Raw genomic sequence first — 112377 nt, forward strand, 5'->3', positions numbered from 1 at the left:
TCTCGTCCCGGTTCTGCAGCCAGCGTAATAGACGCCGGTGATCAAAGGTGTAGAGTTCTGACAGGATGTCTACCCGGTCCGCCGGGAATCCGGGAGGCAGAATGCCCTCAAGCGTGGCGCGTGCCCGCGTCGCGCTACTGGCATATACCCGGCCACCAAACGCTCCCAGACTGTTCAATGCTCGGGCGAGAGAGGGTAGCTGGCTTTCTCCCCGGTGGTTCAGGGGGCGGTCCTGATCCCGGAGGGTGTCGTCAGTCCAGCTGGATTTTGCATGGCGTACCAGGAACAGATGTTTCATGGGACCTTAGTATGAGGCGATCTCAAGTCAGAGATGTGACGGTCGTTAAACGAAGAACGTGAAAATGCTTCTAGAAGCGTAGCTTACATTTGGCCCGTCTGTGCAGGGGGAGACGGGGCGAAAAACTGTCTTACAAAATGGAACGGTTCCTTTGCCCGGGATGTGGATAATCACCCTGAAACGAAGCGTGGAGAGATCATTGCTATGAAGTTTCTGAACCGGCTCAGTATTCGAGTTCGCCTGCTTGTGGCAGTACTTGTCCCGGTACTGCTTACGGCGGGTACCCTGGCCTGGATCACCGCCAGTCGAATCCAGACCAATGGCGAGGAAGAACTCAAGAGGCTGGAAGCCAATCTGCTTGAAGCGCGCAAGGAAGGCTTGAAGAGTCTGGTTTCGACGGCCCGTTCGGTGGTCATGGAGGCCAAGAACAACCCGGATCTGTCGGAGTCGGAGGCCAAGGAAGCGGCCCGACAGCGCCTTCGGTCGATCACCTTCGGCAATAACAACTATGTGTTTGCCTATACCCGCGATGTCTTCAATCTGGCCTACGCGCCGGATCCGTCCAAGGAGGGTGCTTCCAACAACCCGGTTTTGAAAAAGCTCGTCGGCAGCCTGTTCAGCGCAGCGGAAGGTGAAGGCTTCTATGCCTACGACTGGATGAATCCGGCGTCCGGGAACGAAGAACCCAAGGTTTCCTACTCCACAATTATCCCCGGCTGGGACTGGATGATCGGTACCGGTGTTTACATTACCGACATCAAGAAGGTGGTGGCTGCGTCGAAGGTCGAAATTGACAAGAGCATTGAACGGGCGCTGGGCTTTATCCTGCTGGCGACCGTGATTGTTGTTGTCATTGCAGTTCTGATCGGGCTGTTTGTCGGCCGCACGGTGACGAAACCGCTGAAGAGTGTCAGTGACATGATGCAGGAGATTGCCGATGGCGACGGCGATCTCCGTCAGCGCCTGCCTGAGGAAGGAACCGATGAGCTGTCCGAGCTGGGTCGCCGGTTCAACCACTTCGTGGTGAAGATCCAGAACACCATTCGCGATGTCGGGGCGACCACGGATCAGCTGGCGTCTGCCGCCGAAGAGCTCAGCCGGGTGGCCAACGAAACCCGACAGTCGGTGCAGGAGCAGGGCTCCGAAACCGATCAGATCGCTTCTGCCATCAATGAAATGGCGGCCACCATCCAGCAGATCTCCGGTAACGCCAACGAGGTTGAAAGTGCGGCGTCTGACGCCGATCGGATGGCCCGGGAAGGCGGCGAAACCATCACCAGCGCCCAGAGTTCGGTGAATCAGCTGTCGGAAGAGATCAAGAGCACCTCGGCCAGCATCGATGCCCTGGCAGAAAAATCGGACGAGATCCAGCAGGTGCTCGACGTGATCCATGCGGTGACCGAACAGACCAACCTGCTGGCCCTGAATGCGGCCATCGAGGCAGCGCGCGCGGGTGAGCATGGCCGCGGCTTCTCGGTGGTGGCAGACGAGGTCCGGCAGCTGGCCAAGCGCAGTGCCGAATCGGCGGATCAGATCCGTGAGATGATCGACGGATTCGTGACGGAATCCCGTGCCGCGGTCGAGCGCATGAATCATTCCCGCAAGAGCTCTGAATCGACGGTGGAACGGATCGATCACGCAACCTCGGCGCTGACCACCATTGAGAAATCGGTCACCCAGATCCACGATCAGGTAACGCAGATCGCCACTGCGGCGGAGCAGCAGAGCCAGGTGGCCGAGGAGATCAACCAGAACGTGGTCCGGATCGTGGACGCGGCCCAGCGCAGTGACACCGGTGTGACCCAGACCAATGAGGCCAGTCACGAGCTGGCGCGACTGGGCGAGAATCTCCGGGAGCTGGTGGGACAGTTCAAGGTCTGACCACCGGAGCGTTGTTGGCCCGGGGTCATTGGCCTCGGGCCGTTAGCAGGCTATGATGCTGCTGTTAATGACACTTGTCATACATACCAACAAAAACGGAAGCTAACATCATGAATCTTCGCAAGACCTTCTTGGCCGCGATCGCTGTGGCGACCTCGGCGTTCAGTGCCTCCGCGCTTGCCCAGGACCAGGAAACCTACAACCTGAGCCTTGCCCAGACCTGGGGGCCGAATACGCCGATCCTGGCAGAGACCACCAAGCACTTCGCCGAAATGGCGGAAAAAATGTCCGACGGCCGGCTGAAAATCCGGATTGATCCGTCCAGCAAACACAAGGCGCCGTTCGGGATCTTCGATATGGTGCGTTCCGGTCAGTACGACCTGGGCCACACTGCCTCGTACTATTACAAGGGCACCATCCCGAATGCCATGTACTTCACCACCATTCCGTTCGGCCTGACCGCGCCGGAGATGTACTCGTGGTTCTACTACGGTGGCGGCATGGACCTGATGGAGCAGGTGTATCGTCCGTATGGCCTGCTCTCGTTCCCGGGCGGTAACACCGGTAACCAGATGGGCGGCTGGTTCCGTAAGGAAATCAAATCTCTGGACGACCTGAAAGGTCTGAAAATGCGGACACCCGGCCTGGCCGGCGAGGTCATGTCCGAGCTGGGTGTTGCGGTGACCAACATTCCGCCGGGAGAGCTGTTCAGTGCATTGGAGCGTGGCACCATCGATGCCGCCGAGTGGGTCGGTCCGGCACTTGATTTCCCCATGGGCTTCCAGCAGATCGCCAAGTACTACTACTCAGGCTGGCAGGAGCCGGGTGCCGAGGTACAGTTCCTGGTGAATGAGAAGACCTGGGACAAGCTGCCGGCAGACCTGCAGGAAATCCTGCGTGTTGCCATGCGCACCGCCGCCTACGACATGTACATCGAAAGCTACCACGAGAATGCCATGGCGTGGGACAAGATGAAGGAAAACTATCCGGACGTGCAGCACAAGGTGTTCCCGCCGGAGGTCATCAACGCCCTTCGCAAGACCACCGACAAGCTGCTTGAGCAGTATGCCGAGAAGGATCCGATGGCCCGGAAGATCATTTCTTCCCAGCGTGATTACCTGAAGATCGTCCGCAAGTGGACCAACATTTCTGACAAGGCGTATCTGGAAAGCTCGGCGACCGAGTAATCCAATACCCATCAGAAGCGTAAGACAGGGGCGTCGGCACAATGCCGGCGCCCCTTTTTGTTTTTGGCGCTTTCTGGAAAAATAGGCCGCTCTTTATGCGGGCAGGGCCGATGAAACAGACACTGCTTTCTCTGAGCAATCTCACCAAGCAATTCGGCGGCAAGACCGTTCTGGATTCCCTGGACCTGGATATCTACGACGGGGAGTTCATCACGCTGCTCGGGCCGTCCGGTTGCGGTAAAACGACACTGCTTCGACTCATCGCCGGGTTTGAGCAGCCGGACTGCGGATCGATTTCGCTTTCCGGTGTGGATCTGACCGGCACGCCTCCGGAAGGGCGTCCTCTGAACACCGTGTTTCAGCACTATGCGCTGTTTCCCCACATGTCGGTTTTCGACAATGTGGCCTACGGGTTGAAGATGGAAAAGCGACCCCCCGACGAGATTCGCGATCGGGTCGAGGAAGCCCTGGCCATGGTTCAGCTCCAGGACTACGCTCGCCGCAAGCCCCAGCAACTGTCCGGCGGTCAGCAGCAACGGGTGGCGATTGCCCGGGCCGTAGTCAAGCGTCCCCGTCTTTTATTGCTGGATGAACCCCTGTCTGCCCTCGACTACAAGCTTCGACGCACTATGCAGGTTGAGTTGAAACGACTGCAGCGGGAGCTGGGGATTACCTTCGTATTTGTGACCCACGACCAGGAAGAGGCATTGTCCATGTCCGATCGGGTGGTCGTGCTCAAGGACGGTGTGGTCCAGCAGCTCGGCACGCCACGGGAAGTCTACGAGCGCCCGGCCAATCTGTTCACTGCCCGGTTCGTGGGGGAGACCAATTTCTTCCCGGGGAACGTTGACGCGGTTAACGACGGGGACATCATTGTCGACGTGTTCGGCCTGAAGCGAACCCTGAGGAAACCGGATTTCGAACTTCACCCTGGTCAGGCCGTGCATGTGCTTTTGCGCCCGGAGGACATCCGGGTGCTGGAGCCGACCGATGAGCAGGGACTGGCCGGCCGGATTGTTGAACGGAACTACAAGGGCAGCACGCTCGACTCGGTGATCCATCTGGACGATGGAACCGAGGTGCTTGCCAGCGAGTTCTTCGACGAGGACGATCCGGCCTTCGACTATCGGCTGGGTGAACCGGTGCGGGTGAGCTGGGTGGATGGCTGGGAATGGCTGCTCCCGGAGGAGTCATCGAATGCCAGCGTCGGGAGTCTCACCGACGATGTCTAGTATTCGCCAGCAGCCGTTCGGAGCGGCGGTGTTGGTCCTGGTGTGGGGCTGGTTGCTGTTCCTGGTGCTGGCGCCAAACCTGCTGGTCGTCGGCGCCAGTGTCATGACCCGGGATCCCGGCAGCTTTCTTTCATTGCCCCTGAATCTCGACGCTTATCGCCAGTTGATGGACCCGCTGTATCTGGACGTGTTTCTGCACTCCCTTTACATGGCTGCCGTCACGACACTGGCCTGCCTTCTGATCGGCTATCCCTTCGCCTGGGCACTGTCGAAAGTGGAGAAACGCCGTCAGCTGTTGCTGATTTTCTTTCTGATTGTGCCCTTCTGGACCAATTCGCTGGTTCGGACCTACGCGCTCAAGCTGATCCTGGCGACCAACGGGCTCATCAACTCTGCTTTGCTGTCCCTGGGGTGGATCGATGAGCCGGTGCGGATGCTGTACACCGAGGGCGCCGTGATTATCGGGCTGGTGTATCTGTTGCTGCCATTCATGATCCTGCCGCTGTATTCGGTATTTGATGACCTGCGAGAGGAACTGGTCATGGCGTCCCACGACCTGGGGGCCGGTCGTTTTGCGACCTTTCTGCACGTGATTGTGCCGCTGACCCTCCCGGGGGTTCTGGCGGGCGTTATGCTGGTCCTGCTTCCGGCCATGGGTTTGTTCTTCGTGCCGGACATTCTCGGGGGCTCCCGGAACCTGCTGGTGGGCAACGTCATCAAGAACCAGTTTCTGGATGCCCGTAACTGGCCGTTCGGTGCCGCCGCGAGTATTGTCCTGACCCTCACTATGGCGGTTCTCATGCTGGCCCACCGTATCAGCAAACAGCGCATCGGCGAGGAGGGATCGGCATGATTCGATGGCTACCCCGAGCCTGGCTGATGCTCATCTACGGCCTGCTGTATGTGCCCATTGCGGTGCTGGTGGTGTTTTCCTTCAACGATTCCCGTAGCGGTTACACCTGGGGCGGCCTGAGCCTGCGCTGGTATGAAACCCTGTTCAACAACCACGCCATGGTAGAGGCCATGTGGAACTCCCTGTGGCTGGCGCTTTCCGCGGCTACGGTGTCCACCCTGATCGGGGGGCTGACTGCCCTGGCGCTGCATCGTTACCGGTTTCGCGGCAAACGAGTCCTGAACGGCATGCTGTTCGTGGTGATGATGTCACCGGAAATCGTCCTGGCGATCTCACTGCTGGCACTGTTCCTGCTGGTGGGGATACAGCTGGGGTATGTATCCCTGCTGCTGGCCCACGTCACCTTCTGTCTGCCGTTCGTGGTGATCACCGTAATGGCCCGGCTCAGCGGCTTTGATGAGAGCCTGCCAGAAGCGGCCCGGGATCTGGGTGCCAGTGATTTCACCATGACCCGGACGGTGCTCATCCCGGTGATCATGCCGGCCCTTCTGGCAGGTTGGCTGCTGGGGTTTACACTGTCACTGGATGATGTGGTGGTCAGTACGTTCGTCAGTGGCCCCACCTACGAGATTCTCCCGCTGCGCATCTATTCCATGGTGCGGGTGGGGCTCAAGCCCGAGGTGAATGCCCTGGGCACGCTGTTGCTGGTGTTTTCACTGGTCATGCTATCGCTGTCGCAATGGATACTCACAAGGAGCAAACAATGAAAAAACTCGCACTGGCCGCCCTGCTGGCCCTGGGCCTGACGGGCTGCAGTTCCGAGGAACCGCAGGTTCTCAACCTCTACAACTGGTCCGAGTACATGCCCCAGGAGGTGCTGGACCGTTTCCAGGAGGAAACCGGCATCCAGGTGGTTTACACCACCTACGACAGTAACGAAGCCATGTATGCCAAGCTCAAGCTGCTGGATGACAGCGCCGCCTATGATCTGGCCGTGCCCTCCACCTATTACGTGAGCAAGATGCGTCAGGAAGGCCTTTTGAAGAAGATCGACCGGAGCAAGATCAAAGGCTTTGATAACCTGGATCCGGAGCTGACCAACCTGGACATCGACCCGGACAACCAGTACAGCATTCCCTACCTCTGGGGCACCACGGGCCTGGCGGTGGACACCGCCGACGTCGAGGAACCGGTGGATTCCTGGGCCGACCTGTGGGATGAACGCTTCAAGGGCCGGGTGATGCTCACCAACGACATGCGGGAGGTGTTCCATGTCGGTCTGCGGGTACTGGGGTATTCCGGCAACAGCACCAACCCGGACGAAATCAAGGCTGCCTACGAGAAACTCAAGGAATTGATGCCCTCGGTCCGTACCTTCAACTCGGATGCCCCCCGGGTGCCCTATCTTGAGGGTGAAACCGATGTCGGCATGATCTGGAACGGCGAGGCGGTGATGGCGCAGGAGACCATGCCTACACTGAAATACGTCTATCCCAAAGAAGGCATCATTGCCTGGCTGGACAGTTTTGTGATTCCGAAGAATGCCCGTAATCCCGAGGCAGCCTACAAGTTCATCAACTTCGTGCTGAGGCCCGAGATTTCGGCTCTGATCAGCGAGGACATCGGGTATGCGACACCGAATCTGAAGGCCCGGGATCTGCTGGACGAGGACGTGGCGAACAATCGGGCCAGCTATCCGACCCCGGAGGATATGAAGAATGCCGAGTTCCAGGTAGACATTGGTGATGAGGCCCTGCAGGTCTATGCCAAATACTGGGAAATGCTGAAATCCGGCCAGTAATCCTCCGGCAGGCAGGGCGGGTTTCACAAAACTGCAATACATGGTCTATAACTTCCTGATAACACTTGGTTAGCAAACTTGTTACCGACCGCTATCAGGGGAATGAACGATCATGAGATTGCGCACGACACGGAAATCCGCACTGCTTGGCGCCAGCTTCCTGGCTGCCGCGACTTTCTCCGGCAGCCTGTTCGCCGAAGAACTGCGCCTGATTACCTGGGGTGGCTACGCCCCGGATGAGGTGGTGGCCCAGTTCGAAAAAGAAACCGGTATCGATGTAAAGATCACCCTGTCCAACAACGAGGACATGATCTCCAAGCTCCGGGCCACCGGGGGTGCCGGTTTCGACCTGGCCCAGCCCAGTCAGGACCGTATTGTTGGTGTCCAGCGCCAGTTCAATATCTACAAACCGATCGATTACAGCCGCATCAATACCGATCAGTTGCAGTCCTCCATGGTCAAGGCCGCACAGGGCGCCACCAAACTTGGCAACGACTACTACGGCGTGCCATCGGTCTGGGGCACCAGTGGTCTGATAGTGCACAGTTCCGTGGCGGACACGGTCAAGGACTACACCGATCTGTGCGATCCGTCGGTGGCCGGGGACGTCAGCTACCGGCTCAAGCGCCCAACGCTGATCGGGTTTGCCTTCGCCATGGGAATGGATCCGTTTGCCGCTTATAACGACCGGGACCAGTACCAGTCCATCATGAACAAGGTGGAAGACAAACTGATCGACTGCAAGGCCAACGTCAAAACCTACTGGACCGGCGGCGACCAGCTTCTGGCGCTGCTGCGCACTGGTGAGGTAAAGGCGGCCATGGCCTGGGATGCCGGTGGCTGGAAGCTGAATGCTGAAAATCCTGACATTCGGTTTGTCGCGCCCGAGTCCGGCGCCCTGGGCTGGATTGACACCTTTGCCATCCCCCGGCGCAGCGAGAACGAAGAAGCTGCTTACAAGTGGATCAACTTCGTGATGCAGCCGGAGATTGCCGCCAAGATCACCAACGCCTCGGGGAATTTCACCGCCTCCAAAGGCGCCGACGAATACGTGAAATCGGATCTCCGGGATGCCTACCGGGCCAGCTTCACGGATCAGGCGATCAATAACATCAAATGGTATCCGCCGGTACCCCCGGGACTGGAAACCATGGAAGGACAGGTACTCGATCGGGTTCAGGCGGCGAACTGATTGCCATGACATCCGAGTCTGACCTGTCCTGCAGCGGACTGGTCCGCCGCTTTGGCGATAACGCCGCGGTGGACCACGTCTCCCTGAACGTACCGGCGGGTACGTTCTTCTCCATTCTGGGGCCGTCTGGCTGTGGCAAGACGACCCTGTTGCGCCTCTTGGCCGGCTTCGATCGCCCCGATGAGGGGGAAATCCGTATACGGGGCCAGCGGATGAATGAGGTTCCGCCCAACCGGCGGCCAGTGAACATGGTGTTCCAGCATCTGGCCCTGTTTCCCACCATGTCTGTCGGCGACAACATTGCCTACGGGCTCAAGCGTCGGGGGGTTCCGGCTGCGGAGCGGCAAAAGCGTGTCGCCCGGGTGCTGGAGCAGGTGGGTTTGCCGGGGACGGAGAACCGGAATCCCCAACAGTTGTCCGGCGGCCAGCGCCAGCGGGTGGCCCTGGCCCGGTGTCTGGTGCTTGAGCCCACCCTGCTGCTGCTCGATGAGCCGCTGGGTGCGCTGGATCTGAAGTTGCGCGAACAGATGAAGGTCGAGCTGAAGCATCTCCAGAAGGCCTTTGGCACCACCTTTGTCTACATTACCCACGACCAGTCGGAAGCCATGGTGATGTCCGATCAGGTGGCGGTCATGAAAAATGGCCGGTTCGACCAGGTCGCACCGCCCGAAGAGTTGTATCGGGAACCGGCAACGCCCTTTGTGGCTGGCTTTGTCGGCGATAACAACCGCCTGGCGGGTGAGCTGGTCAGTGTCCGTGAAGGGCTGGCAGAAGTACGGCTGGACGATGGCGGCTTGGTCCGGGGTCGTATGGCGTCCCAGGCGCCGGCGGTGGGCGAGCGGGCGGAACTCTTTGTCCGGCCAGAATCGCTGGTGCTGGCGGGTGAGGCGCTCAAACCGGATTTCTCGACCGTCCAGGCCAGCGTTGACACGACCCTGTTTGACGGCGCCAACAGTCGGGTAGAAGTGACGAGTTCCGGGCAGACCCTGTTTGCCCGCTTGCCCCAGGACGGTTCGGCGCCGGCGCTGAGCGAGGGCGCGACCTTGCAGCTCGGCTGGGATCCCATGCTGGCCCGGGTCTTCCCTGCGGGGGGCGCATGAGATCTTCCGCCAGCCGCCTGTCGCTGTGGCTTTTACTCACCCCCTTCCTGCTGTGGATCGTCCTGCTGGTGCTCCTGCCGCATCTGCAGATGCTGAGGGTGTCCTTCCAGGTTCGGGAAAGCTGGGATACGCTGGATTGGGGATTTCAGCAGTACCAGAATTTCTTTTCCGAGTCCTATTACTGGCGGACGTTTGTGCGTACCGGGGTGATGTCCCTGTTCACGACCTTTCTGACCCTGATCATCGCGTTTCCCATCGCCTGGTACATCGCCAGGCTGGCACGGGGACGTTCCAAGGGGCTGCTGTTTCTCGCCTGCCTGATTCCTTTCTGGGCCAGCGAACTGGTCCGGACCTACGGCTGGATGATCCTGCTGCGGGAAAGTGGCGTGTTCAGTGCCTGGTTGCAGGCGCTTGGCTGGGCGGATGGCCCGGTGGAGATGCTGTACAACGACGTGGCTGTAATCATTGGCCTGGTCTACAACGGCCTGCTGTTCATGGTTGTGCCGCTGGTGACAACCCTTGAGGGTATGGACGAAAACCTGGTAGAAGCCGGCTACGACCTTGGCGGCGGCCATTTCACCGTGCTGCGGGAAATCGTCGTGCCCTGGGCGATGCCCGGCATTGTCTCCGGCTGCATCGTTGTCTTCATGCTCACACTCGGCAGTTACCTGACGCCGATCCTGATGGGCGGCAAGGACAGTGCCTGGTTCACCCAGCAGATTTTTACCCAGTTCATCACGCGCTTCAACTGGGAGCAGGGGGCGGCTCTGGGCGTACTGCTACTGGTCCTGTCGTCGCTGATCGTGTGGATCGGGCTCCGGGTAACCGGACAGTCTCTGCGCAAGGTAATGGGGTGACGTCATGATCCGTTCCGTTCCACGCTCCCGATTGTTTGACGCCCTGTACCTGGTCTATCTGGTGGCGTTTTTCGTCTACCTGGCCCTGCCTCTTCTGGTGACCGCGGTCTTTGCCTTCAACGATGCCCCCTTTCCCTCGTTGCCATGGAAAGGGTTTACCCTGGACTGGTATTTCGCGGACGGCTCGGGCGGCAGAACCGGCCTGTTCCACGACGACACTCTCTTGTCGGCGCTGTGGGTCAGTGCCCAGATTGCATTCTGGGTGACCCTCTGCAGCGTGGCGCTCGGTTGTGCCAATGCCGTGCTGTTCGAGCGGCTGGAATTCCGTGGCAAGGAGCTCCTGTACCTGCTGATGCTGCTTCCGCTGGTGATTCCAGGCGTGATCCTCGGGGTCTCCATCCTGGTGTTCTACAGTGGTATGGCCAACGATCTTTCCCGGAGCTGGGGCATAGAACTGGATGTGTTCCGCCCGGGCATGACACTGGTGGTGATGGGGCAGGTGACTTTCATTACCACGCTGGCGACCCTGGTGATTGCGTCCCGCCTGCGAAAGTTTGACCGGCAGCTTGAGGAGGCGGCGCTCAATCTGGGGGCGACGCCCGTTGTGGCCTGGTTTACCGTGACCTTGCCCTGGCTGATGCCATCGATTCTCGGGGCCGCGGCCATGGCGTTCCTGATGTCGTTCGAGAACTTCAACACTACGGTGATGCTCACCGGAAGCGACACGCCGTTGACGGTGGCGCTCTTCAGCCGCCTCAGGGAAGGCTCGACACCGGTGCTCAATGCGGTTGCCCTGTTCCTGATGGTCGCGTCGGCTCTTCTTGCCCTGGCGGTGACTCGGGGGGATAGCGAGAAGTCGTAGGATGGCCCACCGGGCCTGTTTTCTTACAGGCTCCCTTTTGTTCACGGACCGGGGCTATACTGACGCCAACGGCTTCATCTCTCAGGTTTTTACTTTGCGAAAACTGGCAAGTCCCGGAATGTGGTTTTTACGGCTTTGGCTGATGTTCTGCGTGCCGGTGGCCGCATTTGGCGCCTCCCAGTCCGTGGATGAGGGGTGGGAGTATCGCTGGGGCGATTCTCCATTCGATAACGCCGGCGTGCCGGTGTGGACCCGGCAGCACGCCCCGGAGCAGTGGCACTCCATTGCCTTCCCCTCCAATCCACCTGACCGGAACGGTCACCAACACGCCTGGTTTCGGGTGACATTGCCGGATGGCAGCTGGCAGGCGCCAATCCTCTACATATACAGTGTCGATATCATCGTCCAGGTCTGGTTCGACGGTAAGAAGATCTACCAGTACGGCACCTTTGACGCCGAGGGGAAAGGGTCTTTTGAAGGCTGGCCCTGGCACGCTATTCCACTCCCGGCAAACTACTCGGGCCAACCGATCTATTTCCGGGTTTTCTCCAATTACACCGATATCGGCCTGTGGGGCGAAGTGGCCATTATGGACAAGCCGGACCTCGTCCTGAGAGTTCTGCAAACGTCCACGGAATCACTGGTGATCGCCGGTTTTTGCGCGCTGATCGCGATGCTGGCATTGCTGTTCGCAATGATGCAGCCCCATAACCGGAACTTTACCAGTATGGCGCTGTTTTCGGCCGCGACTGCCGTCATGCTGGTATCCGAGAGTCAGGCGAGTCTGTTGATCGCCTATCACCCTCTGGTCTGGGATTACCTGGCGGCGGGGTCTTACTACCTGATCCCCGTGGCCATGGCTTTGCTCCTGTCGCAATGGCTGAAGTCACAGCCGGTGCGCTGGCTGGAATGGATCTGGAAGTTCCATCTGGGGTACGCGGTCGGGGCGATTGCCCTGGCCCTGATCGGGGCCGTGGATCTGTCATCGACGTTTCCGGCCTTCGATGCGCTGTTCCTGGTGAGTCTGGTGCTGATGACGGCCATTGCGATCCGTCATTTCCGTGGCCTGCTGCGGGAGCAACAGGTGCTGCTGGGTACCTTCGGGCTTTTCTCCCTGCTACTGGTCCTCGATATGGCGGTTGCCCACAGTGTTCTGCCCTGGGGCCGGGTTCCGGTGAGCTGGGGCGCCCTGGCGTTCTCGCTGGCGGTCGTGACCATCTCTGCGCGGCACTATGTTTCATCCCAGCGTTCCCTGAATGAACTCAATCGGACCCTGGAACAGCAGGTCGCGGAACGCACCGCCCGGGCAGAATCGTTGGCAGAGCGAGAGCGCGCCCGGGCAAGGTTGCTGATGCTGGAAACCCGTAAAGGGCGCCAGCTGACCAACGTGATTGCGAAGCTGCAGGATCAGGAGGGAATCGATCAGGCTTTTCAGGTTCTCGCGTCCTCCATACCGGAGCTCTGCCGTCCGCTCAAGGGCGCGCTATACCGACGCGTGGCGGACAGTTTTTACGAGCGGGTGGTCTGCTGGGCCGATGCGGCCTCCAGTGACCGCTTCCCCGTGTCGCTCAGTGATGCCGGGCCGCAGCCGGAGACGGGGTTGCCGGAGGATGGCAACATGACGGAGCGTGGAGATGGTGTGATCTGTTTCCGCCTGAACGTGCAATCGCCGTCGGGTCTGGTCACAGAAGGCTTGCTGTTGCTTGATAGGCCGGTCCTGGAAGAAGGTCTCCGAGACTACGGCAGCGCCCGGATTGTGTCTTCGGCCCAGCAGTTCCTCGACAAGATTGGCGTGACGCTGTCCGGCATTCTTCTGAGGGAGGAGTTACAGCGGTTTTCCTACGAAGATTCGCTGACCGGCCTGAAGAATCGCCGATTTTTCGACGAACTCTTCGGTCATGAGGGGGCGCTGGCACAGCGTAATGGCCACCCCCTGAGCCTGCTCCTGATCGATATCGATCATTTCAAGCAGTTCAACGATACCTACGGCCACCCCGCGGGTGACGGCGTTCTGAGGATGGTCGCGGAGATGTTACGGCGGCAGTTCCGGGAGAGTGATACCGTCTGCCGATACGGTGGCGAGGAATTTCTGGTGATGATGCCACAGGCGCCGCTGGCGGAAGCTGCGGAACGGGCTGAGGAACTGAGGCAATCCATTGGCCGGGCGACCTGTCTGGAAAAAGGCGTGGACCTGGGGAAAATCACGGTGTCGGTCGGAGTGGCCAGCTGGCCCGAGTCAACAGAGCTGATGAGCAACCTGATTCGTCAGGCGGACCAGGCCCTGTACCGGGCAAAAGCAGAGGGGCGTGACCGGGTTTCGTCGGCCACACCCCAGAGCGTCTGAACGACAGGCCGGTGGTTCAGACAACCAGTACCGGGCATTTTGCGTGGGAGGCCACGCGGTGGGAGACGCTTCCGAGGAAGATGCCGTCCTTGTCGCTGTTGGTGCCCATGGTGCCAACGACGATCAGGTCAGCCTCCTTCTCCTGGGCAAACTTGATGATCGCACGGGACGGTTTACCCGCCTTCACGAACCCCCGAACCTTGGTCGCGCCGTGCTCCTTCGCCAGTTCCTTGGCATGATTGACGACTCCCTTGGCGTATTCGGACAGGACCTTGTCCGGGATGTCCATGTCGGACGGGCGGCCAATGGAAAGAGAGGCCTCGAACAGGCTGTGATGCTTGTAGACACACAGAATGAGAATCTCGGCCTCCGGCATGACTTTCTGCAGCTCGATTGCCTTGTCGAGGGCCTTCAGTGATGTCTTGGAGCCGTCCACGGCAACCAGCATTCGCTTGAACATGTATTTCTCCTCAGGTACCTGACCGGCGTTTTTAATCTCTGAAGGCGATATCCCGCAGGAACAGGGCAATATCCGGGAACGCAATGATCAACGCGGCTGCTCCAACCAGCATGACAATGAACGGCGGTGTGCCGCGGATCACATCCATGTAAGGACGCTTGAAAATGGCGATGGCCGTGAAAATGTCACAGCCGAACGGCGGTGTGGCCGAGCCGATAGCGACCTGCAGGGTGATCAGTACACCAACCAGCACCGGATCGAGGCCGGTGGCCTGGACGGCCGGCGCAAAAATCGGTGTCAGCACGAGGATCACCACAATAGGATCCACAAACATACAGGCGATAAAGAACGACACGCAGATGGCGATCAGAACGCCTACCGGTCCCGCTTCATTGACGCCGACAGACTCAAGGATGGTCTGTGGAATCTGGGCAAAGGAGATGATCCAGGAGAAGCCATTACCCACTGCCACCAGGATAAAGACGACGGCCGTTATGAGTCCTGTGGATTTGGAAATGGTCCAGATGTGCGAGAGCTTCAGCGACCGGAAGACCACGAATTCCAGCAGGAATGCGTACAGGACGCAGACCGCCGCAGCCTCGGTAGGACTGAAGATGCCACCGTAGATGCCACCGACGATAATGACCGGGAAAAACAGTGGCCATAGGGCGTCCCTTACCGAGACAGCCCGCTGTTTCCAGGTGGACTTCTCTTCGACCGGGACATTGTTCTTGTAGGCATAGATCAGGCAGTAGATCGAGAACATGAACAGAATGAGGATGCCCGGACCGATGCCGGCGATGAACAGTTCCGCAATGGAGGTTTCCGAGATAACCCCGTAGATGATCATGCCGATGCTCGGGGGGATCAGGAACGCGATATCACTCGAGTTGATGATCAGCGCCAACGTGAAGGCGTCGGAGTAGCCTGCCTTGAGCATTTTGGGGCGCAGGGGAGAGCCCACTGCGACAACCGTTGCCTGCGTGGAACCGGACACCGCGCCAAACAGGGTACAGGATGCCGCGGTACTGATCGCGAGGCCGCCTTTTACATGGCCGATGAATGCCATGACCATATTGATCAGTCGATCGGCGGATTGTCCGCGGGTCATGATGTCGGCGGCCAGAATAAACATGGGAACCGCAATCAGGGACGCGGGACGGATACCGCCCATCATTTGCTGGACGAACGTCTGCATCTGGCCGAAGCCGTCAAACGTCATCACAAAGCCGATTACCGCACCGGTAATCAGGGGAACCATCATCGGGAAGCCAAGCAGTAGCAACCCAATCATGACGGCCATCATTATCGTTGCCATGGTGTTTTATCCTTTGTTAATGCTGCTGCAGGGCTCAGACTTCCGATTCGGTATCCGCATAGCCGTCAACCACACCCGTCGACAGGTAGACGTCTTCGCTCGTGAAATTCTTGATCGCGGTCAGGAAATACTGGATGCCGGTGATGGCAAAGCCTACCGGGGCCCAGATGTAGATCCACCAGATCGGGAAGCCCAGTGCCGGCAGGATCCGGCCACGGCTGTGGAGCGTCTCGATGTAACCGTAGGAGTAGTAACAGAGGAAGAACATGACCAGCGAGGTAAACAGGGCGATGATGATCATCAGCACCTTGCGGCCTTTCACGGGAAGTGCGTCGTAAACCGCGGACATGCGGATGTGGCGCCCGTGCCTGGCGGCATAACCAATACCGGCAAAGGTGACGAGGATGATGAGAATACGGTTGATCTCACCGGAGAAAAACAGCCCTTCCTGAAATACAAAGCGGGCGATCACGTTCACGCAGGTGTTCAGTGCCATCAGGATGACACCAAGGGCAAGCATGATGGCTTCTATCTTGCTGATGACGACGTCAATGGTGCCCAGGAATCCTGGGAGACCGGATTCGTAGGAACCGGTGTCGTCTTCAATCTCCGGAGACTTCTCGGACATGGGATTCTGCTCCGAAAAAGCGACCCTGGGCGGGAAGGTTGGCGTCAGGGGCGCGGGTTAAACTCTTCAGTCAAAAAGGCTCCCCGGGAGGGGAGCCTTCTTACCACGTTCAGTTGGTTTCAGACTGAACTTTTTTCAGGTCTTCCTTGAACTGGTCCAGCAATTTCTTGCCGCTTTCGCCAGTCATCTCGATGAACTTCTTCTCGACCTGTGGCGCGCGCGCCTTGAAGGCCTTGATCTGTTCGTCGGTCAGACGGGTGATGGTGACCTTGTCGCTGGCATCCTTGATCTTCTGAAGTGCTTCCTCAGCCAGACCGTCGATGTGCACCAGAATCTTCTTGAACGCGTAGTCGGTGGCGTCCTGAACCAGTTGCTTGTCCTTGTCGGACAGACCCTGGTAGAAGTCCTGGTTGGCCATCATGGCAGTAGTGAACCAGCCGTGGTGGGTGAAGATCAGGTTCGGGGACACTTCATACAGACCGCCGGACTGGATCCAGAAAATGGGGTTTTCCTGACCCTGGATCATGTTGGTCTGCAGTGCGCCGTAAACCTCACCCCAGGGCAGCGGTGTCGGAGTTGCGCCGAACGCTTCATAGGTAGCGGAAAGCAGCGGGTTGGTCATGACCCGGATCTTCTTGTTCTTGAAATCCGCCGGCTTGGTAATTTTCTCATCCGCCGTAACGACCATCTCGCCTTCCGGATACATCTGCAAGAGCTTCAGGCCATGTTCCGCGTACAGTTTCGGGAACATCTCGTTGATGGCCTTGCTCTCCTTGAAGAACCGGACAACGCTGTCCATGTCCGTCGGCATCAGGTACGGAATGAAGAAAATCTGAGCTTCAGGAATCAGCGCACCGGTGAAGCCGGGGGACTGGTTCACGAACTGCAGGATTCCGGCCTGGGTCTGCTCCATGATGTCGCTGGATTCACCCAGTTCGCCAAAGCGGTAAACCTTCACGTCGTGATCAGAATGATCCTCGATGTATTCCTTGAACTTGTAAGCGAATACGTCCTGGACGTCGCCTTCGTACTCTTCGTGGGCGTAGCGCCAGGTATCTGCGTTAACCACGCTAGCTGCGGTCAGTCCTGCCAGGGTCAGGGCCGTAATACCGGCCAGTTTCCTGAATTTACTCAAGCTGCTCATCGGGTTGTCTCCGCTCGTTTTTTTACGTTAATCCATTGTTACATTTATAAAGACTGGCAAAACAATGGGGTTTTCGCAAGAAAATGGCGGAAATAAGTAAACCCGGTGTACAGGTTTTAGTGGAATCGCAAGTGCATGAATTTAGGATTGATTCGGTTCGCCAAGGCAGTTTTCAAGGAACTCCCGGAACTCCCTGACCACCCGATCAACGCTGTGTTCGAGCCGATGCCCGTCCGGTAAAACGAGGGTGGTCAGGCGCTGTTCATGGGCCAGTTCCAGAACCGGCATTACCGGGACGACATCGTCGTCCCAGCCATGAATGATCCGGCTGTGCCTGGCCTGGATCACGGGACGTGACTGGGGGTAGCGGGGCAGGGCAAGCGCCGGTGCCAGCATGAAACACCCAAGCACCGGTGACTCTGAACTGAGTTGCGCACATACCCAGCCACCCATACTGGAACCGGCGAGTACGGTGCGTTCAGGCGTGGCCCCGGCGGTCGCCATTGCGTCGCGCATCTGGGCAAGCCGAACGTCCGGATCCTTGCTGCTGCGGTGGTCGACGGCGATCGCGTGGACGCCGGGAAAGGCCTCGGCGGCCGACTTCATGGCCTGGATCTTGGTGCTCCCAGGGCCGCTTTCGAGGCCGTGGGACAGAAAGACATGCAGAGTGTCGGTCATTGCGGGCTCCGGGTGGCGGAAAGAATATCGAGGGCGTACCGGCGCTTCTCGGGGTCGTAGATGTCCACGGTAAACATCAGTTCATCGACGTCCACCGTGCTCAGCAACTGGTCGAGTTGTTGGCGGATGGCCGCGCTGTCTCCCAGAAGCTGGAGCCCCAGAAAGTCTTTCACACTGGCTTCCTCGCCGGCGTTCCAGAGACCCGCCATGGATTTGACCGGTGGTTTCATCCAGAGCGGTTGGCCCCGGAAAAGCGCGAGGATACGCTGATAGCTGGTGGTGGCGAGGAAGCGGGCCTCATCTACGGTGTCGGCGGGAATCGCCGGAACCGCCAGCATGCTGTAGGGGCGGTCCAATTGATCCGAGGGCTGGAAGTTGTCCCGGTAAACCCGGAGTGCTTCCCGATACAGGCGAGGCGCAAAGTGTCCGGCAAACGCATAGGGCAGTCCCCGCATGGCGGCTAATTGAGCGCTGTACAGACTGGACCCGAGGAGCCAGATGGGCACGTGGGTGCCTGCGCCGGGAATCGCCTTGACTGGCTGGCCGGGCTGAAGCGGCCCCAGCAGCGTCTGGAGGCGGCTTACGTCCTCCGGGAACTGCTCCGCGCCCAATCCGTCCCGGCGCAGCGCCCGTGCAGTAACTGGATCCGTGCCAGGGGCCCGCCCCAGGCCCAGGTCGATCCGGCCCGGGTAAAGGGACTCCAGCGTCCCGAACTGCTCGGCGATCACCAGTGGCGGATGGTTCGGCAGCATTACGCCGCCGGAGCCCACCCGAATGCTCCGGGTCTGGCCGGCAATATGACCGATCAAGACTGACGTGGCGGAGCTGGAAATACCTTCCATGTTGTGATGTTCGGCAAGCCAGAATCGCTTGAAACCGAGCGCCTCGGCATGCCGGGCATAGGCCACACTGTTGGCCAGTGTGGTGCCGACGTTGTCGCCCTCGCGAACCGAGGCAAGTTCGAGCAGGGAATAATCGGGTTGATCGGACATGGGACTCCTCAGAGGTCCAGGACCACGGGCGGATTCAGCGGCTTGAAACTGCCGGTGCAGGTGCTGGCATTGACGAACAGCGAGTTACCCTGCCGCTTCTGCCCGTAGCTTTCGTGAATGTGGCCAAAAATGTGGAGTCGCGGTTGTCGGTTTTCAACGGCGGTGGCCAGCTCCTCACAGCCGACGGACAGCTCGCCTTTGGCATCCGGCACGATATCCAGGATGCCGGCGGGCGGTCCGTGGGTAATGAGAACGTCGAGGTTTTCGGGTATCCGGGCCCAGCGTTCAGCAAGAGCCTCACCCCGTTCAAGGTTGAATGCCCAGTTGAAGAACACCGGTGTCCAGGGGCTCCCCCAGAATCGGAAACCTTCAATCTCAATGCCGCCGTCCTGCAGATAACAGGCGTGTTTCAACAGGTCCCGGGCCTCCTCCGGTTCGTCCTGGAAGCACCAGTCGTGGTTGCCGGCGATCAGGATCTTGTGTCGGTGGGGCAGGCCTGCCAACCAGTCATCCAGGTCTTCCAGATCGTCGAGTGTGCCCCGGGCGAGGCTGTCACCGGCATGAATCAACAGGTCGCCTTCAGGGACCTGAATTTGACGGTGCATGCCGTGGGTGTCCGAAATACAGACGATTCTCATTGAGTCGGATCCTGTGTTGCGTCGTCCGGGGGCAAACGTTGAGCATCTACGATACCATTTCCGTCTCCTGATACCCCATCCTCTGGAGCGTCAATGCGTCTGATCCTGAGCCGGAAAGGTTTCGATTCTTCCGCCGGTGGTTGTCCGAGTCCGGTGCTGCCGGATGGCTCTCTGTGTGTGTTGCCCATTCCCGATCCCCGGTCCTGTATCCGGTATTCGGATATTCAATATGGAGGCCGGCAGCTTGGCAAGATTGCTGCCGACCTGACCGATGGCCGGGTGGGTCGGACGCATGGTGCCCATCTGGATCCCGACCTGCTGGCCTCGTCCCTGTCCAGAGATCCGGGCTGGCGGCCTCTGCTCGGCCAGATGGGGGCGGCCCAGGGCCATCTGCGTAACCAGGGGGTGCAAGCGGGTGATCTCTTTCTGTTTTTCGGCGTATTCCGTCAGGCTCACATAGATCAGCGGCGTTGGCGATTTGTACCGGGCACTCGCCCCTTCCATGCTATCTGGGGGTGGCTGGAAGTGGGGGAGGTGTTAACGGTCGATCAACTCGGGGCAAACGCGGTGCCATGGGCCCGGTACCATCCTCACTTCCGGTATTCGCAGGACCCTTCGAATACGCTGTATGTCGCCTCGGACAGTGGCGTCTTTCCGCGTTTGGCGGACCCGCTGGTACTGACCGATCCGGCTGCCCGCCTGTCGACCCGGTGGCGCCTGCCATCGGCGTTTTTCCCAACCGGTGGGAAAATGCCGCTAAGCTATCATGATAATCCGGAGCGTTGGCGGCTCGAGCCTCCCTGGTGTTACCTCACATGCGCGGCCAGGGGGCAGGAATTTGTGCTGGATCTGAACGCGTATCCGGGGCTTGAAGAGTGGGTGGCGTCTCTCATTGAAGAGGCCGGAGTAAAGACAGAGCGGGGAATGTAAGATGGCGGAGAATCTGATCGAGGCCCTGGTCGCGCAGTTGAGGCAGAATCTGGGGGACACTCTGGATGCGCTCGGAGGCGGTCCGGTAAATCTTGGTGAACTCGGTGTTTACCTGCTGAGTCAGTTTCTGGTTTCCCTCGTTTATCTCGCGCTCTTCTTCGGAGGGTACCTGCTCATTACCTGGGTCGCGCGCCTGGTGATTGGCCGGTCGAGAGCTCAATCTTCGGCGTTCGGGCATGCAAAGTCCGCCCTGCGGTATCTGGCGATACTGGGCGCTGTTCTGGCCATACTGGCTCAGTTCGGCGCCGGGGCTGCGTTTCTTGCCGCGGCGGCCAAGGCCGGCTTCATGGCCATGGGGTTCTATCTGGGGTGGCTGATTGTCGGCCATGTCCTCCGGCGCTCGATGACCCGCTATCGGGTGGATCCCTCCATACGCCAGCTGGTGGAAAACCTGTTTTCCGTACTACTGGTGACCTTCGCGATTGCCACTGTCCTGGCCCAGTTCGGCTTTGATGTGGTGTCGATCGTTGCCGGGCTGGGCGTCGTGGGTATTGCGGTGGGCTTCGCCGCGCAATCGACACTGTCCAATTTTATTGCCGGTATCACGCTACTGGTTGAGCGGCCGTTTCCCCATCTGCAGCTGTTTATCGACGATGCAAAGGGCCTGAAACCCGTCATCGAGCCGCTCTATCCCAAACTGGCCCAGTAACGGTTGCACCAGGGGATAGGCAACGGAACAGAGGAGACGCACGTGGCACCGGCAGACAATTACTACGAAAACAACACGACCCTGGCGCAATACCTGGAATTTCACTTCGGTGAGACCTGGCATGGCGAGCCGAACTTTCCAAAAGAACTGGCGAGACTGTGCATCGACGCCATGGACGGTCGGTACCCCGGAAAAGCACTTGATCTCGGGTGCGCTTGCGGGCGTGCGACCTTTGAGCTGGCGACCCACTTTGATCATGTCGATGGCATTGATTTCTCCGACGCTTTCGTGCGGCAGGCCTCGGCGATGGCCCGGGAGGGACGGGTGCGCTATGCGCGGCCGGAGGAGGGGGAGCTGTTCAGCCACCGGGAGGTCAGCCTGGCTTCTCTGGGACTGGCAGATACCGCCGGGAAGGTCGCCTTTCACCAGGGCGATGCGTGTCAGCTGGGTTCAGGGTTCGGTGGCTACGATCTGGTGCTCGCCGCCAACCTGATTGATCGCCTTTATAAACCCGCCGACTTTCTGACCCGCATCCATGAGCGGATCAACGATCAGGGGCTGCTGGTGATCGCGTCTCCGTATACGTGGCTGGAGGAGTATACGCCGAAGGCGGAATGGGTCGGCGGCTTTGTTCGGAACGGGGAAGCCTACACGACCCTCGACGGACTTAAAGACCTGCTTGCGCCGCATTTCAGACTCCTGCTGGAGCCCCACAGCGTCCCCTTTGTGATCCGGGAAACGCGGAACAAATATCAACACAGCTTCTCGGAAGTGACCGTCTGGGAGAAGAGGGAGGGCTGAGCCGGGGCGTTGATGCCCCGGCCTGGCTTACGGTGCCGGTCAGAGGCCGCCGTGGTAGTTGGCGGGCACAAATTCATACCCTTCCCCGGCTTTGTTGAGGTGGCCGAGTCCGGGGAATGACAGGTGAGCGGAGCCGATCAGGTAGCCCTTGTCGGCGGCCCGGGCGAACTCCTGATTGCGTTCCATCACGGCTTTCTCGGGAGTGGTGTCGAACTGGATCGCGACATCGGGTTCGGGGAATTGTACCGTCGCCACGTGAATCAGGTCGCCCCACAGCATCATCACCTGGCCATCACTTTCCACGCGATACATGGTATGCCCGGGCGTATGCCCCGGAGCCTCAACGGCCTCGATGCCAGGGAGCAGCTGCGCGTCACCCTCGAAGGCCTTGAAGTGGCCCGCTTTTACATAGGGGTTCAGAGACGCCATGGCGCCCTTGAAGAACCCCTTGGCGTCTTCATTGGCCGCTTCCAGGTTGGCCTCGCTGAGCCAGTAGTCGGCATCGTCCTGGCTGGCCCGGATGGTGGCGTTGGGGAAGGCCATCTTGCCGTCGGACATCAGGCCGCCGACGTGATCCGGGTGCATGTGTGTGATAAAGACATCGTCCACTTGCTCGGGCTCGTAGCCAGCGGCACGCAGGTTGTCGACCAGGTTCCCCAGGGTCGGTCCGAACAGGCTGCCGGCGCCGGTATCGACCAGCACCAGCTTCTCTCCGGTGTTGATCAGGTAGCCGTTCACCGACGTGTCTACAGGTGCAGACAGGAAGTTGTGGGCCAGCCGCTTGTGGACGTGCTCCTTGGTGGTGTTCAGCAGCAGGTCGTCGACCGGCAGTTTGACGGTGCCATCAGACAGGGCGGTGATCTCGTAATTGCCCAGCATGATCCGGTAGTAGCCCGGGGCCTGTTCCTTGACCATGGGGGCTCCCGCCCAGGCCTGTCCGGCAAAAAGGGTGCCTGCCACAAGGGCAGTGGTCATGGAACGACGGAAAAGGGTCTGCATAAGTGTCCTCCAGATTCAGATTGTCGATGTTATGAACGGCACTGCGAGACGGAGGAATACGGCCGGTTTACCGGGACCGATCAGTGGGTGAACCGCCGGGATCAAACCTGGCTTCTCCGGACCGGCCCCGGGACAGCAATTCCCGCCGACTTTCCCGTTCCTGCCGCCGGCGGGTTTCACTGCGTTCTGACAGTACCCGCTGGACATACTGGATATGGGTGCCCGCCAGTGAACGGGCATCCTCCGCGCGACCTTCCATGATGGCGTTGAAAAGCAGGCGGTGTTGTTGCCTCAGGCCGTCCCGGTTTTCGATTTCGCTGGCGTTCATGCCGTCGATGTTGGTCACCATGCTGCGCTGCAGCATCCGGAACAGATTCCGGACGGTGTGCAGCAGGACCGCATTGTGGCTGGCCTCGGCAATGGCCAGATGAAAGTGCGCGTCGGCTTCGCCCTCGGCCTCTACGTTCCGGCCCGAATCATCAGCGTAGCAGGCCTGAAGCGCTTCATGGGTTTCGGTGAGCCGGGCGCGGTCCGCTTCGGTCGCCCGTTGGGCCGCGTAGTAGGCACAGTCGGATTCCAGAGTACGGCGAAATTCCAGAAGATCCCGGCGGGCCTCGGGATGTTGCTCCAGCAGTTCGATCAGCGGATCGCTGAAACTGGCTCCGAGATTCTCGGTGACGTAGTGGCCGCCCCCCTGACGGCTGATCAGCAACCCCTTCGCAGCGAGCCTCTGCACGGCCTCCCGCAGGGAGGGTCGGGAAACGCCGAACTGTTCGGCAAGGGTGCGTTCCGGTGGGAGTCGCGCACCCGGATTCAGGGTGCCTTCCAGAATCATCGTTTCGAGCTGTTCAACGATGGTGTCCGCCAGTCGCTGAGGGGTGATTTTCCCGATGGGCATGATGGCGCCGTTCACCTTGGTTCAAAATTGGTCTTACCAATAAATAGTGTACTGCCTCTGCCCCTTGTGTTTACAGGGTGCTCAATACCGATTGATACCAAAGTATTATGTGGCTCCTTTGACTGGCCTGTCGTTACGCTCCTAATTTGGTTCCTTCAAAATGTCTAATGGTCTGACCAATTTGAGTGTTCGTTCCGGATCCAGAGCGAATGCCAAGGAGATCCCGATGAGTGAGCTGTTTTACGACGCCGCGCCCAATGCCACCCGGGTTGCGCCCGAGCGGCCGGTGCCCCGTCATTACCCCGCCAAACCGACCGAGGTCATCCTGTTCGGTACCTGCGTGGTAGACCTGTTTTTCCCCGAGGCCGGCCTTGACGCAATCCGGTTGCTGGAGCGGGAGGGTATCCGGGTCCACTTTCCGGCGAATCAGAGCTGTTGCGGCCAGCCTGCCTGGACCTCGGGGTATGTGGCGGAAGCGAAGGCAGTCGCCCGGGCCCAGTTGGAGGTGCTGGATGCGGGCCTGCCTGTGGTGGTCCCCTCGGGATCCTGTGCCGGAATGTTTCGCCAGCACTACCGGGAGCTGTTCGCCGGCGATGCCGGCATGCTGGAGAAAGTCGAACGCCTGTCGGAACAGACCTTCGAACTGGCCGAATTCCTGGTCCACGTCTGTCAGGTGAACTGGCAGGACCTTGGATCGCCAACCCGGGTGGCGCTGCATACCTCCTGTTCGGCCCGGCGGGAGATGAACACGCACCTGCACGCTCGTGAGCTGCTGGGCAAGCTGTCCAATGTGGAGCGCGTCGAGCACGATCATGAAAGCGAGTGCTGCGGTTTTGGCGGCACCTTTTCGGTGCGCATGCCGGAAATCTCCGGCGCCATGGTGAAAGACAAAACGCAATCGCTGATGGCTTCCGGCGCCGATGAAATGGTGACGGCCGACGGCGGTTGTCTATTGAACATCAATGGCTCGCTCGACAAACAGGGCGAAGTATTCCGGGGCCGCCATCTGGCCAGTTTCCTCTGGGAACGTGTCTCCGGCGCTGCCAAAGAGGAGGTCGCATGAGCCAGCGTATACCCGTGACCGAGCTGACCGGGGATTTTCGCCAGCGGGCAAAAGAGGCCCTCGGCGATGACCAGCTGCGGACCAACTTTCGCAACGCCATGGATTCGTTGATGACCAAGCGGGCGGACGCCTTCCCGGACGAGGAGGAACGGGAAGGTCTGCGGGAGCTGGGCAACCGGATCAAGGCGCGCGCGCTGTCCCGTCTCCCGGACCTGCTGGAACAGCTGGAAACCCGGCTGACCGAAAATGGCGTCCATGTGCACTGGGCGGAAACGGTGGAGGAAGCCAATCGCATCGTCCATGGCATCATCGAGCGCCGTCAGGGCCGTCGTGTAGTGAAAGGCAAGTCCATGGTCAGCGAAGAGATGGAGATGAACGACTACCTGGCCGGGCGGGGCATCGAGAGCCTGGAGTCGGACATGGGTGAGTACATTGTCCAGCTGGATAACGAAAAGCCCTCGCACATCATCATGCCGGCGATCCACAAGAATCGTCGCCAGGTCTCCCGGCTGTTTCACGATCACCTCGGCGAACCCGAAACCGATGACGTCAACGAACTGATCCGGATCGGTCGACGGGCCCTGCGTCGCAAGTTCATGGAGGCTGATGTGGGCGTTTCCGGCGTGAACTTTGCCATTGCCGAGACCGGCACATTGCTGCTGGTCGAGAACGAGGGCAATGGCCGGATGAGCACGACCGCACCGCCGGTTCATATTGCGGTAACCGGTATCGAGAAAGTGGTCCAGAACCTGCGTGATGTGGTGCCACTGTTGTCCCTGCTGACCCGCTCCGCGCTCGGTCAGCCGATCACGACCTATGTGAACCTGATCTCCGGCCCACGTAAACCAGAGGAGCTCGACGGGCCGGAAGAGGTGCACCTGGTGCTCCTGGACAATGGTCGCACCGGGGCATTTGCCGACGCCCAGATGCGCCAGACGTTGAACTGTATCCGCTGCGGTGCCTGCATGAATCACTGCCCCGTATACACCCGTGTGGGAGGGCACACCTATGGCGAAGTCTACCCGGGCCCCATCGGCAAGATCATCACGCCACACATGGTGGGCCTGCACAAGGTGCCGGATCACCCCAGTGCTTCATCCCTGTGTGGGGCCTGCGGCGAGGTGTGTCCGGTCAAGATTCCGATTCCCGAACTGCTCCAGCGCCTGCGCCAGGAGAATGTGAAAAGCCCGGAGGAGGAACCAGGGGTAAAAGATGGTGGTGCAAAATACTCCCGGAGTGAACGCCTGATCTGGCGTCTGTGGCAACAGCTCAATTCACGCCCGGGAATCTATCGGCTGTTTCTCTGGGGTGCCACCCGGTTCCGGAAACTGACGCCGAAGAAAGCAGGCCCCTGGACCGATAACCACACCGCGCCAGTGCCGGCCCGGCGATCGCTGCACGACCTGGCAAAAGATCATCTGGCCCGACAGGGAGGGCAGTAATATGAATGCTCGGAACAATATCCTGAACAAGCTCCGGGCCGGACTCTCCGGAGCCACGCCACGTCCGGATGACTTCGATGAGCGACTGGTCACCGAACCCTGGCAATACGCACCGGAAGATCGCATCGGACGATTACGAAGCCTGATGGAGGCGGTACATACCGAAGTCCATACCGTTGGCAGCAAGGATTGGCCGAAAACCGTGGCCGGTATTCTGTCCAGGCGGAATCTCAACAATCTGCTGTATGCGCCCGAAACCGACCATGGCAAACAGTTGGGGGAGCATTGGCAGGCCACGGAACCAACCATTGAACTGGTGGCCTACGACCGGCCGGTTGAAGAGTGGAAAGACACCCTGTTCTGGGGCGTGGACGCCAGCATCACCGGAACGGTCGGGGGCATTGCCGCCACCGGTTCGCTGGTACTCTGGCCAGACCGACATGAGCCTCGGCTGATGAGTCTGCTGCCACCGCTGCACATTGCCCTGCTGAGGGCGAGTCAGGTTGAGGACAATCTCTATACCATGATGCAGCGACACAACTGGTCGTCGGGTTTGCCCACCAATGCCCTGTTGATTTCGGGACCCTCCAAGACGGCGGATATCGAACAGGTGCTGGCCTATGGTGCCCACGGCCCGAAGGAGCTGGTGGTTCTGGTGATCGAGGATGAATAGCAATAAAGCGGGGATGGAAAAAGAAAACCCCGGGCCGTGAGGGCCCGGGGTTGTATCTGCGCCGATAGTGCCGGCTTACAGTTCCTTGATGGCGCTGGTTGTCGCCTGGAGCACGTCCTTGGCGTCGCCTTTGACCATCAGGCTGTTGTCGCGGATGAACAGGCCGTTGGGGATGCCTGCAAAGCCCGGCGACAGGCTCCGCTTGACCACGATGACCGTCTTGGCCTTGTGGACGTCGAGGATCGGCATGCCGTAGATGGGCGAGCCCGGATCTTCGGCGGCAGCCGGGTTGACGACGTCGTTGGCACCCAGAACGATGGCCACGTCTGCCTGGGGCAGCTCGGGGTTGATCGCGTCCATGTCCTTGAGCTGGTCGTACGGAATTTCCGCTTCAGCCAGCAGTACGTTCATGTGGCCCGGCATACGACCGGCAACCGGGTGGATGGCGTAGCTGACCTTGGCACCGCGCTTTTCAAGCTGGGAAGCCAGCTCCTTAACCGCGTGCTGGGCCTGGGCTACGGCCAGGCCGTAGCCCGGAACCATGACGACATTGCGGGCGCCGTCCAGCAGCAGGGCCAGATCGTCCGGGGTCGCGTACTTGACCTTGCCGGCGTAGAACTCGCCCTCGTCCTGCTTCGGACCGCTGTCTGTCTGACCGAACGCGCCGCCGAACAGGACGTTCGGGAGTGAACGGTTCATGGCCTTACACATAACGGCTGTCAGGATCAGGCCGGAGGCGCCGACCAGGGAGCCGGTGATGATCAGGCCCTGGTTGTCCAGCACGAAGCCGGTAGCCGCGCCGGCAAGACCGGAATAAGCGTTCAGCAGGGCAACCACGACCGGCATGTCCGCACCGCCAACCGGCTGCACCAGACCAACACCCAGCAGCAGGCACAGGCCCACGAGTGCGGCCAGGGCCAGCGGATTGTGTTCGCTGCTGGTGATGAACAGGGCGCTGCCGACAATCACGGCAATCAGGGTGATCAGGGTAACCGCCTGCCACAGCTTTCCTTTGGTGGTTTCACCAATGCTGCCTTTGAGCTTCAGTACCGCCACCAGGGAACCGGTCAGGGTCACGGCGCCGATGATGATGGACGCCAGGATGGCGACCGACCAGCCGCTGGAGCCCAGGTTGTTGGCTGCCAGGGCGTTGAGCCAGGTGCTTGAAGCCACGGCAACGGACGCGGCACCACCGATGCCGTTGAGGCTTGCCACCAGTTCCGGCATCTGGGTCATGGCGGTTCGTTTGGCCAGCCAGACACCGATGCCAGCACCCAGCAGCATACCTGCGATGATGGTGGCATAACTGATGATGTCTTTGTCGAGCAGGGCTGCGACCACGGCAATCAGCATGCCGATGGCGGCGATCTGGTTACCCCGTACGGCGGTGGTGGGCTTGGTCATGCCCTTGATGCCGAGGATGAAGCACACCGCAGCCGCCAGATATGAAAAGTTGATCAGTACAAACATGGTTATCCTTTCCGCTTAAACATGTTCAGCATACGGTCCGTGACCAGAAAACCGGCCACGATGTTGATACTGGCCAGGGTCACGGCCAGGAAGCCGAGAACGCCGGCCACGGTGGGCGACAGGTCAGTGCTGCCGGCGCTGATGATGGCGCCGACGATGACAATGCCCGAAATGGCGTTGGTACCACTCATCAGCGGCGTGTGCAGCGTGGGCGGTACCTTGTTGATGAGCTCGACCCCTACAAAGAGGGCGAGAATGAAAATGGTGAAGCTCAGAACAAACATTTCCATCAGGCTTTTTCCTCAACGTCGGTTTCTGATTTCTTCGGCTTCTCGGCCTTCTTGGGCTCTTTGCCGTGAAGAATCTCGCCGTCCTTTATGACCAGGGTGGCGGCGACAATGTCGTCTTCCATGCTGGGCGCCAGCTTGCCTTCTTCCGTCATGTTGAACAGGAAGCCCGTGATGTTGCGGGTCAGCAGCTGGGATGCATGGACCGGTACCCGGGAGGGGTGGTTGGCGTGGCCCACAAGCGTGACGCCATCGACGTCCACTTTTTCATTCAGGACCGTGCCCTCGACGTTGCCGCCCTTGTCGGCTGCCAGGTCGACGATGACCGAACCGCTCTTCATGCGGTGAATCATGTCGCCATCGATCAGCTGGGGCGCACGCTTGCCGGGCACGGCAGCGGTGGTGATGACCAGGTCCGCGCGGGCAACACAATCAGACAGCTGCTGGCGCTGCTTCTTGTAGAACTCCTCGCTCTGGGCCTTGGCGTAACCGCTGTCACCGGTGGAATCGGTTTGAGGCACTTCGATCTCGATGAAGTCCGCACCCAGGCTCTCCACCTGTTCCTTTACTTCCGGACGCAGGTCGTAGGCTTCCACGACGGCACCCAGGCGGCGAGCGGTGGCGATAGCCATCAGACCGGCAACCCCGGCACCGATCACGAGTACCCGCGCCGGATGAATGGTACCGGCGGCGGTCATCAGCATCGGGAAGTAACGCGGCAGGGACATGGCGCCGCTGAGCACCGCACGGTAACCGCTGATGCCGGCCATGGCGCTGAGTACGTCCATGGACTGGGCGCGGGTGGTGCGGGGCACCAGGTCCAGGGCAAAGGTCTGCACGGACTGGCTTGCCAGTTGTTCCAGCAGAGGTTTGTTGAACCAGGGGTCCAGGATGCAGATCAGAGTGGAACCGGACTGGATCAGCGCCGCTTCGTCCTTCTCCGGTGCCCGGACCTTCAGAATGATCTGGGACTGACGGTAGAGGGACTCGGCGTCATCGGCAATGATCGCGCCGCAGTGGCGGTACTCGTCATCGGTAAAGTGGGCAGCCAGGCCGGCCCCGCTCTCGACAATGACTTCATAGCCGGCTTCCATCAACTCGGTGATGCCCGACGGTATGATAGCGACACGGTTTTCTCCGGCCGTTCTCTCCCTAGGTATACCAATCATCATGAGTAAACACTCCGTTCAGAGGTGAGTTTTGAGGGTTGAGAGGACTTTGAATTCAGCCCAAGCGTGGAAACAGTCATTTGCCGCACATCCCCGAGCAGGGAACGGTCGGTAAGAAGTGACTGACCGTAGCTCGGGATCAGTGTTTGTAGGGTCTGGCGATGGCTGCCGGTTGCCAGTTCCGGGAGGCAGCGTTCGATCACGTCCAGCATGGCGGATACGCAGGTGGAGGCGCCCGGGGAGGCCCCGAGCAGCGCGGCAAGCGAGCGATCCCCGGTGGTCAGGACTTCGGTGCCAAACTCCAGTGTGCCGCGATTGCGCTCGTTGGGCTTGATGATCTGAACCCGCTGCCCGGCCCGGCGCAGGTGCCACTGCTCCGGATCGTGGTCCGGAAAAAACTTGCTGAGTTCGTCCAGCCGCGCGTCCCTTGAGCTGAGCGCTTCCTTGATCAGGTATCGGGTCAGTGGCCAGTTGGCGACCGCAACGTCGAGCAGATTGCGCAGGTTGTGTCCGCGCACGGACTTGACCAGATCGAGGATGCCTCCGGTTTTCAGGAAGCGGGTGGTAAAGCCGGCAAAGGGACCGAACAACAGCGCCGGTTTGCCGTCGATGAATCGGGTGTCGAGGTGAGGCACCGACATGGGGGGTGCCCCCACCGGCGCCTGGCTGTAGACCTTGGCGTGGTGGTCGAGGGCCAGTGACTCGTTTTCGCAGGCCAGCCAGAGGCCTGAGACCGGGAAGCCGCCGTAACCACGCGCTTCGGGTACCCCCGCTTTCTGGAGCAGGGAAAGCGCCGCGCCACCGGCGCCGATGAAGACAAACCCGGCGTTTATCTCGGTGGTCTCGCCGGTCTCGAGGTGCTTTACCGTTGCGCGCCAGCCCTTGCCGTCCCGCTTCAGGCCGGTCACCCGGGTGCCCAGACGGATATCGGTATTGTCCTGTTTTGACAGTGTCTGGCCGAGCAGGCGGGTCAGTGCCCCGAAGTTAACGTCGCTGCCGTGAGCGACCTTCGTTGCGGCCGCAGGCGTGTTGTCCGGACGGGAACCCATGATCAGCGGCAGCCAGTTATTCAGCGTCTCAGGCTGTTCGCTGAACTCCATCTCCCCGAACAGGGGGTGGGACTGGAGCGCAGCGTGCCGGCGCCGCAGGAAGTCGCAGGCATCGGCGCCCTGGACCCAGCTCAGGTGGGGCACGTTATGAATGAAGTGTGCCGGATCCGGTAAAAGGCCGCGTTTGACCAGCGAACTCCAGAACTGGAGTGAAATCTCGAAGCGCTCGTTGATGGCGAGAGCGCGCTTGGTCTCGATTGAGCCGTCGGCCTGCTGAGGGGTGTAGTTGAGTTCGCAGTAGCCGGCATGACCTGTGCCGGCATTGTTCCAGGCCTCGGAACTTTCATCGCCCAGTTGTCCGGCCTGTTCGACCAGGGTAATGGATCGCGAGCCATCCAGCTGGGATATCAGGGAGGCGAGCGTAACGCTCATTACGCCCCCTCCAATCAGCAGGATATCGGTATTTTGACTCGCCATTTCGTGACCTTTTCAGTAGTGCCCAAACAAAAGGGGTCATACTTTAGTCGAAACTGCGAGCAATTAGAACCGGTTTTAGCAATACGTATTTATCGAAAATATCGATGTAATAGTTGATAACCGTCAATTAGCGGCTCTGTATCCGGGATCATTTGACCCCGAATCCACGACCTTTGAGGAAGTCCCGCATGTGGGGGCGCAACTTCGTCGTGAACAGCGGTTTGAGCTGCTCGGACCAGTTGGTTTCCTTGTTGCCACCGGTCCTTTCCAGGTAGTAGCGGTGCATCCTGTCGTCGAATTCCGCCACCAGCTCCTCGTCGCGGCGGTCATCATAATAGTCTTCCTTGAGGATTGCACTGATAGGCAGCCGGGGTTTCACCTCCGGATTCTGGTCGGGGTAGCCCAGGCACATGCCGAAGACCGGGTACACGTGTTCCGGTAGTCGAAGGATGTCTGCGACGTCGGCGGGGTTGTTCCGGATCCCGCCGATGTAACACAGGCCCAGTCCCTCGGATTCGGCGGCAATGGCAACGTTCTGTGCCATGAGAGCTGTGTCTACGCTGGCAACCACCAGTTGTTCGGTCGTGCCACGGACCACATCCGCGCCCGCCCGCTCGGCGGCTTCGGTGGATCGTTTCATGTCGGCGCAGAAGACCAGGAAATCGGAAGCATCTGCCACATAGGACTGACCACCGGCGAGTTCGGCGATTTTTTTCCGGTTGTCGGGGTTTACCACGTGAATAATGGTGTAGGCCTGGACGTGATTGGAGGTGGCCGCACTTTGACCGGCGCGGATAAGCTCTTCGAACAGGTCTCGGGGAATCTTCTGATCCTTGAATTTCCGGATGGAGCGATGAGATTTAAGCAGTTCAATCGTCGGATTCATGGTTCCCTCTTTCCCAGTGTGTTGTCTTTGATTCAATAAACGGCATTTTTGCCAAAGTCGCTGATCTGAATACGTGCAGAGTGCCAGAACCGGTCTGTTCGCACTATTCGAATATCTCCCGGGGATCGCGATCGTGGGCGCGCGTGGCGGTCCAGCGGTTGAGCAGCCAATGCAGGCAGGCCATGAACGCCAGCGTGGCGACCAGTGCAACCGCCATCGACGAAAACCGGTACAGAGCGCTGTAGATCAGATCCTGATGGGGGGCCAGATACTGTCCGAAAAGGATGCCCAGGGTGGTCAGTCCACCAAAACCGATAGCCGATCCGCCCCCCTCCAGAAGGTGCACGCGGGCGAAGATCATCAGTCCCAGCCAGTAGGCGAGAATCACCAGCAGTATGTGGTGGTTCTGATTGTAGAGGACCACCTGCATCACCAGTGCCAGATTGCAGCCCAACAACGCGCCTATCGCCCGCTTGAACGCCGAGGTCTGGGCGCCGGGGAAGCTCAGGGCAAACAGAATAAGGATCGTGGCCATCTGCGCCGAGAGCGAATCTCTCAGGTCAAAGATCTGGAATGTGGCGAACGACAGCGTGGCGGTAACCGCGCCCATCAGGGTTTCGTGGCGTACCTGCGCTTCAGGCTTGGCCGGCCGGGCCATGGCCTGACGCGGTGCCACGTCGGGAAACAGCCAGTGCATGAGACCCGCGATCAAGACTGCCAGGACACTGGCCACGAAGTTGCTGGTGACCAGATCATACACGTCGACCCCGGGATAGCTGGCGAAATGGAACATGATGCTCAGGGTCAACACGCCATTCGCACCGAACAGGAACATCGGGCCCCGGGCCATGAGCCGGAAGCGACCGCAGAAAATCAGAAACACCAGCGCGGTATTGATCAGGGGCATGTGCTCGGTCAGGCCGGTCACCAGACTCACTTCGATACCGGTCAGCACGGCGCTGGCCAGGAACTGCCGCACCACGTGGGCGTTGAGTACCGGAATCATGGCGAGCAGGAACATCGGGAACACGGTAAAGAAAACCCCGTAATTCCAGCCCATCAGTTTGCTGATGACCAGCCCGGTCAGTCCACCGAAGGCGATGCGCAGGCACTGACGCAGACCGTTGCCGTCCAGTGCCGGGCGATCAGTAGACATGGTGCAACCAGCTCATCAAGGTGATCTGACCCTGTGCGATCACACCGGCCAACGGATTGGACTCCGGTGCAAGCTGCACGGTGGCGCGGGCGCCGCTGGCCGGGAGCTTCGGCAGAGCCCGGTCGAGTGTCAGGTGCACGCGGATCCGCTGGGCATCCCGGACCCATCGGTTGGTGGTGGGAATGCTGGTCAGGTTGCCGTCGGCGATGAGCTGTCCCGCTTTGACGCCCTCGTCCCGGGATGCCAGATGTGCTGGAAACACCTGGCCCGGCAGGCCGTCCAGCGCGATCCAGGCCGGTCCGCCTTCGCTGACATGCCTCAGGCTCTTTTCCCGGAAGTCCGCAACGATATCCAGGCGGGCGCCGATTTCCGCCAGGGCCGGCGCGCCGGCTTTCACGTAATCGCCCTCTGCCAGCTGGAGGTTACTGATCCGGCCGGCGCCGGGGGCGCGAACCGTGGTCCGCTCCAGATTCAGATGGGCGGTCGCCAGGGCATTTTTTGCCTGTCGCAGCCGCAGATTATCCCGGCTGGTTTCACCGCGTTTGACCTCGAGGGACTGGATTCGGGCACGAGTCGACGCCACCGCAGCCGTGGTGGAGTGATAGCGCGCCAGAATCTCATCGTACTGTCTGGATGACATGCTGCCGGACTGCATCAGTGAATCGGCCCGCTTGCGCTGGCGCGATGCTTCCTCGGCCGCGGCCCTGACGGCACTCAGATCGGCCCGGGCGGCGGCCAGTTCGGCATCCAGTTCGTCGTTCTCGCGCCGGGCCTGTTCCAGGGCCAGTTCCGCTTTCTGAACGGCAAGTCGGAAGGGTTCGGGGTCAATCCTGAACAATACGTCGCCGGCCTGCACCGATTGGTTATTGGCCACCTCGACGGCGACCACCTCACCGCTCACTTCAGGCGCGATCCGGGTCACCTGGCGGAGCACCCGTGCCTGAGGTGTGACCGGCAGAAAAGCGTCGGCCAGGAGGTAGTATATAAATAGAAGGACGAAAGCAATGATTGCCACGCGAATCCAGCGGGCGAAACTCTGTTCGGGAGCCATGAAGTCTCTCTCTGTTCAGCCGTTTTTGAGGCAGTGGCAGGCGTTGGTTTCGATGCGTTCGAGCATGCGTCGCAGGTGTTCGCGGTCGTCGGGTGGGATACCGTCAAGCAGTTGCGCCCGTGCTTCATTGGCGCGGGCATCGAGTGCCGACAATACCCGGCGACCCTCCGCAGTGAAACGGACCTCACGGACTCTGCGATCGTCCGCACGCACCTGCCGTGCAATCAGTCCCTGATCCTCAAGCTGACACAGGGTGCGGGTCAGGGAGGGCAGTTCGATGCTCAGGGCTTCGGCCAGCTGCTTCTGGGTGGCGCCCTCCCCGAGATGCCGGAGGACCACAAGAAGCGTCCACCGGGGCGGTGTGAGCCCCAGGGGCGCGACGGTCTGGCTGATGACGGCGCGCCACAGCCTATGCGCGTGGGCCAGCTGCAGGCCCAGTTCGGAATCGTTGGTCGGATTTAAGGTTAGCATGCGAAGTATGTTAGCATTGGTTAGTTAGCCTGCAAAGTTTATTTCGGAAAGTGCGGACGGGTGTCTCATGGCGTCTCCGTCTGGCGCATATTCAAGAGGTCCTGTTTGAAAGATTCGAAATCCGATGCCCAACAGCCCGCCGGGGAGGAGTCGGCGCGGAATTTCCGGCTGGCCTGCGTGGCGCTGACCTTCGTCTTCGTCATCTATTCGATGCTCCAGGTGACCGTGCCGGTGTATGCCCTGTCCCTGGGGGCATCCCCCTTGATGCTGGGGGTGGTGTTCAGCGCGCCGTTCCTGCTGCCGCTGCTGTTTGCCATTCCGATGGGGGGGCTGGTGACCCGCTGGGGTGGTCAGCGGGTGATGGTCCTGGGGGGCGGCATTCTGGTGGCCGGGATCCTGGCGATGATCTGGGTGCCGGGCTACGCGGGATTGCTGTCCGGGCAACTGCTTTTTGGCCTTGCCCAGTTACAGATGGTGCTGGCGGCACAATCAGTCATTTCGGGACTGGCCAGCGGCGAGCGACTTGAGCGGTACTTTGGCTGGTATGCCACCTGGCTGTCCGGTGGGCAAGTGGTCGGCCCGCTGATCGCGGGTGGCCTCATTCATCTGACTGGCGAGACTGATCTCTCCTTCATGACCATGGTGGTCTTTGCGATGTTGGCGACGGTATCGTCCCGAGGACTGACGGGGCTGGCCCGAGAGCGACTGAAGGTTGACCGGTCAGTCACGGGCTTTCGGGCCCAGGCCGCGTTGCTGGGCAGGAACGAGGGAGTTCAGGTATCCGTGGGCGTCACGGCGGCGGCCATGTTTGCCATGAGCATCCATGGGAGTTACCTGCCGGTTTATCTGGATCACCTGGAGGTCAGTGCGTCGGTGATCGGGGTGCTGGTCAGCCTCCGGGCCACGGCGGCCATGCTCATCCGGCCCTTCATGGCGCGAGTGATAGCGCTTGTTGGTGGCCGGAGCGTGGCGCTTGTTCTGTCATTGGGGTTGCTGGCTGGCGGCCTGGCCCTGCTCGGGTTCAGTGAGCAGGCCGTGATGATTGGCGTGTTTTCGGTGTTTGTCGGAGTCGGTTCGGGAATCTCCCAGCCGCTTTCCATGGTGATCCTGGCCGAGAACGTGGAGCCGGCGCAGAGATCGGGCGCCCTGGGAATGCGATTGATGGCAAACCGGGCGGTGAACTTCCTGGCCCCGCTTTTATTCGGGGCCATTCTCGAGTTCGGTGGCTTTGGCCTGGCGTTTCCGCTGACCGGTGCCATCGTAGCGGTCGCCGGCCTGGTGCTGCTTCTGCATCAGCGCCGTAGACGCTGACCGGGAACACAGTCAGGCGTCGAGGTGTTCGGCCAGGAACTGCAGGCTGCGGCCATGGGCCAGGGCGGACGCGTGCTGGTTGTAGGTGGGTCGTGCCCAGCAGTTGAACCCGTGGTCGGCGTTGGCGTATTCGTGGAAAATCGCAGATGGATGGTCGGAGAACGCCTCGCGAACCCGGGAAATGGCTTCCGCCGGAATCATCCTGTCCAGCCCGGCGTAGTGGAACAGGATCGGAACCTGCACACTCTCGGCCAGATCCAGGTTGTTCTGAATGCCGCCGCCGTAATAGCAAATGGCCGCGTCGGGCTTGCCGGTCGCGGCGGCGCGATAGGCAAGCTGGCCGCCCATGCAGTAGCCCATCGCCGCGATTTTTCCCGACACCTCTTTACGTTGGCGCAGGCAATTCACGGCTGCCGCAACGTCTTCGCCGGCGAGAGAAAAGTCGGCTGCCTGCATCAACTTGAACGCTTTTGCGCTTCCCTCTTCGTCATAAGTCAGGTCGACCCGGCGCTCCTGGCGCCAGAACACATCCGGAGCAAGGACCACGTACCCATCCAGGGCGTACTGCTCGGCCACGGTACGGATGTGGGCGTTGACGCCCCAGATTTCCTGGATCAGAACAATGCCCGGCCCGCTCCCGGTAGGGGGGAGCGCCAGGTAACCATCGAATGTCTTGCCGTCGGGGCTGGGAATATCAATCCACTGTGTCGAAACCATGAACGTCTCCTCTGGGTAGTCGGACAACTGGATTGAAAGCCTAGGCCGTGTGGCGTGGGTCCGCCACTACGGTTTATTCATTCGCTTCTGCACTGATCCTCGGCCCAGGCTTCGAAACACTGTTGCTGACGGTGGGTCAGCCAGGCGTTGACGACCGCAAGCGCGACGAACGTGGCGATGCCGACAGGTACCAGTGCCTGTACTCCGGCAGACGGTGCTGCGGTGGCGGGCACCAGCAGCAGACCGGTCAGGTTGCGGAACAGTCGTGTACCCAGAATGGCGAAATGGAAGCCCGGTTGCAGGGTCCGGATGCGACCGCGCACCGCCCGCCCAAGGGATGGCATCAGGTGCACGGTATTCAGCAACAGGGCAATGAAAACCAGTAATTGAACAACATCGGTTAACAGCATGGTGATTGGCTAACAGGGTAATGGGTTGGCTGAAAAGTGACCGTCATTATCCCTTATTGGTGGTTTTTTATCCAGATGGCGCCTCAGTTTCATTCAGCAGCTGCGGTTTCTTCAGGGCCTTCTGAAACAGGTCTTTCTCTTCAGCGATGGCCATGGCGCATTTTTCCGCCAGGTCTTCCCCGAGCCCTTCCACATTGCGCTCGAGGAACAGCTGAATGTTCTCGGCCAGCTCCAGAATCTTGTCGCGGGCGTCTGCTTCGGCTTTGGATTGAAAGAGCATGGTGTCGGGGTTTTTCAGCGCCATTTCCAGCCCGTCCTTATCCGAATAATAGAGTGCTTGTACTGCCATGGGGGCCTCGTCGTTTGATCGAAACTGTATAAAAATACAGTATTCATCATACAGCAGCTCTTGTCTGGGGAACAGGGGTGAAAATCAAAAGCTATTGCTACGGTTGGAAAAAGCAACTAGCGACTCCGAGAGGCCACTGCTACACCTATTCATACAGAAGACGGAACGCTGGACGACGCCCGAAGGAAGAGCGAACGATGAGGCGTATGGCTGTCGTCGTCTGCCAATGAGTTTGCGTGATTCAATGCGACAACATATGGAGAACAACCATGGGTGATAACAAGTGTCCCGTGATGCACGGGGCGATGACGAATCTGGGAAGCGGTGGCACCGGCAACCAGGATTGGTGGCCGAAATCGCTCAACCTCGACATCCTCCATCAGCACGACCGGAAAACCAACCCGATGGGCGACGATTTCGACTACCGGGAAGAGGTCCGGAAACTCGACTTTGATGCGCTTAAGAAAGACATGCATGCGCTGATGACCGACAGCCAGGACTGGTGGCCGGCCGACTGGGGGCATTACGGTGGCCTGATGATCCGCATGGCCTGGCACGCTGCGGGCACCTACCGGCTCGCCGACGGCCGTGGCGGGGCCGGTACCGGGAACCAGCGCTTTGCGCCGATCAACTCCTGGCCCGATAACGGCAACCTGGACAAGGCGCGTCGCCTGTTGTGGCCGCTCAAGAAAAAGTATGGCAACAAGGTCAGCTGGGCCGACCTGTTTATCCTCGCCGGCAACGTGGCCTATGAATCCATGGGCTTTAAAACCTTCGGCTTCTCGTTTGGTCGTGAGGATATCTGGCATCCCGAGAAAGACACCTACTGGGGCGCTGAGAAAGAATGGCTGGCACCGTCGGATAACCGATATGAGGATGTCGATAAGCCGGGCACCATGGAAAACCCGCTGGCGGCAGTCCAGATGGGCCTGATCTATGTGAACCCTGAGGGGGTGAACGGCAAGTCCGACCCGTTGAAAACCGCCGAACAGGTGCGTGAAACCTTTGCCCGCATGGCCATGAACGACGAGGAAACCGCTGCGCTCACCGCCGGTGGCCACACGGTTGGTAAGACGCACGGTAATGGTGATGCCGAAGCCCTCGGGCCGGAGCCGGAAGCGGCCGATGTCCACGAGCAGGGCTTCGGGTGGATCAATCCCAACATGCACGGTAAGGCCGCCAACGCCATTACCTCGGGTATTGAAGGCGCCTGGACCACCAATCCGACCCAGTTCGACATGGGTTACTTCGATCTCCTGTTCGGTTACGAGTGGGAACTGAAAAAGAGCCCGGCCGGTGCGAACCAGTGGGAACCCGTTGATATCAAGGAAGAGCATAAGCCGGTTGACGCTACCGACCCGTCGATCCGCCATAACCCGATCATGACCGATGCGGACATGGCCATGAAGATGGATCCGAAGTACCGCGCGATCTGTGAGAAGTTCATGGCCGATCCGGAATACTTCAAGGACTGCTTTGCCCGTGCCTGGTTCAAGCTGACGCACCGGGATATGGGGCCCAAGTCCCGCTATATCGGCCCGGAAGTGCCGGAGGAAGATCTGATCTGGCAGGATCCGGTCCCGCAGGGCGAGACCAACTACATCGAAGAGGCGGTGAAGGAGAAGATTGCCGAAGCCGGCCTGAGCATCAACGAACTGGTCGCTACCGCGTGGGACAGCGCCCGCACTTTCCGTGGCTCTGACATGCGTGGCGGCGCCAATGGTGCCCGCATTCGCCTGGCTCCGCAGAAAGACTGGGAAGGCAACGAGCCCGACCGCCTGTCGAAGGTGCTCAAGGTGTACGAGAAGATCTCGGCCGAGACCGGCGCGAGCATTGCCGATGTGATTGTGCTGGGTGGCAACCTGGGCATCGAGCAGGCGGCCAAAGCGGCAGGCCATGCGGTGCACGTACCGTTCCTGAAAGGACGGGGCGACGCGACCGACGAGATGACCGACGCCGAATCCTTCGAGCCGATGGAGCCGTTGGCAGATGGTTTCCGGAACTGGCAGAAGAAAGACTACGTGGTCAAACCGGAGGAAATGCTCCTCGATCGCGCCCAGTTGATGGGGCTGACCGCACCGGAAATGACCGTCCTGCTGGGAGGCATGCGCGTGTTGGGCACCAACCATGGCGGCACCAAGCACGGTGTGTTCACGGACCGCGTTGGCCAGCTGACCAACGACTTCTTCGTGAACCTCACCGATATGGCCAATCGTTGGGAGCCGGCGGGCAATAACTCTTACAACATTGTTGATCGTAAGAGCGGCAACACCAAGTTCACGGCGACCCGTGTGGATCTGGTGTTCGGTTCCAACTCCATCCTCAGGGCCTATGCAGAGGTGTATGCCCAGGACGACAACGAAGAGAAGTTCGTAAATGACTTCGTTGCAGCCTGGACCAAGGTCATGAATGCCGATCGTTTCGACGTTCGCTGATCGCTTCCTTCCGAGGGAACTGGCACCCGCCGCGGCGGGTGCCAGCCTCACATCACCATCGGTGTCACGATCATCCCGCCTGTCAACAGCAGGGCGAACAGGATCAGGGCCAGCAGCATGGGCTTGAGCCCGAGGCTTTGCAGTTTCTCCAGTCGGGTTTCGTAACCCAGCGCCCCCATCGCCATCGCCAGAGCCACCTGTCCGCTGAGGGCAATGCCTGAGTGGAGCGGTGCCGGCACTTTCAAAAGGCTGTTCAACACCATGGCGGCCACGAAGCCGAATGCAAACCAGGGAATGGTCAGTTTGCCCCGGTCGCTTACACCTTCCTCCGGTTGACGTTTTCTCCGAACCCACCATTGCCCCACGATCAGAAGGAAGGGCACCAGCAGCATCACGCGAACCAGTTTCACCACCACGGCATTGGCCAGGGCATCGGTGCCCACGGCACCGCCGGCGGCGACTACCTGGGCTACCTCATGGATCGTGGCGCCAATGTAGACACCGAAGAGGCCCTGATCCCAGCCCATGATCGGGTAGAGCAACGGATAGACCACCATGGCGAGGCTGCCGAACAGAACTACCGTCGCAACTGCCATCGCCGTGGCGGCCGGCTTTGAGCGGATCGTGGCTTCGGTCGCCAGCACCGCCGCCGCTCCGCAAATGGCGCTCCCGGCGCTGGTTAGCAGGGCGGTCTCCGGATCCAGCTTGAGCAGCCGCGTACCCAACAGGTAGCCGATGGTAATGATGGTGGTTATGACCACCATATCCAGCAGGACAATGCCCGGTCCCAGAGAAAACACCTGCTGGAGGGTGATGGAAAAACCGAAGAGGACAATCCCGCCCCGCAGAAGCCAGCGCGTTGAAAAGGCCAGTCCGGCCGTGGCGGAGCCTAGTTGAAACCAGGGCAGATTACCTGCCAGGACGCCGAGTGCCAGTGACAGTACCAGGGGGCTGATGCCCGTGGCTGCAATAAAAGGGATGTGTGAAAGCGTAAAACCGCCAAGGGTTAACAAGGCGCAGAGACCAAGACCGGGCCACATCAGGAATCTCCTTCGACAAAAGGTTATATCCTTATTCTGTCCCGCATCTTTAGATTTATAAAACGGTTAAAAGTATTATGAGTTATCAATAAAATCGATAACAAGGGCGACGGATAAGACATCAGTTCGCACGCCCGCAAAGCTGAAGAGCCGTTGATGCCATCAGTCGAGCCGTGACAGACGAGATCCACAGGCTGGTCGGTAGACCCGCTGAAATCTTTGAAATGTCACGGCTTCATCTTTCAGCGATTAGCTTCGAGAATCAGTCCTTCTTGACCGGGCCACCTTCGCACTGGGTCCAGCCCGGTGGATCTGCATACTTTGATTGCATGGATCGTTCTCGCTCATGGTGATCTCCTTTGCTGTCTGTGGTCATGCTGGGGCACGGGTTGCGGGAGCCACAAAACTTTTTCCGAAGAGTTTTAGGCAAGAAAGCGCGAGTATTGTGTCTTCATGGATTTGTTGGTTTTGGTCAAAATTTGCAGCATCACTAACCAGGGAGTCAAAACCATGATTCTTGACGAGACCTTTACTCTCTCGACTTGAGCTCGATTACATCGACAACATTCTGAGCGCCTGAGCGCCTGCATGGAGACGCTGAGTAACCTGGAAAAATCAGGGATTACGGTGAAGCAAGCGAATTTCCGGTCTACCCGCAGGGGTAAAGCTTGCTGAAAAAGGCATTGGAAATTGCCCCTTCCCCAGTAGAGAGCTACTTTTGGACATGGGGGTTACGGGCACGGAAAAGACTCGCTTGGTATTGCTGTCAGCGGGATAACCGAGCCCTTGCAGGACGCCTTTAACTGGTTGCTGGATCTGCTCATGCACCCAGATGATATCGCCGCTTTGGCGCCCTTGATCCGGCGTGAGATTTCAGGACATCAGAAAGCTGGTGCAGCAATCCGCCTAATGGGGCTCAGTGATCCGCCCAAAACAACAGGAAGGAGAGAGCAATGGCAAGTCTGACGATTAACGGGCGACAGTATGAGCTGGACGTTCCGGACAATATGCCGCTGTTATGGGTCATCCGGGATGTTGTCGGCATGAAGGGAACGAAATTCGGCTGCGGAATTGCCCAGTGTGGCGCCTGCACGGTCCATATTGATGGAGTGGCGACACGCTCCTGTGTGACTCCGGTGTCTGCCGTGACCGGCGAGGTTAATACCATCGAAGCCATGGCAGAGGATCCCGTTGGCAAAAAGGTTCAGCAGGCATGGCTGGACCTGGGTGTGGCCCAATGCGGTTACTGTCAGGGCGGTCAGATCATGAATGCCACCGGGCTGCTCAAAAGTAATCCGGAACCGGATACCCAGGAAATCATCGACGCCATGGCGGGAAATCTGTGCCGGTGCGGCACCTATAACCGCATCCTGGCAGCCATTGAGCGTGCAGCCGGAAAGGAGGTCAGCTCATGAGTCAGTCAGACGATACCCTGCTACTCGCCAATGTGAGCCGTCGCGGCATCCTGAAGGGGTTGGCCGGGGCTTCGGCGCTGCTACTGGCCGCCCGCTGGGGAACAGCGTTTGCCAATGAGAAAGCCCAGTTTGGAGCCGGCGCCATGCCGGGTGGGTGGATTGATAACCCCAATGTGTTCATCCAGATCGATTCAGATGGCCTGGTAACGTTCATCAATAACCGGGCCGAGATGGGTCAGGGGATTCGCACGAGCCTGGCGATGGTGGCCGCCGACGAACTGGGGGCAGACTGGGACAGGGTCCGGGTCAAGCAGGCGCCGGCTGATCAGGAAAAGTTCGGTAACCAGAACACCGACGGTTCGCGCAGTATGCGTCACTGGTATGACCCGATACGCCGGGCTGGTGCGGCTGCCAGGCTGATGCTGGAACAGGCGGCGGCCAACGAATGGGGCGTGCCGGTCTCCGAGGTGCGTACAGAGGTGCACAAGGTGGTTCATCCGGCCACGGGCCGGGAGCTTGGCTTTGGACAGCTTGCCGGTCCGGCGAGGGATCTCGATGTGCCCGGGCGAAATGCCCTGTTCCTGAAGTCGGACAACGAGCTGCGTTTTATCGGCAAGGAATCCGGACTGGTCAACGGTGAGCTGACATCCGCCCACCCGAAGGCCGTTGACGGCCAGGACATTGTCACCGGGAAAGCGGTGTTTGGCGCCGACGTGGATCTGGAGGATATGCTCTATGCCGTCATTGCCCGTCCGCCGGTTTATGGTGCGGAGATCAAGAGCGTCGACGACAGCGCAGCCTTGAAGGTGACCGGCGTTAAGAAGGTCATCCGTATTAAAACGGCGAATCAGCCGGCCGCCTTCAATCCCCTTGGCGGCGTCGCTGTGGTTGCAACCAATACTTGGGCGGCGATGGAAGGACGCAAGGCTCTTAAGATTGAATGGAATCTGGACGCGGCCGGCGACAATGCCGACTACACCTCGGATGCCTATCGGGAGATGTTGGAAAAGCGGGCGCAATCCCCCGGCAAGGTTATCCGGCAGTCCGGCGATGTTGAGGCGGCCCTGAAAGACGCGGATCAGCGTGTGTCGGCGACCTACTATATGCCACACATGGCGCAGAGTCCGATGGAACCGCCCGCGGCCATCGTCCGGATGAGCGATGGCAAGGCCGAGGCCTGGGCTCCGGTTCAGAACCCCAGGGCGACTCGCGATGGCGTCGCGGGCATGCTGGGAATTGATCGGGAAAACGTAACCGTGCACCAGACCCTGCTTGGTGGCGGTTTTGGCCGAAAATCCAAACCGGATTTTGTGAGCGAAGCGGCCCGTATCGCGAAAGAATTCGAAGGGCAGCCGGTCAAGCTGCAGTGGTCGCGGGAAGACGATGTCCAGCATTCCTATTACCACGCGGTTTCTGTCGATCATCTGGATGCCGGTCTGGATGCCAACGGCAAAGCCACCGCCTGGCGGCACCGGACGCTCTCGCCGAGCATTACGTCACTGTTCGCTCCGGATCCCAAACACATCGGGGAGTTCGAACAGGGAATGGGGTTCAATACCATGCCCTTCGACATTCCCTCGATCCGCCTGGAAAACCCGCCGGCGCCGGCCCATGTCCGGATCGGCTGGTTCCGATCGGTTTACAACCTGCCCCATGCCTGGGCCATCCAGAGTTTTGCCCACGAGTTGGCTGAAGCAGCCGGCAGGGATCATCGCGATTATGTGCTTGAACTCCTCGGGCCGGATCGGAAGGTGCAGAACCTGACCGTCGGTGATGGCTGGAACTACGGTGAGAATCCGGATCTGTACCCCATTGATATCGGCCGCATGCGGCGTGTCGTTGAACGGGCCACCGAGGAGGCCGGCTGGGGACGTGACATGCCGAAAGGGCGTGGACTGGGTCTGGCCTTCCACAACAGCTTTGTGTCCTACACCGCCATCGTGTTCGAGGTGGAAGTGGATGAATCTGGCGAGCTGACCATTCACCGTGCAGACATCGCCTTCGACTGCGGCCCCCAGGCCAACCCGGAACGCATACGGTCACAGATGGAAGGCGCCTGTGTGATGGGCATCGGTATCGCGCTCAAGAGTGAGATCACGTTCGAGGATGGCGTTGCGCAACAGAGCAATTTCGACAAATACCTCATTCCTCGAATGCCGGATGCGCCAAAGGTGGTTCGGGTGCACCTGATCGACAATCCGGGCGACGGCATGGGTGGCGTTGGTGAACCGGGATTGCCACCGGTGGCCCCGGCTCTGTGCAACGCCATTTATGCCGCCACGGGAAAACGGATTCGGCGGCTTCCGGTCGGCGACCAATTGAAATCCTGACGCAGAGAAGACCGGATGGGATTGCTTGGAGAGGGATAACCATGGACGGTGCTCCTTTCTGCTAGTATTTCGAATCTCCTCACAGTTGGACTTCGGAAAGAGGTGCCAGTGTCTTCCCTTAATATTCTCATGATCGGCGCCGGTGGAATCGGCGGATATTATGCTGCGAGACTGGCCGAACACGGTCACCGCGTGGTGCTGACGGCTCGTGGCCGACACCTTGAAGCGTTGCAGGCTTCGGGGCTGCAAGTGGATTACGAAGGCCGCTTGATCAACTGTCCTGCGCCGGCGCTCGACCATGCCACCTTGATTCAGACCTACCACCCGGACGACTTCGACCTGGTTGTCATTACCCTGAAATCCACTGCCACGGAACCGGTTCTGGACGAGCTGGGGGATTGGCTTTCACGAGGGTCCGTGCCGGTGTTGTCCCTGCAGAATGGCGTCGACAACGAACCACTGATTGCCGGCAGGCTTGGAGAGAGCCGGGTCCTGGGAGGATTGGCCGTGCGAATCGGTGGCCATATCACGGAGCCGGGAAAGGTGTTTGCCGAGGGGGTCGCCCAGATTGTGATGGGGGCCTGGCCGAAAGCCTCCGATGCGGACGATGCCCGGTTGCCCCTGCTTCGGCGGCTGGAGTCCGCCTTCAACGACACCGGCATTCCGACCACCGTCACGCCCGATATCCGCTATGAACTCTGGCGCAAACTGGTGATTAACAACGGAGTGAACCCACTGTCGGCGCTGACCGGTCTGGACACCCGAAGCCTCACCCACCACCCGGAATTTGGCAAGGTGGTCTACGGCATGATGGCGGAAACGGTTGAGGCCTCCAAAGCAGATGGTGTGAACCTGACGCGTCGGGATCTGGACGAGATGTTCGAGCTGATTCGCAGTTTCAATGCCATCAAGACCTCCATGTTGGTGGACAAGGAAAAAGGCCGGCCGCTGGAACTGGACAGCATCGCTGGTGCCGTATTGAAACGCTGTGAAGCGCTGGGCATTGAGGCCCCTTATACCTTTCTTGTGAACGCCCTGTTGCGCCAGTGACGAGAGCGGCCGACTGGTCAGACCACACCCGGTAACTGTTTCGAATGGGGTTTTGATACGTTGGTGTCAAAGTGTCACTTTCTACGAAGAGCCATGTCTGAGGTCGGGGCCTATCAGTAACGGCCTATCTGCGTTTGTCGATAAAAAGACTGTTGCCCGTTTCTTTCTTCGCCTGTTTTTTGAGCTCCGTCAGCGTGTCTGCCAGATCAAGGTTGGACTTGTTGTGGTCTGGCCGTACCGGGTGGAGTGCCATGGAAACGGAGATAAAGGGAAAGAACCGGAGATTGCCCTGGCGATCGGAAACCTGAATGCCGCCCTCCCTTTGATGATCTTTCGTGTAGAACGCCGGTGCGATATGGGCAAAGCGGCTCAGTATGTCGTGGCAGACGGCTTCGCTACGGCGCGTTTCCATATCCAGGAGGACTATGAAGTCGTCCCCGCCGATGTGACCGACAAAGCCCGATTCCCGGCATAACTCGCTGAGAATGCGGGCCAGGGCCAGTATGATCTGATCGCCATTCGCGTAACCGTAAACGTCGTTATAGGCTTTGAAGTTGTCCAGGTCACAGTACACCGCACAGAACGGCGAGTTCGACTCCAGACGTTCTGTGATCGCCTGATGGATCGCCTCGTTTCCGGGCAGTCCGGTCAAGGGGTTGGCCTGCCGGGCATAGGTCACCTGCAGCGCGGTAATTTCCCGGAGCAGGTCGATGATGTTCCCCGTTCCCAGGTAATGACCGGATCGATCGACAATAACGAAGTCTTCGACTTCGGCCTCCGATGTTTCCGTCACCAGAGCGCTGAGCTGCTCCAGCGGGGTGCTCTCTTCCACCACCAGGGCATTCCTGTCCATCAGTGATCCAACAACCTGACGGGAATACAGTGCGTGACTGAACGGGTTGGCAAAACGCCCCAGCATGTCCCTCTGGCGCAGGATTCCGACGGGAACGCTGTCGTCGTTGATGACGGTGACACAGCGAAGGTTCGGGGTGGCCTCAAAACGCTCAAGCACAGACAGTACAGGCGCCTGTTCATTGACTGGAGCTATTTGCCTGCATAGAAGCGCGGCGGTCTTTTTCAGCGGGCCGGAACTGCGTTCAGGGGAGAGGTGGTTGTGACGGGTGCTACGTGGGTTGCCTTTATAGAAGGGATGCCTGTCGGGCCTTGCGAAATAGTAGCCTTGCATCAGATCGCACTGCATATCCCGTAAACAGTGATACTCATCCGCAGACTCGATGCCTTCGGCGATGATGGTGCAGTCGACGTTCCTGGCGACTTTGATGATGGATTCGAGAAACTTCCGTTTCGACGGATGCTTGTGGATTTTCTTGATGAAATGCCGATCGATTTTCACGAACTCCGGTCGGAGTTCCACCCATTGCCGAAGATTCGAGTACTTGGCCCCCAGATCATCCAGGGCCACCTGCAGACCCATGGTCCGGTAGTGGGCAACCGCCGCCCGCATCAGGTCGTAATCCTCGACGGGCACATGCTCGGTCAGTTCGATCACCACCCGTTCCGGGGATAAACCCGCGCCGGCCAGAAATCCTGCAGTCAGACCCTCGCGAAAATTGGCGTCCAGCATCGATGCCGGCATGATATTGAGGAACAGCTTGCCGGCCAGGTCCTGCTCGCTAAAGGCCTCGATTGAGAGTTTCCGGCACAGGAAATCCAGTTCTGCCAGTCTTCCGGAGCTGGTGGCTGTCTCGAACAAATCGATCGGGGAGTGAAGCGGAGAATCTTCAGGCCCGCGAATCAGGGCTTCATAGCCAAAAATGGCCTGGGTGGTCCCATCGACGATGGGCTGGAACAGGGGAGTGAGGCTTTCATTCCGGATAATTCTGTCCAGTTCATCCAGCAGGGCGTCCTCACTCGGAGCAGTCATGCAATTGGCTACAGCAGGTTTCACTATTGGGAAGCTCTGATTCAAAGTGCATTTGCCATGAATTCAAGCGACAGTCGTACTCCCAGACCCTAAGTGTTCCGTTTAGTCAGTGTTCGTCCGTTTTGTTCTGAGTAGAGGTAAGCATTGGGGGCGTCTAATGGCTTACCCGGCTGCTTCTGTGCCTGAAGTGGAAGCGAAGCCCAGCATTTGCCCGGCTTCTTTGTGGAGAGACGATAATTCGTAAGTATGACTGTTTGGTGACATGTAACCCCCGGTCTTTCAACGACGGATAACATCCTGGAGGCTCAAGGGGTCTATGCCGAGATCCCGGAAGGTGCCACAGCCGAAGCCTGCTACGTTATCATTCTCCATCAGAATGACCTGGTCCCGGTTGAGTGGCGGTTCTGGAAGCAGGCTGAGCAAGGCCGCCAGTGCATGCCAGCAGCCGAAGGGGAGTGGAAGCTTGGCCCGGCTGGTCCCCTTGTGTTCAAGCATGAGATTAACGCACTCAAGGTACGTGTAGGTTTTACCCCCGCCCAATTCAAAGGTTTTACCTGCAGTTCCTGGCATTTCAATGCATCGGCGCACAGCCGCAGCAACATCCCCCGCATAGACGGGTTGCAGCCGCGTTGTGCCGCGACCAAAAAGTGGTATTACAGGAAGCTGAGTCACCATCTCCAGGGCGCTGACAAACCCGCCATGGCGATCACAGAGAGCGCTTGGACGAAGAATCGTAGTGTCCCCGAAGACCTTGCGCGCAGCCAACTCACCCCTGGCCCGGGCCCGGACGTATCTGGAAGCCGACTCGGTACTGGCGCCGATTCCGGAAATCAGTATCAGCCGGTCAACGCCCAGTTCCCGAGCACAGCGCGCGACGCTCTGTGCGCCCTCGACATGGATCTGATCAAACGTGAGTTTGCGAGTTTCGTTGTAGAGGGCGACCGCATTGATGATGGCTGTCGAGCCTTTCAATGCCCGGCTGAGTGACCGTTCATCCAGAATGTCACAGCCAACCCTCTCGACGCTTTCGGAGGCCGGGAAAGTGCCACGTTCCGGATGCCGGCAGGCGACCCGGACGGTGTATCCCGCCTCGACCAGCTCATTCACGATGAAGGAACCCAGGAATCCTGTCCCTCCCAGCACCGTCACCAATGGATCAGTCATCAGGCGCTCCCAGTGGTCAAATTGGGGTCATGCCACATGTGACTGTAGGAGATGCTGGAGGAGTTTGTCGAACGAAGGTGGCCTTTTGGTCGGCTTTTAAGTATCAGTGACGGAGCCAGTACAAAGCAGGGAGAGTTTGGAAATGTTGGAGGTAATAGGGTGGAGTTCAACTCAGGGGCACGAGAGCGAGGTTTTCTCAACATCTCCTTTTAAACAAAAGCGGACATTCGCCCGAATGAAAATTTTCAAAGCGCGAGTAGCGCTATGACGGCCGCAGACCCATAGATAACGCTTTGAAGGGTCGTTGTTATTGAGGATGTGAATCAGGTTTGGACGGGGAGGCGGCGTTGGAATTTAATAAGAATGCCAACTAATAGGCTGTGAGGAGATAGGGATGTCTGTAAGCATTGAGGTGGCCGAGACCACTGACCAGTTTGATGCAGGTGGCCGGTTGATTCGTGAGTATGCTGAGTTTCTCGGGCAGGATTTAGAGTTCCAGGGTTTTTCCAGCGAGTTGGCTTCGCTGCCAACGATGTACGGCCCACCCAAAGGAGCGCTACTGCTTGCCAAACTGAAGGATATTCATGTTGGTGCTGTCGGTCTTAGAGAGTTTGAGCCCGGCATTGCTGAAATGAAGCGAATGTATGTCATTCCGGATTACCATGGCATGGGGGTGGGCAAGGCGCTGACCGAAGCGTTCTTTGGTCGAGCAAAGGAAATGGGTTATGGCTTGGTGCGGCTAGACACTATTCGTGAGCTTGATAAGGCATTGCGCCTTTACAGCGATTACGGCTTTAAGGAAATTGAGCCTTACCGATTCAATCCACACCCGGAAGCCGTGTTCATGGAGTATAAAATCCCCTGACAATCGGCTGCACGGCGACTGATTTTAAGCCACTTTTCGGCTCCAAACCGGCGTACGAAACCGGGCGTTATCACACAAGGAGGTGCTTCAATGAAGCAAAGAGGTAGTTGTCTCTGCGGGCGCATTCAATACGAAATCAGCGGTCCGCTTACCGATGTTTTGAACTGTCACTGTTCAATGTGCCGAAAGCTTCATGCCTCGGCCTTCAGAACTCGCGCTAAAGTGCGGTCTTCTGATTGGCACACTGTGAAAGGTCAGGAGCTGCTCAAGTTTTACGAATCTTCTCCGGGTGAGCATAAAGGCTTCTGCTCAAACTGTGGCTCCAGCCTCTATACCTGGTTCGATGCAGCACCTGAGATTTATGGTTTCCCACTCGGAACACTTGATACCGCCCCAGAGGTAAAAGCAGGGCGCCATGTATTCGTAGGCAGCAAGGCCCCTTGGTTCGAGATTACGGATGATCTGCCTCAGCATGCAGAGTATGACTGAGGCAGCAATAAAAAGCCGCGTAAGGCGGTCGTCCCTGACGAGCCGCGGCTTCGCTTCGCGTTATGCACAAATGGAGACTTTATGAATCTCAAGGATGATTGGAAGAAGGTGAAGTCAGTTCTAGAGCAGGGCCAGGCTTCTACGGTTTACTGCTCGATTGCAACGGTTAACCCTGACGGCACACCCCACATCACTCCAGTTGGCACTGTTTTCCTTCGGGCTGATCAGAGCGGATACTTTTTTGATCATTACGCCGAGGCTTTGGGTAATAACATCGATCAGAACCCGAATGTTTGCATTATGGCAGTCAACGCCGGTCGATTCTTTTGGCTAAGGTCTCTTCTAAAAGGCCGTTTCGTTGCTCCACCGGGCGTGAGGCTTTACGGCAAGGTCGGACCAATACGCGAAGCCACGTCCGAAGAGATCGAGAAGATAGAAAAACGGGTTAAGCCATCTCAGTGGATGAAGGGGGCGAGGTTACTTTGGAGTGATTTCACCCATGTTCGAGACATTGAATTTACCCATTACAAGCCGATCACCTACCCAGTGATGATGGATGGAATGTGGCCGGGGCATGCATAACCAAGTGGTCAACGGGATGCCAACTACGCTGCGCTTTGTTGCCGCCCATTACCACCGGCATTAATTGCATGGAGGGAACCTCTGCATATTCGAGAAGTAACGGAGGACGACATCCGCGATATTTGTAAGCTCCCGAAAACCAAGAAGAGCTTTTTTACTGCTTCCCGAGGGCAGCTATCTAGTCAACCATATGCTCACCTTGGGGTTCGAAAAGCATCGCGCGGAGGCGATTTCAGTGTCGTGCTTTAATCAAAACATGGCAGGTCTGCTCTTTTACCCGAACCTTGGTTTCCGGCCTTACGACATTGAGCAACGTGTCGATTACAACGGCGATCGAGTGGCACTGATTCACCTGAGGATGGAGAGACATGCAGTTTAACCCCGTATGAGCCCTCTCGGAATCAATCGGCAATAGTGATTTTCTGGCGGCGCCAGCGGCCAACCCAAACCCGTGAGGCAGAACGCCTGCCCCATCTGCCTTGTGGGCCTGTCAGGTACTCACAGGAAGCACATATAAGGGCCCTTTACCGTGGCTTTTGACTCCGCTTCACGCTGGCTGGCGTTAGGGCCTATAGGGAGATAGTGGCATGACAAGGCAGATTATCGGAAGCGTGTGTATGGCGGTTGTCCTCGTTATAGCTTCTTTGCTTGTGCCGACAAAGATTGATGGTAGATCTGAAATGGGCAACGTTCCTCACGGCCTCCCCCTTCCGTTTGTATGGCAGAGCGTAGAAAAACTAGACCCGCCTTCGTTTCCGCGCTCCTATGCTGTCATGCTTCCCCAGGAATATCCGACATGGGTATCATTTGCTAACCTATCTTTGAATATTGTGTTAGTTGGGGGCCTAGTATTCGCTGCGTTACAAGTATTCAGGCGGTGGAGGCCGGAACGCAATGCCGCATGAAATCAGGCGTTCTAATCAGTACCTAACGTGACCGCACAAGTGGTACAAGATTAGGACGGTTCATCCAGGCGTTAACTGCTCAAGGAGCGGGCATGAACTTTGGTATCTTGGTGTTTGATGGCGTGGAGGAGCTCGACTTCGTTGGGCCATGGGAGATCCTCAAAATTTGGTCCAAAATTGCCGACGGCCCTGGAAATTGCTTCATCGTTGGTGAATCACAAACTGCTATTAGTTGTGCTCGTGGTTTGTCTGTTAATCCTCAGATTTCTTTCGAAGACTGTCCGAAGCTTGACTACCTGTTAGTTCCAGGAGGCCAAGGAACAAGGAAGGAAGTTCAAAATCGGGTTTTGTTGGAGTTTGTCGAGAGCCAGGCACGACATTGCCAGGCCGTGCTATCCGTATGCACCGGTGCCTTTATTCTTCACGCAGCCGGGTTATTGGCCGATAAAAAGGCAACAACGCATTGGGCCTCGCTTGGTCGTCTAAGGGCTTTAGGCAACGTGGAAGTGATGGAAGAACGCTTTGTCAGGGACGGCAATATATGGACGTCTGCGGGCGTATCAGCTGGAATTGACCTTATGCTTGCTTTTATAGTGAGTATCGCTGGAGACGAAGTAGCGGGACAGGTGCAATTCAACTCTGAGTATTATCCCGTCGCAACTAATTATGGTGGGTTCGAGCTGCATCCGGACGCACCGGCGTACCTAAAGCACAGTTAACCAGTAGGTGAAGCCGACCGGTACTACGCTGCGCTTCGTCCCAGCGGCTTACCCCGGCGTTATAAATAAGGGAGGAGCCAACTATGGAGTGGCGCAAGGACGATTACCTAATCACTGACGATAATTCCAAGGTGCAACTGGATATAGTCCACCGCTTGCTTTCGGCAACCTATTGGGGTGACCGCCGCCCCCGAGAAGCCGTCGAGCGCATGATTGGTGGCTCCATCTGCTTCAGTCTTTACCGTGGTGCCATGCAAATTGGTTTTGGGCGTGCAGTAACCGATGGCGCTACGTTTACTTGGGTCGCGGATATTGTGGTTGAGCCAGATTTTCGGGGCTTTGGCTTGGGGCAGTGGCTCATGGAGTGCTTGATGCCAATCGAACCTTTATTTCGGCTCAACAGGATCGGTTGTTGGCCAGGCTTACGCGCGCCAATGCACAACTTGAGGTGCTTGCGGAGTTCAGTGGTGTGTGGTCGTCGGTGATTCATCAGAAGCTTTTAATAGAGCAGTCGTCCGGCTCTTAAGCGTTGGTGTGCAGTTTGGCGGGTACACGTACAGTGTGACCCTGACCCCACGGTTACTCATTACTTTGTCTCTGTGAATCACTCGATCCCCACAAAGATTTCACATGAGGAAGATTGGTCGTTTCTCAAATTCTCTACGATAGTTCGATGGGGTTTGTCCGGTAAACTTCTTGAATTGTTTTGAAAAGTTGGAGGCGTCTGAGAAGCCAGAAGAAAGTGCAATTTCTAAAATGGAGTATTCGTTGCTCTGGAGTAACTGACTTGCATATTCTATTCGCTTTCTTAATATATAAACGTGAGGTGAATCGCCGGTTGCGGATTTGAATACACGACAAAAATAAAAAGGACTTAAAGCTACTTGCTGAGCTAAATCATCTACAAAGATTCGATAGGAAAGATTCGCTTCGATATATTCATCGATCCAGCGAACTTGCCTATTTGTCAAGGTTGACCTGGTGGCGTTATCGGTTCTCACTCTCCTTGTGTTTTCGCAGATGATCTGTGCCGCCAACGCTTTACCATAAAATTCGGCAAACATTGGACCATGCGGGTTGCCGTCTCGGATTTCATTGTCGATTGCCAGAGCGGTTTCCAGAAGCAAGCTGTTTTGTTTGAAAAACAGAGGATGACCGTGGAAGCGGCTAACGCCCATTTCTTCCGCCACGCTTGAAACGAGTTTCTCTGGGATGGTCATCAACAGTAGCTTACCCAATGGCGATGTATAACTGACCTGGTGGGGGCAGTTGTGGGGCAGATACACTGCAGAGCCCCTGTTTTGCGATTCTTTTCGGACAGTACCATCTACGCGTCGGTTAGCCTGAGCGGCCGAATTGAGCTTTACCATTAAGTAATGACCGGTCAAAGCATGTTCAATGGTTTCAAAATGATCTTTTTCTACCCGCTCGAAAAAGATGCTCTGCCATCCATACTCACGGCTTCCCCTGCCATCGTTGTTGGCGAGAAGTTGTTGTCGATCGTCTTCATGTTGGAAGTTGAATTGTTTCAGGCCCATAAAAACTCCGTTTAAAATGGTCGGTGTTTTCGCTACCCTTGAGTTTCGCGTTGTTCCGTCCGCTGGATCGCAATCGCAAGCCGCTTAACAGCTTCGTCCGCCAGGGAGGGCGTGATCGTTGAGAACGAAAGGCGAACCGAACTTAAGTCAGGTGTTTCACTATAAAAATATTTCCCCGGAACGAACATCACGCTCTGGCTGAGAGCTTGCTGAAGAACGAGTGATGCGTCCAGTCCGTTTGCAAATCGGCCCCAAAGGAACATCCCACCGTCGGGCACGTTGAGTTCGAGGGCGTCTGGCAAATCTTCCGAAATAGCTTTTATCAGCGCATCGCGCCGGCATTTGTAGGCCTTTTTAAGAAGTTGAAGTCGACCATCAAGGCGGCCGCTTTTCAGATAATAACCTGCAATATATTGCGATAGCGTACTACTGTGAAGATCCATAGATTGCTTGGCGCGGCATAGCGAGTGAAAACAGCTCTCCGGGGGAATACACCAACCCAAGCGTAATCCGGGGGCTACAGTTTTTGAAAAAGACGAAATGTAGATAACCCGGTTTTTCGAGTTAAATGACTGTTCGGCTATTTCAAAGAGTGACGCAACATGCTCTCCGTCGTATCGAAGATCTCCGTATGGGTCGTCTTCAACTATCATAATGTCATGACGGATAGCAAACTCAACAAGTTTTGTCCTTTCGGGAAGTCGCAGGGTTGTGCCGGTTGGATTACTGAAGTTGGGAACAAGGTACATCAGCTTAATACGGTTATTGGCAACCAATGATTCCAATCGTGTGAAATCAATGCCGTACTGATCACCTTGGAATACTAATGTCTTCGCTCCTGCCATATTGAAAACCTGTAATGCGGCCAGATAGGTTGGCTCTTCAACCAACACACTATCACCCTCATCAAGAAAGGCTCTGGCTACAATGTCGAGCGCCTGCTGCGAACCGCTTGTAACTAGAATATGGTCGGGTTCCGCGCTGATTCCCTGCGCTACCATGCGGGAGGCAATTTCTTCCCTTAAGAACAATTCTCCTTCGGTCAGTCCATATTGATAGGTGGCATTTCTTGCACTTTCAACAGCTCGGAAAGTGGCCGCTTCAAGCCCTTCGGTATCTATGAGATCTGGTGCGGGTATTCCTCCCGCCAGTGAGATCATACCAGGGATTTTGGAATGCCTGAGCAGATCCCTTATCGCGGAACTGCTCATTGTCTGCATTCGACGAGAAAGAATGCTCTCGGAGGAGCTTGATGATCGACGGCTCATTTCAGATCCATTTGTTTTTCCAAAAGCATCTTCTGGCGTGTAGGTAACCCTTGAGCGGCTAAGATAATACCTGGCCGACAGCCCTGCTAGGTGCTCTACAGGGCCCCCTTCGGAGCGTAAAGTTAACTGGTAGCAATTAGGCGATTGTTGATGCTGGTGTCTGTGACCTGGCAATACGGTGACCAGATGAACTGGCTCCAATATGCCTCGGCTACTTCTATCCAGGTTTTTAGTGATTCTTCACTCCCTAGAGATGCTTTCAGGCCAGTAAGAAGCCAGCTATAAACTGCCTGACTGTCGCGGCAATCGCTACAGTGGCCGGAAGTGCAACAAACCTCAAGAGTTTCCAGGTCTGGTTTGTAAGTGTTAAAGCCCGGAAGTATGGGGTTTCCGTTTGATTTGCGTGAAACGTTATCCGGGTGATCGCTGCTTATGCTTGGGCATACTTCGTAGCTAAACGTTCCCAGCCAGGAGTTGCCCGTTACTATTGCTTTGATATGCTCCGGGTGGTTGGTGATCGTTTTAGGATATTTGGCTTTCAGATTGCTTAGGAGCTCAAGCAATCGTCGCTCATTATCAGGTTTTAAAGGATGATTGCTGTCGTATTTGCTATAGAAATTGAATGTCAGACGATTTCCGTTATCTCTGATCTTCTTAAAGGTATCCTCAATATATTCAATCCCATCTTCGGTAACTGCATATACGAAAGTAGCCCTCGGGTCGTTTCTGTAGTTGGCAAGCGCTGAATCGAAAAGACCCGTGAATGCCTTGCCATTAGGCTTTATAGCTCTGAGATCATCATCAAGCGGTCCTCCGCCGAATAGTGAAATGAACACAGTGGCATTGGTGAAGGGGGCGCTGAATGGCAGCTTTATTAACCCATTGGTCGAGATAGCCAGAGTGTCCATGTGTATTGCAAATTCAGCTATTCTCTCTTCGAAAAGAGTAGGCTCACCACCAATCAGGAGTGCCGAGTTCACACCTCCTTCACTTTCCCGCTTTATGAAATCTCGCCAGTCAGCTATGTCTGTCTTCTCCCTCGCGCCTTTATCGTGACCATATTCGAAGAACCAGCAGCCTTTACATCGAATGTTACAGGCATTGGTGAGATGGTATTCTGATGATCGGATGCTTGATGAGAAGCCCTTTACTAACTCGAAACGAGTAATCCAATCTTCTTGATTAGCGAGTAATTCAAGCGCTTTTCCGGTGGCCCTCGTGCGGTAGTGATCGGCTGTGTAGTTCATGCGCTAACTCCTGTCCCATGATGAGGCACTGTGAGACCAAGGGCCGCGAGTTTCGGGATCGTTTTCTTCTTGAAATTTTCTCTCAGTTCTCCGTTGAGGGTTTTTCTAAAACCCCACTTTACATATGCCCGCGAACGTTGGGATTTCTCATGTCCGAAAAGACCTAATATATGGGGCCACAGCCTATCGAGTGCCTGTTGTGCCTGTGCACGGCTTTCGTTATGTGAGCTGGCTTCACGAATGATTCTGAATCCATGGGCAACATGCACATGTTCATCCCGAATGATTTGATCTTCGAATATTGTCGCAAATGGCTTATAGCTGCAGTCCTTAAACTCAAGAAGGTGTTCTAAAACTACGGATTCTCCCAGGAAAGAGAAAATACCGCGCTCCATCCAGTTTCTGACTCCCGTAACAAGCTCATTTGAGTAGTAAGGCCTCTCCGTGAAGTGCTGAGAAAGCATGTGATGGGTATCAATATTTATGTCGGAGAGAACTTTTGCTGTTAGCTCGAAGTGCTGTATTTCCTCAGCGGCCCGCTCGCAACAAATTAGTTTTTCATATGCATTTGGCGCCATCTTATAGAAAACCTGTGTGTAATCGTCGGCTCCGGTCAGTTCACCTTCCGCATGTACCAGCATCAGGTGGCTTGCAAGTGATCGATACTCTTCAGGCATTTTGAAGAATTCATCCGGAGTACTTACTTCATGGCGCCCAACTTCTACCGTCTCTGTCATCGGTTCTCTCCTTGAGTCTTTGGTAACTATTTCGCGGTGTTATAAATGGTAGGGCCGGATGAAAGTGCTTGTCTTGGTTCAGATTGCGAAATTTGTGTTACTTTGCTCCTTGTTGGCCGCTGGCGTGATAGAAGCGGTATGGCATTTAACCATGTTACCAACCGCTTTAACCGATGGGACGTGTCCAATTTATTGGGGGAAGTCCACACCAAACGCTAACCGCATCGGTTCCCACCGCTGGCGCTCCGGCACGCCGCAAAGCCAAGCGTTCAATGTACAGAAGGAGATCCCCTATGGGGCTGAAGGGAAGCTGTTTGTGTGGCGAGATAAGTTACGAGATCGACTCTGTGGATATGCCGATTGTGCATTGTCATTGTCAGACTTGTCGTAAAGCCCATGCGGCCCCATTTGCCGCCACTGCGGGAGTAAAGCGCGAGAACTTCCGTTGGCTCAGCGGCATAAATTCTATTTCTACGTTCGAATCATCTCCTGGCAAATCGCGCCATTTTTGCAAACGCTGTGGTACTCATTTGGTCGCCGAGAGGCCTGCGCAGCCACACGTAATTGTTCGGGTGGCCACTCTGGACGATGATCCCGGTTTGAAGCCAGAGGCCCATATCTGGGTTTCGCACGACGTGCCATGGCTTGAGTCCGATAGAGTGTGTAAGCATAAGGAATGGCGCGACGAAATTTAACAAATCAATCAAGTTCATTCCCGGCCTGGCAACCGTCCACCGGAGGCCCCTATCGGGTCGTCGCTTATTTTGGCGTCATACAGACTAAGGAGAGTCGATTTTGGATTTAGCTAATGCAGTACCGTGGGGGCGATCGCTAAAGGAATACCAAGCGATGTTTGGGCTATCGGATGATGACCTGAACAAGAAAATCCTAGGTTGCGGTGATGGCCCCGCAAGCTTCAATGTAGAGGCAACAGAGCGTGGGTGCCAAGTTGTTTCCTGTGATCCGGTTTACCAGTTTCAAGTCGACGAAATACGTCGTCGTATTGATGAAGTTTACCCTGAAATCATGACTAAGATGCGGCAGGACGCAGACAAGTATATTTGGAGGTCACTGAGTAGCGTCGAGCATCTTGGCGAGGTCCGTATGAATGCCATGTCGGGGTTCCTGGCCGACTTTGATGCCGGTTGTCAGCAAGGGCGGTATGTATCAGCGTCTTTGCCATCGTTACCTTTTTCCGACTTCGAGTTCGATTTGGCACTCTGCTCCCACTATCTTTTTCTCTACAGTGACCATGTGGATAGGGCAAATCACCTCGCATCAATACGAGAACTATGCAGAGTGGCGCCGGAAGTCCGTGTCTTTCCTGTTGTATCCTTAGACGGAGAAGTTTCGAAGCACCTAGATCAGGTAATGACCGCATTATCGGCCGATGGGGTTGATGTCTCATTGCAGCCTGTTAGTTACCGGTTTCAAAAAGGTGCTACTGAGATGTTGGTGGCAAAGCCCGTATAACGTTAGCCATCACAGAAGGAGAGGATGTGGCAGGGATTCAATGGGGTTCTGTAGCTGATTGGGTGTCAGGTATTGGCTCTTTGTCGGCTGCTGTTGTTGCTCTTTATGTTGCGCTGTCGGCTCGTCGAATTAGGCTACAGGGGTATTGTGGTGAACGGATCATAGTTGGCCCAGGTCAGCCAAAGGTCGATGTTTTTTCGATCTCAGTTACGAACATTTCGCAGCGTCCCACGGTTATCACAAACATTGGCTTTACCTTTGGCATCTGGCGCAGGAAAAAGCATGGCATCATCACATTCATGCCGTATCAGTATGGCCACGGCATCCCAAATGCCCTGTCAGATGGAGAAACAGGAAACTGGAACGTGCCGCTTGGCGAGGACAGGAGGTGGCTCGTGGACATCGCTAAGCAATTTTCAGTTTCCCGGTTTTCAGTTTTTACGTGGCGTGTTCAGGTTCACACGTCTAACGGCGGAACGACCACGCTACGTCCAGAAAAGAATATCCGTCAGTCACTACTAACTTGTGCGCAGCAGTCAGCGAAAGGCTAACAAGTGCATAATATTCGTTCCGGCCCTGAAGGGCCTCCACCGGGCAGCCTTTTCTCCGTCTGACTCCGCAAAGGCCGCCGCTGAATTTTTGCGTTGGGCTGACGGGTGCTCACGGGAAGGAGCTATGAATGATCGTTCCTCTATTCCTTGATACAAATGATTGTCGGCATTTCTCAAAGGATGCTCGCCGCGCCATCGGAGAGGTATGTGCCGATGCTGAACCAGAGATACGCTCTCTTCTTGTAGACTTACCAGAGAATATTGAATTGGCCTGTCAAACGGGTCCCTTCGTTATCCCGGAAACGGGTGAGATGGGCGCGGCAATAGCACCAAACCGCATAGGATGGACAGTAGATGATAGGCTGCCGGAGGGCGTCGCTACCATCGTCCGCACCCAATTACGTTTCACGTTGTTCCACGAACTCCACCACTTGGTAAGAGGGTGGGTCATGTATGGCGGGGCAGCCCCCAACTCCTTTATAGATGGGGTTGTGAGTGAGGGCCTTGCGACCGTGTTTGAGCGTGATTTTGGCGGCCGCGAGGCACCTTGGGGAGAATATCCTGAAGACGTCGAGGATTGGGTAGCTGAACTGCTAGAACTTCCAGTTTCTGCCCCTTACAACCAATGGATGTTTCAACACCCCGATGGGCGGCGTTGGATTGGATATCGAGCGGGAACGTACATTGCGGATCAGGCAATCCTTGCTTCCGGTTATTCAGCCACTGACTTGGTTCACGTCGCTACCGACGAGATATTGATGATGTCTGGAATTCGCTTGGATAAGCCCAACAATGCCATTCACTCGACAAGCGCGTGAATGGCTGTCGTTATTTGTAGGAAGTACACATCACAAGGAGGTCTCTATGCACATTGGACTGATCGGCGGTATCGGACCGGCCGCAACCGAGTTGTATTATCGCAACTTGGTGAAAGCCGATCAGGCATCAGGCCGTGATAAGCCCATGGAGCTGACGATTTGCCATGCCCAAGCGAGCGATTTGATACGCAACATTCAGGCTGGCGATGTCGATGCGCAGGTCAGAATTTTTGAAGTACTGGCTCATCGTTTGAACGCGGCTGGTGCCGAGGCATTGGCAGTGACGTCAATAGCTGGACATTTCTGCATTTCAGAGCTGGAGAAAGTGTCACCGATTCCCATCATTGATGCCTTGGCCGGATTGGAAAATGTACTGCTCGAAAACGGCCATACCAAGGTTGGGGTGCTCGGAAATAAGGTTGTTATGGAAACACGACTTTTTGATAGCTTTCGGGAAATTTAAATTGTTGTTCCGCCTAGCAAGAGCCTAGACGACGCTCACGAAGCCTACATGAGCATCGCCGTTTGAGGGGCTGTTAGCGAAGGTCAAAGAAATACAATCTTCCAGGCAGGGAAGAAAATGTGTGAGGATCAGGGCGCTCAAACTGTAGTGCTTGCAGGCACAGATCTCTTCATCGCCTTCGATGGATACGAGTGTGGTTTCGATTACGTTGATAGCGCCTTAGTCCACATTGACGCTATTCATCGTGCTTCCCTGCAAACAAGCAGATAACACGGTAATACACGCGACAAGCGCGTGATTGCGGCGCTAAATTCAAAGAAGGGAGACAAACATGGAGAAGGTTGTCACAGGCCTGCTAATGCTTGTAGGTATCATTCATCTCTTGCCGGTTTCCGGAGTTCTAGGCGCGGATCGCCTTGCCGCCCTGTATGGTATTTCCCTATGTGAGCCCAACATCGAAATTTTGATGCGCCATCGGGCCATTCTGTTTGGGCTTCTTGGCCTGTTTCTGGTCTATGCGGCGTTCCAGCCATCACTGCAAACACTGGCCATCGTCGCGGGTCTCGTCAGTGTTGTGTCCTTCATCTCTATTGCGTGGTCTGTTGGCGAATACAATGAGTCTGTCCGTAAGGTCGTCATCGCGGACATTATTGCCACGGTTGCGCTCGTTGCTGCGGGGGCAATCCGTGTTGTCAGTCGCAACCAAATTTAACTGGGTGCAGCAGTACGTGGTTTTCCGCTAGCGCTCCAAACCAACCCGTTACGCGGGCGTTTTATTCCCAAATCTGAATGTTCGCTTTGCGACCGAAGCTGTCCATATTCGCATTCATCCGTGAGTAGTGTTCAAGGCATTGAATGCAGTGCAAAGGTCAAACTGAGGGCGCTCGCAATTCAGGCTCCAAAACTTTGGACACAATTTGGGCACAGCCAAATAAAAAAGGCCTGCATTTTCACGCAAGCCTTTGAAAAATATGGCCCGCCCGATAGGATTCGAACCTATGACCTTTGCCTCCGGAGGGCAACGCTCTATCCAGCTGAGCTACGGGCGGAACGAAAGTCAGCAGTGGTGTGCTGATTTCGAGTGCGCAATCTTACGTGCGACGAAGCTGTCTGTCCAGCCCCTTTGGCGCGTTGATTAGTTATCCAGGGGGCAGGGCTCCAGTCTCAGGGTGACCAGGTGCTTTTCATTGCTGACGGTCACCTCGCCATCCTGAATGGTGACTTGAACGTTCATGGTTCTCTCGGCCAAATCAGCCAGCGCTTCCGTGCCTTCCGGCGGTAGATTCACGATGGTCAGGTTCCGGTGTCGGGCCAGCTTGTTGTGGTGCTTCTCCCACCACACAGGCACGGCCCGTCCGCCGTAGGTATAGATAATCACCTGCTCCGCCCGGTTGCACGCCTTGCGGACCCGATCCTCGTCCGGCAGCCCCAGCTCGATCCAGAGTTCGACGTCCCCCGTCAGTGTTTTTTCCCAGAGTTCCGGTTCGTCATCGGTGCTCAGACCACGGGTGAATTCCAGCGCCTCGCTGGCGTTCAGGGCGAAGGCCAGCAGGCGAATCATCATGCGCTCGTCCGTTTCGGACGGATGCCGGGCGATGGTGAGGTGGTGGTCGGCGTAGTAATGCCGGTCCATGTCCGCGATTTGCAGCGTCGCTTTGAAAATCGTCGCCTTGAGCGCCATACAGGGTCCCGAGTGCAGTCCGGTTGGTGAAAACAGCGTGGAATGCGCTAGTGTAAAGCAATTCCGATTCGGTGGTGCAGGCGATAGATCGATGTTGCGCGGATTTCTGGTACTGGTTCTGTTTTTTCTGCTGGGTGAGGCGTTGCAGAAAGTGTTCCTCATCCCGGTCAGCGGTGGCGTGCTGGGCATGATGCTGATGACGCTGACACTTATGTTCAAGGGTGGAATCAGTGACGACCTTGCGTCAGCGAGCCAGGGACTGATCTCTGTTCTGGTGCTCCTGATCATGCCGGGCGTGGTGGGGGTATTCTTTACCGCCGACCAGTTTGCCGGACAATGGCTGGCCGTCGCCGCGGCGCTGCTCGGGGGCACCTTCCTGAGTGTGCTTTCCACCTTGTGGCTGATGAGTCGGGTGGTCAGGCTCGGGGGTGGCAAGGGTGAATGACTGGTACAGCCGCCTGCTGTCTCTGCCCGAGACGCTCTCTGCCAGCCCGGCACTGGCCATTGGTCTGACGTTCGGGGCGTTCTTTGCCGGCAACGCGGTGTTCCGGCGTATCGGCCGTCCCCTGTGGCTGCCGCCGGTGGTGTTGTCCGCGGTGCTGCTTGCGGCGGTCGTTGCCCTGCTGGGCATGGATTACAAGGCCTATCAGCAGGGCGCCCACTGGCTGACGGTGCTCCTGGGGCCGGCCACCGTGGCCCTGGGGATACCCCTGTATCAGCAGATGCACCACATTCGTGCGCTGTGGCGCCCGATTCTGGTGACCCTTCCGATTGCCGCGACCCTGGCGGCGGTGTACGCCCTGGTCATTGCGTGGAGTCTGGGCGCCACACCGGAAGTGCTGGCGTCCCTGGCCCCGAAGTCTGTCACTGCGCCCATTGCCATCGGCATCACCCAGCAACTGGGTGGATCGGTGCCGTTGATGATGGGCGGGTTGCTGATCACCGGCGTGGTGGCCACGCTGTTTGTGGACCTGGCTGCACGCTGGCTGGCGATCTCCGACGATCGAATCCTCGGATTTGCGCTGGGTCTGAACGGTCATGCAGTCGGCACCGCGCGAGCCTTTGAAATCAGCCCCACGGCGGGCGCGTTTGCCTCGCTGGGAATGGGGCTCACCGGCGTCTTTACCGCTCTGATTCTGCCCCTCGTTTTTCACCTCTGAACGCCGCCCCAAACCAGGTCATTCACCTGGCGAATAACGGCATGTCGCAATTTCGATTGCCGTAAGGGTTTCCCGAGACTAGCTTGTTGCCCAGGCATTCGGCGTGCATCTGCGCCGATGTTGCAATAAAAATTCTGAATCTGCGACGGAAAACGCGATGAAAAAATTACTGACAGCTTTTGTTGGTTCCCTGGCGCTGATCACTGCACCCCTGGCCGTGTCTGCCGAGGCGACCAAGGAACTGAAAATGGCGTACGACGCCGACCCCGTAACCCTTGATATCCATGAACAGCTGTCCGGCGGAACGCTGCAGCTTTCCCATATGGCCTTTGATCCGCTGCTGCGCTGGACCAAGGATCTCGATTTCGAACCGCGCCTGGCCAAGAGCTGGGAGCGCATCGACGACAACACCATGCGGTTCACCTTGCGCAAGGGTGTGAAATTTCACACCGGCAACGAACTGACCAGTAAGGACGTCAAGTTCACCTTCGACCGGCTAAAGAAGAGTCAGGACTTCAAGGCGATCTTCAAGCCGATCAGCGAGCTCAAGGTGATCGATGACTACACCTTCGACCTGATCACCAGCGAGCCGTACCCGCTGCTGCTGAACACCGCCACCTACATCTTCCCGCTGGACAGCAAGTTCTACTCCGGTAAGACCGAGGACGGCAAGGACAAGAGTGCCATCACCAAGCACGGCAACTCCTTCGCTTCCCAGCACCTGTCCGGCACCGGCCCCTACACCGTGGTTGAACGCCAGCAGGGTGTGCGGATGGTCTTCAAGCGCTTCAAGGACTACTGGGACACCGATTCTCCGGGTAACGTCGACAAGATCGTGCTGACGCCGATCAAGGAGAACAACACCCGTGTTTCGGCCCTGCTCTCCGGTGGCGTGGACTTCATTGCGCCGGTGCCGCCGACCGATCTGGACCGCATCAAGCGGGATCCGGACACCAATCTGGTGACCATGAGCGGTACCCGGATCATCCTGCTGACCATGAACGAAGAGCGGGTTGAAGCCTTCAAGAACCCGAAGGTACGCCAGGCGATCGCCTACGCCGTCAACCAGGAAGGCATTGCCGCCAAGATCATGAAAGGCTTTGCCACGCCGGCTGCCCAGCTCTCGCCCAAGGGTTACCAGGGCCATAACGATTCCCTGAAGCCGCGTTATGACGTGGCCAAGGCCAAGGAGCTGATGAAGGAGGCCGGTTACGAAGACGGCTTTACCATCACCATGATGGCGCCGAACAACCGCTACGTGAATGACGACAAGATCGCCCAGGCGGTGGCTGCCATGCTGGCCCGGATCAACATCAAGGTGGATCTGAAAACCCTGCCGAAGGCCCAGTACTGGCCGGAATACGATGACCGCGCAGCGGACATCATGATGATCGGCTGGCACGCCGATACCGAAGACTCCGCCAATTTCTACGAGTTCCTGACCATGTGTCCGAACAAGGAAACCGGCGCGGGACAGTACAACGCGGGCAACTACTGCAACCCGGAAATCGATGCGATGGTCGAGAAGGCCAACGTCGAGACCGACCTGGACAAGCGCGCTGCGCTGCTGCAGGAAGTCGAGAAGCGTCTGTATGACGACGCCGCCTTCATCCCGCTGCACTGGCAGGATCTGGCCTGGGCTGCGAAGAAGGACGTGCACATTGAGCCGGTGCTCAACGTCATGAACTTCCCGTACCTGGGTGACCTGGTTGTGGAGTAATCGCCTTTAATGGCCGGCCGGCTCGGGAGTGATCCGGAGCCGGCTTTTTGTTTGCAAGCTTTATCCGGACGATTTCCATGTTAGCGTTTTTGGTTCAGCGGATTTCCCAGGCCTTGCTGGTCATGTTCGTGATCAGTGTCATCGCCTTTGCCATTCAGGATGGGCTGGGTGACCCGCTTCAACAGATGGTGGGTATGTCGGTGTCCCAGCAGGAACGGGATGCCATTCGGGAAGACCTCGGGCTCAACGATCCCCTGCCGGTTCAGTATCTCAGGTTTGCCGGCAACGCCATTCAGGGCGATCTGGGCGATTCCTATTTCTACAGTAAACCCACCCTCGATGTGATCCTGGAGCATCTGCCGGCCACGTTGGAGCTGGTGATCGGTGCCAGCCTGATCATTATCGTGTTTTCGGTCCCCATCGGGGTCTATTCGGCCATCCGGCCCCAGGCCTGGCTGTCCAAATTTTTCATGGGCGTGAGTACCGTGGGCATTTCCATACCGGTGTTCCTAACGGCCATCGTATTGATCCAGCTGTTCTCCATCGGCGTGACGGTGGACTGGTTCCCGTCCGACACCGGCTGGGGGCAGTGGCTCAACGGGGCTCTGTCCACCGACGGGGGGCTGCCGTCCTACGGTCGGGGTGAGGAGCTGACCCACCTGTTCGGCACCTGGGAATCCGGGTTTTTCTCCAGCGGTGGGCTGATGCACCTGATCCTGCCGGCGGTCTCCCTGGCCTCGATCATGTTGCCTCTGTTTATCCGGCTGATCCGCGCCGAAATGATGGAAGTGCTGCAGAGCGACTACATCCGTTACGCACGTGCGAAGGGCCTCAGCGCCGGTCGCATCAATTTCCTGCATGCCCTCAAGAACACCATGCTGCCGGTGATCACCGTGGGCGGGGTCCAGATCGGCATCATGGTGGCCTACACCATCCTGACAGAGACCGTTTTCCAGTGGCCCGGCGTGGGGCTGATGTTCCTGGAAGCGATCACCCGCAGCGACATCCCGCTGATCGTGGCCTACCTGATGGTGGTGGGGCTGATCTTCGTCATTACCAATACCGTGGTCGACCTGGTCTATGGCCTGGTGAACCCGACGGTGAAACTGACAGGTAAAAAAGCATGACAACGGCAACGGTTTCCCGCTGGGACCGCTTCCGCGAGTCCTTCTTCTGGTACAGCTTCAAGCGCGACAAGGTGGCAATTCTCAGCTCCCTGGTGCTGTTGCTGATGGTGCTGGCGGCGATTTTCGCGCCCTGGCTGGCACCGACGGATCCCTACGATCTGGCCCAGATCAACATCATGGACTCTGAGCTGCCGCCGGTGGGCCTGGACGGCGCCGATGCAGCCTTCCCGCTGGGCACCGATGCCCAGGGCCGGGATCTTCTGTCCACGATTCTTTATGGCACCCGGGTGTCGCTGCTGATCGGTTTCGGGGCGGTACTGCTCCAGGGCGCGCTGGGCATTCTGTTCGGTCTTCTCGCCGGGTACCTCGGCGGCAAGGTGGATGCCGTCTTGATGCGCATCGCCGATGTCCAGCTGTCGTTCTCCACCCTGATGGTCGCCATCATCGTGGGTGCGGTGTTCAAGGCCAGTTTCGGCAACCTGATGTTCGGGGAGATTGCCATCTACATGCTGATCTTCATCATTGGTGTCGCCGAGTGGCCCCAGATTGCACGGACGGTTCGCGCCTCGGTGCTGGCGGAGAAAAAGAAGGAGTACGTGGACGCGGCGAAGGTGATGGGATTCGGCACCGGGCGGATCATGTTCCGGCACATCCTGCCCAATACCCTGTCGCCCATCTTCGTGATCGCCACGGTGCAGATCGCCAACGCGATTATTTCCGAGGCGGCCCTGTCCTTCCTGGGGCTGGGGATGCCGGAAACCCAGCCGTCGCTCGGCTCTCTGATCAAATCCGGTTTTGACTACATCCAGAGCGGCTCCTGGTGGATCACCCTGATCCCGGGCCTGGTGCTGGTGGTGCTCGTGCTGGTCATCAACCTGTTGGGTGACTGGTTGCGGGATGTGATGAACCCACGGCTGTACAAGGGGTAACACCATGGCACTGTTGGAAGTTAACAATCTCGATGTCCGCTTCGCCGTGCGCGGTGGTGATCTCAAGGCCCTGCGCGGCATCAGCTTCAGCCTGGACAAAGGCGAGCGGCTGGGCCTGGTGGGGGAGTCCGGTGCCGGCAAGTCTGTTGCTGCCTTCTCCATTCTCAACCTGATCGCCAAGCCTGGCTACATTGCCGGCGGACAGATCCTTTTCGAGGGCAGGGACCTGGCCGCCATGAGCGAACGGGAGCTGCGGGGAATCCGCGGTAACCGCATCGCGATGATCTTTCAGGACCCGATGATGACCCTGAACCCGGTGCTCACCATTGGCACCCAGATGGTCGAAGCCATCCAGGCACACCGGAAGATCAGCAAGAAAGAAGCGCGAAAAATTGCTCTCGACCGGCTGCAGAAAGTGCAGATTCCATCCCCGGAAAAACGCCTGGATCAATACCCTCACGAGCTGTCGGGGGGCATGCGCCAGCGGGTGATCATCGCCATCGCCCTGCTGCTGGATCCGGAGATCATCATTGCCGATGAGCCGACCACCGCACTGGATGTGACCATCCAGGCGGAGATCATGGCGCTGCTGCTGGACCTGTGTGAGCAGGAAAACGTGGCCCTGATGCTGATTACCCACGACCTGGGCGTTGTCTCTCAGGTGACCCAGCGGATGCTGGTCATGTACTCCGGTCGCATCATCGAGCAGGGGCCGACCCGGGAAATCATCAACGACGCCCAGCACCCCTACACCCAGGGGCTGATCAACGCCTTGCCCCAGATGGGCGAGCCCGGCGAGCGGCTGTTCCAGATTCCCGGCTCCATGCCCTCGCTGAAAAATGTGCCGACGGGCTGCCCGTTCCACCCCCGCTGCCACTTCGCCACCGAACAGTGCAAGCAGGCGATGCCCGAATACGTTCGCTCGGGCAACGTAAATGTAGCCTGTTACGAAGTCGCCAACCTGATTGAGCAGGAGAAACGCATGCAGGAGGCCGAATCATGACCTCCCCCCTGGTAAGAATCCGTTCACTGGAAAAGCGGTTCGATCTGTCCGGCAGCCTGCTCGAGCAGCTCCGGTTCGAAAATGGCCGCTTCCGGCGCAAGCAGGAGGCCGTGCACGCGATCAACGGCGTCGACCTGGATGTCCAGAAGGGCGAAACCCTGTGCGTGGTGGGCGAGTCCGGCTGCGGTAAATCCACCGTTGCCCGGACCGTGATGGGGCTGCTGTCCCCCAGCGCTGGTGAGATCCATTACGACGGGGAGCGCATTGATCATCTCGACGGCAAGGCGGTCCAGCCATACCGGCGCAAGATGCAGATGATTTTCCAGAATCCCTATGCGTCCCTGAATCCCCGGATGACCATCCAGCAGACCCTGGAGGAGCCGATCCGGTTTCACTACCCACAGTGGTCGGCAACGGAAGTACGGGACAAGGTGCATGAGGTCATGCATTCGGTGGGCATCGATCCGGACTGGGGCAGTCGCTTTGGCCACGAGTTTTCCGGTGGTCAGCGCCAGCGCATTGCCATCGCCCGGGCGCTGGCGGTGGATCCGGAGTTCATCGTGGCAGACGAGCCGATCTCGGCGCTGGATGTGTCCATCCAGGCCCAGGTGCTGAACCTGTTGATGGACGCCCAGGAAAGCTGCAGCCTGACCTACCTGTTCATCACCCACGACCTGGCCGTGGTGGAACATTTCGGCACCCGGGTAGCGGTCATGTACCTGGGCCGGGTGTGCGAACTGGCGGACACCAAAACCCTGTTCGCCACGCCTCGCCATCCCTATACCCAGGCGCTGCTGTCGGCGATCCCGAGGCTGGAGGATGACCGGCCCAATCACATCCGGCTTCAGGGCGAGGTACCAACCCCGGTGCATCTGCCCTCAGGCTGTGTGTTCCATGGGCGGTGTCCCTATGCAAACGATCGCTGCCGGCAGGAAATCCCGCAACTGATCGCCACCGACGGTGGTGGTCAGGTGGCGTGTCACGCGGTGGAGGAAGGGCGGTTGTAACGGGTCGGCGCCAATGGGCTATGATGCCTGCAGTCGATCCTGAACACTCGAACCACCCCCAGGGGCACCCATGGAAGTACGCTGGCTTGAAGACTTCATGGCGCTTGCACGCACGCGCCACTTCTCACGTGCTGCCGAACAGCAGCACGTGAGTCAGCCGACGTTCAGCCGTCGGATCAAGCTGCTTGAAGAGTCCATGGGCACCACGCTGATCAACCGCCAGACTCTGCCGTTATCACTGACGCCGGCCGGCGAGGTGTTCCTGGAACTGTGTGAGCGGATTACCCGGGACGTCCGGGATACCCGGGAGCGCATCGCCGCACTGGAGGCGGAAGCCTCTGCCCGGATCAGCGTGGGGTCCACCCAGGGGCTGTTTTCGCACTTCTACCAGGGATGGGCCCGCGAGGCCGGCATTGCCGAACGTTTGCAGCTTAACCTGAAAGCCACCAGCTGGGTGGGCGAACAGTTTCTTGATGCCCTGGAGAATGGCGAGTGCGATCTCGTGCTGTGTTACTGGCACCCGGACCTGCCCTGGGGCGACCGGCTGAACCGGGACCGTTTTGACTGGTTGGTAGTGGCGCCGGAAGCTCTGGTGCCGGTGAGTGTGGCCGACGAGCGGGGCGAGCCGCGATTCCGGCTGCCCGGCACCGATGAGCAGCCGGTGCCGCTGATCGCCTACCACAACCGGGGGTTCCTGCAGTCCGCCATCGAGGCGCACATGGCCCGCCAGGCGTCGTCGGTCAATCTGTTGCCGCTGAATGAGAATACCCAATCGGCCAGCATCAAGGCCCTCGTCAAGCAGGGATTCGGGATGGGCTGGCTGCCCCAGCGCATGACCGAGAAAAGTGAACATTTCGGAAGCCTGGTCCGTGCCGGCGATGAACGCTGGGACGTGCCGCTGGAAATACGCCTGATCCGTCTCAGGGACGTGCGCTCGGACGATCTTCTGACCCTCTGGAACCAAGTGGAACGCCATCATGCCTGAAACCTCCCTCCTGTCGCTGCAGCTCGATCACCTGAGCGAACTCCAGAGCCGCTATGAGGTGGCCATGGCCGAGCAGGGGTATGACAGCCTGCTGATTGCCTCTGGCGCGGCGCCGTACCGGTATGGCGATGATCAGGCCTGGCACTTCCAGGGCTATGGGCCGTTCCTCCACTGGACAGGCCTCACCGGATGGGAGCATTGCTGGCTCTGGCTTCGCCCGGGTTGCCGCCCGGTTGTCTGGTTGTATGAACCGGTGGATTTCTGGCATGCGAACCCCACACTGCCCGAGGAACCCTGGCAACAGGCTTTTGACATCCGTTCGCGGGCGGATGCTGGCGCACCAGCACTGGAAAATCCCAGTCGACTGGCGGTTATCGGGGATCCTGATGAGCTTGGCGATATCTCTGGTGACCATAATCCTGCCGCGCTTTTACGGGCGTTGGATGAAACCCGGGTGCACAAAACCGCCTATGAAATCGCCTGCTTGGCCGAAGCCAACAAGCAGGCGCTGGTGGGTCATCAGGCTGCCCGGGATGCCTTTGTCGAAGGGGAGAGCGAATTCGGAATCAGCCTGGCCTATCAGCAGGCCACCCGGCAGCGGGAGGCGGACGCGCCCTATCACAGCATCATCGGCCTGAACGAACACGCCGGTACCCTGCATTATCAGTATTACGACACACGGCCAACTGGCCGGCCCCGCAGCCTGCTGATCGATGCTGGCGTCCGCTATCGGGGTTACTGTTCGGACATCACCCGCACCACCGCCGGGCCGGGTGAATCCCGCTTTGCAGCACTGGTGCATGCCATGGAAACCTTGCAGCAGCGCCTGTGCGGTATGGTGGCGCCCGGTGTCGACTACGTGGACATCCATCGCAAGGCGCATCAGGGTGTGGCAGCTTTGCTGTCCGCCTCTGGCCTGGTCACCGGGCTGGACGATTCGGCCATGGTTGAGCAGGGGATAACCCGGGCGTTCTTCCCCCATGGCATTGGCCATTTCCTGGGCGTTCAGGTTCACGATGTAGCCGGTAAACCCACGCCACCACCGGACGACGCCCCCTTCCTGCGCCTGAATCGCCGGCTGGAGTCCGGAATGGTACTTACCATTGAACCTGGCCTCTACTTCATTCCCTCGCTGTTGGACCCGCTATTGGCAAGCCCTCTCGGCAGGCATCTGGATGCGGGGTTACTGGCCGAACTGCGCGGCTGTGGCGGCATCCGGATCGAGGATAATCTTGCGGTGACCGAATCCGGCGCGCAGAACCTGACCCGGAACGGGGCTGTCTAGGGCCGTTCGGTTAGAACAAAAGTTAACCAGGCGGGGGTTGTAATTCCCGATGTGAATGACAATAATTATCACTAGCTTTCATCAAGTCAGTGAGTGTCGTTCTATGTACGTTTGTCTGTGCCACGGTGTTACCGATCGGACCATCCGCGAAGCCGCGGAAAACGGGGTCAGCTCCATGCGTCAGCTCGGGAAAGAGCTGGGTGTGGGCACCCAGTGTGGTCGGTGCGCTTCCACGGCCCGTCAGATCCTGCGGGAAAGCCAGACTCCGGACTATCTGAAACTCGCTGACATGCTGGCTCAGCCGGCCTGACGACGGAAAATTCCTTCGCCGGTTTTTGTCGGGCGCCATAAGGGGCTATCCTAGGAGTCGAACTCACTCAGGACCCGGAGCTCCCTTATGAAAGGCGACAAGAAAGTCATCCAGTACCTTAATAAAGTCCTCGCCAACGAACTCACCGCCATCAACCAGTATTTCCTTCACTCCCGCATGTACAAGGATTGGGGGATCACCAAGCTGGCGGCCAAGGAATACGAGGAATCCATCGACGAGATGAAGCACGCGGATCTGTTGATCGAGCGTATCCTCTTCCTCGAAGGGCTGCCCAATCTCCAGGATCTCAACAAGCTGCTCATTGGCGAGAATGTCGAGGAGATGATCTCCTGCGACCTCAAGCTGGAAGAGACTGCCCACGCCGATCTCAAAGAAGCGATCCAGTACTGCGAAGAAGTCCAGGATTTCACCAGCCGGGCGCTGTTCCGTTCCATCCTTGACAGCGAAGAAGAGCACATTGACTGGCTGGAAACACAGCTGGAAATGATCGCCCAGATGGGCATCCAGAATTACGTCCAGCTTCAGTCCTCTGCTGCGGAGTAAACGACGACAATGGACCTGTCCTGTTTCAAAGCCTATGACCTGCGTGGTCGGGTACCGGATCAACTGAATCCCGCCCTGGCCGAGCGTATCGGCCGTGCCTATGTCGAAGTCACGGGTGCCCGTAAAGTGATCGTCGGCTATGACATCCGTCTTTCCAGCCCCGAGATCGCCGAAGCACTCAGCTCCGGCCTGATGGCGGCCGGCGCCGACGTCTTCGACATCGGCCTGTGCGGCACCGAACAGGTGTACTTCGCCACCAGTCATTACAAGATGGATGGCGGCATCATGGTGACCGCGAGCCACAATCCCAAGGACCACAACGGCATGAAAATGGTCGGCCCGGAATCCCGGCCGATCAGCTCCGACAATGGACTGAATGAGATTCGGGACCGGGTGCCCGAACCCTTCGCAGATGCGCCAAAGCAAGGCAGTTACGAACCGCTGGAAGTTATGAGCGCGTATGTGGACCACCTGCTGGGCTACGTTGATGCAGGCGTACTGACGCCGCTGACCATCGTCTGCAACGCAGGCAACGGCGGCGCCGGACTGGTGATCGACGAACTGGAACAGCACCTGCCGTTCGACTTCATCAAGATCCACCACCAGCCCGATGGTCATTTCCCGAACGGAGTGCCCAACCCGATCCTGCCGGAAAATCGGGCAGTGACCGCCGATGCGGTGATCGAGCAGGGCGCGGCCATGGGCATTGCCTGGGATGGGGACTACGACCGCTGTTTCTTTTTCGACGAGAATGGACGGTTCATCGAGGGCTACTACATTGTGGGCCTGCTCGCGGATCAGTTCCTCCGTAAAACCGGTGGCGGCAAAGTCATCCACGACCCGCGCCTGACCTGGAACACCCTGGATCTGGTCAAAGCCGCCGGCGGCGAAGCCATCGAAAGCAAAACCGGCCACGCCTTCATCAAACAGCGCATGCGCGACGAAGACGCGGTCTACGGCGGCGAGATGAGCGCCCACCACTACTTCCGCGACTTCGCCTACTGCGACAGCGGCATGATCCCGTGGCTACTGGTTGCAGAACGCCTCTGCCAATCCGGCCAGACCCTGTCGTCTCTGATCGACGCCCGAATCGAGGCCTACCCGGCCAGCGGCGAAATCAACCGCACCATCGACGATCCCCCCAAGGTCATCGCGGCAATCGAAGCCAAATACAGTGTCGGCGCCAAAAAAGTCAGTCACGTAGACGGCGTGAGCATCGAATTCGACGACTGGCGCTTCAACCTCCGAATGTCCAACACCGAGCCGGTCGTTCGCCTGAACGTGGAATCGAGAGCAAATATTCCGCTGATGGAAGAGAAAACAGAAGAACTTCTGTCAGAAATGGACAGGCTAAATAGGGAAGGCTAAAGCCAAAGGCCCGGGTCGAGGTGGCAGGAGCAATTCTCAGAAACTGTGCGAAGCCAGGGATGGCGAAGCTCAAGCGCCACATGGATGTGCCGAAAGGAGCGGGTTTCTGAGAATTGCTCCTGCCGCCTCGACCTTCACCCAAGCCTGGCCATGGTCAAAACCAGTCGTTCAGCATAATCCCGATACCAAACCGCTCAATCCGGTGGTTATAGTCGATCAGACTCTCCCCATACCCGTTGTAGTACTGGAAGAAGCCCTTGATCGTATCGCCCATCGGAAAGCTGTACCCGAACTCCACCGACGTCCTATTGTCCTCGGACCGGAGATTGTTCATCAGCCGCAGCGAAAACGTTCGATCCTCGCCGAGCTTGTACACAACGTGATAGTTGGCGTACCCCAGGTATTGTTCGATGTCCGAGTTGTCATCGCTACCGCCTTCCGGAATCCGGTACCAGGGTTGCACCATGAACAGCCAGCGGCCATAGCTGTAGGCCGCCGTACCCACGATCCGGTTCCAGCTTCTTGAGCGAGGTTCGGACTGGCCATTGGATTGATGGTTGAAGCCCAGGGTGACCCCGTTGAGGGTGCCCGGTCCAATCTTTAGGTCTGTCTGGTAGCGCAGAAAAAGTTCCGGCTCGTAGTTGGTTTCCCGGAAGGGCGCCGAATCCTGCTGGTTATAGACCTGCCAGTAGGACTGCTGGGTGTAACCGAACCACAGGGTAGTGCGGTCATTGAGCCAGCCGGTCAACAGGGGCACCTTGAAGCTGATCTGGTACTTGGCTTCCTCGTGTTCCAGACTGTAATCGTAGCCGGTGGTGCCAAGCCGTGGGCTGTAAGGCCGGGGATTCGGGTGTTTGACCCAGGTAATGGGCAGGATATACGTGGGGCGGTGGGCAACAAAGCTGCCTGAAAACGAGAACAATGCCTTTTCGGCGGCCACGTAACGGTCAAGCAGGTCGTTCATGACGCCGTCATCAACAGCGCGGTCCCCCGAAGAGTCGGCCCCGGGCGTCTCTTTGGACAACGGCAGTGTCTCGCTGACCGAGTCCTCGGCCCGTTCGATCTCTTTGTCAGGAGCGCTTTGGCGCTTGCTGTCAGCCTCGAAAACCCGGTCGTAACACGCCAGTCGCTGCACGCCGTTTTCGATCAGGGCGCATTCATCGGCGGACAATGGGGCGGATTGGTGGGCGTCGCCAAAGGCCGACGGACTGATGACAGTCGCCGCGCAGAGTAGCATCAGGGGTGTCTTTCCGCGGACAGATTGTGCCATCGGTGGCTCCCTCAGTTGGCGTTCAGGCTCAGCCAGGTATTGGCAATCCCATAGACCCAGACGCCCAGCAGGGTGAGGGCCAGGATCGAGAAGATCAGTTTGTGACGGGAGCGGTTTTCGGCATTTGACGCGGCCACCCAGCGCAGATACATCAGGCCGATAAAACTGCCGAACACGCCCAGGCTCGCAAGGGTGGGCAGAAGCAGCCAGGCTGTGCTTATGGCGACCCCCTGCTTGGCCTGGTCAGACAGCCAGAGCATGGAGCCCAGAAGTACCGCCAGTGCAGAGAACTCGAGTGTCAGTAGCGGCCGTCGCCATGGATGTGGTTTTGGGTTGTCGGCATTGGACATCAGAGGCATCCTGAACAGCGTTTGAATGGATCGGACGTATGGTACCTGTATTGCGGGCCGGGTACCTCCGGATTTACGAAATCGCAATTAAACTGGTTGAAATCAAATTCTGGCTTGGTGATTTGGTTTTTTTGGCAGGTTGCAGTCGCTATAATGCGGGCACCAACGATTATAACGCTCAAATGCGAGGTGCATTGTGAACATAAAAAGAGTCCTGGCTGTTGTGCTCCTTGGCTTCAGCTTTTTTGCAGGCGCTGCTGTAGCTAGTGTTGAAGACGATATCAAAGCGCGTATCCAGCCTGTCGGCACTGTCTGCCAGCAGGGTGACGAGTGTGGTGCGGCCGCTGCGCCTTCTCAGGCAGCCAATGCCGGTCCCCGTTCCGGTGAAGAGGTGTTCAACGCCGTATGTACAGCGTGTCACAGTACCGGTGCTGCTGGCGCTCCGAAGGTTGGTGACACCGCTGCGTGGGCACCCCGCATCGACAAGGGCATGGATACACTGATCAATCACGCCCTGAACGGCTTCAATGCCATGCCGGCCAAAGGTGGTTGCGCCGATTGCCCGGACGAAGAGATCAAGAGCGCAATTGAATACATGGTTTCCAAGAGCCAGTAATCGTTACGCAGAAGCGCCTCACCGGTCGTGAACGGCGGGTGAGGCGTCCCGCCTTGCCCCGCATTCCGAGTGACAGTCAGTTATCCAGATCGCCCAACAGAGCGCTGAGCGTTGCTCTCCCTTTCTGCTGGTTGGCCTGCTGATCCGTATCCCCAAGCCCGTGCCATTTCAGGTCTTCCTCCGGCAACTCGTCCAGGAACCGGCTGGGAATGGTTTCGATTTTCTCACCATACTGTTTACGGGATGCGGCGTAGGTGAGCGTCAGGGTTTCCCGGGCCCGGGTGATGCCGACGTACATCAGGCGCCGTTCTTCTTCGATGTTGCCTTCCTCGATGCTGGAGCGGTGGGGGAGGATTTCTTCTTCAAGACCCATGATGAATACATGGGGAAACTCCAGACCCTTGGAGGCGTGCAGTGTGAGCAGCTGAACCTTGTCGCTGTCATCCTCTTCTTCCCGCTGCTCCATCATGTCCCTCAGGATCAGCCGGCTGATGGCATCCTCGATGCCCAGCTCGTCAGCGGTGCCCTTTCCGTCGTCCAGCATGCGCTGGATCGAGTCGACCAGGTACCAGATGTTTTCCATCCGTCTTTGAGCCTGCTTTGGCGTGCCGGAGTGCTGATGCAGCCACTCTTCGTACTCGATGTCGGTGAACAGTTGCTTGATCACCGGTATCGGGTCTTCGGAGTGGAGTCGCTCGCAGGTCCTGTCCACCCAGTCGGCGAAGCGCCTCAGCCGTTCCAGTCCCTTTTCGGTAACGTGTGACTCCGCCCCCATGTCGCCGAGCGCCTTGAACAGGCTTACTTCACGGGATCGGGCGTAGTGGCTGAGCTGCTCCAGGGTGCGGGGTCCGATTTCGCGGCGCGGCACATTGACCACCCGGAGAAAGGCTGCATCGTCGTTCGGGTTGACCAGCAGGCGCAGGTACGACATGGCGTCCTTGATCTCGTTTTTCGAGAAGAACGACTGGCCACCGGATATGCGGTAGGGGATCTGATAGGCCTGGAGCTTCATTTCCAGCAGCCGGGACTGGTGATTTCCCCGGTAGAGTACCGCGAAATCCCGGAAATCGAGGCCCTGTTTGAGCTTCTGGTCGATGATCTCGGTTGCCACCCGGTCGGCTTCGGCATCCTCGTTCCGGCAACGGATGACGCGCAGTTCCTCACCGATGGTGTGATCACTCCACAGCGCCTTTTCGAACACGTGGGGGTTGTTGGCGATGACGGTGTTGGCGCTGCGCAGGATGCGACCGGTTGAACGATAGTTCTGCTCCAGCTTGACGATCCTGAGGCTCGGGAAATCCTCTTTCAGTTGCTCGAGATTCTCGGGGCGGGCGCCGCGCCAGGCATAGATCGACTGGTCGTCATCTCCGACCACCGTGAACGCGGCGCGCTCGGCCACCAGCAGCTTGACCAGTTCGTACTGGCAGACGTTGGTGTCCTGATACTCGTCCACCAGCATGTACCGGATCTTGCGGCGCCACTTGGCCAGTATGTCCGGATGAGTCTGAAAGAGCTTCACCGGCAGCAGAATCAGATCGTCGAAATCGACGGCGTTGTAGGCTTTCAGATATTCGTTGTAATGCTTGTAGATCAACGCGATCCGTTGTTCCCGCTCATCCGCCGCTTTACTGAAGGCCTCTTCGGGGCCGCGCATGGCATTTTTCCAGGCGGAAATGGTCATCTGAACCTGATTGAGTTCGTCACCGGCATCGGCGCTGGCTTCGCGGAGCATAAGATCCTGCAGCAGGGCCTTGGCGTCTTCGGCGTCGAAGATCGAAAATCCGGGGTGGTAGCCCAGATGCGGATGCTCCTCCCGAATCATGTTCAGGCCGAGGTTGTGGAATGTGGAGACGATCAGTCCCCGGGTTTTGCTCCGGTCCACGATCCGCCCGACCCGCTCTTTCATCTCCCTCGCTGCCTTGTTGGTAAACGTCACCGCGGCAATATGCCGCCCAGGGATACCCAGTTCTTCGATCAGGTACGCAATTTTCCGGGTGATCACACTGGTCTTGCCACTGCCGGCACCGGCGAGGACCAGCAGGGGGCCGTCGGCGTAGCGAACGGCTTCGTGTTGTCGGGGATTGAGTCTGTTCACAAATAAAGGACCGGATTGGAACGGAGCGAGCCAGAAATTCGTGGGATTATTCTACACCACGATTCGTTACTGTACCTTGGCGATCTATGGGCTATCATTCATAGAACGGACGCGGTTGCTGGTACAAAAAGGAATGCTGTTTGATGACACTGCCCCTGGAGACGCAGAGGCCTGATCAATTGCGCGTGTTGGTGCTGTCTCCGCATCATACCGATTATTTGTGGCTCCAATCACTGCTCGATTCAGATCCGGAAATGGATCCGGACGTCACCTGGTGTCCGGACCTGATCGATTGTGATGATCTGATCCGCAACGCCAGCTTCGATGTCATTGTCTGGGATTGTGCATTCCATGGCGGTGATGAAGCCTCCTTTCTGCAGTATCTCTCGGTATCCAGCGACGAAAAGCCGGTGTTGGCCCTGAGTGCCGAAGCGCCAGAGGAGCGGGCGCCGGCTCTGCTGGCGGAGGGGGCTTCGGATTATCTGTCCCGCAACAACCTCGACTATTGGGCTTTTGCCAGGGCTGTCCGGTGCCTCTGGTATCGCCAGCAGCTCAGTGCGTCAGCTCAGGGTCATCTGGGCCGGGAGCTGGCGACCGGCGTCATCAACCGCGATCTCTTTTTCGACCGGCTTCAGCAGGCCCTGCTTCGCGCCGAACGCGGTGGCCAGCGCCTGGCTCTCCTGCATCTGAATCTCGATGACTTCCGCAGCATCAACGAATCCTTCGGGTACCAGAAAAGTGACCAGATGATCATGAAACTGGCCGAGAGGCTGCGCCGGGCGCTCAGGCGAGTGGATTCGCTGATGCGCATTGGCGGGGACGAGCTGGCCATCATCATCGAGAAAGTCGAGGATTCCCTGGACATTACCCGGATCATTCGCAAGGTGGTATCGGCGCTGGACGATCCTCTGACGGTGGATGGCCAGACCCTGGTGGTCAGTGCCAGTCTTGGCGTTGCGACCTATCCGGAGTCTGGCGACAATGCGGAAAACCTGATGCGCCGGGCCAATAGGGCCATGTTCGAGGCCAAACGCGATCCGGGGACCAGCTACCGTTTCTACGATCGCCAGCTGCACATTACCGCCGGTTACCAGCTTCGTCTGGAAGCGGATCTGCGCAATGCCCTCAGAGGTGGCGAGCTCGAAGTGTATTATCAGCCCCGGGTTGATCTGGCCACAGAGGAAGTGCGGGGCGTCGAATGTTTGTTGCGTTGGAACCACCCCCAGCGTGGCCTGGTGGGGCCGGACGAGTTCATACCGGTAGCCGAGCGCAGCGGGCTGATCGTGCCGATCGGATACTGGGTAATCGAGCAGGCCTGTAAACGGCTTCAGGAATCGGGAGAACTGGGGTTTCCTGGCCTGGTATTTGCCGTCAATCTGTCGTTCCGCCAGTTCCACGACCGGAAAATGACCGAAACCATCTTCCGGATCATTTTCAATGCTAACGTTGATACCAGCCTGCTCGAGCTGGAATTGACGGAAAGTGCCATGATGCACGACCCCGAGTACGCGCAGCGTTGCCTCCGGGAGCTCAACCAGTTGGGCATCAGCTTTGCCCTGGACGACTTCGGGACCGGTTTCTCCTCGCTCAGCAATCTCCAGCACCTGCCCATCTCCCTGGTCAAGATCGACAAGTCCTTTGTCCAGGAGCTGGGCCACTCGGCAGACGCTGAGCACATTATTCGTGCCATCATCAGCCTCTCCCACAGTCTCCAGATGAGCGTTGTCGCCGAGGGTGTCGAGACCCTGGGTCAGCTGGAGTTCCTGCGCCAGTCGCACTGTGATGAAGTCCAGGGCTATTACTACGCCCGTCCCATGCCCTGGAACGACCTTGTTCAATTCCTGACCAGTCGCGGCCAGTCCGCTTGCTTGCAGCAGTAAGCCGCTGTACCTTTCCCCGTTAATTCGACTCCCATGTTAACGACAGAGGTTGCATGAACAGTATTTCCAGCCGCATCGCCGAAGAGCTCGGCGTCCGCGAACAACAGGTAAATGCCACCATTGCCCTGCTGGATGAGGGCTCGACCGTTCCGTTTATTGCCCGGTACCGGAAAGAGGTGACCGGTTCCCTTGATGACAGCCAGCTTCGAACGCTGGAAGAACGGCTGCGCTACCTGCGCGAGCTTGAGGATCGCCGGTCCACGATCCTCAACAGCATTGAGGAGCAGGGGAAACTGACGGACGAGCTGCGCGCCGCCATCGATGCTGCCGACACCAAGAACCGGCTGGAAGACCTGTATCTGCCTTACAAGCCCAAGCGCCGCACCAAGGCCCAGATTGCACGGGAAGCCGGTCTGGAGCCGCTGGCGGATGCCCTCTACGACGATCCGACCCTGAACCCGGAAGCCACCGCGGAAGGCTTTATCAACGCCGAAGCCGGCGTTGAAGATGCCAAGGCCGCACTGGATGGGGCACGTTACATCCTGATGGAACGCTTTGCCGAAGATGCGGAGCTCCTGGGCGATCTGCGGGATTACATCTGGCGAGAGGGCCAGCTGAAAGTGACCGTTGTGGAAGGCAAGGAAACCGAGGGCGCGAAATTCCGGGATTATTTCGATCACATCGAACCCCTGCGCAAAGTACCGTCCCACCGGGCGCTTGCCATTCTGCGTGGCCGGAACGAGGGGATCCTGGGCTATAGCATCGTGGTTGGTGATGGTGAAGACGATCGTCGTCAGCCACATCCGGCGGAACAGCGTATTGCGGCACACTGGGGCATTCGTGACCAGGGGCGTGCTGCCGACCGCTGGTTGTCAGAGGTGGTTCGCTGGACCTGGCGGGTGAAGTTGTCCACCCAGATCGAGACCGATCTGATGGCGCAGGTGCGCGAAGCCGCCGAGACCGAGGCCATCAACGTGTTTGCCGCCAATCTCAAGGACCTGCTGCTGTTGGCGCCGGCCGGACCCCGAGCCACGCTGGGTCTGGACCCGGGGCTTCGTACCGGGGTAAAGGTGGCGGTAATTGACGGAACCGGCCAGGTGGTCGGACACGGTGCAATCTTCCCCCACGCTCCCCAGAACAAGTGGGATCAGTCCATTGAACAGTTGGCCACCTGGTGTCGCCAATACCGCATCGAGCTGGTGGCAATCGGCAACGGGACGGCGTCCCGGGAGACCGAGAAGCTGGTGGGGGATCTTTGTAAGCGGTATCCGGAACTCAAACTGGCCCGCATCGTGGTCAACGAATCGGGTGCGTCCGTGTATTCGGCGTCTGAGTTTGCCTCGCGGGAACTGCCGGATCTGGATGTGACCATCCGTGGCGCCGTCTCGATTGCCCGGCGTCTTCAGGATCCACTGGCGGAGCTGGTGAAAATCGAGCCCAAGTCCATCGGTGTGGGCCAGTATCAGCACGATGTTTCCCAGGTCCAGCTCTCGCGCAGCCTGGATGCCGTTGTCGAGGACTGTGTAAACGGCGTCGGCGTGGATCTGAACACCGCGTCCGTGCCCCTGCTGGCCAAAGTATCCGGCCTGAACCAGAGCATTGCCCAGAACATTGTGGATTTCCGCAACCAGAACGGCATGTTTACCAACCGGAAGCAGTTGCTGAAGGTCACCCGCCTGGGCGACCGGACCTTCGAACAGGCGGCGGGCTTTCTGCGAATCGCCACTGGCGAGAACCCGCTGGACCGGTCTTCCGTGCACCCGGAAGCCTACGGTGTGGTGGAGGCCATCGCCAGCCGGAACAACCGGAAAGTGGACGATATTATCGGTGATTCGGCCTTTCTTCGTGGTCTGAATCCGCAGGATTACGTAACAGAACAATTCGGTCTGCCCACCGTTAAGGATATTATCGCCGAACTCGAAAAGCCCGGGCGGGACCCGCGACCGGAATTCCGCTTTGCGAATTTCGAGGAAGGTGTCGAAACGCTGAATGACCTCAAGCCCGGCATGGTGCTGGAAGGTTCGGTCACCAACGTCACGAATTTCGGTGCTTTCGTGGATATCGGTGTGCATCAGGACGGGCTGGTACACATTTCGGCGCTGTCCCATACCTTCGTGAAGGATCCCCGTGAGGTGGTCAAGGCCGGGGATATTGTCCGGGTCAAGGTGATGGACGTGGATATTCCCCGTAAACGCATCGGTTTGTCCATGCGCATGGACGATGAGCCGGGGGAAAAGAACGATGGCCGGCCGTCCTCGGGTCGTGCGCGACCAGACAACCGTGGCGCCTCCCGTAACAAGGGCAAGTCCGGCGGCAGCCAGAAAGCAGCACAGGGTGCCATGGCGGGTGCACTGGCCCAGGCACTGGCCTCGGCTCGCAAGGATGGGCGTTAACGGCTTACTATCATTGGTTCATCGAATGCCCCGCGCGAAGCGGGGCATCGCAGCAGGAGTCCATCATGGCTGAATCCCGCCACGCGCTGTTCCGGCAGTTTTCAAAATCGGACTGGTTCGGTTTCCTGAAGGGGGTGGAAAAGGAAGGTCTGCGGGTTGACCGTAACGGCTTTATTGCCCAGACGCCGCATCCCGAGGCACTTGGCTCCACGCTGACGCATCCGCGGATTACCACGGACTATTCCGAGGCGTTGCTCGAGTTGATCACGCCGGTGTGCGACAGCACAGACAGCCTGCTGGAGTCGCTGAGGGACATCCATCGATTCGTTCAGCAGAATCTGGGTGATGAGGTTTTCTGGGCGGCCAGCATGCCCTGTGAACTGGATGGTGATGAGAGCATTCCCATTGCCGAGTATGGCAGCTCGAACATCGGCTATCTGAAACACGTCTACCGTCAGGGCCTGGCGGTCCGGTACGGACGGATCATGCAGAGCATTGCCGGAGCCCATTACAACCTGTCATTGCCGGACGCTTTCTGGGAAAAGTGGCAGCAGGCGCTCGATAACCGCCAATCGATCAAGGACTTCAAGTCGGACCAGTATTTCTGGCTGATCCGGAATTTCCGCCGCCGGAGCTGGCTGCTGATGTTGTTGTTTGGCGCCTCGCCCGTTCTGGATGAGAGCTTTGTGGCCGGGGTTCAGCACGATCTGAGCCGGTTCGATCCAAGGACCTTGTATGGCCAGAATGCCACTTCTCTGAGAATGGGCGACCTGGGGTATCACAACAACGCCCAGGCGTCCCTCAATATCTGTTTCAACGAATTGTCCACCTATACGCAGACGCTGGATCGTGCCATCCACACCACCTGGCCGCCGTACGAGGAGATTGGTACGCGTCGGGGTGACCGGTTTATCCAGATCAACACGAGCGTGTTGCAGATCGAGAACGAGTATTACAGTGCCGTTCGTCCGAAACGCACCACCGAGCGTGAAGAAAAGCCCATTCAGGCGCTGGAGGCACGCGGTGTGGAGTACATCGAGGTGCGGTGTCTGGATCTGGATCCATTCTCACCGGTGGGCGTGAACCGCGAACAGATCGATTTCCTGGACCTGTTTCTGCTCGATTGTCTGCTGTCCGACTCGCCGCGCATCGGCGACGCCGAGTGTGAACGGCTGGATGATAACTACAAGGATGTGGTCTCACGGGGCCGGGACGCAGATCTGACCCTGTGTTGCGGTGGAGAGCGTGCCAACGTCATGACCCTGGCCAGTGATATTCTGGACCGGTTGGCGCCGCTGGCCGAACAGCTCGACGGCTGGAGCGGGGATGGCCGGTACGCTCGGGCGCTTGAGTCCCAGCGCCGCAGTCTCGCTGAAGGGGTGCCTTCCCGGCGAGTGCTGGACGCCATGCGCAGTTCGGGTCTCGGCCACCGCGACTGGGTGATGGATATCTCCCGTCGGCATCAGCAGACCCTCCGGGAGGAATCGCTGGCACCGGATGTCCTGGCGTCTTTCGAGGATATGAGCCGGGTATCGCTCTCTGAACAGGCTGATATCGAAGCCGCAGATACCGTCCCGTTCGAGCGTTTTCTGGCGCATTACCTGCGTTCCTGAGGTCTGGGGCGCCCTTGGTCACACTCGAAGGTGGACCTGCCGCACAGAACGGAAAGGCCGGTTTGTCACGCCTCCGGTCGGCTGTTAGTTTTTGTAACAGAGAGCTGACTCGGAGCGTGTCATGGCAAGGGATATCAAACTCGGCTGGGATGTGGAATCACTGAACAAGGCGTACCGCCAGGGCTATATGGCCGCCTCCATGGGCATGGAGAAGGCCCGCTGCCCGTACCGGGGCGAGGTTGTCATTGCGGCCTGGGAAGCGGGCTGGGAGGACGCCGATGCAACCCGTGAGCAGCCAGCTCAGACGGACGACCTGTTTTCACGGATTGCGTGACCGGGGCGGTTCAACCCCGACCTCTTCAGCTATTTCTGTACTACAAATTCGGTGAACAGCACGCCATCGATCGAGACCCCGGTGTGCTGTTCTTCCAGTATCTTGTTGATCCGCGCCTTCGCCTCTTCCCTCAGGGCTTTCTGGCCATCCATGGTGGTGATGGCGTCTGCATCCGTCTGCTCGCCGAACAGCATCACCAGCGCATTGCGCAGGCTGGGCATGTGGGCCTCAACGGCCGGGCGGACCTCCGCGCTGGACGCCCTCAGCGTCACAGCGGCTTTCAGGTAGGTGACCTTGTTGCCCGGTTTGCCGACGTTGGTGACAAAGGCCGGATCCATTGAGATGTAGTCGGTAACCCCGGGCTCCTCTGCCGGTGTCTCCTCCGGCGAATCCGCTTTCTCTTCTGCCGAGGCCATGGCTGGCGTCAGGGCGTAAAGAAGGGCGACCAGTACGAGAAAGCGTTTTGGCAGACGAATCATAAGCTTGAAGTTCACCATGGTTTAGGGTTTAGTGAGCAGTCGTTGACGGTGTCAACGGTTTGATCCCGAGAATAGCAGGCCATCGGGCTGGTTTCAGGTTTCATTTTTCCTTCGAGGTGCTGTTTTGGCAAGCAGATGGGTCTTTGGTGTCATTTCTCTCGTTTGCGCGACTCTGCTTGGGGTGGCGTTCTACATGGAATATGTAATGGGGCTGGAACCCTGTCCGTTGTGCTGGCTCCAGCGTTTCGGCTTTATGGGGGCGGGCCTGGTCAGTCTACTTGCGTTTCTCCACGGCCCGGTAGCCTGGGGTAACCGGGTTTACGGCTTCCTTCTGGCTCTGACGGCGGGCGCTGGCCTCGGAGTGGCGATTCGCCAGCTCTGGTTGCAGAGTCTGCCAGCGGATCAGGTCCCGGCCTGTGGCCCCTCGGTGGACTATATGCTGGAAGTCTTGCCCTGGAAAGAGGTGCTTGCGACGGCAATCCGGGGGACCGGTGACTGCGCGGAAGTGGTGTGGCGTTTCCTGGGATTGAGCATCCCCGGGTGGACCGCGATCTTCTTCAGTCTGCTGGTGCTGACCGGTCTGTATTTCCTGTTGCGACCGGCCCGGTCACGGGACTGGATCCGCAACTGAAACGGTTGCGGCCCACCGTTGCCTTGGGGTACCTTGAGCTACGAGCAAAGCGTATTTCCTCCCGGTCCCGATGGCCGGAGAAACAAGCGGAGAACAGGCGTCATGTTGGAAAATTGCCGGAATGCCAAGGAGCGGTGGGGTGGTGTAAACAAGCTGATTGATCGCTGGCTTCAGGCACGCCAGGAACTGTTGGTCCGCTATTGTGATCTGACGGGGGAAAAGGATCTCTCCGAGACCGAAGCTCTCAAGCAGAAGTTCGTCGGATTGTGTGAAGTGCTGGTGGACTATGTATCAGCAGGCCATTTCGAGGTTTATGAGCAGCTGATTCAGGAGGCGAGGGAGTTCAACGACGGCGGTCTGGAACTCGCCGCAAAGCTCTATCCCCGGATTCAGGAAACCACCGAAGTGGCGCTCAGTTTCAACGACCGTCTGGACGGACGTCAGTTGTCCGAGGCGGAGATTCGCGGGTTGTTCGATGAGCTTTCACAACTTGGCGAGACGCTCGAAAGCCGGTTCGAGATGGAGGATTTCCTCATTGAGCACCTGCATCGGGCGCACGAAGGGAAAGTGGCGTCAGCCTGACGAACTCAGGCATATAAAAAAAACCCGGTCGGCTGACCGGGTTTTTTGTGCCTTACGACGGTTATTCTGACGCGTTGTCTCCGCCATCGTCGGCGCTGTCATCAGGATTGATGTCCAGCAGCTCCACGTCGAAGATCAGTGTCTCGTTGGGACCGATGGCCCGGTTGCCGCCAGGGCCGTACGCAAGCTCAGCCGGGATGTAGAGCTTGTAGCGAGCCCCTTTGCTCATCAGCTGAAGACCTTCGGTCCAGCCAGGAATGACCTGATTCAGCGTGAAGGTCACCGGCTCGCCACGTTCGCGGGAACTGTCGAATACTTTTCCGGACAACAATTCCCCGGTGTAATGTACCTTGACGGTATCGTCGGCTGCGGGTTTTTCGCCAGTACCTTCCTCGATGACCTTGTACTGCAGGCCGGAGTCGGTGGTCTTGACGCCTTCTTTCTTGGCGTTTTCGGCCAGGAAGGCCTCGCCGGCTTCCTTATTCTTCTGAGCCAGCTCTTCCATCTGCGATTGTTGCTTTTCCTGCACCTGCTTCTGGTAGGTCATCAGCGCTTCTTTGATTTCATCGCGGCTCAGACGTTTAACGTTCTCATCGCCTGAGTTGCCGTGCTGGATGCCTTGCAGGAACTGATCCATCTGGAGATCGGGCAAGTCTTTGCTCATGCGTTCGCCCAGTACCAGGCCCATGCCGTAACTGACCTTCTGTTCGACGGAATCGAGTTTGGGTTGATCCGGCGCCTCCGGCGGCGTTGAACATCCGGCGACAACGCCGGCCATGGCCATTGCTAGCAGGGTTTTCTTCATTTCCAGGTCCTTAACGGTTGGGGTATTGGCGAGGGAATTACGCTCCCCCCTTATCTTTGTTGAACCCCAAAAGGTAGCGGTTTCTGGCAGCAGATGCCACTGAACATGTGTTAAGGATGTTTACGGGTGGTCTAGCTGCCATTACGTCCGGCGCTGGGGCCCATTGTAAACGGGGCGCTGTAGGGGGACTGCCAGTCGGTGTCCGGATCGGGAGGTGGTCCGCCCCCCAGTGATTTTTCCGGGCGTTCGATGGCCAGGGTGTTCCAGGGGCCCTGGGACGGTGGCTGGTCGGCGTAATGCCAGTTGCCTTCGGTATCCTGCCATTTGAAAACGATATCCGGCCCATCGGTGGGCACCGGCGACGGGACCAGGCCTTCGAAGGCCGGTATCTCGTCCGTTTGGGGATCGTCCTGAGTCACCGGTGCGGCCACTTCCTGAGGGTCGTTGATGCCGAAGAAGATCAACAACAGGAGTAACCCAAGCGCCGGAAACGAGATCCGTATGAGCCATTTCATGATCATGGCTTGAAATCTCCTTCGGAGAGCTCGGCCAGAGATCGGGTCAGTATATTCAAACTATCTGAGACCTCACCGGCCTGTTGAGTGCAGGGCGCTGCAGCGGCAAGATTCGTTCTGATCAGCATTTCTCGTCCGTGCATGTCTGTCCCGGTCTGAGTTGTGTTTGTCAGTGCTCGCCACACCAGTGCCAATTCCAGTTGTTCCGCCTGCAATTCAAGAGTTGCGACACTCTGTCGCAACTCACCAGCGGGCCCCGACGTTTTCGGAAGGTTTCTGCGTACGGCCCTTAACGGACCGGTTACACAATCGCGCCACTCTGCTACCGTAGCGTCCTCCTCGCCTGTGTACCGCCGGTTCTGCTGGGCCAGCCAGCCGGCGCAGATCAGGCGTGTGACGCTCCAGCCCTCACCCTGGAGCCGTAGGCAGGTTTGCTGTACGTCAGGATTCTTCCAGACTGCCAAGGCATAACGCCAAAGTGGGTTGTCCGGTTCCAAGTCCCTCGGTACGTGCACGCCGAACCTTTCCTGATTGCTTTACGCTGATAGAATGGATTTATGTTAACGATAACCGATCTCAGTTTACAACGGGGCGGCGTCTGGTTGCTAGAAACCGTAACCTTAACGGTCCAACCCGGCCAGAGAGTCGCCATCGTCGGCGCTAATGGTGCCGGGAAATCCAGTCTTTTCCAGCTCTTGTTGGGCCAGCTGGCCCCGGAGCAGGGCAGTGTATCCCTGCCGGGTGGATGCCGGATCGCTCACATGGCTCAGGAGGTGGCAGCGTCGAACCGTTCCGCCAGGGACTTCGTGCTCGATGGCGATCCTGATCTGCGGAGCCTTGAAGCGGCGCTGGCCCGCGCGGAAGCCGATGGCGATGACCATGCGATCGCTCGTATCCACGGCGAGCTGGACGTCCACGAAGCCTGGTCAGCACCGCGTCGGGCAGAGTCGTTGTTGCGGGGGCTGGGCTTTGCTGATGGCGATGCCGACCGGCCGGTGGCGGCGTTCTCCGGTGGCTGGCGTATCCGCCTCAACCTTGCCCAGGCGTTGATGCGTCCGTCGGATCTTCTGCTGCTCGATGAACCGACCAACCACCTGGATCTGGATGCCTGCCTGTGGCTGGAAAACTGGCTGCGCCGGTATCCCGGAACGCTGCTGTTTATCTCCCATGACCGTGACTTCATGGACCGGGTGGCAACTCATGTGGTGCATTTCGACCATCGCAAACTGGATCTCTACACCGGTAACTACTCGGCCTTCGAACGTCAGCGCAGCGAGCGATTATCGCAGCAACAGGCCAATTATGAACGTCAACAGGCCCGCATTGCCGAAATCCAGCGTTTCGTCGATCGTTTCAAAGCCAAGGCGACCAAGGCCCGGCAGGCGCAAAGCCGGGTGAAGGCGCTTGAACGGATGGAGCGGATTGCACCGGCCCACGTCGATTCGCCGTTCAGTTTCACCTTTCCTATGGCAGAGAAGGTTTCCAATCCCTTGCTCTCCATCCGTAACGGCCGTGCCGGCTATGGCGAGACAGTGATTCTGGACAGACTCAACCTGACGCTGTTGCCGGGCAGTCGTATCGGCTTGCTGGGGCCGAACGGGGCGGGGAAGTCCACACTGATGGATGCGCTCAGGGGCGAGGGAACCCTGCTGGCCGGGGATCGGACCTGCGGTGAACATCTGGCCATCGGGTATTTCGCCCAACACCAGCTTGAATCCCTTGATCTGGATGCCAGTCCGTTTTTGCATCTTCAGCGGCTGGACCCGAAAGCGTCCGAGCAGAGCATCCGTAATTTCCTGGGTGGCTTTGATTTTCACGGGGACGAAGCGCTCAGTCCGATCCGTTCGTTCTCGGGTGGCGAGAAGGCCCGGGTTGCTCTTGCAGTCATTGCCTGGCAGCGGCCTAATCTGTTGTTGCTGGACGAGCCCACCAACCACCTGGATCTCGAGATGCGACAGGCTCTGACCATGGCCCTGCAGAATTTCGAAGGCGCCATTGTGGTGGTGTCTCACGACCGGCATTTGCTGCGCAATACGGTGGATGAGTTCTGGCTGGTGACCGACGGCGGCGTGACGGAGTATGACGGTGATCTGGAGGATTACGAGCGTTGGCTTGCCGACCGCCGGAAAGACCGGGATGACACTGAAGCACCCAAGCGAGACGCCGGTCAGACCTCATCGGCTGGAGCATCGGCGAATGTGGGGGAAAGTTCGGAGGATCGCAAGGCCAGGAAGCGGCAGGAAGCCGAAGTGCGTCGCAGGTTGAGCCCGTACCGGAAGCAACAGGCGACACTCGAGCAGGAGATGGATCGGTTACAGCAGGCACTTAAGGCCCTGGAGTCGGAGTTGGCTGACCCCGCTCTGTATGAGGACGGCGGCCAGTCCCGCCTGACCGAGTTGCTCGCCCGTCAGGCCGAACACAGTCGCCGGCTCGAAGAGACCGAGGCGCAATGGCTTGAAACCAGCGAGACGGTCGAGGCTTTGGAAATGGAGCTGGCGGGCTAACGGCCCCCGATGTCGAGGGTGAAATCCTGCTTGGCCAGATAGTCCCGCTCGTTCTTGAGGTCCGCAAGCGTCAGTGGCCGGTCATCCAGCCAGCCGTCGGGGAAGCTGACGGTCAGTTTGTTGTCTCCGGGTTCGAGGCGAAATGCTGGTGGCGCCTCCATATCCCGGGGATGCTGCAGCAACACCGCGAGGCGAACGAGGATGCAGAGCCGGCGCAAGCGGGTGGCGTCCTCCGGGTCGAGTCCCTCGAAGATCACAGGGGCGAATTTGCGCCGATGTCCCCGGACCAGTGTGGCCAGGTCCCGCTGGAATTGCTGGCTGAACCCGGGAAGGTCGGAGTAGCGAAGCAAATAGGCGCCGTGCTTGTGGTACTGACTGTGAGAGATGGTCAGTCCGATTTCGTGTAGCCGGCAGGCCCATCGCAGGACTTCTTCGTCGGCTGCAGTCCTCAGTTTCCAGGCGTCGGCGACCTGCTCCCAGGCTGCGACGGCCACCGCCTCGACGGCCGCCCCATGCTCCTGATCCACATGGTAGCGCTCCTGGAGTGCGCCGATGGTTCGCTCGCGAACGTCCTCGTGCTGGATCCGGCCGACGATGTCATACAGCAACCCCTCCCGGAGCGCGCCGTCGGCGAATTCCATCTTCTCGATGCCCAGCGACTGGAAGGCGCCCATCAGGATGGCGAAACCGGCGGGGAAAATGTTTTGCCGATCCGCCCGGACACCCAGCTCGCCAAGCTTTTCAGTTTTGCCCATGTCCACCAGGCGCCGCCGTAATTCCTGCATCGCCGGACGGGTGATCGTACCGTCGGTCAGTTTGAGAGAGCCCAGCACGCTGGCAATCGCCTTGATGGTGCCCGAGGAGCCCACCACGCTTTGCCAGCCGGCGGACCGATAATGCTGGCGAATGTTCAGCAGCTCCTGTTCGGCATGGGTCACCGCCCTGTCCATTTGCTTGCGCGTAATCCTGCCGTCCGGGAAATACCGGTGTCGGAACGAGACGCAACCCATATGCAGGCTTTCCAGGTGCAGGGGTTCAAACCGCTGGCCGATGATGAATTCAGTACTGCCCCCGCCGATATCGATCACCAGCCGCCGGCCGATGTCATCGGACAGGGTGTGGGAGACCCCAAGATAGATCAGTCGGGCTTCTTCGCGACCAGCGATGATTTCGATGGGGCAACCGAGAACCTCCTCGGCCCGGTTGATGAATTGGTGAGCATTCCGTGCGACGCGTAACGCGTTGGTGCCGACTACCTGGACGGCGTCGGCTGGCATGCCTCTCAGACGCTGGGCAAACCGGCTGAGGCACTCCAGTGCCCGTTGCTGGGCTTCCTCGGTCAGCCGGTTGTACTGATCCAGCCCGGCGCCGAGCTGGACCTTTTCTCCCATCTTCTCGAGTGTCCGGATCTCTCCGTGAACCAGGCGGGCCACCACCATGTGAAAGCTGTTGGAGCCCATGTCGATGGCCGCGAGTGTCTGCGGGCCCGTTACCTCGTTTTCGGCATTGGAATCGGCCGTCACGTCAGGGGGAATCCTTGTCAAAGGGAACTTGCCCGGTACTATAAGCCATCTTTCTCGGGGCTGTCAGTACCGAAGAATAGCGAATACGGGACGATCTTGACCGGGGTCAGGCCTGTCCCTGAAAGTGATCGGTAGCATCACTGCGGGTTGTACTGCTTCACATCGGGATGATCATTCGCGTAAAGTATGCCGTAACAAAAACGAGGGTGAACGGTTGTCTGTCCGACAGCCTTCAGCATCAGTCAACAGCATCCCGGAGACGATTGAATCGCGCAACGGCGCACTTTCTGTCACAGGGTTGCCTGAATCAGGAAAAGGTAATGAGCGGAAATATCGTAAACGTCACCGACGCTTCTTTCGAGCAGGATGTACTGAAATCCGACGTTCCCGTACTGGTGGACTACTGGGCCGAGTGGTGTGGCCCGTGCAAAATGATTGCACCGGTTCTCGAAGAAGTGGCCGAAGAGTACGAAGGCAAACTGAAAGTCTGCAAGCTGAACATCGACGAAAATGAGCAGACACCGCCCAAGTTCAACATCCGTGGTATCCCGACCCTGATGCTGTTCAAGAACGGCAACGTGGATGCAACCAAGGTGGGAGCGCTGTCCAAGTCGCAGCTGGCTGCCTTCCTTGACAGCAACCTCTGATCGGATTGCTGAATACGGAAACCGCCCCTGAAGCTGCTTCACGGGCGGTTTTTTATTGCTATGAATAACACTGGAGATACCCGCATTATCGGGCTTCTGCTGGCCGGTGGTCAGGGGACCCGCATGGGCGGTCGTGACAAGGGGTGGGTTGAGTATCGCGGCCGGCCAATGGCGCAGTGGGTATTCGAGGCGCTTGCGCTGACCTGTTCTCCGGTACTCATCAGCGCCAATCGGTCGCTGGACCGTTACGAGGCCCTGGCGCCTGGCCTGGTCTTTGAGGATTTCCCTGAAAACCTGGGGCAGGGCCCGCTGGCGGGCCTGCTTCGTGGTCTTGTCGCTGCCGAAACGCTGGGTGCAACGGCGGTTATGGTCAGCCCCTGCGATACGCCGGACATTACGCCGACGCTGTGCCGCACCCTGGTTGAAGCCTGGCAATCCCGGCCCTGCCGGCCGATCCTGGCAGAGAGCGAGGGGCGCATCCATCCGCTTCACGGTGTCTACCCGGTTGCGCTTGCCGAAACGCTGGCGGAGACCTTGCGGACAGGTGAGCGGCGAGTCATGGGCTTTGCCCGCTCTGTTGGCGCTGAAGGCCTGTCCCTGCCCGGTTCGGAGGCCCTGTTCCATAACCGGAATCGCCCGGAAGATATGGGTTAAGCCTCCCCGGATTGGCCCGTCAAGACAGGCCGCTCTTTGAAATTGCCGGACACCATCCTTATCCTCGGTCAGGCAAAGAATGGAATCGGAACTCACTCAACAGTTCAAACGCGAACAGGAGAGCGTTTATGTCATTGAAAGACGAATTGGTTCGGAAAGTAGAGTCTCAGCTTGAAGCCTGGGAAAAGGAAGCCGATTCACTGAAAGCCCAGGCCGAGGCAAAACAGGCCGATGCGGAAAGCGAAAAGGCCAGTGCAGAGCTTCGGCAAAGCGCTTCGGATGCACTCAATTCCATCGATGAGAAGATTTCTCAGGGACGGGAAAAGCTGGAAGAGCTGAAACAGAGCAGCGAAGACAGCGTGGAGTCGTTCCGATCCCAGGTCTCGGACCTGATTGATCCGGATCGCAAAAGCTGATTCCCGGTAACAGGCCCAGTCGGCTCGTCCCCATACTCGCGGGGGCGAGCCCGCCGTCATTTTGTTCCCGCTATTCCCACCTTGATGATCGCGCCCGATCACCCGCCTTCTGCTCCACCCAATGTTCGCCTTCCGACGTGATTTCTTTTTTCCAGAAAGGGGCAGAGGTCTTGAGGGCGTCCATGATGAATTCGCAGGCCTTGAACGCGTCGCCGCGATGGGCACTGCAAACGCCGACAAAGACGATCTGGTCGCTCAATGCGAGCTGCCCCACCCGGTGGATTACCCGGGCCCTGCGGACATCCCAGCGTTGCGTGGCCTCATCGATCAAACCCTGGATTACCTGTTCGGTCATGCCGGGATAATGCTCCAGATACAGGCCGTGCACGTCCTTCAGGTCGCCGCTGTCCCGCACCAGCCCGGTAAACGTCACAATGGCTCCGGTTCCGGGGCCACTATCCCGGAGCGCCTGGTATTCGGCGGCCGGATCAAAATCGTGAGTCTGGACCGAGATCATCTCAACCTCCCGTTACCGGCGGGAAAAACGCGACTTCATCGCCGGCCTGGACGCGGGTTGATGGCCTGGCCATGGTCTGGTTCACGGCAATCATGACGGGCTGCCCGCCCTGAAGTTGTGACCAGGCGCCGCCCCGGGCCGCGAGTTGTGTAAGCAGATCCCCGGCCGTCAGGCCCGGTTCCGCCGGCAACTCAAGGGCCTCGGTGTCCAGCTCTTCCCGGAGTCTTGCGAAGAAACGCACGGTTAAGGTTTCGTTGCTCATGATCAACCCAGCAATTCGTTGAATGAATAATACGTTAGCAGATTGCCCGGTTTGACCGTGGTGTTTTCCGGAACCACGGCCAGGCCGTCTGCCCAGCAAGCGGAACTGAGTACGCCGGAGCTCTGGTTCGGAAAGGCCTCGATGGTCGTTTTACCGTTGAGAAGCGCCTTCCTGGCCCGGACAAACTCACGGCGTACGGACGGCGCCGGCACCTCGAAGCCAGCGGGCAGTCTTTCGCCCACCGGGGGCGTCGTCGCCCGTCCCTGACACCGACGGATGTAGGGCATCCCCACCACGAGGAACGTCACCAGAACCGCCGCGGGATTGCCCGGTAGCCCCAGGACCGGGGTGCCGCTGATCGAGCCGAAAGCCAGCGGCTTGCCCGGTTTGATCGCGAGTCGCCACAGTGAAAGACCGCCCCGGGCTTCAAGCACGGCACGCACATGGTCTTCCTCGCCCACGGACACGCCGCCGCTGGTGATGATCAGATCGGCAGAGGATGCCGCCCGGGAAAGGGTTTCGACGGTGGCTTCGCGGGTGTCTTCCAGCGTCTCGCACAGCACCACTTCGCATCCGGCTTCTTCGAGAAGACCCAGAAGCGTGAAGCGGTTGGTGTTGTAGATCTGTCCCGGCTTCAGCGGTTCGCCCGGCTCGACGAGTTCGTCTCCGGTGGTGAGTATTGCCACCCTCAGAGGTGCGGTCACGGTGACATGGGCCATGCCCATGGATGCCAGCAGTCCCATCTCCTGTGGGCGAATACGGGTGCCTCGGGGCAGAGCCTGGTCGCCCTGTCGGAGATCCTGGCCGCGCTTGCGAATATTCTGGCTCGGTTCGACGGCTGCCAGCACCCGAATGCCCGAATCCGTGACCTCGACACGCTCCTGCATAACCACCGCATCGGCGCCCTCGGGAATTTCCGAACCGGTGAATATCCGGGCGGCGCTTCCGGGTGCCAGGGGCAAGGGGGCAGTGCCTGCAGGGATGCGGTCGGACACCGGGATCGGCTGCTCTTCGGCGAGATCCGCGTGGCGGATGGCGTAGCCGTCCACCGCGCTGTTGTCGGCCGGAGGGACGTCGGCCGGCACAAGGCAGGGCTCCGCGAGTATTCGGCCCAGAGCCTCGGTCAATGGCACGGTTTCGGTCCGGTCAATGACCGGTGCCTGAGCCAGTATGTGTTCAAGCGCCGTTTCGACGGGCGTCAGCTGTGAGCCAGCCATGCATCTCTCCTGTTATTTGATCGCACGAGTGCCGATGACGTCCTGCAGGCGGGAGAAGGCTTCATTCTGTGGTTTGCGAAGCACGAGGGCCGTAAAGTTGCAGGGCTTGTGCCGGCTGTCGAGCTGGGACTTCAGTATGCCATTCCAGCCGGTTCGGCAGGCGCCGGTCGATCCCGGCAGGCAGAAGATGACCGTGTGGTTGGCCAGCCCGCCGAAGGCCCGTGACTGAATGGTCGAGGAGCCGATTTCCTCTGCCGACAGGCGGCGGAATTCTTCGCCGAAGCCGTCTATGGTCTTGTCGAGCAGTGGGGCCACCGCTTCGGGCGTACTGTCCCGTTCGTGGAAGCCCGTGCCTCCGGTGATAATCACCACGTGAATCTCGGGGTCGGCAATCCAGCCCGACATCAGGGCGCGCACCAGGTAAACGTCGTCGGGCAGAATACGGCGGGCGACCAGTTGGTGGCCCGCTTCGACCGCGCTGTCTTCCAGAAACTGGCCGGAGGTGTCCTGCTCTGGTCCACGGGTGTCCGAAACGGTCAGGATCGCGATGTTCAGCGATTTGAGTTCAGTTGTAGGTTCACTGCTCATGGTTCGGCTCCGAAAGCTGAAAAAACAAAAGATAATAGGTCCAGTATCCGCACTGGGGACCTTTTAGGGAAGGGAGTAACCCATGAGAGGGAGGTCGGATATCCTCCTCATGGCAGGAATTTGGCGTATTTTCGAGCGGTGCACTTGACATTCGCTGTCAAGGTGGTCGATGATCCGTCTTGCCCGGAGAACGGATGTTCCCACTCTACTGGCTTCAGCAAACTATTCCGGATTTCATCTTCCCCGGGTTGCTCCATCTGGCCAGCACCTGTTTCAGCACTTATTTGTTCAATTCGTTCAGGGGCGCCCCTGTCATTCCAATAGTCGTTTATTTCCATTCCTGAAAATCCAACAAACTATGAATCTTACTGAACTCAAGCAGAAATCCGTGCCCGAATTGCTCGAAATTGCGCAAGAGATGGGCCTCGATAACCTGGCTCGTTCGCGCAAGCAGGATGTGATTTTCACGATCCTCAAGAAGCATGCGAAAAGCGGTGAAGACATCTATGGCGACGGTGTACTGGAAATTCTGCAGGACGGATTTGGCTTCCTCCGTTCCGCGGACGCCTCCTACCTTGCCGGTCCGGACGATATCTACGTCTCGCCCAGCCAGATTCGCCGATTCAACCTGCGTACCGGTGATACCATCGCCGGTAAGATCCGGCCACCGAAAGACGGGGAGCGTTATTTTGCCCTGTTGAAGGTCAACGAAATCAATTTCGACAAGCCGGATAACGCCCGCAACAAGATTCTGTTCGAAAACCTGACTCCCCTGTTCCCGCAAGAACGGCTGATGCTGGAAGCCGGGAATGGCAGTACCGAGGACCTCTCCTCGCGGGTCCTGGATCTGGTGGCCCCCATCGGCAAAGGCCAGCGTGGCCTGATCGTCTCGCCGCCCAAGGCAGGTAAGACGCTGCTGATGCAGGGGATTGCGCAATCGATTACCCGTAACAATCCGGAATGTCACCTGATGGTACTGCTCATCGACGAGCGTCCGGAGGAAGTGACCGAAATGCAGCGCACCGTTCGTGGAGAAGTGGTCGCGTCCACCTTCGACGAGCCGCCTGCCCGTCACGTTCAGGTGGCTGAAATGGTCATCGAGAAGGCCAAGCGGCTGGTTGAGCACAAGAAGGACGTGGTGATCCTGCTGGATTCCATTACCCGTCTCGCCCGTGCCTACAACACCGTGATTCCGTCCTCCGGCAAGGTGCTGACCGGTGGTGTGGACGCCCACGCCCTGGAGAAGCCGAAGCGGTTCTTTGGTGCGGCGCGTAACGTCGAGGAAGGCGGCAGCCTGACGATCCTGGCCACCGCGCTGGTGAATACCGGTTCCAAGATGGACGAGGTGATCTACGAGGAGTTCAAGGGCACCGGTAATATGGAAGTGCACCTGGACCGTCGGATCGCCGAGAAACGTGTTTACCCGGCGATCAACATCCGCAGTTCCGGTACCCGGCGGGAGGATCTGCTGATGTCCGAAGCCGATATCCAGCGAGTGTGGATTCTGCGCAAGCTGCTGCATTCCATGGATGACGACACTGCGGCCATCGAGTTCCTGCTGGACAAGCTCAAGGACACGAAGACCAACGACGAGTTCTTCCAGTCCATGAAACGTCGTTAACCGGCTTTTTGGCGCTTGAGCCTGCGGGGGCGGGCAGTGACGGGGAAAGTCTCCCCGGACACGCCGTGAATACGTCCCTGTAGGCTTGGTCTTGCCATCCCTGGCAAGACACAGTCCGGGGAAACTTTCCCCGCCACTGCTGACCAGACAGCGTGCGCGCTTTGCCCAAATTCCCACCTCGCGCCGTCACTGCACCGGCAGTCCAGGAGACGAGTTACTCCGTACCTACAGGCCGATCAAGAACGGAGCACACGATGAAATACAACGACCTGCGTGACTTCATCAACCAGCTGGAGAAGCTGGGCGAGCTCAAGCGCATCAGCGTGGAAGTCGATCCCCACCTGGAAATGACCGAGATCTGCGACCGTACCCTGCGGGCCGGCGGGCCGGCGTTGTTGTTCGAGAATCCCAAGGGCTACGACATGCCGGTTCTGGCGAACCTGTTTGGAACACCGAAGCGGGTGGCGCTGGGGATGGGGCAGGAGAATGTGACCGCGTTGCGTGAGGTCGGCAAGCTGCTGGCCTTTCTCAAGGAGCCGGATCCGCCCAAGGGGTTCAAGGACGCCATCGAGAAGCTGCCGATCTTCAAGCAGGTCATGCGGATGAGCCCCAAGGTGCTTCGCTCGGCCCCCTGTCAGGAAGTGGTTATCGAGAAAGATCAGGTGGATCTGTACCAGATCCCGGTTCAGCATTGCTGGCCCGGGGATGCCGGGCCGCTGGTGACCTGGCCGCTGGTGATTACCCGCGGGCCGCACAAGGAACGGCAGAATCTGGGTATCTATCGTCAGCAGGTGATCGGGCGTAATCGCCTGATCATGCGATGGCTCAGCCATCGTGGTGGCGCGCTGGATTTCCGCGAGTTCCAGAAAGCCAATCCCGGCAAGCCTTATCCCGTCGCCGTGGCGCTCGGGGCAGACCCGGCGACGATTCTGGGCGCGGTAACGCCAGTACCGGATTCCCTGTCGGAGTATGCATTTGCCGGTCTCCTGCGGGGCAGTCGGACCGAGCTGGTCAAGGCGGGGCTCAGCGACCTTCAGGTGCCGGCAAGTGCCGAGATCGTGCTGGAAGGGTTTATCTATCCGGACGATACGGCACCGGAAGGACCGTTCGGGGACCATACCGGCTATTACAACGAGGTGGATGAGTTCCCGGTGTTTACCGTGGAGCGGATCACCCACCGGCGGGAGCCGATTTACCACAGCACCTACACCGGTCGTCCGCCGGATGAGCCGGCCATTCTGGGTGTGGCACTGAATGAAGTGTTCATTCCCATCCTGCAGAAGCAGTTTCCGGAAATTGTCGATTTCTATCTGCCGCCGGAAGGCTGTTCCTACCGGCTTGCCGTAGTAACGATGAAGAAGCAGTATCCCGGCCATGCCAAGCGGGTCATGATGGGCGTATGGTCATTTCTCAGGCAGTTCATGTACACCAAGTTCGTGATCGTGACCGATGACGATGTGAATGCCCGTAACTGGGAAGACGTGATCTGGGCGATCACAACGCGGATGGACCCGGTCCGGGACACCACGATGGTGGAAAATACGCCGATTGATTATCTGGATTTTGCCTCGCCGGTGTCCGGTCTTGGCTCGAAGATGGGGATGGATGCCACCAATAAATGGCCCGGGGAAACCGACCGGGAATGGGGTGAGCCCATCACCATGTCCGACGACGTCAAGCAGCGGGTGGATGACATCTGGGACAGCCTGGGCATTGAAATTCCGGGTCAGCGCCCCGATTGAGAAGGAGAGTCATTTGTATCGAGTGACTCTTCATCCGTCGGGGCTCGGATTTTCGTCAGAAGCAGACGTTGATCTCCTGAGTGCGGCGGTTCGGTCCGGTATTGCCGTTCCGTCAGCCTGTCGCAATGGGGTCTGTGAGCTCTGCGAAGCGTCTCTGTTATCCGGGCGGGCCCTGAATACCCGAAAAAATCTTGAACTATCGGTTGGCGAGCGCCTGATGATGTGCCGGACCCGGGCGCTGGCTGACCTTGAACTGGAGATAGCCGCTGTTATGGCAGCAGGAAACAATCAGCCTCGTAAGGTGCAGGCGAAAGTGGTGAGCGTTCGGTCCATCAGTCACGATGTGTACCGCGTTGAACTGGACATTCCCCGGCGCCAGGACCTGTCGTTTCATGCAGGTCAGTATCTGTCCGTGAATTTGCCGGGCGAGGATCCCTGCTATTTTTCCATTGCCTCCAGCCCCTCTGCACACACCATTGAGCTGCATATCCAGGCGTCACCGGACTGGGGATCGGCCCAGAAAGTGGTGGATGCCCTCACGTCCGGTCGGGATGTGACGGTGGAGTTGCCCCATGGCAAGGCGTGCCTTGCGAACGCTCCCGAAAAGCCGGTATTGCTGGTGGCGGCGGGCACGGGATTCGCGCAGATGAAGAGCCTGGTGGATTATCTGCGGGAAACCGGTTTTTCTCACCCGATCAAGCTGTATTGGGGCGTGCGCAAGCACGAAGATATGTATCTCAGATCCCTGGCCCAGCAGTGGGAGCAGGACTGGCCGCCATTCACCTTCCTGCCTGTGGTGGGGGATGACGAGGACAATGACTGGAGCGGCCACCACGACCAGCTGGTTCGCGCAGTCCTGGCGTCGGGAATGGACTGGCAACGGGTGGAAGTCCATGCCAGTGGCTCGCCCACAATGGTCTACACCCTCATGGATGCGCTCGTGGAGGCCGGATTGCCGCAGGGAGCTTTCTTCTCGGATGTGCTGGAATACGCGCCGAGGGGCTGACAAACCACTTGTCAGCGTGAAAAGGGGGTCAGATGAATTCTCATCTGACCCCCTTTTGTTCCCGGCTTCGGTCAGGCCCGGGGCATTGGCAGTTCGGGCAGCCCGTTGTCCTGTTCCAGACCCTGCATCAACAGCTTGATGCTGGCTTCTTCGTCACCCATATGGGCGTTCAGGCGGCTAAGCTCTGCCAGGGTTTCCCGGCTCCTTCTCAGCCGCAGACTGGTTTCAAAGTACTCCCGGGCTTTTCCCCACAACTCGTTTCGCAGGCTGAGCCGTCCCAGCGCCAGCAGCAGTTCGGCGTTGTTGGGACGATCCTTGAGCCACTGTTCGGCAAGCAGCAGTTGCTCGTCAGGCTTGTGGCCTTCAATGCGGCCATACAGGTTGATCAGTTCGTCGCTCCAGTGATTCCGGAGCACCTTGCGCAACAGGGTTTCTGCCTGGCCTTCGTCACCCAGTCCGGCCAGGAGTCGGGCGTAGTCCCGGATCGTGTGTTCATCCCGGCGAAGGAACCCCGGTAACTCGTCCCAAAGCCGGGTGAGCGGTTCGAGGGAGGCGTCGGGGTTGTCCTTGCGTTGCCGTCTGCATTCCTCGGCTGCCTGTTCCAGCAGGTTGTGCCAGGCTTCCCGTTCCAGTTCGTGGAGTTCGTCCTCGGGAATCACATTCCGCTTCTTCAGCTCCGGGAGCAGTTTTGCCAGTTCCCGCCAGTCTTCCAGCCGGAAGTAGGTGTTCTTCAGCAGCTTCAGGACGAACGGATGGTTCGGGGATTGTTTGCGTAACCGGATCAGCGTGGCCAGTGCCTGCTCCAGCCGGTTTCCGGCCAATTGCAGCTGGGCTTGGGTAATGCCTACGGCCAGATCCGAACCGGGGGTACTCTCGAAGGCTTTGCGTAGCAGGTCATCCACGGCTTCATGGTCGCCGGACTCGAACGATGCCTGGGCAGCCGCAAGGTAATTGATCAGCGGTGTATCGGCTCGGCTGGCGGCAGAGGTCAGCAATTTGCGGGCCCTTGGCCAGTTGCCCTCGGCCAGTGCCAGCAGGCCCTGGGTGGTGCGTCGACGGGCCCGACGCTCGTTGCTCCGGGCCAGCCAGGTGGCGACAAGGCCGGTGCCCCGGCGGAACCGACGGAGCAGATTAATGCCGACGACGGCAAGCCCGACCAGGGCGATGAACAGTCCCAGTCCCACCCAGAAGTTGGTTTCCACCAGATAATGGCCCAGGCTGATCCGGATATAGCCGAGGTCGTACTGCAGCCCGAGAGCCAGCCCGGTGCCGATCAGCAGGGCGAGCAGAATGATCAGCAGGAGGCGAATCATGACGGGTTGCCTCCGGTATCAGCGGCCTTCTCCTGCTGCTGGCTTCCATTGTCAGCGGGGTCAGCGCCCCGGCCAGCCAACCGGCGCTTGAGAAGCTGCAACGAATGGCTGATGTCCGGGAGCTCCGGGTCAATGTTCCGGCCGGAGAGTTCCGACAGGGTGTTGTCGAGCGCCTTAACCTTCGGATTCTCCGGGTTGTACCAGTCGGCCACCGCCGATGAGGCTTTTGCCAGGGCCCGCTCGTAAAGCGCCTGGTTGCCGCGGAGAACCGCCATCTCGGCCTCTTCGAGCATCAACTGGAGGTTCAGGCGGGCATAAGCGCTCTGATCCGGTGAGAGCAGAGGCTTGACCGTTTCGTCCAGTCGGCGTACCACGACGACGCGCGAGAGGGTATCGGTAAACTGGTTCCAGGCACGGGTCAACATGCCGGGTCCGCCTTCCGCCGGAGCCGTATTGTCCTGTGCCTGGGAGGGCACGAAACCGGGAGCGGACTCGTGAATCAGCGCCTGGTCGGTCAGTTGGTGGACGCTGTCGATGGCAGCCTCAAGCGTCAGGTAAAGCCCGGTGCGGTCGATATTCTCTATGCCCTTCAGGGCCATCAGCTCTTTTGCCAGTTGCTGGCGTACCGGGTAGACGCCGACGTCGTCGGACTCCGCCAGTACCTGGTCCGCGGACTTCAGCGCCGACATGGCACCCCGGATGTCTTTCTCGATCTGCAGTCGCTGATTACCGATCCGCAGGAGGTATTCGGCTTCCGCCAGAAGCCAGTCAGTGCGGGTCCGGTTACCGGCTTCGAGCAGGGTCTGGGCATTATGGTCGATCTGGCGTTGCTGGGTCGCAATCAGCTCCCGCTGGGCCGCAAGCTTGTCCTCAAGGGACTGGAGGCGCTGGCTTTGCTGGTTCCCCCGGTCTCCGTAGAGGTTTTCCAGCTGGCGGGTGTCCTGTTGCAGGGTCTGCAGGCTCTGGACGGTCGCCTGGTGGCGCTGCCATTGCTGCCAGTTCCAGAGTGCCAGGGCGATTGCGATGACCAGGGCCAGCACCGTTACCAGCCAGAGTGGCCAGAGTTTTCTCGGCTTTGGCGGGGTTTGCTGAATGGGGGCGGGGAGTTGATCGGTTGATTCTGTCACGGGCGTCCTTACTTGTTATTTCCGGCACCACCGTTTCTGCCGTCCAGCGTTGCTGCAACAGTGGCTACGATATCGGCATCGGCAAGACTGACTGGTACACACCATCGGGTAAATCCCGCAGCCCGGGCACGTTGTGCGACACGGTCGGCGGGAACGATCAATAATCTATCGTATAGATTATGGCCGCTCTTCGCACATAGTGCGATGAGATTATCCAGGGTTTCGCCGGACAGGGCCACGATGGCGTCCGGTGAGAAGTCCCCCAAGACCTTCCGGATGTCTTCCTGAGCGTAGTCAGGACAATAGCGGCGGTAGAGTGGCAGAGCCGTGACGGTTGCGCCCCGGGCCTCCAGGGTTTCACGGATCAGTTCACGACCATTGTCGCCCCGTGCCAGAAGGATCTTCTCACCAGCAACCTGGCGCAGGGAAGCCAGAGCCAGAAGGGCTTCGCTGGTCCAGCCCTCGGCGGGTTGCCGTACGGACAGGCCATGGCTCGCCAAAACCTTGGCTGTGCCCGCGCCCACTGCGTACCAGCGAATGCCAACGGGAATCTGCGGCCACCAGGTGTCGATTTCCTCCAGCAGTCGCCGGGCGGCGAAGGGGCTGACGGCAATGACGTGCGAGTATCGGTCCAGATCCAGGAGAATGTTGCGGCTCTCCGGGGTCTCTGGCAGAGCCTCCCTTGCCATGAGGGGCAGTACGCGGGTTTCCGCTCCGGCGGTCCGGAACGCATCTGCCAGTCTCGAGGCTTCAGGCTCCGGCCGACAGATCAGGATCCGGCGGCCGGTGAGCTGTGGCCGTTCAGCGAGGGGTGTGGCCATAGATTTCAGCCAGTACCTTGTCGGCGCCCAGGGCCAGGAGGTCTTCGGCCAGTTCTCGGCCGAGTCGCTCGCCTTCGCTGCGCGGTGCACGCCCCTCGACACGGAAGATCTGCTGGCCGTCAACGGAGCCCACGAGTCCCCGAAGCCAGAGGGTGTCTTCATCCTCGAGCAGGGCATACGCGGCAATCGGTACCTGGCATCCGCCTTCGAGACGCCGGTTAAGCGCCCGTTCCGCCTTCACACGGTCGGCGGTGTCGGCATGATTCAGTGGCGCAATCAATTCCAGCAACTCGGTGTCATCGACCCGACACTCGATGCCCAATGCCCCCTGTCCCACAGCCGGCAGTGAAATCACGTCCGGCAGGCAGTAACGGATTCGGTTGTGGAATCCGAGGCGTTTCAGGCCGGAGCTCGCCAGCACAATGGCGTCGTAGTCGTGCGCGTCCAGTTTCGCCAGGCGGGTGTTCACGTTGCCCCGGAGTACCTTGATCTGCAGGTCCGGCCGATAGGCCCGCAGTTGCGCTTCCCGGCGAAGGCTGGCGGTTCCTACAACAGCGCCCTCGGGCAGCGCATCGACAGTTTCGTAGTGGTTGCTGACAAAGGCGTCGGTGGGGTCTTCCCGCTCACAGATGGCGACGAGCCCGAGGCCTTCCGGGAATTCCATGGGCACGTCTTTCATGGAGTGCACCGCCAGATCGGCCCGGCCGTCCAGCATGGCTTCTTCCAGTTCCTTCACGAACAGGCCCTTGCCGCCGATCTTGGCCAGCGGAACATCGAGGATCTTGTCGCCCTGGGTCTTGATCTTGACCAGTTCCACGGTGACGCCATCGTGCAGCTGTTCCAGTTCGGATTTGATGTGTTCCGCCTGCCACAGCGCGAGGGCGCTGCTGCGGGTTGCGATGCGAAGGGTACGTTTGGACATGGCACTCACTGTCGGTTGGAAAAATGTTCGCCAAGGTTAACGTGTGACGGCAGAAATGTCCCGTAGGGATGGCCGCAGTCAGCCCGGCTGATGGTCCTGCAGCCACTGTCGGACGTCGGCGGCGTGGCGGCGGCTGGCGGCCAGTCGCTGCGGACGGTCGCGCAGCACCACGACATTCTGGCCTTCCGGTGTGCGCTCCAATGCCCTGATGAAGCGGACACCGACCAGGGTGTTGCGGTGAATACGCAGCAGTTGTTCCGGGTAGCTGGCCTCCAGCTCCTTGAGGGTGTAATCCGACACGGTCTCACCACCGGTGTGATGAATGGTGACGTATTTCTGATCGGCCTCGCAGAACCGGATGTCGTTCAGCTCGATCAATTCGGTTCCACGATGGGTGCGAACCGCCAGTTGCTCGCCCTTTGACGGCATGGTGCTGGTCAGCTTATGGCGCTGGACCCGGTTGACGCGTCCGGCCTTGGCCAGGGCCTCCGCCAGGGCTTCCTTGCGCACCGGTTTCAGCAGGTACGCCGTGGCCTGCACATCGAACGCCTGAATCGCATAGTGATCGTAGGCCGTGCAGAAGATAACCGCCGGCGGGTGTTCCAGGTTCTGCAGTCGAGCCGCCGCTTCCATGCCATCGAGCCCCGGCATCCGGATGTCCAGCAGCAGGATGTCGGGCTCCAGTTCGGCCACCTGCTTCAGGGTTGTGTCGCCGTCGGCGGCCTCGCCGCAGACGCGATAGCCGGGAAGGTCCTCCAGCAGGCGCCGGATCCGCTCCCGGGCCAGCGGTTCATCGTCCGCGATCAGAATGCTCAGCGTCGGGGTTGCTGTACCCGTCATGGCGTTTGTTCACCTCCCTTGTCGCCGATAGCGGATTGCTGGCTCACCGTCCTGCGAGGCAGTCGCAGCGTCACAGTATAGATCGACTCGTGCTGGCTGTGTTTGAGCACGGCCGGCTCGCCGAACAGTGCCTGCAGCCGGGACTGGATGTTGGCGAGGGCCACGCGATTGCCGCGATGACGTCGTTGATCGTGCTCCGGCGCCGGGTTCTGAACAATCAGGTACACAAACTCCTGTCGTCGGGAAACCTCGATCCGCACGGTGCCTCCCTCGGGCCGGGGCTGGATGCCGTGATAAATGGCGTTTTCAATCAGGGGCTGAAGGGTCAGCGGCGGAATCGCCTGCTGTTCGAGTCCCGGTGTAACTGCCCACTCCACCTTCAGCCGGTCGCCCAGGCGCAGAGCCTCTATGGCAAGGTAGCGATGGCACAGGGCCAGTTCACGGGCCAGGGGGATAAGCTGATCGGAGGTGCGCAGGCTGGCCCGGAACAGTTCCGACAGGTCCAGTACCGCTTCCTCCGCCTGCTCCGGTCGGGTCGCAATCAGGCTGGCGATGGTGTTCATGCTGTTGAACAGGAAATGAGGCTGGATGCGGGCCTGCAATGCCGCCAGCCGGGCGCCCATTTCCGCTTCCCGTTGTTGTTGCCACTGGTGCTGGAGGTAAAAATACCGCAGTACCATCAATACGATCAGAAGGGCGAGTAGCAGCTTTTTGGCAATGGTTTGCCAGGCAATGGCATCGGGTATCGGATTGAGCACGCTGTTGGCAAACAGGCTGAAGGCAAACACGTCGGCGAGCACGATGGCCACGATCAGTACCGTCGCGCGGGGTGTGCCCATTCGGGCCAGTTTCGGCCGCAACAGGCAGATCAGGGCTGCGCTTGTCAGGGTCGTCCACTGGACAAACAGCGACAGCAATCCGAAATAGTTCCAGTCGATCCAGGCGGTTTCCGCCTGCACGATGGCCATGACCAGGACCAGCAGCTCACTGGTCAGCAGCAACAGGAAAACCGCCCGCACCCGGCACAGGTCCGGGACGTAGAAGTCTTGGGTGGTCACACTTTTGTCCCCGTTCAGGGGTGTCTCCTTTGCGACGGTCAGAATGGTATACTCCCGCGACATCAAATGTACCCGTTGCCCGAGATGATGCCGGGCTGTGAGCAGGAAAGATAGACCATGACGGATCAGAAAAAGTCTGACCAGACCACATCCTCCGAAAAACCCTGGGGCGGGCGCTTCAGCGAGCCCACCGATGCCTTCGTCGAGCGATTTACCGCCTCTGTCGGGTTTGACCAGCGGCTGTATCACCATGACATCACCGGCTCCATCGCCCACGCCACCATGCTGGCGGAAGTTGGCGTGCTGACCACCGATGAGCGGGATCAGATCGTGGAGGGCCTGAAAGCGGTCAAGGCCGATATCGAGGCTGGCGCGTTCCAGTGGTCGGTCAGCCTTGAGGATGTCCACATGAACATCGAGGCCCGCCTGACCGACCGGATCGGCATCACCGGCAAGAAACTCCATACCGGACGCAGTCGCAACGACCAGGTTGCCACCGATATCCGTCTGTATCTGCGGGACGAAATCGACGTCATCGCCGAAGAGTTGCGGCGCCTGCAGACGGGTCTGCTGGATCTGGCCGAGCGGGAAGCCGATACCATCATGCCCGGTTTCACCCACCTGCAGACGGCCCAGCCGGTGACCTTCGGCCATCACTTGCTGGCCTGGTACGAAATGCTGGTCCGTGACGGTGAACGGCTCCAGGATTGTCGCAAGCGGGTCAACGTGATGCCCCTGGGTGCCGCGGCTCTCGCGGGCACTACCTATCCCATCGATCGTGCCATGACGGCCCGTCTGCTCGGTTTTGACCGGCCGACCGAGAACAGCCTCGATTCGGTGAGCGACCGGGATTTTGCCATCGAGTTCTGCAGCTTCGCAGCCCTGCTGATGACCCACCTGTCCCGTTTCAGCGAGGAACTGGTGCTCTGGACCTCCGCCCAGTTCGACTTCATCGATCTGCCGGACCGGTTCTGCACCGGGTCATCCATCATGCCGCAGAAGAAAAATCCGGATGTGCCCGAGCTGGTGCGCGGCAAGACCGGCCGGGTGAACGGCCACCTGATCAGCCTGCTGACCCTGATGAAAAGCCAGCCGCTGGCGTACAACAAGGACAACCAGGAGGACAAGGAGCCGCTGTTCGATACCGTGGATACCATCAAGGGTTGTCTCAAGGCCTACGCCGACATGATCCCGGCGATTCGCGCCAAGGCGGATAACATGCGGGTGGCGGCCAAGCGCGGCTTCTCGACGGCTACCGATCTGGCCGACTACCTGGTCAAGAAGGGTGTGCCTTTCCGGGATGCCCACGAGATCGTCGGAAAGTCCGTGGCCTTCGGGGTTGCCGAAGGCCGGGATCTGTCCGACATGACGCTGGAGGAACTCCGTCAGTTCTCCGACGTGATCGGTGAGGATGTCTTCGATGTCCTGACGCTCGAGGGATCCGTGCAGGCTCGCGATCACCTCGGCGGCACGGCTCCCGACCAGGTCCGGGCAGCGGTTGCCCGGGCCCGCGCCCAGCTCGGCTGAGCGATGGACGCCGGGCGTCTCGGCTAGCCGCCGATGCGCCCGGTGGTGAGATCAACGGCGGCGGGGGTGAGGGCATCCAGCGGCTGTGGCCGGGACAGGCGGAACCCCTGGCCGAAATGAATGCCGAGCGTTCGTGCCTTGCGTAACGCGTCGTCGTTCTCAATGAAGGTGGCAACGGTATCCTTGCCCGCTGCTTCGGCAATCCGGTGCAAGGCCTCCACCATAACCTGCTGGACCGGGTCGTCCTCCAGGTGGTCCATCATCTGACGGTCGAGCTTGATGATGTCCACCGGCAATCGGGCGGCAAGCCGATAGCTCTCGACCGACGCCCCGGCGCCATCCAGCGCAACCCGGCACCCGACCCGGTGCAAGGCATCGCACAGTACGGAAACATCATCCGGGTACTGGGTGGCATGGGCCTCCCGGATCTCCACGCAGAAACACTCCGGTGCAAAGGGAGACCGGGCCAGTTCCGCTTCCATGAAATCCGCGAACGAGTCGTCCAGCACGCTCGCCAGCGACAGGTTGAATCCGCAGTATTTCAGTCGTGGTTCCAGCAGACGGTGGCCGTTCAGCCACTGAAGGGTCTGCCGTATTACCTGTCGATCCAGTCGTTTGGCAAGGTCGAAACGTTCCGCCACCGGCAGAAATTCATCCGGGTGCAGGACGGGGGCGTTGTCATCGCCGCCGGGAACCCGGCAGAGGATCTCGATGTGGTCGCCCCAGGTAGCACTGGCGACCGGCTTGAGCGTCTGGTATTCGAGCACCAACTCTCCCTGGGCAAGGGCCTGGCGAATCTGCTCCAGGCGCTGGGTCGTCACGGTGTCGTCCAGTGCTTCGGTCAGGGCGTTCGCTGCATGGATCCGATTGCGTCCGGAAGTTTTCGCTGTGTGGCAGAGGTCCGCCGCCTGGCTGAGCAGTTCCTCCGGGTCGCGGGGCTTGTCGCCCTCCATGATCAACAGCCCGCCACTGGCGGTGGTGCTGAGTTTCTGTCCCTGCCAGTCGAAGACAAAATTCCGGATCAGTTCGAGGATGCTCTGGGCAATGTCCCGCGCCTTGGCTTCGGGGCAGTTTTCGATCAGTAGTGCAAAGGTGTCTCCCGACAGCCGGGCCAGCGCGTCGCGCTGGCGCACCCGGACGCCGAGGTTGCCTGCCAGTTCACGCAGATAGCGGTCACAGGTGCCGCTGCCGGCTATGTCGTTGAAACGCTCGAAGTCGTCCAGGTCCAGATAGAGCAGGCTGTCACAGGATTCACGGTGAGTCTTCTGTTCCAGGGTCCTCAGCAGCCGGGCGATGAATTCCCGGCGATTCATCAGGCCGGTGACCGGGTCATGCCGGGTGTGGTACTCGCTGCTACCGGCATGCTGGACCTGGTTGTCGATGTTCCGCCCGACCTGGACCGCCCCGAGTGTTTCCCCGTGACTGTTGGTAATCCGCTGGTAATGGAATTCGTGGACCGGTAAGTCCCGGTTCTGCTGCGCAAGGGGCATTTCCACCACAAAGCCGCCTCGATCGAAAGCGCGTTGCCACAGGCGTTCGATCAGCCGGCGTTCATTGGGGAAGTCCTCCAGAAGCTCCAGCAGGTTGTCGCCGGGGGTCGGGGTCTGCCCGAACACGCTGGCAAACTGGCTGGCGTAGGGATAATTGCAGTGCAGCAGTGTCAACCGTGTATCCACCGCCGCCACCAGATCGGGCGTGGCTTCACCGGTAGCCGCGAGCAACTGCGTTGCCCGTTCCAGTGCCTGTTCCTGCTCCATGGCGGCCGTCTGGTTGATCAGTGTACCCACCAGACGCTGAATACGGCCCCCCTGTTTGATGGGGCGGCCAGTCAGTGTCATGCGCTTGAGGGTCTGGCGCGCGGTGAGTATGTTCAGGTCGAGATGGAAGGGTTGACCGGTCCGTACGCACCGTCGGAACAGTGCCCGCACCCGGGCCTGCCCGGTCTGGCAGTAGAACAGCGCCTGTTCCGGCGTAATCCGCGTGCTGGTTCGCAGGGCCAGCTGCTGGTACATGCCGTCGGTCCAGAACATCTCGTTGCTGGCGATGTCGAGTTCCCAGAGACCAAACTCGGCCAGGCTTTCGGCGGATTTGATCAGGCCCGGGTCCATGCCTGAAATGTCACGAGGCGTTATGGTGGCGCTGGCGGCCTGGTCAGAATCCCGGCTCGCTTGCCTGAGGCTGAGTTCGGCGGTAAAGAAGAATCCTTCCTTGTGCCGGAACGTCAGCAGCACCCGCTGACCGTCTTCGATCAGGTGTCGATTGGCTGTGGCGAAAGGATCATCCTGTCGTGAAGCCAGAATCCGCTGGACCGGCTGCCCTTCGAGTTCGCCGGATTCGTAGCCGAGCACCGCCTCGCAGCTCGCCGCGGCCTGCATGACGGTGCTCTCGTCGTCAATACGCAGCAGAACGCTCCGTTCCTCCAGGTGCTGCTGGTCTGAGCGGTAACGTCGAATCAGGAACTCTCTCACGTCGGGTATGCCTCGAATTGCCAGCGGTGCACGGTTTGGACCGATGCCGCTTTTATTTTTTTGTCGGTTTTGCCACGATTCGATCATCATACTGATACTGTCGCGGAAAAGAACCATTGTGCCGGAGTCGCCTTGAATCGCCTCACCCCCGCTATTGCCCTGGATTTCGAAGAGGGCATTGATCGCAAGACCCTGCGTCGACTCCGCGACCGGTTTCTGCATGTCAATCAGCAGCGCTGGGAACGCGCCCGTTCAGCGTTGACCTACCGCCAGCAAAGTGTGATCGAGATCCTGCCGCTGGCCTTCCACCTGAACCATCCGGCCCTGCCCGGCTACCAGGATGGCGATTGCCCCTTCGGTCTGAGCCACTATCAGCCGACCCCGGAGACCCTGAATACTGCCCGGCGTCTGGCCCGGACCTTTACCCTGCGGGACCAGGGCAAGCGACAGTCCGATCTCCAGGCCATCTTCCTGATGGGAAGTCCCGGTACTCTGGGGCATTCCGTGGCGAGCGACCTGGATGTGTGGCTTTGCCATCGCCCCGATCTCCCGGAACGGGGCCTTCGCTGCCTGGAACGAAAGGCGGAGCGCCTGTCTGCCTGGGCCGCCGAACTGGGTGTCGAGCTGCACGTGTTTGTCTTCAGTGCCGAAGACTGGCGCTCCGGTCGGCAAAGGGTGGAGGTGACCGGCGAGAACTGCGGCAGTGCCCAGCACTACCTGCTCCTGGACGAGTTCTATCGCACCAGTATCCATCTTGGCGGGTGTTACCCGATGTGGTGGCTGGTCCCGGCAAAGGAGGAAGCGCGTTACGACGAGTGCATGCGCTACCTGGTGGACTGTCGCTTCGTTAAAGGGAGCGAGTACATTGATTTCGGGCCGGTGCCTTCCATTCCCGAGGAGGAGTTCCTCGGGGCCGGTGTCTGGCAGTTGTACAAGGGCATTGATGCGCCCTGGAAGGCAATCCTGAAGCTGCTGTTGATTGAGTGTTATGCCCAGACCCCTCAATGGCCTCTGCTGTCTCTGGAACTGAAGCAGGCGATTTTCGACGGCCGGGTGGATGCCGACGAACTGGATCCCTACGTCATGCTCTACCGTCGGTTATCGGGCTGGCTGAATGAGGCTGGCGCAGAAAGCCGTCTGGACCTGGTTCGCCGCAGTCTCTATCTCAAGGCGGGCCTGCCGCTCAGTCGCGCCGCCCAGGACGGAGATCGCTGGCGGGTCCGTTTGCTGTCGGGGCTGGTGGAGCAGTGGGGATGGACCGAATCCGAGTTAAAGCAACTGGATGACCGTCAGCGCTGGCGGGCTGAAGAGGTTGCCATCCTGCGCCGAACGGTGGTCTCCGAGCTGACCCACAGTTACCGCCTGCTGTCCCGGATGGCCCGGGAGCATGGATCCCGCGCGGCGATCAGTGAGGGTGATCTGAATCTTCTGGGGCGCAAGCTTTACGCGGCCTTCCAGCGGAAAGCCGGCAAGGTCGAACTGGTCAACCCGGGGCTGGCGCCGTCGCTGGCGGAAGAAAATCTGTCGTTTCACCATCAGTCCGAGCAGGGGTCTGCGGGTAACGGCTGGCTCCTTTTCCGTGATCTCGAAGACCCGGCGGATGCCTTCTGGAAGCCGGTCATCCGCCGTTCTGGCAACCTCAGCGAACTGATGGTGTGGTGTTATTGCAACGGTCTCCTGACCCGTTCGACCCGGCTCAACGTGCGGGCGGGCCCCGGTATTGCGTCGGTTCATGAGTTGCGAGAGATACTGGATGCGCTGACGACCTTTCTGCCGCTTCCGATTGAACCGGCGGATCGTTCAGCGTTGTCCCGGGGTGTCTGCCCCCTGCGTCACCTGTTGATCGTCAATGTGGGTGTGGATCCCCAGGCCCACCTGACCGAAAAGGGACTCCACAAGCTCAGTGCCCGGCACGATTCGCTGGGATTCAGTGGGGGACGGGAGAATCTGGTCATTACCATCGACCAGGTTTCGTTCAACAGTTGGCACGAAGTCAGTCTCCAGCATTACGCCGCTGGTGACACCCTGGTCCAGTGCCTCAAGAACGTGCTTGCGGCGAGTGCCCTGAACCCCGGGGCCCTGCCCGAGATTCAGGTGCACAGCCATAGCCGGGGGCACGGTACCGCCATCGCCCGTCGGGTACGA

The 112377-nt window shown here is 58.8% G+C and carries 111 protein-coding genes and 1 tRNA gene (2 of these 112 only partly in view); 62 read left to right on the plus strand and 50 right to left on the minus strand.

The window, feature by feature from the left end:
* On the minus strand, positions 1-298 hold the 5' end (the start) of the coding sequence (locus tag MLD04_RS12595; RefSeq protein ID WP_248158884.1) for a CHAD domain-containing protein. Its footprint begins 1058 nt before the window's first position; 298 of the gene's 1356 nt are visible here — the first part of the coding sequence; its start codon is at positions 296-298; its stop codon lies off the left edge, out of view.
* A 204-nt stretch (positions 299-502) separates the two neighbouring features.
* Here MLD04_RS12595 and MLD04_RS12600 point away from each other — a divergent pair, with 204 nt between their 5' ends.
* The 11 genes from MLD04_RS12600 to MLD04_RS12650 all read left to right on the plus strand — a co-directional run bounded on the left by MLD04_RS12600 (position 503) and on the right by MLD04_RS12650 (position 13607).
* Entirely contained in the window at positions 503-2179 is a 1677-nt protein-coding gene (locus MLD04_RS12600; protein WP_248158886.1) for a methyl-accepting chemotaxis protein, read from the plus strand.
* Positions 2180-2289: 110 nt separating this feature from the next.
* Positions 2290-3366 (plus strand): TRAP transporter substrate-binding protein, encoded by a 1077-nt coding sequence (locus MLD04_RS12605; protein WP_248158888.1) that lies wholly within the window; start codon positions 2290-2292, stop codon positions 3364-3366.
* 110 nt (positions 3367-3476) lie between these two features.
* Positions 3477-4598 carry a spermidine/putrescine ABC transporter ATP-binding protein PotA gene (potA, locus tag MLD04_RS12610; protein WP_248158891.1) on the plus strand — a complete coding sequence of 374 codons (1122 nt, stop codon included), beginning with the start codon at positions 3477-3479 and terminating at the stop codon, positions 4596-4598.
* Positions 4591-5451 carry a spermidine/putrescine ABC transporter permease PotB gene (potB, locus tag MLD04_RS12615; protein WP_248158894.1) on the plus strand — a complete coding sequence of 287 codons (861 nt, stop codon included), beginning with the start codon at positions 4591-4593 and terminating at the stop codon, positions 5449-5451. The genes potA and potB overlap by 8 nt, the downstream gene beginning before the upstream one ends.
* Positions 5448-6218 (plus strand): spermidine/putrescine ABC transporter permease PotC, encoded by a 771-nt coding sequence (gene potC / locus MLD04_RS12620; RefSeq protein ID WP_008940410.1) that lies wholly within the window; start codon positions 5448-5450, stop codon positions 6216-6218. The genes potB and potC overlap by 4 nt, the downstream gene beginning before the upstream one ends.
* Entirely contained in the window at positions 6215-7252 is a 1038-nt protein-coding gene (locus MLD04_RS12625; protein WP_248158896.1) for an ABC transporter substrate-binding protein, read from the plus strand. Before potC ends, MLD04_RS12625 begins: the two co-directional genes overlap by 4 nt.
* A gap of 112 nt (positions 7253-7364) precedes the next feature.
* The gene (locus MLD04_RS12630; protein WP_248158898.1) at positions 7365-8444 is read left to right on the plus strand and encodes an extracellular solute-binding protein; all 1080 of its coding nucleotides are present in this window, start codon (positions 7365-7367) and stop codon (positions 8442-8444) included.
* Between the two features lie 5 nt (positions 8445-8449).
* Positions 8450-9544, plus strand: a complete 1095-nt coding sequence (locus tag MLD04_RS12635; protein ID WP_248158900.1) for an ABC transporter ATP-binding protein — start codon at positions 8450-8452, stop codon at positions 9542-9544.
* Positions 9541-10401, plus strand: coding sequence for an ABC transporter permease (locus tag MLD04_RS12640; protein ID WP_248158902.1), 861 nt, complete (start codon positions 9541-9543; stop codon positions 10399-10401). Before MLD04_RS12635 ends, MLD04_RS12640 begins: the two co-directional genes overlap by 4 nt.
* Before the next feature lie 4 nt (positions 10402-10405).
* On the plus strand, positions 10406-11263 hold the full coding sequence (locus MLD04_RS12645; RefSeq protein ID WP_248158905.1) for an ABC transporter permease: 858 nt from the start codon (positions 10406-10408) through the stop codon (positions 11261-11263).
* 118 nt (positions 11264-11381) lie between these two features.
* Positions 11382-13607 (plus strand): diguanylate cyclase, encoded by a 2226-nt coding sequence (locus tag MLD04_RS12650; RefSeq protein WP_248158906.1) that lies wholly within the window; start codon positions 11382-11384, stop codon positions 13605-13607.
* A 16-nt stretch (positions 13608-13623) separates the two neighbouring features.
* Here the strand turns inward: MLD04_RS12650 and MLD04_RS12655 are convergent, their stop codons facing one another.
* From MLD04_RS12655 to MLD04_RS12685, 7 genes are all read right to left on the minus strand, one after another.
* Positions 13624-14067: a universal stress protein gene (locus MLD04_RS12655; RefSeq protein WP_248158909.1), complete on the minus strand. Its 444-nt coding sequence runs from the start codon at positions 14065-14067 to the stop codon at positions 13624-13626.
* Positions 14068-14098: 31 nt separating this feature from the next.
* A complete protein-coding gene (locus tag MLD04_RS12660) occupies positions 14099-15385 on the minus strand; it encodes a TRAP transporter large permease (RefSeq protein WP_248158912.1) in 1287 nt (428 codons plus the stop codon).
* Positions 15386-15419: 34 nt separating this feature from the next.
* The gene (locus MLD04_RS12665) at positions 15420-16013 is read right to left on the minus strand and encodes a TRAP transporter small permease (protein ID WP_248158916.1); all 594 of its coding nucleotides are present in this window, start codon (positions 16011-16013) and stop codon (positions 15420-15422) included.
* Positions 16014-16122: 109 nt separating this feature from the next.
* A complete protein-coding gene (locus MLD04_RS12670; RefSeq protein WP_248158919.1) occupies positions 16123-17157 on the minus strand; it encodes a TRAP transporter substrate-binding protein in 1035 nt (344 codons plus the stop codon).
* 141 nt (positions 17158-17298) lie between these two features.
* Entirely contained in the window at positions 17299-17835 is a 537-nt protein-coding gene (locus MLD04_RS12675) for a YqiA/YcfP family alpha/beta fold hydrolase (protein WP_248158922.1), read from the minus strand.
* Entirely contained in the window at positions 17832-18827 is a 996-nt protein-coding gene (locus MLD04_RS12680) for an LLM class flavin-dependent oxidoreductase (RefSeq protein WP_248158925.1), read from the minus strand. The genes MLD04_RS12675 and MLD04_RS12680 overlap by 4 nt, the downstream gene beginning before the upstream one ends.
* A gap of 8 nt (positions 18828-18835) precedes the next feature.
* The gene (locus MLD04_RS12685) at positions 18836-19465 is read right to left on the minus strand and encodes a metallophosphatase domain-containing protein (RefSeq protein WP_248158927.1); all 630 of its coding nucleotides are present in this window, start codon (positions 19463-19465) and stop codon (positions 18836-18838) included.
* 93 nt (positions 19466-19558) lie between these two features.
* On the opposite strand from MLD04_RS12685, the gene MLD04_RS12690 reads away from it, so the two are divergent.
* The 3 genes from MLD04_RS12690 to MLD04_RS12700 are packed head-to-tail and all read left to right on the plus strand — an operon-like array spanning position 19559 to position 21905.
* On the plus strand, positions 19559-20395 hold the full coding sequence (locus tag MLD04_RS12690) for an Nmad3 family putative nucleotide modification protein (RefSeq protein ID WP_248158929.1): 837 nt from the start codon (positions 19559-19561) through the stop codon (positions 20393-20395).
* Position 20396: 1 nt separating this feature from the next.
* Positions 20397-21104 carry a mechanosensitive ion channel family protein gene (locus MLD04_RS12695; RefSeq protein WP_248158932.1) on the plus strand — a complete coding sequence of 236 codons (708 nt, stop codon included), beginning with the start codon at positions 20397-20399 and terminating at the stop codon, positions 21102-21104.
* Between the two features lie 42 nt (positions 21105-21146).
* Positions 21147-21905: a putative 4-mercaptohistidine N1-methyltransferase gene (locus tag MLD04_RS12700; protein WP_248158934.1), complete on the plus strand. Its 759-nt coding sequence runs from the start codon at positions 21147-21149 to the stop codon at positions 21903-21905.
* 39 nt (positions 21906-21944) lie between these two features.
* On the opposite strand, the gene MLD04_RS12705 is transcribed toward MLD04_RS12700, so the two are convergent.
* Both MLD04_RS12705 and MLD04_RS12710 read right to left on the minus strand, forming a co-directional pair.
* Positions 21945-22904, minus strand: a complete 960-nt coding sequence (locus MLD04_RS12705; protein ID WP_248158936.1) for an MBL fold metallo-hydrolase — start codon at positions 22902-22904, stop codon at positions 21945-21947.
* 67 nt (positions 22905-22971) lie between these two features.
* Positions 22972-23802, minus strand: a complete 831-nt coding sequence (locus MLD04_RS12710; RefSeq protein WP_248158938.1) for a GntR family transcriptional regulator — start codon at positions 23800-23802, stop codon at positions 22972-22974.
* Between the two features lie 226 nt (positions 23803-24028).
* Here MLD04_RS12710 and MLD04_RS12715 point away from each other — a divergent pair, with 226 nt between their 5' ends.
* The 3 genes from MLD04_RS12715 to MLD04_RS12725 are packed head-to-tail and all read left to right on the plus strand — an operon-like array spanning position 24029 to position 26980.
* On the plus strand, positions 24029-24865 hold the full coding sequence (locus MLD04_RS12715) for a (Fe-S)-binding protein (RefSeq protein ID WP_248158940.1): 837 nt from the start codon (positions 24029-24031) through the stop codon (positions 24863-24865).
* Positions 24862-26307: a LutB/LldF family L-lactate oxidation iron-sulfur protein gene (locus tag MLD04_RS12720; RefSeq protein ID WP_248158942.1), complete on the plus strand. Its 1446-nt coding sequence runs from the start codon at positions 24862-24864 to the stop codon at positions 26305-26307. The genes MLD04_RS12715 and MLD04_RS12720 overlap by 4 nt, the downstream gene beginning before the upstream one ends.
* A gap of 1 nt (position 26308) precedes the next feature.
* Complete coding sequence (locus tag MLD04_RS12725; RefSeq protein WP_248158945.1) at positions 26309-26980, plus strand: LutC/YkgG family protein; 672 nt, start codon at positions 26309-26311, stop codon at positions 26978-26980.
* Between the two features lie 75 nt (positions 26981-27055).
* On the opposite strand, the gene MLD04_RS12730 is transcribed toward MLD04_RS12725, so the two are convergent.
* From MLD04_RS12730 to MLD04_RS12765, 8 genes are all read right to left on the minus strand, one after another.
* Positions 27056-28450 carry an NAD(P)(+) transhydrogenase (Re/Si-specific) subunit beta gene (locus tag MLD04_RS12730; RefSeq protein WP_248158948.1) on the minus strand — a complete coding sequence of 465 codons (1395 nt, stop codon included), beginning with the start codon at positions 28448-28450 and terminating at the stop codon, positions 27056-27058.
* Positions 28451-28452: 2 nt separating this feature from the next.
* Complete coding sequence (locus MLD04_RS12735; RefSeq protein ID WP_008940433.1) at positions 28453-28740, minus strand: NAD(P) transhydrogenase subunit alpha part 2; 288 nt, start codon at positions 28738-28740, stop codon at positions 28453-28455.
* The gene (locus MLD04_RS12740) at positions 28740-29909 is read right to left on the minus strand and encodes a Re/Si-specific NAD(P)(+) transhydrogenase subunit alpha (protein WP_248158949.1); all 1170 of its coding nucleotides are present in this window, start codon (positions 29907-29909) and stop codon (positions 28740-28742) included. The genes MLD04_RS12735 and MLD04_RS12740 overlap by 1 nt, the downstream gene beginning before the upstream one ends.
* Positions 29906-31432, minus strand: coding sequence for a malate dehydrogenase (quinone) (mqo, locus tag MLD04_RS12745; RefSeq protein WP_248158951.1), 1527 nt, complete (start codon positions 31430-31432; stop codon positions 29906-29908). Before mqo ends, MLD04_RS12740 begins: the two co-directional genes overlap by 4 nt.
* A gap of 148 nt (positions 31433-31580) precedes the next feature.
* A complete protein-coding gene (nfsA, locus tag MLD04_RS12750; RefSeq protein ID WP_248158953.1) occupies positions 31581-32318 on the minus strand; it encodes an oxygen-insensitive NADPH nitroreductase in 738 nt (245 codons plus the stop codon).
* 103 nt (positions 32319-32421) lie between these two features.
* Complete coding sequence (locus MLD04_RS12755; RefSeq protein WP_248158955.1) at positions 32422-33474, minus strand: DUF2955 domain-containing protein; 1053 nt, start codon at positions 33472-33474, stop codon at positions 32422-32424.
* Positions 33464-34525, minus strand: coding sequence for an HlyD family secretion protein (locus MLD04_RS12760; RefSeq protein ID WP_248158956.1), 1062 nt, complete (start codon positions 34523-34525; stop codon positions 33464-33466). The genes MLD04_RS12755 and MLD04_RS12760 overlap by 11 nt, the downstream gene beginning before the upstream one ends.
* A gap of 15 nt (positions 34526-34540) precedes the next feature.
* A complete protein-coding gene (locus MLD04_RS12765) occupies positions 34541-34996 on the minus strand; it encodes a MarR family transcriptional regulator (RefSeq protein WP_248158958.1) in 456 nt (151 codons plus the stop codon).
* Positions 34997-35101: 105 nt separating this feature from the next.
* Between MLD04_RS12765 and MLD04_RS12770 the strand changes: the two genes are divergently transcribed.
* Positions 35102-36307, plus strand: coding sequence for an MFS transporter (locus tag MLD04_RS12770; RefSeq protein ID WP_248158959.1), 1206 nt, complete (start codon positions 35102-35104; stop codon positions 36305-36307).
* A gap of 12 nt (positions 36308-36319) precedes the next feature.
* Here the strand turns inward: MLD04_RS12770 and MLD04_RS12775 are convergent, their stop codons facing one another.
* The 3 genes from MLD04_RS12775 to MLD04_RS12785 all read right to left on the minus strand — a co-directional run bounded on the left by MLD04_RS12775 (position 36320) and on the right by MLD04_RS12785 (position 37783).
* The gene (locus MLD04_RS12775) at positions 36320-37024 is read right to left on the minus strand and encodes a dienelactone hydrolase family protein (protein WP_248158961.1); all 705 of its coding nucleotides are present in this window, start codon (positions 37022-37024) and stop codon (positions 36320-36322) included.
* Between the two features lie 77 nt (positions 37025-37101).
* Complete coding sequence (locus MLD04_RS12780; protein WP_248158962.1) at positions 37102-37434, minus strand: hypothetical protein; 333 nt, start codon at positions 37432-37434, stop codon at positions 37102-37104.
* Positions 37435-37501: 67 nt separating this feature from the next.
* Positions 37502-37783 carry a YebG family protein gene (locus MLD04_RS12785; RefSeq protein ID WP_248158963.1) on the minus strand — a complete coding sequence of 94 codons (282 nt, stop codon included), beginning with the start codon at positions 37781-37783 and terminating at the stop codon, positions 37502-37504.
* Between the two features lie 269 nt (positions 37784-38052).
* Between MLD04_RS12785 and katG the strand changes: the two genes are divergently transcribed.
* On the plus strand, positions 38053-40218 hold the full coding sequence (katG, locus tag MLD04_RS12790) for a catalase/peroxidase HPI (RefSeq protein WP_248158964.1): 2166 nt from the start codon (positions 38053-38055) through the stop codon (positions 40216-40218).
* A 47-nt stretch (positions 40219-40265) separates the two neighbouring features.
* On the opposite strand, the gene MLD04_RS12795 is transcribed toward katG, so the two are convergent.
* Positions 40266-41258, minus strand: a complete 993-nt coding sequence (locus MLD04_RS12795) for a YeiH family protein (protein WP_248158965.1) — start codon at positions 41256-41258, stop codon at positions 40266-40268.
* A 759-nt stretch (positions 41259-42017) separates the two neighbouring features.
* Between MLD04_RS12795 and MLD04_RS12800 the strand changes: the two genes are divergently transcribed.
* The 4 genes from MLD04_RS12800 to MLD04_RS12815 all read left to right on the plus strand — a co-directional run bounded on the left by MLD04_RS12800 (position 42018) and on the right by MLD04_RS12815 (position 46053).
* On the plus strand, positions 42018-42224 hold the full coding sequence (locus MLD04_RS12800; protein ID WP_345799622.1) for an AraC family transcriptional regulator N-terminal domain-containing protein: 207 nt from the start codon (positions 42018-42020) through the stop codon (positions 42222-42224).
* A complete protein-coding gene (locus MLD04_RS12805) occupies positions 42212-42673 on the plus strand; it encodes a (2Fe-2S)-binding protein (protein ID WP_248158967.1) in 462 nt (153 codons plus the stop codon). Before MLD04_RS12800 ends, MLD04_RS12805 begins: the two co-directional genes overlap by 13 nt.
* On the plus strand, positions 42670-45003 hold the full coding sequence (locus MLD04_RS12810) for a xanthine dehydrogenase family protein molybdopterin-binding subunit (RefSeq protein WP_248158969.1): 2334 nt from the start codon (positions 42670-42672) through the stop codon (positions 45001-45003). The genes MLD04_RS12805 and MLD04_RS12810 overlap by 4 nt, the downstream gene beginning before the upstream one ends.
* A gap of 108 nt (positions 45004-45111) precedes the next feature.
* Positions 45112-46053: a ketopantoate reductase family protein gene (locus MLD04_RS12815; protein WP_248158971.1), complete on the plus strand. Its 942-nt coding sequence runs from the start codon at positions 45112-45114 to the stop codon at positions 46051-46053.
* Between the two features lie 124 nt (positions 46054-46177).
* Here MLD04_RS12815 and MLD04_RS12820 read toward each other — a convergent pair whose 3' ends face one another.
* Together MLD04_RS12820 and MLD04_RS12825 are read right to left on the minus strand one after the other, a co-directional pair.
* Positions 46178-47938, minus strand: a complete 1761-nt coding sequence (locus tag MLD04_RS12820; protein ID WP_248158972.1) for a GGDEF domain-containing protein — start codon at positions 47936-47938, stop codon at positions 46178-46180.
* A 279-nt stretch (positions 47939-48217) separates the two neighbouring features.
* Complete coding sequence (locus tag MLD04_RS12825; RefSeq protein ID WP_248158974.1) at positions 48218-49102, minus strand: complex I NDUFA9 subunit family protein; 885 nt, start codon at positions 49100-49102, stop codon at positions 48218-48220.
* A gap of 394 nt (positions 49103-49496) precedes the next feature.
* Here MLD04_RS12825 and MLD04_RS12830 point away from each other — a divergent pair, with 394 nt between their 5' ends.
* The 5 genes from MLD04_RS12830 (at position 49497) to MLD04_RS12850 (ending at position 53147) form a co-directional block, all read left to right on the plus strand.
* Entirely contained in the window at positions 49497-49967 is a 471-nt protein-coding gene (locus MLD04_RS12830) for a GNAT family N-acetyltransferase (protein ID WP_248158976.1), read from the plus strand.
* A gap of 90 nt (positions 49968-50057) precedes the next feature.
* Entirely contained in the window at positions 50058-50456 is a 399-nt protein-coding gene (locus MLD04_RS12835) for a GFA family protein (protein WP_248158977.1), read from the plus strand.
* An 81-nt stretch (positions 50457-50537) separates the two neighbouring features.
* On the plus strand, positions 50538-51038 hold the full coding sequence (locus MLD04_RS12840; protein WP_248158980.1) for a pyridoxamine 5'-phosphate oxidase family protein: 501 nt from the start codon (positions 50538-50540) through the stop codon (positions 51036-51038).
* Positions 51039-52035: 997 nt separating this feature from the next.
* Entirely contained in the window at positions 52036-52662 is a 627-nt protein-coding gene (locus tag MLD04_RS12845) for a DJ-1/PfpI family protein (protein WP_248158982.1), read from the plus strand.
* A 209-nt stretch (positions 52663-52871) separates the two neighbouring features.
* Positions 52872-53147, plus strand: a complete 276-nt coding sequence (locus MLD04_RS12850; RefSeq protein WP_282451913.1) for a GNAT family N-acetyltransferase — start codon at positions 52872-52874, stop codon at positions 53145-53147.
* A 141-nt stretch (positions 53148-53288) separates the two neighbouring features.
* Here the strand turns inward: MLD04_RS12850 and MLD04_RS12855 are convergent, their stop codons facing one another.
* The 4 genes from MLD04_RS12855 to MLD04_RS12870 all read right to left on the minus strand — a co-directional run bounded on the left by MLD04_RS12855 (position 53289) and on the right by MLD04_RS12870 (position 57452).
* Positions 53289-54200 carry a helix-turn-helix domain-containing protein gene (locus MLD04_RS12855; RefSeq protein ID WP_248158983.1) on the minus strand — a complete coding sequence of 304 codons (912 nt, stop codon included), beginning with the start codon at positions 54198-54200 and terminating at the stop codon, positions 53289-53291.
* A gap of 32 nt (positions 54201-54232) precedes the next feature.
* On the minus strand, positions 54233-55411 hold the full coding sequence (locus MLD04_RS12860; RefSeq protein ID WP_248158984.1) for an aminotransferase-like domain-containing protein: 1179 nt from the start codon (positions 55409-55411) through the stop codon (positions 54233-54235).
* A gap of 179 nt (positions 55412-55590) precedes the next feature.
* Positions 55591-56715: a radical SAM family protein gene (locus tag MLD04_RS12865; RefSeq protein WP_248158985.1), complete on the minus strand. Its 1125-nt coding sequence runs from the start codon at positions 56713-56715 to the stop codon at positions 55591-55593.
* Positions 56712-57452, minus strand: a complete 741-nt coding sequence (locus MLD04_RS12870; RefSeq protein ID WP_248158986.1) for a Phenylacetic acid catabolic protein — start codon at positions 57450-57452, stop codon at positions 56712-56714. Before MLD04_RS12870 ends, MLD04_RS12865 begins: the two co-directional genes overlap by 4 nt.
* 293 nt (positions 57453-57745) lie before the next feature.
* Between MLD04_RS12870 and MLD04_RS12875 the strand changes: the two genes are divergently transcribed.
* From MLD04_RS12875 to MLD04_RS12900, 6 genes are all read left to right on the plus strand, one after another.
* Positions 57746-58147: a GFA family protein gene (locus tag MLD04_RS12875; protein WP_248158987.1), complete on the plus strand. Its 402-nt coding sequence runs from the start codon at positions 57746-57748 to the stop codon at positions 58145-58147.
* 100 nt (positions 58148-58247) lie between these two features.
* Positions 58248-58925: a class I SAM-dependent methyltransferase gene (locus tag MLD04_RS12880; RefSeq protein WP_248158990.1), complete on the plus strand. Its 678-nt coding sequence runs from the start codon at positions 58248-58250 to the stop codon at positions 58923-58925.
* 26 nt (positions 58926-58951) lie between these two features.
* Positions 58952-59476 carry a hypothetical protein gene (locus MLD04_RS12885; protein WP_248158992.1) on the plus strand — a complete coding sequence of 175 codons (525 nt, stop codon included), beginning with the start codon at positions 58952-58954 and terminating at the stop codon, positions 59474-59476.
* A 128-nt stretch (positions 59477-59604) separates the two neighbouring features.
* Positions 59605-60294: a DUF2268 domain-containing putative Zn-dependent protease gene (locus MLD04_RS12890; RefSeq protein WP_248158993.1), complete on the plus strand. Its 690-nt coding sequence runs from the start codon at positions 59605-59607 to the stop codon at positions 60292-60294.
* A 46-nt stretch (positions 60295-60340) separates the two neighbouring features.
* Entirely contained in the window at positions 60341-60757 is a 417-nt protein-coding gene (locus tag MLD04_RS12895; protein WP_248158995.1) for an aspartate/glutamate racemase family protein, read from the plus strand.
* Between the two features lie 331 nt (positions 60758-61088).
* Positions 61089-61469 carry a phosphopantetheine adenylyltransferase gene (locus MLD04_RS12900; RefSeq protein ID WP_248158997.1) on the plus strand — a complete coding sequence of 127 codons (381 nt, stop codon included), beginning with the start codon at positions 61089-61091 and terminating at the stop codon, positions 61467-61469.
* Positions 61470-61729: 260 nt separating this feature from the next.
* Here the strand turns inward: MLD04_RS12900 and MLD04_RS12905 are convergent.
* Positions 61730-61806 (minus strand) — tRNA-Arg (locus MLD04_RS12905).
* An 86-nt stretch (positions 61807-61892) separates the two neighbouring features.
* Positions 61893-62438, minus strand: a complete 546-nt coding sequence (locus MLD04_RS12910) for a YaeQ family protein (RefSeq protein ID WP_248158999.1) — start codon at positions 62436-62438, stop codon at positions 61893-61895.
* A gap of 91 nt (positions 62439-62529) precedes the next feature.
* Between MLD04_RS12910 and MLD04_RS12915 the strand changes: the two genes are divergently transcribed.
* The 12 genes from MLD04_RS12915 to MLD04_RS12970 all read left to right on the plus strand — a co-directional run bounded on the left by MLD04_RS12915 (position 62530) and on the right by MLD04_RS12970 (position 73896).
* Complete coding sequence (locus MLD04_RS12915; RefSeq protein ID WP_008940497.1) at positions 62530-62883, plus strand: CidA/LrgA family protein; 354 nt, start codon at positions 62530-62532, stop codon at positions 62881-62883.
* Positions 62876-63598: an LrgB family protein gene (locus MLD04_RS12920; RefSeq protein WP_008940498.1), complete on the plus strand. Its 723-nt coding sequence runs from the start codon at positions 62876-62878 to the stop codon at positions 63596-63598. Before MLD04_RS12915 ends, MLD04_RS12920 begins: the two co-directional genes overlap by 8 nt.
* A 157-nt stretch (positions 63599-63755) precedes the next feature.
* Positions 63756-65318, plus strand: coding sequence for an ABC transporter substrate-binding protein (locus MLD04_RS12925; protein ID WP_248159001.1), 1563 nt, complete (start codon positions 63756-63758; stop codon positions 65316-65318).
* A 77-nt stretch (positions 65319-65395) separates the two neighbouring features.
* Positions 65396-66445 (plus strand): ABC transporter permease, encoded by a 1050-nt coding sequence (locus MLD04_RS12930; protein ID WP_248159004.1) that lies wholly within the window; start codon positions 65396-65398, stop codon positions 66443-66445.
* Positions 66442-67374 (plus strand): ABC transporter permease, encoded by a 933-nt coding sequence (locus MLD04_RS12935; protein ID WP_248159007.1) that lies wholly within the window; start codon positions 66442-66444, stop codon positions 67372-67374. The genes MLD04_RS12930 and MLD04_RS12935 overlap by 4 nt, the downstream gene beginning before the upstream one ends.
* A 4-nt stretch (positions 67375-67378) precedes the next feature.
* On the plus strand, positions 67379-68377 hold the full coding sequence (locus MLD04_RS12940) for an ABC transporter ATP-binding protein (RefSeq protein ID WP_248159009.1): 999 nt from the start codon (positions 67379-67381) through the stop codon (positions 68375-68377).
* Complete coding sequence (locus MLD04_RS12945) at positions 68374-69384, plus strand: ABC transporter ATP-binding protein (protein ID WP_248159012.1); 1011 nt, start codon at positions 68374-68376, stop codon at positions 69382-69384. The genes MLD04_RS12940 and MLD04_RS12945 overlap by 4 nt, the downstream gene beginning before the upstream one ends.
* Positions 69385-69454: 70 nt before the next feature.
* Positions 69455-70369 (plus strand): LysR family transcriptional regulator, encoded by a 915-nt coding sequence (locus MLD04_RS12950; RefSeq protein WP_248159015.1) that lies wholly within the window; start codon positions 69455-69457, stop codon positions 70367-70369.
* Positions 70362-71654, plus strand: a complete 1293-nt coding sequence (gene pepQ, locus MLD04_RS12955; RefSeq protein ID WP_248159017.1) for a Xaa-Pro dipeptidase — start codon at positions 70362-70364, stop codon at positions 71652-71654. The genes MLD04_RS12950 and pepQ overlap by 8 nt, the downstream gene beginning before the upstream one ends.
* A gap of 103 nt (positions 71655-71757) precedes the next feature.
* The gene (locus MLD04_RS12960; protein WP_008940506.1) at positions 71758-71964 is read left to right on the plus strand and encodes a bacterioferritin-associated ferredoxin; all 207 of its coding nucleotides are present in this window, start codon (positions 71758-71760) and stop codon (positions 71962-71964) included.
* 87 nt (positions 71965-72051) lie between these two features.
* Positions 72052-72528, plus strand: a complete 477-nt coding sequence (gene bfr / locus MLD04_RS12965; RefSeq protein ID WP_248159018.1) for a bacterioferritin — start codon at positions 72052-72054, stop codon at positions 72526-72528.
* 9 nt (positions 72529-72537) lie between these two features.
* Entirely contained in the window at positions 72538-73896 is a 1359-nt protein-coding gene (locus MLD04_RS12970; protein WP_248159019.1) for a phosphohexomutase domain-containing protein, read from the plus strand.
* A 154-nt stretch (positions 73897-74050) separates the two neighbouring features.
* Here the strand turns inward: MLD04_RS12970 and MLD04_RS12975 are convergent, their stop codons facing one another.
* Together MLD04_RS12975 and MLD04_RS12980 are read right to left on the minus strand one after the other, a co-directional pair.
* Positions 74051-75166, minus strand: a complete 1116-nt coding sequence (locus MLD04_RS12975; RefSeq protein WP_248159022.1) for a phospholipase A — start codon at positions 75164-75166, stop codon at positions 74051-74053.
* Between the two features lie 11 nt (positions 75167-75177).
* Positions 75178-75516 (minus strand): hypothetical protein, encoded by a 339-nt coding sequence (locus tag MLD04_RS12980; protein ID WP_248159027.1) that lies wholly within the window; start codon positions 75514-75516, stop codon positions 75178-75180.
* A 202-nt stretch (positions 75517-75718) separates the two neighbouring features.
* Between MLD04_RS12980 and MLD04_RS12985 the strand changes: the two genes are divergently transcribed.
* Positions 75719-76132 carry a c-type cytochrome gene (locus MLD04_RS12985; RefSeq protein WP_248159503.1) on the plus strand — a complete coding sequence of 138 codons (414 nt, stop codon included), beginning with the start codon at positions 75719-75721 and terminating at the stop codon, positions 76130-76132.
* Between the two features lie 76 nt (positions 76133-76208).
* Here MLD04_RS12985 and rep read toward each other — a convergent pair whose 3' ends face one another.
* Positions 76209-78227 (minus strand): DNA helicase Rep, encoded by a 2019-nt coding sequence (gene rep / locus MLD04_RS12990; RefSeq protein ID WP_248159030.1) that lies wholly within the window; start codon positions 78225-78227, stop codon positions 76209-76211.
* Between the two features lie 143 nt (positions 78228-78370).
* Between rep and MLD04_RS12995 the strand changes: the two genes are divergently transcribed.
* The 4 genes from MLD04_RS12995 (at position 78371) to rmf (ending at position 84447) form a co-directional block, all read left to right on the plus strand.
* On the plus strand, positions 78371-80107 hold the full coding sequence (locus MLD04_RS12995) for an EAL domain-containing response regulator (protein ID WP_248159033.1): 1737 nt from the start codon (positions 78371-78373) through the stop codon (positions 80105-80107).
* A gap of 53 nt (positions 80108-80160) precedes the next feature.
* Entirely contained in the window at positions 80161-82500 is a 2340-nt protein-coding gene (locus MLD04_RS13000; RefSeq protein WP_248159035.1) for a Tex family protein, read from the plus strand.
* Between the two features lie 65 nt (positions 82501-82565).
* Complete coding sequence (gshA, locus tag MLD04_RS13005) at positions 82566-84113, plus strand: glutamate--cysteine ligase (protein ID WP_248159038.1); 1548 nt, start codon at positions 82566-82568, stop codon at positions 84111-84113.
* A 121-nt stretch (positions 84114-84234) separates the two neighbouring features.
* Positions 84235-84447, plus strand: a complete 213-nt coding sequence (gene rmf, locus MLD04_RS13010) for a ribosome modulation factor (protein ID WP_248159040.1) — start codon at positions 84235-84237, stop codon at positions 84445-84447.
* Between the two features lie 29 nt (positions 84448-84476).
* On the opposite strand, the gene MLD04_RS13015 is transcribed toward rmf, so the two are convergent.
* Positions 84477-84944, minus strand: coding sequence for a flagellar basal body-associated FliL family protein (locus MLD04_RS13015; RefSeq protein WP_379882955.1), 468 nt, complete (start codon positions 84942-84944; stop codon positions 84477-84479).
* Between the two features lie 106 nt (positions 84945-85050).
* Here MLD04_RS13015 and MLD04_RS13020 point away from each other — a divergent pair, with 106 nt between their 5' ends.
* Both MLD04_RS13020 and rsd read left to right on the plus strand, forming a co-directional pair.
* Positions 85051-85557 carry a disulfide bond formation protein B gene (locus MLD04_RS13020; protein WP_248159045.1) on the plus strand — a complete coding sequence of 169 codons (507 nt, stop codon included), beginning with the start codon at positions 85051-85053 and terminating at the stop codon, positions 85555-85557.
* Between the two features lie 102 nt (positions 85558-85659).
* Positions 85660-86139 (plus strand): sigma D regulator, encoded by a 480-nt coding sequence (rsd, locus tag MLD04_RS13025; protein WP_248159048.1) that lies wholly within the window; start codon positions 85660-85662, stop codon positions 86137-86139.
* Positions 86140-86200: 61 nt separating this feature from the next.
* Here rsd and bamJ read toward each other — a convergent pair whose 3' ends face one another.
* The 3 genes from bamJ to MLD04_RS13040 all read right to left on the minus strand — a co-directional run bounded on the left by bamJ (position 86201) and on the right by MLD04_RS13040 (position 87974).
* Complete coding sequence (gene bamJ, locus MLD04_RS13030) at positions 86201-86944, minus strand: BamJ family beta-barrel-assembly machinery protein (RefSeq protein ID WP_248159051.1); 744 nt, start codon at positions 86942-86944, stop codon at positions 86201-86203.
* Between the two features lie 131 nt (positions 86945-87075).
* Positions 87076-87465 carry a DUF4124 domain-containing protein gene (locus MLD04_RS13035; protein WP_248159054.1) on the minus strand — a complete coding sequence of 130 codons (390 nt, stop codon included), beginning with the start codon at positions 87463-87465 and terminating at the stop codon, positions 87076-87078.
* Positions 87462-87974 (minus strand): TIGR02444 family protein, encoded by a 513-nt coding sequence (locus MLD04_RS13040; protein WP_248159058.1) that lies wholly within the window; start codon positions 87972-87974, stop codon positions 87462-87464. The genes MLD04_RS13035 and MLD04_RS13040 overlap by 4 nt, the downstream gene beginning before the upstream one ends.
* Before the next feature lie 42 nt (positions 87975-88016).
* Between MLD04_RS13040 and MLD04_RS13045 the strand changes: the two genes are divergently transcribed.
* Positions 88017-89963 carry an ATP-binding cassette domain-containing protein gene (locus tag MLD04_RS13045; protein ID WP_248159062.1) on the plus strand — a complete coding sequence of 649 codons (1947 nt, stop codon included), beginning with the start codon at positions 88017-88019 and terminating at the stop codon, positions 89961-89963.
* On the opposite strand, the gene ppx is transcribed toward MLD04_RS13045, so the two are convergent.
* On the minus strand, positions 89960-91486 hold the full coding sequence (gene ppx / locus MLD04_RS13050) for an exopolyphosphatase (protein WP_248159066.1): 1527 nt from the start codon (positions 91484-91486) through the stop codon (positions 89960-89962). The two genes, MLD04_RS13045 and ppx, sit on opposite strands and share 4 nt — an antisense overlap.
* Positions 91487-91806: 320 nt before the next feature.
* On the opposite strand from ppx, the gene trxA reads away from it, so the two are divergent.
* The 3 genes from trxA (at position 91807) to MLD04_RS13065 (ending at position 93203) form a co-directional block, all read left to right on the plus strand.
* Positions 91807-92133, plus strand: coding sequence for a thioredoxin TrxA (trxA, locus tag MLD04_RS13055; RefSeq protein ID WP_008940525.1), 327 nt, complete (start codon positions 91807-91809; stop codon positions 92131-92133).
* Between the two features lie 60 nt (positions 92134-92193).
* Complete coding sequence (gene mobA / locus MLD04_RS13060; RefSeq protein WP_248159069.1) at positions 92194-92787, plus strand: molybdenum cofactor guanylyltransferase MobA; 594 nt, start codon at positions 92194-92196, stop codon at positions 92785-92787.
* Positions 92788-92915: 128 nt separating this feature from the next.
* Positions 92916-93203 (plus strand): hypothetical protein, encoded by a 288-nt coding sequence (locus MLD04_RS13065; protein ID WP_248159071.1) that lies wholly within the window; start codon positions 92916-92918, stop codon positions 93201-93203.
* A gap of 70 nt (positions 93204-93273) precedes the next feature.
* On the opposite strand, the gene MLD04_RS13070 is transcribed toward MLD04_RS13065, so the two are convergent.
* From MLD04_RS13070 to MLD04_RS13090, 5 genes are all read right to left on the minus strand, one after another.
* Entirely contained in the window at positions 93274-93720 is a 447-nt protein-coding gene (locus MLD04_RS13070) for a molybdenum cofactor biosynthesis protein MoaE (protein ID WP_248159073.1), read from the minus strand.
* Position 93721: 1 nt separating this feature from the next.
* A complete protein-coding gene (moaD, locus tag MLD04_RS13075) occupies positions 93722-93982 on the minus strand; it encodes a molybdopterin converting factor subunit 1 (RefSeq protein WP_248159076.1) in 261 nt (86 codons plus the stop codon).
* Between the two features lie 2 nt (positions 93983-93984).
* The gene (locus MLD04_RS13080; protein ID WP_248159081.1) at positions 93985-95199 is read right to left on the minus strand and encodes a molybdopterin molybdotransferase MoeA; all 1215 of its coding nucleotides are present in this window, start codon (positions 95197-95199) and stop codon (positions 93985-93987) included.
* Positions 95200-95211: 12 nt separating this feature from the next.
* Positions 95212-95787 (minus strand): molybdenum cofactor biosynthesis protein B, encoded by a 576-nt coding sequence (gene moaB / locus MLD04_RS13085; RefSeq protein ID WP_248159084.1) that lies wholly within the window; start codon positions 95785-95787, stop codon positions 95212-95214.
* Between the two features lie 107 nt (positions 95788-95894).
* Positions 95895-96125, minus strand: a complete 231-nt coding sequence (locus tag MLD04_RS13090; RefSeq protein WP_248159086.1) for a hypothetical protein — start codon at positions 96123-96125, stop codon at positions 95895-95897.
* Between the two features lie 20 nt (positions 96126-96145).
* Here MLD04_RS13090 and rho point away from each other — a divergent pair, with 20 nt between their 5' ends.
* From rho to MLD04_RS13105, 3 genes are all read left to right on the plus strand, one after another.
* A complete protein-coding gene (rho, locus tag MLD04_RS13095; RefSeq protein WP_248159087.1) occupies positions 96146-97408 on the plus strand; it encodes a transcription termination factor Rho in 1263 nt (420 codons plus the stop codon).
* 254 nt (positions 97409-97662) lie between these two features.
* Positions 97663-99150 (plus strand): 4-hydroxy-3-polyprenylbenzoate decarboxylase, encoded by a 1488-nt coding sequence (gene ubiD / locus MLD04_RS13100; protein WP_248159088.1) that lies wholly within the window; start codon positions 97663-97665, stop codon positions 99148-99150.
* Between the two features lie 22 nt (positions 99151-99172).
* On the plus strand, positions 99173-100156 hold the full coding sequence (locus MLD04_RS13105) for a 2Fe-2S iron-sulfur cluster-binding protein (RefSeq protein WP_379883715.1): 984 nt from the start codon (positions 99173-99175) through the stop codon (positions 100154-100156).
* Between the two features lie 71 nt (positions 100157-100227).
* Here the strand turns inward: MLD04_RS13105 and MLD04_RS13110 are convergent, their stop codons facing one another.
* The 6 genes from MLD04_RS13110 to MLD04_RS13135 form a co-directional block, all read right to left on the minus strand.
* A complete protein-coding gene (locus MLD04_RS13110) occupies positions 100228-101469 on the minus strand; it encodes a heme biosynthesis HemY N-terminal domain-containing protein (protein WP_248159090.1) in 1242 nt (413 codons plus the stop codon).
* Positions 101466-102596 carry a uroporphyrinogen-III C-methyltransferase gene (locus tag MLD04_RS13115; RefSeq protein WP_248159091.1) on the minus strand — a complete coding sequence of 377 codons (1131 nt, stop codon included), beginning with the start codon at positions 102594-102596 and terminating at the stop codon, positions 101466-101468. The genes MLD04_RS13110 and MLD04_RS13115 overlap by 4 nt, the downstream gene beginning before the upstream one ends.
* Positions 102597-102604: 8 nt before the next feature.
* Positions 102605-103417, minus strand: a complete 813-nt coding sequence (locus MLD04_RS13120; RefSeq protein ID WP_248159093.1) for a uroporphyrinogen-III synthase — start codon at positions 103415-103417, stop codon at positions 102605-102607.
* Complete coding sequence (hemC, locus tag MLD04_RS13125) at positions 103398-104339, minus strand: hydroxymethylbilane synthase (RefSeq protein WP_248159096.1); 942 nt, start codon at positions 104337-104339, stop codon at positions 103398-103400. Before hemC ends, MLD04_RS13120 begins: the two co-directional genes overlap by 20 nt.
* 78 nt (positions 104340-104417) lie before the next feature.
* Entirely contained in the window at positions 104418-105179 is a 762-nt protein-coding gene (locus MLD04_RS13130; protein WP_282451888.1) for a LytR/AlgR family response regulator transcription factor, read from the minus strand.
* Positions 105176-106300, minus strand: coding sequence for a sensor histidine kinase (locus tag MLD04_RS13135; protein WP_282451890.1), 1125 nt, complete (start codon positions 106298-106300; stop codon positions 105176-105178). Before MLD04_RS13135 ends, MLD04_RS13130 begins: the two co-directional genes overlap by 4 nt.
* 54 nt (positions 106301-106354) lie before the next feature.
* Between MLD04_RS13135 and argH the strand changes: the two genes are divergently transcribed.
* A complete protein-coding gene (argH, locus tag MLD04_RS13140) occupies positions 106355-107764 on the plus strand; it encodes an argininosuccinate lyase (RefSeq protein ID WP_248159104.1) in 1410 nt (469 codons plus the stop codon).
* 23 nt (positions 107765-107787) lie between these two features.
* Here the strand turns inward: argH and MLD04_RS13145 are convergent, their stop codons facing one another.
* Positions 107788-110232, minus strand: coding sequence for an EAL domain-containing protein (locus tag MLD04_RS13145; RefSeq protein ID WP_248159107.1), 2445 nt, complete (start codon positions 110230-110232; stop codon positions 107788-107790).
* Between the two features lie 132 nt (positions 110233-110364).
* Here MLD04_RS13145 and MLD04_RS13150 point away from each other — a divergent pair, with 132 nt between their 5' ends.
* On the plus strand, positions 110365-112377 hold the 5' portion of the coding sequence (locus MLD04_RS13150) for a class I adenylate cyclase (RefSeq protein WP_248159110.1). Its footprint extends 840 nt past the window's final position; the window shows 2013 of its 2853 coding nt (coding positions 1-2013); the start codon lies at positions 110365-110367; its stop codon lies beyond the right edge, outside the window.

Source organism: Marinobacter koreensis, assembly GCF_023156285.1.
In the GTDB taxonomy this organism is placed as follows: domain Bacteria; phylum Pseudomonadota; class Gammaproteobacteria; order Pseudomonadales; family Oleiphilaceae; genus Marinobacter; species Marinobacter koreensis.

Bases quoted from the DNA above. Each gene is read 5' to 3' on its own strand.
- potB (WP_248158894.1), top strand. From the start codon at position 4,591: ATGTCTAGTATTCGCCAGCAGCCGTTCGGAGCGGCGGTGTTGGTCCTG.
- MLD04_RS13000 (WP_248159035.1), top strand. From the start codon at position 80,161: ATGAACAGTATTTCCAGCCGCATCGCCGAAGAGCTCGGCGTCCGCGAA.
- MLD04_RS12900 (WP_248158997.1), top strand. From the start codon at position 61,089: ATGGAGAAGGTTGTCACAGGCCTGCTAATGCTTGTAGGTATCATTCAT.
- MLD04_RS12835 (WP_248158977.1), top strand. From the start codon at position 50,058: ATGAAGCAAAGAGGTAGTTGTCTCTGCGGGCGCATTCAATACGAAATC.
- MLD04_RS12670 (WP_248158919.1), bottom strand. From the start codon at position 17,157: ATGAGCAGCTTGAGTAAATTCAGGAAACTGGCCGGTATTACGGCCCTG.
- MLD04_RS12640 (WP_248158902.1), top strand. From the start codon at position 9,541: ATGAGATCTTCCGCCAGCCGCCTGTCGCTGTGGCTTTTACTCACCCCC.
- MLD04_RS13080 (WP_248159081.1), bottom strand. From the start codon at position 95,199: ATGGCTGGCTCACAGCTGACGCCCGTCGAAACGGCGCTTGAACACATA.
- MLD04_RS12975 (WP_248159022.1), bottom strand. From the start codon at position 75,166: ATGGCACAATCTGTCCGCGGAAAGACACCCCTGATGCTACTCTGCGCG.
- gshA (WP_248159038.1), top strand. From the start codon at position 82,566: ATGGCTGAATCCCGCCACGCGCTGTTCCGGCAGTTTTCAAAATCGGAC.
- MLD04_RS12935 (WP_248159007.1), top strand. From the start codon at position 66,442: ATGACAACGGCAACGGTTTCCCGCTGGGACCGCTTCCGCGAGTCCTTC.
- MLD04_RS12665 (WP_248158916.1), bottom strand. From the start codon at position 16,013: ATGTCCGAGAAGTCTCCGGAGATTGAAGACGACACCGGTTCCTACGAA.
- MLD04_RS12690 (WP_248158929.1), top strand. From the start codon at position 19,559: ATGCGTCTGATCCTGAGCCGGAAAGGTTTCGATTCTTCCGCCGGTGGT.
- MLD04_RS12660 (WP_248158912.1), bottom strand. From the start codon at position 15,385: ATGGCAACGATAATGATGGCCGTCATGATTGGGTTGCTACTGCTTGGC.
- potA (WP_248158891.1), top strand. From the start codon at position 3,477: ATGAAACAGACACTGCTTTCTCTGAGCAATCTCACCAAGCAATTCGGC.
- MLD04_RS12720 (WP_248158942.1), top strand. From the start codon at position 24,862: ATGAGCCAGCGTATACCCGTGACCGAGCTGACCGGGGATTTTCGCCAG.
- MLD04_RS12940 (WP_248159009.1), top strand. From the start codon at position 67,379: ATGGCACTGTTGGAAGTTAACAATCTCGATGTCCGCTTCGCCGTGCGC.
- MLD04_RS12685 (WP_248158927.1), bottom strand. From the start codon at position 19,465: ATGAGAATCGTCTGTATTTCGGACACCCACGGCATGCACCGTCAAATT.
- MLD04_RS12870 (WP_248158986.1), bottom strand. From the start codon at position 57,452: ATGACAGAGACGGTAGAAGTTGGGCGCCATGAAGTAAGTACTCCGGAT.
- MLD04_RS13035 (WP_248159054.1), bottom strand. From the start codon at position 87,465: ATGATCATGAAATGGCTCATACGGATCTCGTTTCCGGCGCTTGGGTTA.
- ubiD (WP_248159088.1), top strand. From the start codon at position 97,663: ATGAAATACAACGACCTGCGTGACTTCATCAACCAGCTGGAGAAGCTG.
- MLD04_RS12945 (WP_248159012.1), top strand. From the start codon at position 68,374: ATGACCTCCCCCCTGGTAAGAATCCGTTCACTGGAAAAGCGGTTCGAT.
- MLD04_RS12695 (WP_248158932.1), top strand. From the start codon at position 20,397: ATGGCGGAGAATCTGATCGAGGCCCTGGTCGCGCAGTTGAGGCAGAAT.
- rho (WP_248159087.1), top strand. From the start codon at position 96,146: ATGAATCTTACTGAACTCAAGCAGAAATCCGTGCCCGAATTGCTCGAA.
- MLD04_RS12605 (WP_248158888.1), top strand. From the start codon at position 2,290: ATGAATCTTCGCAAGACCTTCTTGGCCGCGATCGCTGTGGCGACCTCG.
- MLD04_RS12625 (WP_248158896.1), top strand. From the start codon at position 6,215: ATGAAAAAACTCGCACTGGCCGCCCTGCTGGCCCTGGGCCTGACGGGC.
- MLD04_RS13065 (WP_248159071.1), top strand. From the start codon at position 92,916: ATGTCATTGAAAGACGAATTGGTTCGGAAAGTAGAGTCTCAGCTTGAA.
- mqo (WP_248158951.1), bottom strand. From the start codon at position 31,432: ATGGCGAGTCAAAATACCGATATCCTGCTGATTGGAGGGGGCGTAATG.
- MLD04_RS12825 (WP_248158974.1), bottom strand. From the start codon at position 49,102: ATGACTGATCCATTGGTGACGGTGCTGGGAGGGACAGGATTCCTGGGT.
- MLD04_RS12735 (WP_008940433.1), bottom strand. From the start codon at position 28,740: ATGGAAATGTTTGTTCTGAGCTTCACCATTTTCATTCTCGCCCTCTTT.
- MLD04_RS13135 (WP_282451890.1), bottom strand. From the start codon at position 106,300: ATGTCGCGGGAGTATACCATTCTGACCGTCGCAAAGGAGACACCCCTG.
- MLD04_RS12780 (WP_248158962.1), bottom strand. From the start codon at position 37,434: ATGCTGTTAACCGATGTTGTTCAATTACTGGTTTTCATTGCCCTGTTG.
- MLD04_RS12655 (WP_248158909.1), bottom strand. From the start codon at position 14,067: ATGTTCAAGCGAATGCTGGTTGCCGTGGACGGCTCCAAGACATCACTG.
- moaD (WP_248159076.1), bottom strand. From the start codon at position 93,982: ATGAGCAACGAAACCTTAACCGTGCGTTTCTTCGCAAGACTCCGGGAA.
- pepQ (WP_248159017.1), top strand. From the start codon at position 70,362: ATGCCTGAAACCTCCCTCCTGTCGCTGCAGCTCGATCACCTGAGCGAA.
- rmf (WP_248159040.1), top strand. From the start codon at position 84,235: ATGGCAAGGGATATCAAACTCGGCTGGGATGTGGAATCACTGAACAAG.
- MLD04_RS12705 (WP_248158936.1), bottom strand. From the start codon at position 22,904: ATGCAGACCCTTTTCCGTCGTTCCATGACCACTGCCCTTGTGGCAGGC.
- MLD04_RS12725 (WP_248158945.1), top strand. From the start codon at position 26,309: ATGAATGCTCGGAACAATATCCTGAACAAGCTCCGGGCCGGACTCTCC.
- MLD04_RS12730 (WP_248158948.1), bottom strand. From the start codon at position 28,450: ATGTTTGTACTGATCAACTTTTCATATCTGGCGGCTGCGGTGTGCTTC.
- MLD04_RS13130 (WP_282451888.1), bottom strand. From the start codon at position 105,179: ATGACGGGTACAGCAACCCCGACGCTGAGCATTCTGATCGCGGACGAT.
- MLD04_RS12890 (WP_248158993.1), top strand. From the start codon at position 59,605: ATGATCGTTCCTCTATTCCTTGATACAAATGATTGTCGGCATTTCTCA.
- MLD04_RS12930 (WP_248159004.1), top strand. From the start codon at position 65,396: ATGTTAGCGTTTTTGGTTCAGCGGATTTCCCAGGCCTTGCTGGTCATG.
- MLD04_RS13070 (WP_248159073.1), bottom strand. From the start codon at position 93,720: ATGATCTCGGTCCAGACTCACGATTTTGATCCGGCCGCCGAATACCAG.
- MLD04_RS12820 (WP_248158972.1), bottom strand. From the start codon at position 47,938: ATGACTGCTCCGAGTGAGGACGCCCTGCTGGATGAACTGGACAGAATT.
- MLD04_RS12680 (WP_248158925.1), bottom strand. From the start codon at position 18,827: ATGTCCGATCAACCCGATTATTCCCTGCTCGAACTTGCCTCGGTTCGC.
- MLD04_RS12850 (WP_282451913.1), top strand. From the start codon at position 52,872: ATGATTGGTGGCTCCATCTGCTTCAGTCTTTACCGTGGTGCCATGCAA.
- MLD04_RS12980 (WP_248159027.1), bottom strand. From the start codon at position 75,516: ATGTCCAATGCCGACAACCCAAAACCACATCCATGGCGACGGCCGCTA.
- MLD04_RS12910 (WP_248158999.1), bottom strand. From the start codon at position 62,438: ATGGCGCTCAAGGCGACGATTTTCAAAGCGACGCTGCAAATCGCGGAC.
- MLD04_RS12710 (WP_248158938.1), bottom strand. From the start codon at position 23,802: ATGCCCATCGGGAAAATCACCCCTCAGCGACTGGCGGACACCATCGTT.
- MLD04_RS12760 (WP_248158956.1), bottom strand. From the start codon at position 34,525: ATGGCTCCCGAACAGAGTTTCGCCCGCTGGATTCGCGTGGCAATCATT.
- MLD04_RS12860 (WP_248158984.1), bottom strand. From the start codon at position 55,411: ATGAGCAGTTCCGCGATAAGGGATCTGCTCAGGCATTCCAAAATCCCT.
- katG (WP_248158964.1), top strand. From the start codon at position 38,053: ATGGGTGATAACAAGTGTCCCGTGATGCACGGGGCGATGACGAATCTG.
- nfsA (WP_248158953.1), bottom strand. From the start codon at position 32,318: ATGAATCCGACGATTGAACTGCTTAAATCTCATCGCTCCATCCGGAAA.
- MLD04_RS12925 (WP_248159001.1), top strand. From the start codon at position 63,756: ATGAAAAAATTACTGACAGCTTTTGTTGGTTCCCTGGCGCTGATCACT.
- MLD04_RS12875 (WP_248158987.1), top strand. From the start codon at position 57,746: ATGGGGCTGAAGGGAAGCTGTTTGTGTGGCGAGATAAGTTACGAGATC.
- MLD04_RS12810 (WP_248158969.1), top strand. From the start codon at position 42,670: ATGAGTCAGTCAGACGATACCCTGCTACTCGCCAATGTGAGCCGTCGC.
- potC (WP_008940410.1), top strand. From the start codon at position 5,448: ATGATTCGATGGCTACCCCGAGCCTGGCTGATGCTCATCTACGGCCTG.
- MLD04_RS13045 (WP_248159062.1), top strand. From the start codon at position 88,017: ATGTTAACGATAACCGATCTCAGTTTACAACGGGGCGGCGTCTGGTTG.
- MLD04_RS12675 (WP_248158922.1), bottom strand. From the start codon at position 17,835: ATGACCGACACTCTGCATGTCTTTCTGTCCCACGGCCTCGAAAGCGGC.
- MLD04_RS12840 (WP_248158980.1), top strand. From the start codon at position 50,538: ATGAATCTCAAGGATGATTGGAAGAAGGTGAAGTCAGTTCTAGAGCAG.
- mobA (WP_248159069.1), top strand. From the start codon at position 92,194: ATGAATAACACTGGAGATACCCGCATTATCGGGCTTCTGCTGGCCGGT.
- MLD04_RS12865 (WP_248158985.1), bottom strand. From the start codon at position 56,715: ATGAACTACACAGCCGATCACTACCGCACGAGGGCCACCGGAAAAGCG.
- MLD04_RS13120 (WP_248159093.1), bottom strand. From the start codon at position 103,417: ATGGCCACACCCCTCGCTGAACGGCCACAGCTCACCGGCCGCCGGATC.
- MLD04_RS12740 (WP_248158949.1), bottom strand. From the start codon at position 29,909: ATGATGATTGGTATACCTAGGGAGAGAACGGCCGGAGAAAACCGTGTC.
- bamJ (WP_248159051.1), bottom strand. From the start codon at position 86,944: ATGAAGAAAACCCTGCTAGCAATGGCCATGGCCGGCGTTGTCGCCGGA.
- moaB (WP_248159084.1), bottom strand. From the start codon at position 95,787: ATGAGCAGTGAACCTACAACTGAACTCAAATCGCTGAACATCGCGATC.
- MLD04_RS12845 (WP_248158982.1), top strand. From the start codon at position 52,036: ATGAACTTTGGTATCTTGGTGTTTGATGGCGTGGAGGAGCTCGACTTC.
- MLD04_RS12950 (WP_248159015.1), top strand. From the start codon at position 69,455: ATGGAAGTACGCTGGCTTGAAGACTTCATGGCGCTTGCACGCACGCGC.
- MLD04_RS12645 (WP_248158905.1), top strand. From the start codon at position 10,406: ATGATCCGTTCCGTTCCACGCTCCCGATTGTTTGACGCCCTGTACCTG.
- MLD04_RS13090 (WP_248159086.1), bottom strand. From the start codon at position 96,125: ATGGAAATAAACGACTATTGGAATGACAGGGGCGCCCCTGAACGAATT.
- MLD04_RS12830 (WP_248158976.1), top strand. From the start codon at position 49,497: ATGTCTGTAAGCATTGAGGTGGCCGAGACCACTGACCAGTTTGATGCA.
- MLD04_RS12630 (WP_248158898.1), top strand. From the start codon at position 7,365: ATGAGATTGCGCACGACACGGAAATCCGCACTGCTTGGCGCCAGCTTC.
- MLD04_RS12855 (WP_248158983.1), bottom strand. From the start codon at position 54,200: ATGGGCCTGAAACAATTCAACTTCCAACATGAAGACGATCGACAACAA.
- hemC (WP_248159096.1), bottom strand. From the start codon at position 104,339: ATGTCCAAACGTACCCTTCGCATCGCAACCCGCAGCAGCGCCCTCGCG.
- argH (WP_248159104.1), top strand. From the start codon at position 106,355: ATGACGGATCAGAAAAAGTCTGACCAGACCACATCCTCCGAAAAACCC.
- MLD04_RS12765 (WP_248158958.1), bottom strand. From the start codon at position 34,996: ATGCTAACCTTAAATCCGACCAACGATTCCGAACTGGGCCTGCAGCTG.
- rsd (WP_248159048.1), top strand. From the start codon at position 85,660: ATGTTGGAAAATTGCCGGAATGCCAAGGAGCGGTGGGGTGGTGTAAAC.
- MLD04_RS12785 (WP_248158963.1), bottom strand. From the start codon at position 37,783: ATGGCAGTACAAGCACTCTATTATTCGGATAAGGACGGGCTGGAAATG.
- MLD04_RS12970 (WP_248159019.1), top strand. From the start codon at position 72,538: ATGGACCTGTCCTGTTTCAAAGCCTATGACCTGCGTGGTCGGGTACCG.
- MLD04_RS12960 (WP_008940506.1), top strand. From the start codon at position 71,758: ATGTACGTTTGTCTGTGCCACGGTGTTACCGATCGGACCATCCGCGAA.
- MLD04_RS12650 (WP_248158906.1), top strand. From the start codon at position 11,382: ATGTGGTTTTTACGGCTTTGGCTGATGTTCTGCGTGCCGGTGGCCGCA.
- MLD04_RS12775 (WP_248158961.1), bottom strand. From the start codon at position 37,024: ATGGTTTCGACACAGTGGATTGATATTCCCAGCCCCGACGGCAAGACA.
- trxA (WP_008940525.1), top strand. From the start codon at position 91,807: ATGAGCGGAAATATCGTAAACGTCACCGACGCTTCTTTCGAGCAGGAT.
- MLD04_RS12995 (WP_248159033.1), top strand. From the start codon at position 78,371: ATGACACTGCCCCTGGAGACGCAGAGGCCTGATCAATTGCGCGTGTTG.
- MLD04_RS13110 (WP_248159090.1), bottom strand. From the start codon at position 101,469: ATGATTCGCCTCCTGCTGATCATTCTGCTCGCCCTGCTGATCGGCACC.
- MLD04_RS12915 (WP_008940497.1), top strand. From the start codon at position 62,530: ATGTTGCGCGGATTTCTGGTACTGGTTCTGTTTTTTCTGCTGGGTGAG.
- MLD04_RS12635 (WP_248158900.1), top strand. From the start codon at position 8,450: ATGACATCCGAGTCTGACCTGTCCTGCAGCGGACTGGTCCGCCGCTTT.
- MLD04_RS13015 (WP_379882955.1), bottom strand. From the start codon at position 84,944: ATGGTGAACTTCAAGCTTATGATTCGTCTGCCAAAACGCTTTCTCGTA.
- bfr (WP_248159018.1), top strand. From the start codon at position 72,052: ATGAAAGGCGACAAGAAAGTCATCCAGTACCTTAATAAAGTCCTCGCC.
- MLD04_RS12715 (WP_248158940.1), top strand. From the start codon at position 24,029: ATGAGTGAGCTGTTTTACGACGCCGCGCCCAATGCCACCCGGGTTGCG.
- MLD04_RS12795 (WP_248158965.1), bottom strand. From the start codon at position 41,258: ATGTGGCCCGGTCTTGGTCTCTGCGCCTTGTTAACCCTTGGCGGTTTT.
- MLD04_RS12600 (WP_248158886.1), top strand. From the start codon at position 503: ATGAAGTTTCTGAACCGGCTCAGTATTCGAGTTCGCCTGCTTGTGGCA.
- MLD04_RS12755 (WP_248158955.1), bottom strand. From the start codon at position 33,474: ATGTCTACTGATCGCCCGGCACTGGACGGCAACGGTCTGCGTCAGTGC.
- MLD04_RS12895 (WP_248158995.1), top strand. From the start codon at position 60,341: ATGCACATTGGACTGATCGGCGGTATCGGACCGGCCGCAACCGAGTTG.
- MLD04_RS12805 (WP_248158967.1), top strand. From the start codon at position 42,212: ATGGCAAGTCTGACGATTAACGGGCGACAGTATGAGCTGGACGTTCCG.